The 115,343-nt window shown below is 44.4% G+C and carries 84 protein-coding genes, 3 tRNA genes, 2 pseudogenes and 2 riboswitches (1 of these 91 running past the window's edge); of the genes and pseudogenes, 16 read left to right on the top strand and 73 right to left on the bottom strand.

The features are described from left to right. Positions 1 to 195 carry the 5' portion of an SMU1112c/YaeR family gloxylase I-like metalloprotein gene (gloA2, locus tag AAEO50_RS01490; RefSeq protein ID WP_341979654.1) on the bottom strand. It extends 192 nt beyond the left edge of the window, so the window shows 195 of its 387 coding nt (coding positions 1-195); the start codon lies at positions 193 to 195; the stop codon falls past the left edge of the window. Between the two features lie 169 nt (positions 196 to 364). Then, the gene (locus AAEO50_RS01485) at positions 365 to 1,291 is read right to left on the bottom strand and encodes a manganese-dependent inorganic pyrophosphatase (RefSeq protein WP_341979652.1); all 927 of its coding nucleotides are present in this window, start codon (positions 1,289 to 1,291) and stop codon (positions 365 to 367) included. Between the two features lie 256 nt (positions 1,292 to 1,547). Here AAEO50_RS01485 and AAEO50_RS01480 point away from each other — a divergent pair, with 256 nt between their 5' ends. Continuing rightward, positions 1,548 to 1,811 carry a hypothetical protein gene (locus AAEO50_RS01480; protein WP_341979650.1) on the top strand — a complete coding sequence of 88 codons (264 nt, stop codon included), beginning with the start codon at positions 1,548 to 1,550 and terminating at the stop codon, positions 1,809 to 1,811. A gap of 106 nt (positions 1,812 to 1,917) precedes the next feature. Here the strand turns inward: AAEO50_RS01480 and AAEO50_RS01475 are convergent, their stop codons facing one another. The 3 genes from AAEO50_RS01475 to AAEO50_RS01465 form a co-directional block, all read right to left on the bottom strand. Continuing rightward, the gene (locus tag AAEO50_RS01475) at positions 1,918 to 4,236 is read right to left on the bottom strand and encodes a TOTE conflict system archaeo-eukaryotic primase domain-containing protein (RefSeq protein ID WP_341979648.1); all 2,319 of its coding nucleotides are present in this window, start codon (positions 4,234 to 4,236) and stop codon (positions 1,918 to 1,920) included. A 166-nt stretch (positions 4,237 to 4,402) separates the two neighbouring features. Continuing rightward, on the bottom strand, positions 4,403 to 5,467 hold the full coding sequence (locus tag AAEO50_RS01470) for an SDR family oxidoreductase (protein ID WP_425383133.1): 1,065 nt from the start codon (positions 5,465 to 5,467) through the stop codon (positions 4,403 to 4,405). Positions 5,468 to 5,906: 439 nt separating this feature from the next. Further along, positions 5,907 to 7,907 carry a penicillin-binding transpeptidase domain-containing protein gene (locus AAEO50_RS01465; RefSeq protein ID WP_341979646.1) on the bottom strand — a complete coding sequence of 667 codons (2,001 nt, stop codon included), beginning with the start codon at positions 7,905 to 7,907 and terminating at the stop codon, positions 5,907 to 5,909. Positions 7,908 to 8,207: 300 nt separating this feature from the next. On the opposite strand from AAEO50_RS01465, the gene AAEO50_RS01460 reads away from it, so the two are divergent. Further along, complete coding sequence (locus tag AAEO50_RS01460; protein ID WP_341979644.1) at positions 8,208 to 9,173, top strand: rhodanese-related sulfurtransferase; 966 nt, start codon at positions 8,208 to 8,210, stop codon at positions 9,171 to 9,173. A 93-nt stretch (positions 9,174 to 9,266) separates the two neighbouring features. Here AAEO50_RS01460 and AAEO50_RS01455 read toward each other — a convergent pair whose 3' ends face one another. After that, a complete protein-coding gene (locus tag AAEO50_RS01455; protein ID WP_341979865.1) occupies positions 9,267 to 13,211 on the bottom strand; it encodes a 5'-nucleotidase C-terminal domain-containing protein in 3,945 nt (1,314 codons plus the stop codon). Between the two features lie 425 nt (positions 13,212 to 13,636). Then, positions 13,637 to 16,069, bottom strand: a complete 2,433-nt coding sequence (locus AAEO50_RS01450; RefSeq protein ID WP_341979642.1) for a S8 family serine peptidase — start codon at positions 16,067 to 16,069, stop codon at positions 13,637 to 13,639. A 449-nt stretch (positions 16,070 to 16,518) separates the two neighbouring features. Here AAEO50_RS01450 and AAEO50_RS01445 point away from each other — a divergent pair, with 449 nt between their 5' ends. Further along, complete coding sequence (locus AAEO50_RS01445) at positions 16,519 to 16,809, top strand: hypothetical protein (protein ID WP_341979640.1); 291 nt, start codon at positions 16,519 to 16,521, stop codon at positions 16,807 to 16,809. Here AAEO50_RS01445 and AAEO50_RS01440 read toward each other — a convergent pair. From AAEO50_RS01440 to AAEO50_RS01400, 9 genes are all read right to left on the bottom strand, one after another. After that, the gene (locus tag AAEO50_RS01440) at positions 16,806 to 17,945 is read right to left on the bottom strand and encodes a S1C family serine protease (RefSeq protein ID WP_341979638.1); all 1,140 of its coding nucleotides are present in this window, start codon (positions 17,943 to 17,945) and stop codon (positions 16,806 to 16,808) included. The genes AAEO50_RS01445 and AAEO50_RS01440 overlap by 4 nt on opposite strands. A 15-nt stretch (positions 17,946 to 17,960) precedes the next feature. Then, the gene (locus tag AAEO50_RS01435; RefSeq protein ID WP_341979636.1) at positions 17,961 to 19,115 is read right to left on the bottom strand and encodes an FxLYD domain-containing protein; all 1,155 of its coding nucleotides are present in this window, start codon (positions 19,113 to 19,115) and stop codon (positions 17,961 to 17,963) included. Between the two features lie 207 nt (positions 19,116 to 19,322). Continuing rightward, positions 19,323 to 20,675 carry an ABC transporter substrate-binding protein gene (locus tag AAEO50_RS01430; protein ID WP_341979634.1) on the bottom strand — a complete coding sequence of 451 codons (1,353 nt, stop codon included), beginning with the start codon at positions 20,673 to 20,675 and terminating at the stop codon, positions 19,323 to 19,325. A 76-nt stretch (positions 20,676 to 20,751) separates the two neighbouring features. Further along, a complete protein-coding gene (locus tag AAEO50_RS01425) occupies positions 20,752 to 21,564 on the bottom strand; it encodes a carbohydrate ABC transporter permease (protein ID WP_341979631.1) in 813 nt (270 codons plus the stop codon). Continuing rightward, on the bottom strand, positions 21,561 to 22,472 hold the full coding sequence (locus AAEO50_RS01420) for a sugar ABC transporter permease (protein ID WP_341979629.1): 912 nt from the start codon (positions 22,470 to 22,472) through the stop codon (positions 21,561 to 21,563). Before AAEO50_RS01420 ends, AAEO50_RS01425 begins: the two co-directional genes overlap by 4 nt. Then, complete coding sequence (locus AAEO50_RS01415; RefSeq protein ID WP_341979627.1) at positions 22,469 to 23,602, bottom strand: sn-glycerol-3-phosphate ABC transporter ATP-binding protein UgpC; 1,134 nt, start codon at positions 23,600 to 23,602, stop codon at positions 22,469 to 22,471. Before AAEO50_RS01415 ends, AAEO50_RS01420 begins: the two co-directional genes overlap by 4 nt. Positions 23,603 to 24,196: 594 nt before the next feature. Continuing rightward, positions 24,197 to 25,012: a MetQ/NlpA family ABC transporter substrate-binding protein gene (locus AAEO50_RS01410; RefSeq protein WP_341979624.1), complete on the bottom strand. Its 816-nt coding sequence runs from the start codon at positions 25,010 to 25,012 to the stop codon at positions 24,197 to 24,199. A 21-nt stretch (positions 25,013 to 25,033) separates the two neighbouring features. Then, positions 25,034 to 25,699, bottom strand: a complete 666-nt coding sequence (locus AAEO50_RS01405) for a methionine ABC transporter permease (protein WP_341979621.1) — start codon at positions 25,697 to 25,699, stop codon at positions 25,034 to 25,036. Next, positions 25,689 to 26,702 carry a methionine ABC transporter ATP-binding protein gene (locus AAEO50_RS01400; RefSeq protein ID WP_341979619.1) on the bottom strand — a complete coding sequence of 338 codons (1,014 nt, stop codon included), beginning with the start codon at positions 26,700 to 26,702 and terminating at the stop codon, positions 25,689 to 25,691. The genes AAEO50_RS01405 and AAEO50_RS01400 overlap by 11 nt, the downstream gene beginning before the upstream one ends. 114 nt (positions 26,703 to 26,816) lie before the next feature. After that, positions 26,817 to 26,922: riboswitch (SAM riboswitch) on the bottom strand. Positions 26,923 to 27,753: 831 nt separating this feature from the next. Here AAEO50_RS01400 and AAEO50_RS01395 point away from each other — a divergent pair. After that, a complete protein-coding gene (locus tag AAEO50_RS01395) occupies positions 27,754 to 30,291 on the top strand; it encodes a ThiF family adenylyltransferase (RefSeq protein WP_341979617.1) in 2,538 nt (845 codons plus the stop codon). Positions 30,292 to 30,333: 42 nt separating this feature from the next. Here the strand turns inward: AAEO50_RS01395 and AAEO50_RS01390 are convergent, their stop codons facing one another. The 20 genes and pseudogenes from AAEO50_RS01390 to AAEO50_RS01295 form a co-directional block, all read right to left on the bottom strand. Further along, the gene (locus AAEO50_RS01390) at positions 30,334 to 31,590 is read right to left on the bottom strand and encodes an MFS transporter (RefSeq protein WP_341979615.1); all 1,257 of its coding nucleotides are present in this window, start codon (positions 31,588 to 31,590) and stop codon (positions 30,334 to 30,336) included. Positions 31,591 to 31,888: 298 nt separating this feature from the next. Continuing rightward, entirely contained in the window at positions 31,889 to 32,221 is a 333-nt protein-coding gene (locus AAEO50_RS01385; protein WP_341979613.1) for a group II intron maturase-specific domain-containing protein, read from the bottom strand. Positions 32,222 to 32,312: 91 nt separating this feature from the next. Further along, positions 32,313 to 32,993, bottom strand: a complete 681-nt coding sequence (locus tag AAEO50_RS01380) for a reverse transcriptase domain-containing protein (RefSeq protein ID WP_341979611.1) — start codon at positions 32,991 to 32,993, stop codon at positions 32,313 to 32,315. A 423-nt stretch (positions 32,994 to 33,416) separates the two neighbouring features. Further along, entirely contained in the window at positions 33,417 to 33,635 is a 219-nt protein-coding gene (locus AAEO50_RS01375) for a DUF2922 domain-containing protein (RefSeq protein WP_341979609.1), read from the bottom strand. Between the two features lie 38 nt (positions 33,636 to 33,673). Continuing rightward, positions 33,674 to 33,892, bottom strand: coding sequence for a DUF1659 domain-containing protein (locus tag AAEO50_RS01370; RefSeq protein ID WP_341979608.1), 219 nt, complete (start codon positions 33,890 to 33,892; stop codon positions 33,674 to 33,676). Between the two features lie 296 nt (positions 33,893 to 34,188). Next, on the bottom strand, positions 34,189 to 35,208 hold the full coding sequence (locus AAEO50_RS01365; RefSeq protein ID WP_341979605.1) for a LacI family DNA-binding transcriptional regulator: 1,020 nt from the start codon (positions 35,206 to 35,208) through the stop codon (positions 34,189 to 34,191). A 351-nt stretch (positions 35,209 to 35,559) separates the two neighbouring features. Then, a complete protein-coding gene (locus AAEO50_RS01360; RefSeq protein WP_341979603.1) occupies positions 35,560 to 37,806 on the bottom strand; it encodes an alpha-galactosidase in 2,247 nt (748 codons plus the stop codon). Positions 37,807 to 37,822: 16 nt separating this feature from the next. Next, positions 37,823 to 38,647: a carbohydrate ABC transporter permease gene (locus tag AAEO50_RS01355; RefSeq protein ID WP_341979601.1), complete on the bottom strand. Its 825-nt coding sequence runs from the start codon at positions 38,645 to 38,647 to the stop codon at positions 37,823 to 37,825. Next, positions 38,644 to 39,498, bottom strand: a complete 855-nt coding sequence (locus tag AAEO50_RS01350; RefSeq protein WP_175990203.1) for a carbohydrate ABC transporter permease — start codon at positions 39,496 to 39,498, stop codon at positions 38,644 to 38,646. Before AAEO50_RS01350 ends, AAEO50_RS01355 begins: the two co-directional genes overlap by 4 nt. 236 nt (positions 39,499 to 39,734) lie before the next feature. Beyond that, positions 39,735 to 41,015: a sugar ABC transporter substrate-binding protein gene (locus AAEO50_RS01345; RefSeq protein ID WP_341979597.1), complete on the bottom strand. Its 1,281-nt coding sequence runs from the start codon at positions 41,013 to 41,015 to the stop codon at positions 39,735 to 39,737. A 436-nt stretch (positions 41,016 to 41,451) separates the two neighbouring features. After that, positions 41,452 to 41,607: a YfhE family protein gene (locus AAEO50_RS01340; RefSeq protein ID WP_341979595.1), complete on the bottom strand. Its 156-nt coding sequence runs from the start codon at positions 41,605 to 41,607 to the stop codon at positions 41,452 to 41,454. Between the two features lie 126 nt (positions 41,608 to 41,733). Next, on the bottom strand, positions 41,734 to 43,113 hold the full coding sequence (locus AAEO50_RS01335) for a Glu/Leu/Phe/Val dehydrogenase (protein WP_341979593.1): 1,380 nt from the start codon (positions 43,111 to 43,113) through the stop codon (positions 41,734 to 41,736). Positions 43,114 to 43,169: 56 nt separating this feature from the next. Further along, positions 43,170 to 43,351: pseudogene (locus tag AAEO50_RS01330) on the bottom strand (hypothetical protein). Positions 43,352 to 43,525: 174 nt separating this feature from the next. Continuing rightward, complete coding sequence (locus AAEO50_RS01325; RefSeq protein WP_341979591.1) at positions 43,526 to 44,560, bottom strand: aldose epimerase family protein; 1,035 nt, start codon at positions 44,558 to 44,560, stop codon at positions 43,526 to 43,528. A gap of 4 nt (positions 44,561 to 44,564) precedes the next feature. Further along, positions 44,565 to 46,508: a beta-galactosidase gene (locus tag AAEO50_RS01320; RefSeq protein WP_341979589.1), complete on the bottom strand. Its 1,944-nt coding sequence runs from the start codon at positions 46,506 to 46,508 to the stop codon at positions 44,565 to 44,567. A gap of 316 nt (positions 46,509 to 46,824) precedes the next feature. Beyond that, positions 46,825 to 48,321, bottom strand: a complete 1,497-nt coding sequence (gene galT / locus AAEO50_RS01315; RefSeq protein WP_341979587.1) for a UDP-glucose--hexose-1-phosphate uridylyltransferase — start codon at positions 48,319 to 48,321, stop codon at positions 46,825 to 46,827. A gap of 5 nt (positions 48,322 to 48,326) precedes the next feature. Further along, positions 48,327 to 49,328, bottom strand: coding sequence for a UDP-glucose 4-epimerase GalE (galE, locus tag AAEO50_RS01310; protein WP_341979586.1), 1,002 nt, complete (start codon positions 49,326 to 49,328; stop codon positions 48,327 to 48,329). After that, positions 49,325 to 50,506 carry a galactokinase gene (locus AAEO50_RS01305; protein ID WP_341979584.1) on the bottom strand — a complete coding sequence of 394 codons (1,182 nt, stop codon included), beginning with the start codon at positions 50,504 to 50,506 and terminating at the stop codon, positions 49,325 to 49,327. Before AAEO50_RS01305 ends, galE begins: the two co-directional genes overlap by 4 nt. A 276-nt stretch (positions 50,507 to 50,782) precedes the next feature. Next, positions 50,783 to 52,369 (bottom strand): solute:sodium symporter family transporter, encoded by a 1,587-nt coding sequence (locus tag AAEO50_RS01300; protein WP_341979582.1) that lies wholly within the window; start codon positions 52,367 to 52,369, stop codon positions 50,783 to 50,785. Between the two features lie 302 nt (positions 52,370 to 52,671). Then, positions 52,672 to 53,925 carry a hypothetical protein gene (locus AAEO50_RS01295; RefSeq protein WP_341979580.1) on the bottom strand — a complete coding sequence of 418 codons (1,254 nt, stop codon included), beginning with the start codon at positions 53,923 to 53,925 and terminating at the stop codon, positions 52,672 to 52,674. Between the two features lie 216 nt (positions 53,926 to 54,141). Here AAEO50_RS01295 and AAEO50_RS01290 point away from each other — a divergent pair, with 216 nt between their 5' ends. The 4 genes from AAEO50_RS01290 to AAEO50_RS01275 all read left to right on the top strand — a co-directional run bounded on the left by AAEO50_RS01290 (position 54,142) and on the right by AAEO50_RS01275 (position 57,624). Next, positions 54,142 to 54,930: an ABC transporter ATP-binding protein gene (locus AAEO50_RS01290; protein ID WP_341979578.1), complete on the top strand. Its 789-nt coding sequence runs from the start codon at positions 54,142 to 54,144 to the stop codon at positions 54,928 to 54,930. Then, entirely contained in the window at positions 54,914 to 55,669 is a 756-nt protein-coding gene (locus AAEO50_RS01285; RefSeq protein ID WP_341979575.1) for an ABC transporter permease, read from the top strand. The genes AAEO50_RS01290 and AAEO50_RS01285 overlap by 17 nt, the downstream gene beginning before the upstream one ends. 290 nt (positions 55,670 to 55,959) lie before the next feature. Continuing rightward, on the top strand, positions 55,960 to 56,961 hold the full coding sequence (locus tag AAEO50_RS01280) for an aliphatic sulfonate ABC transporter substrate-binding protein (protein WP_341979573.1): 1,002 nt from the start codon (positions 55,960 to 55,962) through the stop codon (positions 56,959 to 56,961). Between the two features lie 72 nt (positions 56,962 to 57,033). Further along, positions 57,034 to 57,624 (top strand): SCO family protein, encoded by a 591-nt coding sequence (locus tag AAEO50_RS01275; RefSeq protein WP_341979571.1) that lies wholly within the window; start codon positions 57,034 to 57,036, stop codon positions 57,622 to 57,624. A gap of 52 nt (positions 57,625 to 57,676) precedes the next feature. On the opposite strand, the gene AAEO50_RS01270 is transcribed toward AAEO50_RS01275, so the two are convergent. The 4 genes from AAEO50_RS01270 to AAEO50_RS01255 form a co-directional block, all read right to left on the bottom strand. Beyond that, positions 57,677 to 58,084, bottom strand: a complete 408-nt coding sequence (locus tag AAEO50_RS01270; RefSeq protein ID WP_341979569.1) for a hypothetical protein — start codon at positions 58,082 to 58,084, stop codon at positions 57,677 to 57,679. Positions 58,085 to 58,275: 191 nt separating this feature from the next. Beyond that, positions 58,276 to 59,364 (bottom strand): polymer-forming cytoskeletal protein, encoded by a 1,089-nt coding sequence (locus tag AAEO50_RS01265; RefSeq protein ID WP_341979566.1) that lies wholly within the window; start codon positions 59,362 to 59,364, stop codon positions 58,276 to 58,278. Beyond that, the gene (locus AAEO50_RS01260; RefSeq protein ID WP_341979564.1) at positions 59,354 to 59,791 is read right to left on the bottom strand and encodes a type II secretion system protein; all 438 of its coding nucleotides are present in this window, start codon (positions 59,789 to 59,791) and stop codon (positions 59,354 to 59,356) included. Before AAEO50_RS01260 ends, AAEO50_RS01265 begins: the two co-directional genes overlap by 11 nt. Further along, positions 59,788 to 60,225: a type IV pilus modification PilV family protein gene (locus AAEO50_RS01255; RefSeq protein ID WP_341979561.1), complete on the bottom strand. Its 438-nt coding sequence runs from the start codon at positions 60,223 to 60,225 to the stop codon at positions 59,788 to 59,790. Before AAEO50_RS01255 ends, AAEO50_RS01260 begins: the two co-directional genes overlap by 4 nt. 275 nt (positions 60,226 to 60,500) lie before the next feature. Between AAEO50_RS01255 and AAEO50_RS01250 the strand changes: the two genes are divergently transcribed. After that, entirely contained in the window at positions 60,501 to 61,826 is a 1,326-nt protein-coding gene (locus AAEO50_RS01250) for a UDP-glucose/GDP-mannose dehydrogenase family protein (RefSeq protein ID WP_341979559.1), read from the top strand. A gap of 74 nt (positions 61,827 to 61,900) precedes the next feature. Here the strand turns inward: AAEO50_RS01250 and AAEO50_RS01245 are convergent, their stop codons facing one another. Beyond that, positions 61,901 to 63,022 (bottom strand): histidine kinase N-terminal domain-containing protein, encoded by a 1,122-nt coding sequence (locus AAEO50_RS01245; RefSeq protein ID WP_341979557.1) that lies wholly within the window; start codon positions 63,020 to 63,022, stop codon positions 61,901 to 61,903. Between the two features lie 415 nt (positions 63,023 to 63,437). On the opposite strand from AAEO50_RS01245, the gene AAEO50_RS01240 reads away from it, so the two are divergent. Continuing rightward, positions 63,438 to 65,105 carry a M4 family metallopeptidase gene (locus AAEO50_RS01240; RefSeq protein ID WP_341979556.1) on the top strand — a complete coding sequence of 556 codons (1,668 nt, stop codon included), beginning with the start codon at positions 63,438 to 63,440 and terminating at the stop codon, positions 65,103 to 65,105. Positions 65,106 to 65,520: 415 nt separating this feature from the next. Here AAEO50_RS01240 and AAEO50_RS01235 read toward each other — a convergent pair whose 3' ends face one another. After that, positions 65,521 to 66,096, bottom strand: coding sequence for a competence protein ComK (locus AAEO50_RS01235; RefSeq protein ID WP_341979554.1), 576 nt, complete (start codon positions 66,094 to 66,096; stop codon positions 65,521 to 65,523). Positions 66,097 to 66,383: 287 nt separating this feature from the next. Continuing rightward, positions 66,384 to 66,469, bottom strand: a riboswitch (cyclic di-GMP riboswitch). 370 nt (positions 66,470 to 66,839) lie between these two features. After that, on the bottom strand, positions 66,840 to 69,200 hold the full coding sequence (locus AAEO50_RS01230; RefSeq protein ID WP_341979863.1) for an immune inhibitor A domain-containing protein: 2,361 nt from the start codon (positions 69,198 to 69,200) through the stop codon (positions 66,840 to 66,842). Positions 69,201 to 69,604: 404 nt separating this feature from the next. Here AAEO50_RS01230 and AAEO50_RS01225 point away from each other — a divergent pair, with 404 nt between their 5' ends. Further along, the gene (locus AAEO50_RS01225; protein ID WP_341979552.1) at positions 69,605 to 70,084 is read left to right on the top strand and encodes a sigma-70 family RNA polymerase sigma factor; all 480 of its coding nucleotides are present in this window, start codon (positions 69,605 to 69,607) and stop codon (positions 70,082 to 70,084) included. Between the two features lie 203 nt (positions 70,085 to 70,287). Here AAEO50_RS01225 and AAEO50_RS01220 read toward each other — a convergent pair whose 3' ends face one another. The 3 genes from AAEO50_RS01220 to AAEO50_RS01210 all read right to left on the bottom strand — a co-directional run bounded on the left by AAEO50_RS01220 (position 70,288) and on the right by AAEO50_RS01210 (position 74,238). After that, positions 70,288 to 72,687, bottom strand: a complete 2,400-nt coding sequence (locus AAEO50_RS01220; protein WP_341979550.1) for an EAL domain-containing protein — start codon at positions 72,685 to 72,687, stop codon at positions 70,288 to 70,290. Between the two features lie 52 nt (positions 72,688 to 72,739). Further along, complete coding sequence (locus AAEO50_RS01215) at positions 72,740 to 73,915, bottom strand: beta-ketoacyl synthase N-terminal-like domain-containing protein (RefSeq protein ID WP_341979548.1); 1,176 nt, start codon at positions 73,913 to 73,915, stop codon at positions 72,740 to 72,742. A gap of 164 nt (positions 73,916 to 74,079) precedes the next feature. After that, positions 74,080 to 74,238: a hypothetical protein gene (locus tag AAEO50_RS01210; RefSeq protein ID WP_341979546.1), complete on the bottom strand. Its 159-nt coding sequence runs from the start codon at positions 74,236 to 74,238 to the stop codon at positions 74,080 to 74,082. Between the two features lie 730 nt (positions 74,239 to 74,968). On the opposite strand from AAEO50_RS01210, the gene AAEO50_RS01205 reads away from it, so the two are divergent. Then, complete coding sequence (locus AAEO50_RS01205) at positions 74,969 to 76,069, top strand: acyltransferase (protein ID WP_341979544.1); 1,101 nt, start codon at positions 74,969 to 74,971, stop codon at positions 76,067 to 76,069. A gap of 67 nt (positions 76,070 to 76,136) precedes the next feature. On the opposite strand, the gene AAEO50_RS01200 is transcribed toward AAEO50_RS01205, so the two are convergent. The 13 genes from AAEO50_RS01200 to AAEO50_RS01140 form a co-directional block, all read right to left on the bottom strand. After that, on the bottom strand, positions 76,137 to 81,770 hold the full coding sequence (locus tag AAEO50_RS01200) for a pullulanase (RefSeq protein WP_341979542.1): 5,634 nt from the start codon (positions 81,768 to 81,770) through the stop codon (positions 76,137 to 76,139). Between the two features lie 297 nt (positions 81,771 to 82,067). Then, complete coding sequence (locus AAEO50_RS01195) at positions 82,068 to 85,133, bottom strand: FIMAH domain-containing protein (RefSeq protein WP_341979540.1); 3,066 nt, start codon at positions 85,131 to 85,133, stop codon at positions 82,068 to 82,070. Positions 85,134 to 85,335: 202 nt separating this feature from the next. Then, the gene (gene nagA, locus AAEO50_RS01190; protein WP_341979538.1) at positions 85,336 to 86,472 is read right to left on the bottom strand and encodes an N-acetylglucosamine-6-phosphate deacetylase; all 1,137 of its coding nucleotides are present in this window, start codon (positions 86,470 to 86,472) and stop codon (positions 85,336 to 85,338) included. Between the two features lie 59 nt (positions 86,473 to 86,531). Next, complete coding sequence (locus AAEO50_RS01185) at positions 86,532 to 87,506, bottom strand: Gfo/Idh/MocA family oxidoreductase (RefSeq protein WP_341979536.1); 975 nt, start codon at positions 87,504 to 87,506, stop codon at positions 86,532 to 86,534. Next, complete coding sequence (locus AAEO50_RS01180; RefSeq protein ID WP_341979534.1) at positions 87,503 to 88,174, bottom strand: hypothetical protein; 672 nt, start codon at positions 88,172 to 88,174, stop codon at positions 87,503 to 87,505. Before AAEO50_RS01180 ends, AAEO50_RS01185 begins: the two co-directional genes overlap by 4 nt. Before the next feature lie 10 nt (positions 88,175 to 88,184). Further along, positions 88,185 to 89,024 carry a sugar phosphate isomerase/epimerase family protein gene (locus AAEO50_RS01175; RefSeq protein WP_341979532.1) on the bottom strand — a complete coding sequence of 280 codons (840 nt, stop codon included), beginning with the start codon at positions 89,022 to 89,024 and terminating at the stop codon, positions 88,185 to 88,187. 12 nt (positions 89,025 to 89,036) lie between these two features. Next, positions 89,037 to 90,011: an acetylxylan esterase gene (locus tag AAEO50_RS01170; protein WP_341979530.1), complete on the bottom strand. Its 975-nt coding sequence runs from the start codon at positions 90,009 to 90,011 to the stop codon at positions 89,037 to 89,039. Positions 90,012 to 90,028: 17 nt separating this feature from the next. Beyond that, positions 90,029 to 91,585, bottom strand: coding sequence for an FAD-dependent oxidoreductase (locus AAEO50_RS01165; protein WP_341979528.1), 1,557 nt, complete (start codon positions 91,583 to 91,585; stop codon positions 90,029 to 90,031). After that, positions 91,582 to 92,634: a Gfo/Idh/MocA family oxidoreductase gene (locus AAEO50_RS01160; protein WP_341979525.1), complete on the bottom strand. Its 1,053-nt coding sequence runs from the start codon at positions 92,632 to 92,634 to the stop codon at positions 91,582 to 91,584. The genes AAEO50_RS01165 and AAEO50_RS01160 overlap by 4 nt, the downstream gene beginning before the upstream one ends. A gap of 21 nt (positions 92,635 to 92,655) precedes the next feature. Beyond that, on the bottom strand, positions 92,656 to 93,714 hold the full coding sequence (locus AAEO50_RS01155) for a Gfo/Idh/MocA family oxidoreductase (protein ID WP_341979523.1): 1,059 nt from the start codon (positions 93,712 to 93,714) through the stop codon (positions 92,656 to 92,658). Between the two features lie 12 nt (positions 93,715 to 93,726). Further along, complete coding sequence (locus tag AAEO50_RS01150; RefSeq protein ID WP_341979521.1) at positions 93,727 to 94,731, bottom strand: zinc-binding alcohol dehydrogenase; 1,005 nt, start codon at positions 94,729 to 94,731, stop codon at positions 93,727 to 93,729. 32 nt (positions 94,732 to 94,763) lie between these two features. After that, positions 94,764 to 95,819: a dihydrodipicolinate synthase family protein gene (locus tag AAEO50_RS01145; RefSeq protein ID WP_341979518.1), complete on the bottom strand. Its 1,056-nt coding sequence runs from the start codon at positions 95,817 to 95,819 to the stop codon at positions 94,764 to 94,766. Further along, the gene (locus AAEO50_RS01140) at positions 95,820 to 96,836 is read right to left on the bottom strand and encodes an NAD-dependent epimerase/dehydratase family protein (protein WP_341979516.1); all 1,017 of its coding nucleotides are present in this window, start codon (positions 96,834 to 96,836) and stop codon (positions 95,820 to 95,822) included. A gap of 208 nt (positions 96,837 to 97,044) precedes the next feature. On the opposite strand from AAEO50_RS01140, the gene AAEO50_RS01135 reads away from it, so the two are divergent. After that, positions 97,045 to 98,406, top strand: coding sequence for a hypothetical protein (locus tag AAEO50_RS01135; protein ID WP_425383131.1), 1,362 nt, complete (start codon positions 97,045 to 97,047; stop codon positions 98,404 to 98,406). 166 nt (positions 98,407 to 98,572) lie between these two features. Here the strand turns inward: AAEO50_RS01135 and AAEO50_RS01130 are convergent, their stop codons facing one another. The 4 genes from AAEO50_RS01130 to AAEO50_RS01115 form a co-directional block, all read right to left on the bottom strand. Then, complete coding sequence (locus AAEO50_RS01130) at positions 98,573 to 99,493, bottom strand: gfo/Idh/MocA family oxidoreductase (RefSeq protein WP_341979512.1); 921 nt, start codon at positions 99,491 to 99,493, stop codon at positions 98,573 to 98,575. Positions 99,494 to 99,526: 33 nt separating this feature from the next. Then, positions 99,527 to 100,330, bottom strand: a complete 804-nt coding sequence (locus tag AAEO50_RS01125; protein WP_341979510.1) for a carbohydrate ABC transporter permease — start codon at positions 100,328 to 100,330, stop codon at positions 99,527 to 99,529. Positions 100,331 to 100,353: 23 nt separating this feature from the next. After that, complete coding sequence (locus AAEO50_RS01120) at positions 100,354 to 101,304, bottom strand: carbohydrate ABC transporter permease (protein WP_425383135.1); 951 nt, start codon at positions 101,302 to 101,304, stop codon at positions 100,354 to 100,356. A gap of 74 nt (positions 101,305 to 101,378) precedes the next feature. Beyond that, positions 101,379 to 102,635, bottom strand: a complete 1,257-nt coding sequence (locus tag AAEO50_RS01115; protein WP_341979508.1) for a sugar ABC transporter substrate-binding protein — start codon at positions 102,633 to 102,635, stop codon at positions 101,379 to 101,381. A gap of 383 nt (positions 102,636 to 103,018) precedes the next feature. On the opposite strand from AAEO50_RS01115, the gene AAEO50_RS01110 reads away from it, so the two are divergent. Beyond that, positions 103,019 to 103,663: a YesL family protein gene (locus tag AAEO50_RS01110; protein ID WP_341979506.1), complete on the top strand. Its 645-nt coding sequence runs from the start codon at positions 103,019 to 103,021 to the stop codon at positions 103,661 to 103,663. Positions 103,664 to 103,990: 327 nt separating this feature from the next. After that, on the top strand, positions 103,991 to 106,216 hold the full coding sequence (locus AAEO50_RS01105) for an FIMAH domain-containing protein (protein WP_341979505.1): 2,226 nt from the start codon (positions 103,991 to 103,993) through the stop codon (positions 106,214 to 106,216). A gap of 204 nt (positions 106,217 to 106,420) precedes the next feature. Here the strand turns inward: AAEO50_RS01105 and AAEO50_RS01100 are convergent, their stop codons facing one another. From AAEO50_RS01100 to AAEO50_RS21365, 5 genes and pseudogenes are all read right to left on the bottom strand, one after another. After that, positions 106,421 to 108,022 carry an FAD-dependent oxidoreductase gene (locus tag AAEO50_RS01100; protein WP_341979503.1) on the bottom strand — a complete coding sequence of 534 codons (1,602 nt, stop codon included), beginning with the start codon at positions 108,020 to 108,022 and terminating at the stop codon, positions 106,421 to 106,423. Next, entirely contained in the window at positions 108,009 to 109,643 is a 1,635-nt protein-coding gene (locus AAEO50_RS01095; RefSeq protein WP_341979501.1) for an alpha-glucuronidase family glycosyl hydrolase, read from the bottom strand. The genes AAEO50_RS01100 and AAEO50_RS01095 overlap by 14 nt, the downstream gene beginning before the upstream one ends. Positions 109,644 to 109,677: 34 nt before the next feature. After that, positions 109,678 to 110,550 carry an ROK family protein gene (locus AAEO50_RS01090; protein ID WP_341979498.1) on the bottom strand — a complete coding sequence of 291 codons (873 nt, stop codon included), beginning with the start codon at positions 110,548 to 110,550 and terminating at the stop codon, positions 109,678 to 109,680. 274 nt (positions 110,551 to 110,824) lie between these two features. Then, positions 110,825 to 110,998: pseudogene (locus AAEO50_RS21370) on the bottom strand (Ig-like domain-containing protein); the annotation flags it as partial. Then, on the bottom strand, positions 110,976 to 111,305 hold the full coding sequence (locus tag AAEO50_RS21365) for an Ig-like domain-containing protein (protein ID WP_425383130.1): 330 nt from the start codon (positions 111,303 to 111,305) through the stop codon (positions 110,976 to 110,978). The gene AAEO50_RS21365 and the pseudogene AAEO50_RS21370, both read right to left, overlap by 23 nt. Positions 111,306 to 111,313: 8 nt before the next feature. On the opposite strand from AAEO50_RS21365, the gene AAEO50_RS01080 reads away from it, so the two are divergent. Further along, entirely contained in the window at positions 111,314 to 111,841 is a 528-nt protein-coding gene (locus tag AAEO50_RS01080) for a LysM peptidoglycan-binding domain-containing protein (protein ID WP_341979494.1), read from the top strand. Here AAEO50_RS01080 and AAEO50_RS01075 read toward each other — a convergent pair. From AAEO50_RS01075 to AAEO50_RS01055, 5 genes are all read right to left on the bottom strand, one after another. Further along, the gene (locus tag AAEO50_RS01075; RefSeq protein WP_341979492.1) at positions 111,760 to 113,184 is read right to left on the bottom strand and encodes a PQQ-binding-like beta-propeller repeat protein; all 1,425 of its coding nucleotides are present in this window, start codon (positions 113,182 to 113,184) and stop codon (positions 111,760 to 111,762) included. The genes AAEO50_RS01080 and AAEO50_RS01075 overlap by 82 nt on opposite strands. A 164-nt stretch (positions 113,185 to 113,348) precedes the next feature. Then, positions 113,349 to 114,545 carry a HAMP domain-containing sensor histidine kinase gene (locus tag AAEO50_RS01070; protein ID WP_341979490.1) on the bottom strand — a complete coding sequence of 399 codons (1,197 nt, stop codon included), beginning with the start codon at positions 114,543 to 114,545 and terminating at the stop codon, positions 113,349 to 113,351. Positions 114,546 to 114,859: 314 nt separating this feature from the next. Further along, a tRNA-Gly gene (locus tag AAEO50_RS01065) sits at positions 114,860 to 114,933 on the bottom strand. 22 nt (positions 114,934 to 114,955) lie between these two features. Further along, a tRNA-Trp gene (locus tag AAEO50_RS01060) sits at positions 114,956 to 115,029 on the bottom strand. Positions 115,030 to 115,152: 123 nt separating this feature from the next. Further along, positions 115,153 to 115,233, bottom strand: a tRNA-Tyr gene (locus tag AAEO50_RS01055). Positions 115,234 to 115,343: the final 110 nt, after the last annotated feature.

Genomic DNA, 115,343 nt, shown 5'->3' with positions numbered 1-115,343 from the left:
AGCAGGCGCATCCGGGAATGAAAAAAGTTCGATGATATACTCGCCATTTAAAGCCAAATCCAATTTGTATGAGTGTCTTCCTTCTCTGTAGACTTCTTTTATGGGGAGGAGCCCCAGCTTGTTTACATAGAAATCTTTTGATTTTTCATAGTCTGAGCAGATGATGGCAATGTGATGAATTCGTTTTAGGTTCATGTTGAGCCCTCTTTCTTATGTTTTTTACTTAAGGTTGTGCCTGGCACAATCATGCGTTTTTGTTCCTGGCACATTTTGAGTGATTTGTGCCAGGAACAAAAAGGCCTTTTTGTGCCAGGCACCAGAAAAACAAAAAAGAAGCAGCCCTAAGACCGCTTCCTTAATACCATTACTTAATCGCATCCGTCAATACAGGCACGATTTGTTTCTTACGGGAAACAACACCTTTCAATACAGCTGTGTTGTTCTCAAGCTTCACGTTGAATGCCTTCTCAACTTCAGCAGTTTTGCTTCCAAGTGCAAGGGCAGTCGAATCGTTTTCAAGAATGTCTGTGACTACTAATAGGAACAAGTCCAACCCTTTTTCCTTGATCAACGTTTCCATTGCAGCTTCGATTTCCGCCTGGCGTCCAAGCACGTCGTTTGTGTCTACCACGTTCACTTGTGCCACTTCCACTTTCGCCGTACCCATTGAGAATTCTTTCGCATCAAGGGTCACAAGCTCAGCGATTGATTTCGAGCTCATGTCCGCTCCTGCTTTCAGCATTTCAAGACCGTATTCCTGAGCGTCGACGCCAGCGATTTCAGCCAGTTCATTAGCAGCTGCCACGTCTTCGTCCGTGCAGGTTGGTGATTTGAATAACAGGGAGTCTGAAATAATCGCTGAAAGCATCAAACCAGCCATTTCCTTCGTTACTTCTACACCTTTTTCTTTGTAAATTTTATTTAAAATTGTTGCCGTACATCCAACCGGTTCTGCGCGGTAATATAAAGGATCCGCTGTTTCGAAGTTTGCGATACGGTGGTGATCGATGACTTCAAGAACGCGAACTTCTTCAATGTCGTCTGCACTTTGCTGGCGCTCGTTGTGGTCAACAAGGATGACTGTGTCTGTTTCGTTTGCTACAGTTTCCACCAAACGAGGCGCCTCTACCTTGAAGTAGTCCAGCGCGTATTGTGTTTCACCGTTCACATCGCCTAAACGGACAGGTTCAACATCCATACCGATTTTTGTTTTTAAATCCGCATACACAAGTGCTGACGCAACTGTATCTGTATCAGGATTTTTGTGACCGAAAATAAGTGTTTTACTCATGATTAAAATCTCCTTACTCTATGTATTTTAATGATCGAAATATCTCTCTTTACATTTTCTTATAGTACCATATTTCATTGCTGTTTTCGCTAGTTTGTTGATTTTTTACAGGTAAGAAAATTGAGGTAATGGTTCATGATTTATCTTATTGGAAGTCGTTGAAAAACACAAATAAAAGGAAGAAATTTACCATTACGGGAGACGGTTTTAATCTATATTGTGTGCTATACTTTTAAGATAAGGAGGTGAAAGAATCATGGATCAGGTTTTACAGGCAATTAGAGAATTAAAAGAACAAGTTGAGAAAGTTCAAGACCAAATGACACGATTCGAAACAAATGTGAATGAACGTTTTGAAAGATTGGAAAGTCGTATGGACAAGCTTGAAACTAAAATGGATATCATCGATGAAAACCAGCGGGATACCCAGGACAACATTATGACCCTCGTGCAAGAAAATTGGGATCATAAGAAAGAACTTCAAAAGGTGAAGAGGCGAGTGGGGATGGATTTGATATAGCTTTTTCTCTCACTTTTTCTTCTACCTAAACCTCATATTTTCTCCATCATTTATATCTCATAGTAAATCCCGCCTTAACTCGTTGACATTAATGGCGGGATTTCAATTAAAATAACTGCATTTGTTCACTATCTACCTTCTCATGTTGAACATTATATCCTAAAGAATTGTATCCTTTTAACCTCTTCTCGTACATCTTTTTCAACACCGGTACTTTTCGGTCCACATAGTCGTACACTTTAACATCTTGTTTTAAATGATGGGTGCGGTGAAGTCTGCCTACATATTGTTGAAGAGTCCCCTTCCAGGATACTGGCATGGTTAGAAATAATGTATCCAGTCTTGAATCGTCAAAGCCTTCGCCGATATATTTGCCTGTTGCAATGATGATTCGTTCCTCAGTTTCGGGTATTTCTTTTAGACGCCGCAGTCTTTTTTGTTCCTCTTTTTTACTCAAACCACCTTTTAATACGATGATGTTTTTTGCAGATCCTTCTAATCGCTCTGTAAGTAAATCGATATGCCTTTGTCTTTCTGTTAATATGATGGGACTGCGCCCTTCGTCAAGCGACTTCAAAATATCATTAAAGATCATCTCATTTCGCTTTTCATCCTCTTGGAGTTGACTAAACAGCTCTTGGATCGTCTCCTTTTTGGAATGAAAAACAGTATGTTTCGGGATTAGAATATGGTCGAAATGATGGACTTTCGCCTGTGATTTCGCTTTTACTTTATAACGAATCGGCCCGCACTGCATGTTCATGATGGGATGCAATCCATCCTTTCGGGTTGGAGTTGCAGTCAATCCCAAAACGTATTGGGCTTGGGCTTCTTTCATCACACGTTCAAATGTAAAAGCCGAGATGTGATGACACTCGTCAACGATGATATGACCGTACTCTTTGATTTTCATGAGATTCTCTGTCTTGGATGTTAATGTCTGAATGGTGGCAACATCAATTTTCCCGCTTGGTTTGTGCTTACCTCCGCCTATGATGCCAATGTCCTTTTTCTCGCAATCCAGGAAAGCAGCCAGGCTCTCCTTCCATTGTTCCAGGAGTTGTTTTCTGTGCACGATAATCAACGTATTGGTTTGCCGCCTCTGAATCATTGCAGATCCTACGACTGTTTTCCCGAAACCCGTAGTTGCAGATAATACTCCGCAGGAATGAGAAGACAATTGTTCAACTGCTTCTTGCTGCTGAGGATAAAGACTTCCCTTGAACTCTTTATTAAGTACCTGCTCCTTAAATGTTTCATCCTGGATGATTGGTTTTATTTTATGTTCTTTACATAGCTTCAGTACGTCCTCAAGGCATCCCCTGGGCAATATGAGTTCCATGTCGGTTTGGTCCGAACAATTAATCAGCCGTGGGATTGGGTTTGTAGAGAGCCTATTGGCTTGAGCTTTGTAAAAAGCCGGATTGTTGAATGCAGTCAGTTCTATCAGCTTTTGAGAAAGGTAAGATGGAATATGTTCTTTACTGATGACGATTCCGTTTTTCAGCTTAATGATGAGTTCTTCCGGTAAGGTTGTAGAATGCTTTTCAGGTGTTTTTACTTCCCCGGCACTATTAATGAAATGATTGATTTCCTGTCTGCCCATTTTAGGAATGGAAGAAAGATATCCCCATTGATCATCAATCGGTTCTAAATCATGATCAAGGAAGACGCTGTTGCCTTGTTTTCTTGATTTCCCCTGGAGCGGCAATGCAATGAGATTCCCGAATCCCCCTTTAGGCAGCTTATCCTGATTGGGAAACAAACGGTCATAGGAGTCGATTCCCAATGCATAGTGCTTTTCAAGCGTTTTGGATAAGAGGAGCGCTCCCATTTTCCTTGCCATTGAAGCTGGAATTGCTTCGTTAAAAAACACCCATATATGACAGCCGTTTCCGGACCGCGACCGCTCTGCCGCGAAAGGAATCCGATGCTTCCCGCACGTTTCGATGAACGCTTGGACGTCCTGTTTCCAGCTCCCTTTATCAAAATCAACCGCAAGAAAGTAACAAGTATCATCATCAAGTATTGGATAAATACCAACCGTTTTGCGTCCGCTTAGGTGATCGAATAAGACTTGGTCCGTCAGAGGCAGATACCTTCGGTGGGGACATGCACTGCATTTTATATCAGGTTTCTTACATATGGTGGGATGCCATTCATGTTCACATGCTGGTGAATATCCAGAATGGTCTCTTTTAGACTCCCACCTGAGGGCATACACATCACTTCTTCCCCTGAAGAAATTTTTGAAAATCTTTATGCGTTCTTTTATAATTTCTTGCTTTGACTGATGAGGAATGTCTACTTGCTGCTCATACTGAATATGATGTTTTCTTAAAAGCTGCTTTAACCGGTAGTTTTCTTGTCTTAATTGCTCACATTCTTTGAGAACCTTCTGATACTGAGCCTGAGAATCAGGCATATTAAAACCTCAACTTTTTAAGAGTTTTAAGTATCGCTAGTTTAAAGAATACTAGATTATTCTGAGTAGTCAAAGGATGGTATTAGAAAGTATCCTCAATAACCATGAAACATATACGCTTAAAGGCAAAAGAAAAAGCAGATGGGCCCCCTGCTTTTTCTAATCTCTATAAAACTGCTTTTCTTGTATCGCTATACCCAGCCCGAATAATCATCTCGATCATTTCCTCAGTCATAGCCAAATGAGAAACACCCGTCCCCCTGATCAGTTCCAGCGTATTCCGGTCATCGAATGACAGGTTCCCGGCCAGATAGACTTTGAATACGTCAACCAGACCATTCAAACGGACCTCTTCTGCGTCTAGCTGCTCATCCGCACTTTCCACAACAGACAAGCTTTGAAAATCCAGCGCTTCTTTTAGCATTTGCAGCAGTTCAATATTGGTCGGCGGCTTGGGGTTTGTAATATGATAGATTTTATCCGCTTCCGCTTTCTGCGGTGCCAGGCTTAAGATATCAGCGACATAATCGACGGGAACCAGATTGGAGGTTCCGTTCTTCGCAGCCACCAGCCGGTAGGTACGATCTCTTTCACTTCTCCGTGCCGTCTTTCTTTTAAAAACAGCAAGAGCCCGCATGAATCCATAAAGCGTAAACTGAGAATCCGCTTCACCCGTTTTCGAATCACCGACTATGATCGCCGGCCTGAAAATGGACACCTCCATTTGATCACGGTAATAGAAAACGAGATGCTCGGATTTCACTTTGCTTTCTTCATAAGGGTTGTTGAACTTCCCGTCTTCGGGGTACAGCTCTTCTACACCATGAGTCAGCGTCCCGACTGTGTAGGCAGTACTCACATAGTAAAACTTTTTGGCTTGTAAGCGGGATGCCAGGTCTAGAATGTGTTTCGTCCCCTCGTAGTTGGCTGAAAACAATTCATCTCGCAGATCAAGGTCGAATTTTACCAGTGCTGCCAAATGGTAGACGGCATCTATTTTATTCGTGAGCCACTCGATGTCTTCAGACGATAGTCCGGCATTTGCAGAGGTGATGTCCCCTTGGAAAATATGGATTCTCCGCTGGTCCGAGGATGGGAATGAGTCTCGGAGTTTCTCCGCTTTTTCTACATTCCGCACTAAAATAAAGACTTCGTTCTGTTTAACTTTCAAAAGGTTCTTGATGAGTCTCCCTCCAAGAAAACCTGTAGCACCAGTCAAGAATAGGTTCAAAATAATCACTCCTGTTGTGATATCGACACAATGATTTCCCTTATCATAGCATAATTCGACAGGTGTCATGTCGTTCGGAACGTTATTTAAGAATTTTCCAATTGATGGGGTAGGTTTTTATTGGTTGAGAGGGCGAAATTTGTGGAATCTTTGACCGTGGAGCAGGTCTGCGGGTAAAGTAACGTATTTTATTGGGTGAGAAGATGAATAAATGTCTAAAATCCATTCGTTTATATGGTGGATGAAGAAAATCTTTTAGTTTCCACTAAAAATCGTCGAGTTTTCACCAAAAATCTTCGAGTTTTAGCCGGAAATCGTCGAGTTTCCACCAATAATCTTCGAGTTTCACATAAAAATCATTCATACAAACTCTCATGATCAAGTATCCACACATTTAAAAAACCTGCCGAGCACCACCCGGCAGGCCAAACTTATAAAATCAGTAACTTTTATAAAATTTCTGCGCCACTTGAACCGTATGCGTGCTGCCGCCGCGTTCTTCGACTCCTTCTAACAGCATCGCCAGGACAAACTCTGGATTTTTCTGATCATAGGAAACGAATAATCCATTTTCTTTCCCTTTCGTTCCTTGCTCAGATTTTATCTCTGCCGTTCCCGTTTTACCAGCAATCTCTTTTCCAGCCACCTGAGCCTTACCTGCAATCCCCTCCGAAACGACTTTGCGGAGATTTGTTCTCATCACCTTAGACTGTTCAGGACTCAGCAGACCCTCTTTCCAAGTTCCTTGTTCTTCATCCTTTAAAAGAACCGGCTTCATCATTGTGCCGTCATTGATAATGCCTCCATAGGCACTGGCCAGATGCACAATGCTCATTAGCACTTCACCTTGCCCGAAGGCTGAATCGGCGAGCAGGATTTCTTTAGAAATACTTCCATCATTTGAAATCTGTGATTTTCGAACGGGATAAGACATCGGAATCTCTTCCCCGAATCCGAAATCCTTCAGACCCTGGATAAAGGTTTCCGCACCCATTTCCAGACCGACGCGCGCGAAATAGATATTATCAGAGTATTTCATGGCGCTTTCCAGATCAACGACACTGTCGTTATCAAATACACGGACAACCTCATAGCCGCCCCAGGACTCGTCCTTTTGCCATCTCTTCCCCTTTATTTCGAAGGTTTTATTTGGATCCAGCTTGCCGGAATTCAACCCGACCGCAGCCGTGATCCCCTTCATTGCCGAACCAGGTGAATACGTTTGGTAGAAACGATTGCGCAGCGGCTTGTCAGGATTGTTATAGATTTTATCGTATTTATCGGGAGCAATTCCCAGTGCAAACTCATTCGGGTCATAAGACGGTACGCTTACAAGCGCTAATGCCTCTCCCGTTTCAGGATTTACAGCCGCCGCCGTGCCTGTTTCATCCTTCATTTGGTCATAAAGCTTTTTCTGCATTTCTGCGTCCAAGGTTAAAGTGACCGTATCACCGTTTTTCACTTCTTGTTCGACAATCGACACTTCTTCCTCTGACTCTTTAGTGAGGTAAATCCGCTGCCCATTTTGTCCTCGGAGTTTTTCTTCATATGCTTCCTCTGCTCCGCTGATACCCAGTAATGATTGGGCCGTGTACCCTTTTTCTTTTAACTTCTCCAATTTTTCTGCATTGATTTTTCCGATATACCCGGTTATATGAGCGGCTGCTTCTCCATATGGATATTGGCGCGCCTCCACTCGTTTGGAATAAAGTCCAGGAAGCTCGATGATTTCAAGTGCAAGCGGACGTTCAGAGATAGGAAGCTTTTTGATTGGTACAAAATATTCGGGCTGAACCCAGCTTTGGTTCAATTCTTTCTGAATCGCTTCAGGAGAAATCTCTAAAAGTGAAGATAGTTTTTCTAAATCACTTTCGTTAAATTCCTTGGGAACGATTCCAATATCAAACGCCTCTCCATTGATGGCCAGAGGATTCTCATTGCGGTCATAGATTTCACCGCGCTTGGCCGGGATACTTTCAACGCCGACTTTATCGCTCTTTTCCATCTCTGGCAGTATAAAAGAAGGTTTCCAGTCAACATACCAATTCTCTTTATCCTCTTTTTCTTCTTTTTTGAGAGTGATGGTTTCCTCATACGAAACCTCTCCGGCTAAGGTATTCATGGTGATTGTTACGGGAAATTCGGCTTTCTCTTCTTTATCCCATTCCTTTTCTTCTTTAGGTTGTTTGAATTCCACCTTAAGATCTTTTACGGCTAAATCTTTGTAGATGTCATTTGGTCTTTTTACAACGTCTTCTTTTTTGTAGGTTTTTTTTGCAGAAGACGTTAGATACGTTTCATACATCTTTTCAAACTTCTTGTCATTCCATAAATCAACATATTCATTTAACCGATCATCAGGCTGTGCTTTTTCCTGGCAGCCTGCTGCAAAAGCGCCCGTGACAACTAATAAGATCAACAGGATGAATTTTTTCAACATATGTATGGTCAGCCCCCTCACTCAAAACTATTCCTTCTTCTCATTCTGTCAAAAATATCTATTTTTTTCAATTTCAATGTATTAATATTCCAAAACAACTTCATTATGTCACAAGAGGAAGATGAGTCATAGGTTGGAACCTTCCAGATTCCCCCTTCACTGCCTCGGAATCCCGAACATTTTTCCGTAAAACCTGGTACATACCATATAAAATTTGTTATAATATGATGTCGTAAGAGTAATAAGGAAAAGATCCTAAGATTATATCTTGCAAATATAAATCGATAGGTGGAATTTAATATGAGTCAAAAACCTTACAGAGTCCTTCTGTACTACAACTATGTATCAATCGAAAATCCTGAGGAAGTGACTGCGAAGCATAAGGAATTATGCCAGGAACTCGGCCTTATGGGACGTATCCTGATTTCTTCTGAAGGAATTAACGGAACGTGCTCAGGTACGATTGAGCAGACAGATGCTTACATGGAAGCGATGAGAAATGACCCTCATTTTCACGATACTGTCTTCAAAATCGATGAATCAGACGAGCATGCTTTCAAAAAATTAAAAGTGAAACACCGTCCAGAGCTTGTGACACTTCGTCTAGAAGATGACGTGAATCCACATGAGATCACTGGTCAGTATTTAGAACCAAAAGATTTCTTCGAGCAAATTCAGCAAGAAGATACAATCCTGCTTGATGCGCGTAATGACTATGAATATGATTTAGGTCATTTCCGCGGAGCAATCAGACCTGATATCCGCAATTTCCGCGACCTGCCGGAATGGGTCCGTGAAAATAAAGAATTATTAGCCGATAAAAAAATCATCACTTATTGTACTGGCGGTATCCGATGTGAGAAATTCTCAGGCTGGTTATTGAAAGAAGGCTTCGAGGATGTTGCTCAATTACACGGTGGAATCGTTACTTATGGTCAAGATCCTGAAGTGCAAGGTGATCTATGGGACGGCCAGCTTTACGTATTTGATGAGCGTATCGCGGTACCTGTTAACCGTAAAGAGCACGTTGTTGTCGGTAAAGACTACTTTGACGGCGAGCCATGTGAGCGCTACGTGAACTGTGCCCACCCGCCATGTAACAAGAAAATTCTCTGCTCTGAAGAAAACGAGCATAAATATATGAGAAGCTGCTCTGATGAGTGCCGCAGCAGCGAGGAAAACCGTTATATCGTCGAACACGGTTTGACTGAGAAAGAAGTGGCAGAGCGTTTGGCAGTGATTGAGGCTGAGAAGCAAACTGTATAAACAAATTAAAACTCGAATCGGTCTATGGGCCGATTCATTTTTATTGTCCTTTAAAAAATCCAGATCCCTTTAAAAAGGGATCTGGATTTTTTATTAGTTACCTTTCTTTTTCCCTTTCCCTGAATTACCAGGTACTTCAGGACCTTCTGCACTCATGAAGAACCATTTCCCATTGGATTTGGTCCAACCGTTTTTGTCTTCTTCATTAGGTCGCAGCCATTTCGCATTTGAATTGGCCCCTCCGAATTTAAGGGTTCCATCTTCATTCAAGTGATACTTTTTACCGTTCCACTCGATTTTTCCTGTTTGCATTTCACCGTCTTCGTTGTAGAAGTACCAGTTACCGTCACTGTATACCCATCCAGTTAAGACTGGCTCTTCATCAGGCTCAACCTCTTGGACGATTCTCCCTTCCACTTCAGGTGAAACAGGGCTGTTTTTAGCCAGATAATCCGTAAACACTTCAAAATCCACTAGGAATAGATCTGTTTGACGGCCTTCATCTTTCGCTTGTTTAAACATATCATATCCGTCTCCGCCATTCGCAGTGAATGCGTTGGTCGCTACACGGTATGTCTGTTCCGGGTCGATTTCCTGGAATCCGTCAGCCGTATTCACTTCGACAGACCATACTCTTTCGCCAGCCGGTTTGTTTACATCATACTTGAAGTTGATTCCTGATACCTGCAGGAATTCACCCGGTGCATCTTCGCCTTCCACGCGTGATACACTGTGCTCAAGGGCATCAAGGATTTCTTGGCCAGTAAGGTCAAGGGTTACTAGCTGGTTACCGAATGGCATTGTAGTGAGTACTTCACCAAGAGTGATTTCCCCAGCGTCAATGGAAGCACGGATTCCTCCTCCATTTTGCAGCCCGATATATGTCTCAACAAATTCGTTCGCTTTGGCAACCATACCATCAGCAATCAGGTTACCAAGATTCGTTTCTTGTCTTCGAACGTCATTACGCTCACCATTAAGTACAACATCAGTAGAACCTACTACTTCACTTTTCAATTCTTCAAGCGGAGCTTTGTACTCTTGTACTTTGGCAAGAGCTTCGGCATCCTCTTCGTAATTTTCAAGATCAAGCACTTCACCAGCGTGGCTTGTCAAAACACCTTCAGCATTGAACGTTACATCCAATAAGCCGAGAAGATTCAGGTATTCACCAGCCTGTACGATGACAGTAGGCTCTTCTTTTTCAATCACAACAGGCTCTTCAAGAACGGTGTGAGAGTGTCCGCCGACGATGATATCAAGACCATCCACTGCTTCGGCAAGCTCTAAATCATGAGAATAGCCTAAGTGAGAAAGAGCGATGATTTTGTTTACGCCTTCTTCTTTAAGCATATTGATTGTGGCATTTGAACTTTCAACTGCATCTTCAAAGACAACATTTTCTCCTGGGTTTGAGATGAAAGCTGTGTCTGGAGTGGTCAATCCGAAGATTCCCACTTTTTCCCCATCCACTTCTTTGATCATCGCCGGATAGATGTTTCCGCCTTCTCCTGGCTGTCCGATTTCATTTTTCACCAATGGTTCCAGGTCAGCGTCGCCAGTCACGGTAACGTTCGATGACACCATCGGGAAGTTCATTTCTTTAATAAAATTGGCAAGTGTTTCTGAATCTTTGTCGAACTCATGGTTACCCAATGTCATCGCATCGTACCCAAGCTCGTTCATGAACCAAAGATCAGCAAGACCTTCATATTGACGGAAGTAAAGTGTGCCTGAGAATACGTCACCAGCATCTAACAGAAGGGCATTCTCTTTTTCTGCACGAACTTCGTTTACTGCTGTGAATAAACGAGGGTATCCTTCAACATGGGCATGCGTATCGTTTGTGTGCATGATGGAAAGATCGAATTCATCATTTGTTTCTTCCGTAAAATCAAGCTGTGCAACCAACGCATCATGATCGCTTGCGCGGCCGTGCTCTTCCATATAAGGAGAGTTGAAGTTGACGATATCAAATTCTGCACCGGCAGCTAAATGATTGGATACAAGCAAGTGATCAAGTACTTGCGCGTTCCCTTGGTATGTGTAAGTGTATCGTTCATTTTCAGGAAGTGTTTCAACAAGGTTTGTTAAAACATCACCTTTAAGGGTTTGTAATGGAGCAGAGAATTCAAAGTCATTCAAATCTCCCATTACCACTACATTTGCATCTGCATTCTTTTCATGAATATCTGTTACAAAAGAGTTAACAATTTGAGCAATTTCCAGGCGCTGTGCTTCGCTGCCCAGTACAGGCGGTTGATTTTTACCGAATAATGGCTGGTCTCCGCCTTTAGAATTGAAGTGGTTATTGATGACAATCACTTCTTCACCGTTAAAATCGAATTCAGCAGCCAATGGCTTACGGCTGTCATCGAAAGCAGGGTTAGTCGGATCGATTCTGCCCGGGTTGACCGTCAGAGATCCATTTTCATATGCAACAGCTGTTGTTGCATCGCCTTTTTGAGCTTCTTCAAGCGTTACGCGTTCAGGATTGTAAAGATAGCCGACACGGATATTCCCTCCTGGAACTCCACCGTCCTCTTTATCTTGAGGGGCAACTTCAGTCCATGCATATGTTGGACCGCCGAAGCTCGCAACCGCATCGCTGAGTGCTTTGTAGTTTGCATCTGCTTTTACAGTTCCATCGTCAGTCCTTCCACTTTCGTCAAGGACTTCCACAAGACCGATGATGTCCGGAGAATCCAAGTTCTCCACCATTGATTTTGCAAGCTTGTCACGCTTTTCAGTGTCAGAAGCCACGAAGTTTTCGATGTTGTATGCAGCAATGGATAGTTCCTCGTTATCTTTTTCGATTGTTGTCACTTCTGGAGTGAATTCGCGTTCATTCAACTCAGGAAGTTCTGCTTCATTCACTAGGATCTTGAAGTTACTGTAGCCATAGCTGACTACACCATTTACTGTTCCGTTAAATTGATCACCAGTTTTTGCGACATAGTCACGGTTATCCAGTAATAGGAACATTCTTTCAGGGTTTTGATTTTCTTTTGTCAGTAGAGGAGCTCCCTCTTTTGTATATGCTTTACCTTCGACTTGCTCAGTAATGACCGGAAGTTCACCGTATTTTTGAGGGCCAGTGATAGTAGGGCTCTCAATGGCGACGCGCATTCCTTCCAGGCTTTCGTAGAAATCGATTCCGTCTTGTTCCGGATCGAATTCAGCGAATTGATCATTGTCGATCACTGCAGACGGTGGTGTTACGTCTTCCCCGATTACAAGTGCTTCAGGAAGAGTGTTGCCGCTGGAAACGACAACAACGTTTCCATATTGAGCGTTTAGCTCTGTCATCGCTAAGTCTGTCTGTAATTTTTCATCGTACCCATCGAGTACCCATTCTTTCACCTGACCATCAACTTTTACATGGTCACCGACTTGGACACCGTGAGCTGGCTTGTACACAAGCAGCGCTTCGGAAGTATCCGGATTCTCATCTGGATTAGGGTCTTGCATGTAGAAGTTACTTGCATCGTCAACATGTGTGACGATCCCTTCTACTTCTTTTACTTTTTCAGAGACATAAGGAGATGTGTGGCTTTCTCCCTGGATGTCATGGATGCTTAAGCCTTCGATGCCTTCGTAAGGGGTTGGTTCTTCTGGCTGCTCACCTTCGAAGGACATGGCAGAGGCATTTTTTAGTGCAGGGACATTAAAGTATGCTGTTAAGTCTCCAGTAACAACTACTTTTTTACCGATAATATCAGGGTTTGTTTGAAGGCCAAAAGCCGGACGGAAAACAGACGGAACTTGTACCGGCAGTATTTTGGCAGGGTCCGTTTCATCCAGGCTATCAGCAATAGCGAAGTTGTAGTCATTGCTGAAAGGTGCTTCAAAATTATAACTATTGGTTGCAAGGGTGTGACCAACAATATACCCCGTAACAGTTCCGGTCCCCTCATTATTCTCAATCGCTTCCTGAACCGTCATATAGTCGGCAGCAGAAGCAGTCGAACCGATTGGAACAATATATCCAACCAGCATGGCAAAGATCGTTGTCAAAATAAACAACTGTTTTTTCATGATTTTCAAACTGGTTCCTCCTCTTTCTCTTTTTAACAGTAAATTTGGTCCAACCTTATAATGCAAACGCTTACATAAGATGTCATTTCTCTCCGCGAAAACCCGTCCTTTTCCCCAGAAGATTTTCAGGCGGATATTTATTTATCCTATGAAAACACCTCCATGATTTTTTTCCAATAACCGCTTAGTATGTAGAAATTTGACTAAGCTTCCTTTTTAATATAGCATCTTTTCGTCGAATTTTAAGATATTTTCAATTATTTTACAAAATCAGAACTTTAGACTTACAAATGTTACATAGGATATGAAATTAGACCCATTTTTAGTTTACTTATATATTAAAGTCTGCATTCATCCTTTGTAAAAAACAAAAAGAGACAGGCATTTTTTTACAAAGCCCGTCTCTTAACGCTTTAATTGAACATTTACTCTACAGTAATAACATCACTATTAGTGTAGTCCAACTGTCCATTTTTCACTGCATAAACAAAGAAATAATAGTTGCCAGGCGCCAGGTTTTCACCGTTTATTTTTCCATCCCAGCTTAACGTGTTATAGTATTTTGGCAAGTCTGTATAAACAGGACCGTCCCCAACATGAGTCATATCCGTTTTATATACCCAAATACCTGCTTCTTCTGCTCCGCCCGGCAGATATACTTCAAGGTCATATCCGTTCTCTGTCTCGGTAACCGTTACACCCCCATCGATACGCGGATAATCCGGCTCTTTAACAAAGAGAATGGTCGGCACTTCTAATTCACTTTCACCATCACTGACTACTATGGTTCCTTCATGATACCCCGGTTCCAATTTACTTGCGTCTACTTGTACTTTAAAATTCACTTTTTGTGATTTGTTTGCTTTGATTTTCAGGTTCTTGCTGGTCTTCACTTTGATTGCTTCCGGGTTTCCTTCAAACTCTACATCAAAATTGTACTTCTTATGTTTGTCCGAGAGATTTTTAATCGTGAAATGCTGCTTTTCTACCTGCTTTCCATTTTCTTTGGAGAAGACACCAAACGAATGGCTACCAGGTGTCACAAGTGTTTCTGCATTGATGGCATCCACCGGACGGATACTCCCTGCACCTTGTGTATTATGAGGGTATGATTCACCCGATTTATCATAAAGATTAACTGCAGTATTCATCAGGGCGGCCTTTACATCATCCACACCCCAATCACTGTGGGCATCCAGCAGTAATGCAGCAGCACCGGCAACATGCGGGGATGCCATGCTTGTTCCTTGTTTAGAAGCATATCCATGAGGATTCTCTTCATTATGTGTCGGAACTGTACTTACAATATTTACTCCAGGAGCGGAAACGTCCGGTTTGATCATCCAGGTATCCAATACCGGTCCGCGTGAAGAGAAGTCAGCGATCGTTTCCCCTATTTCACGGTCGAACTCCAAATCAAACGCTACTGTGTTGTTTCCTTTTTCTAACTCATCAAGCATTTTCTGACCGTCAGTCCCTGACATCTTAAAAGTCGGAACTGCCATTCCTGGAATCTCATATTCAAATTCATCTGGTGCACTATTGAAGATGATTGCCCCTGTAGCACCAGCAGCCTTGGCATTTGATGCTTTATCAACAAAAGGAATGGCACCGCGTTTGATGAGCGCGATTTTCCCTTCTACATCTTTGCCTTCAAAATCTTCCACTGTCCCTAAACCTGCATACACATACTCATATTCGTTTCCATCAAGGGCAAGCAATTCTTCATCGCTCGTGAAGCCCATCACTTTATCCGTTTCATACGCAACTCCGCCTGTGGTCGTGATCTCGGAAGTGTATACATTATAAGGAAGCTGAGTGGCTCCTACAGAAATGGCATCGCGTGAAGTTCCCGGTGAACCGACCGTCCAATTATCAGGGCCCGCGTTACCGTTGGATGTAACCGCAACGACCCCTTCTGCCATTGCCCAATCCAATGCAATACTCGTCGCCCAGTCAGGGTTATTTAAACTATTACCCAAGGAAAGGTTCATCACATCAGCACCGTCTTGAACCGCTCTTTCAATTCCAGCCACAACGTCTTCAGTGGTACCGCTGCCGCCAGGACCCAGCACACGATAAGCCAGCAAAGTCGCTTCAGGTGCAACCCCTTTTATCTGTCCATTTGCTGCAACTGTACCAGATACGTGCGTTCCATGAGTCGTTTCTTCTCCGCGTGGATCTCCCTTTGGCGTTTCCTGCGGATCATTATCATCGTCGACGAAATCATATCCTTTGTAATCGCCAAACGCATGAGCTAAATCAGGGTGTGTGTAATCTGCACCAGTATCAATGACAGCGACTGTGATTCCTTCACCGGTATAACCGGATTCCCATGCCTCATTCGCTCCGATGAAAGGAGCACTGTCCAGCATCTCAGGATGATAAGCATCCTCTTCGATGGTTACACCATCAGAACCTGTCACGGTGTATGTAACATTCGGGTATACTGCTTTCACCCCAGGCACAGCCAGTAAACTCGGAATTTCATTTGACTTAAGCTCCATGGAGAAGCCGGAGAACACATGATCATATTCACGTTTCACCTTACTTGATTTTGCTGCATCCTTAACATCTTTTTTTACCTTATCGCGTGTTTTTGCCAAGTTGGCTTTCGACTGCTTCTTTCCTTTATGTTTTGCTTCTACAACTGATTCTTCCTCCAGCTCTACAATGACGCTGGTGACTTTCGAAGACGTGGTATCCAGATTACCGAAGATTTCTGCTAGTTCAGGAGGTGTCTGGGCTTGAGGTGTACTTACTTTATTAGCCTGAGGGGCAGCACCAACACTAATTGTCGATAGAATAAATACTAGAATGATAGATAAAATTGAAGCATGAAATAGACGTTTTTTCATTTAAGGGTTTCATCTCCTTTTATTTTTTGTTGCTTGTAATCTAAACCCTCACCTTCCTTAATTACACATTTTTTCATAACATTACTAGGAATTCATTTAAAGAGGCTTATTTTCCTTGAGCAAAAAGCACTATTATTCTACTTATTTATGTAAAAAAAGAGGTTATTCGACTTTATTAACGGCTTTTTAATTAAAGTTCAAGAGATTAATAGAGGAATTCAAGAAGGCTAGATGTTAAAAAGGTTTCTAGAAGTTTTATGGTCATTTGACTGCCATACTCTTATTTAAGGGTGGAGAAATGCCGAAAGAGTCTTACACAAATGGGTAGTTTGTTCAACATTTCTTCCTTTAAACAGCATATTAAAATATTGTAATATTTTCACATTTTACTGGTATTTATTGGATATACACCAAGAAAGGAAAAATGGAGAATTTCTTATGGGAGCAAAATGAAAGGTATGATTTTCAACAAACAATCCTTCTACATCAAAGAAGAAAACGGAAAATATACGGCCAGCATCAATGTAGAAGAACGCTATGCCAGCAGCTGGAATGACCCATTCAATCCCGACGCGACCATCATCATTCCTAAAACCTACTATTATACTTACTACTGCGAATATGATGAATCGGCTGGGCAATGGTTTGTGTATGGTTCGAAGGAACATTCGAGGTTGATGATTAAGGAAGACGATGTAAGGAGCTTAAAGAAACTAATGCCCCTTACATCTACCTTCTAATCTATTTTCTTCGCATCACCCGAAAGGATTTTCAATTGATCATTTTCGTACCCGAGTTTATATGTGACTCTATATTTACTGTATCGAAAAGTTCCTTCGATGTTTTCTTCTGCACTGATTATGGCAACGACGGTATAGGAGTCACCATTATCTGTACTGGTAATTTCATCAATGGCGACCGATTCCGTCTGAAGATATCCGTTGCGTAAATCTTTATAAGCTGTTTCTTGCTGCCACTCACTCCCCAGAAGAGAATAGGCTGTAACATAATCTTGATAATTTACACTTTCATAGAAATAATGAACTACATACTCAGCAACTTCTGTATTAAGAGGTTCTTTATAGTTGTATTCTTCATTCTCGGTCTCAGTCGCAGCTACTGTCTCTGGCAAAATGGTCATTGGAGACTTTGACCACCCTTCAATCATGGAGAGCACATTTGAGAGAGGGATACTGAAGCCAATAGCCCCCTGGTTGGTCCCTGCTGAATTGATTCCGAGCACTTCCCCTGTTTTCACATCGACTAATGGGCCACCACTGTTCCCTGGAGCAATCGGCGCGGATATTTGATAGACGTCTTCATAATGATAGGGCTCCAAATCAAAATCCCGGTCCACTCCGCTGATGATCCCGGTGGTCACTGTATTTTGTAGTCCGAGGGGGCTCCCAAGTGCCAATACTTCTTCTCCAATGTCTGCCTTATTTTGACTTACTTTCAGAAAGTCTGACTGCGCAAGTCCCGGTACACGAACTACCGCCACATCGGTATCAGAGCTTATTCCGATAACAGTGCCGTCAAACTCTCTTGAGTCGGCTGCAATAATCCTTACATCTTTCACATTTGAAACCACATGAGCATTGGTGATGACGTCCCCCTTATCATTATATAGGAAGCCCGACCCCATTCCTCCTGGCACCTCGATCTTCACCACGACCTTTTGAACGTCCCTGATGATTTCTTTTAATTCTTTTGTCATTTCAGGTTTTTCATCAGCCTTTTCCTCTGTTACCACTGCAATAGCTGATTCCGCTTTTAATTGGTTTGGAACTTCCTTGTTTATAAGGTAAACAGACACCATCCCTGCCCCAACAATAATGAAGGAAACGACAATACTTGTTATCCATCCTGCTTTCATGTAACTCACCTTTCCCTATTCCACATACCATGTGATATTGTCAATTTCCACTGAGGTTGTTTCATCATAAACATAATAAACGGAATCACTGAATGAAGCTGTATCTCCTGCATTTAAATAGTAAGGAAACACGGACGTGTAGCCTGTTGTCAATAAACTTCCGTCTGATCCGTAAACGGAATAAGAGATATCAACCGAATATATAGAAACAGTGGCTGTATTTTTCACTTCCCCGTAGATATGTAAATCTCCGTATTCATCGACTTGGGTTTCTAATGAAATCAGTTCTACAGCTTCTGTGCGATTTTTTAAGTCTTCTTGTGCAGCCATCTCCATCGCTTGCTGTATTCGTTCTTCTTCTGCTTTTTCAAATGACGCTTTCTTTTGTTGGATCGTTTGTTTTAAAGCGGTCAGTTTCTCATGATCACCTGAATGCGACATTGCTTTCTCTACGATAGCAAAAGCATCCGAAAAATTATTTTCCATAAGAGCATTTTCCGCTTGATCACTTGTGATCTGTACCATTCTATTAATGATTTGGTCTTTGACTTTAGGCGCTTCCCCAGATGATAATGACTTAATTACACTTAATTTATTAGCCAGTTCGTCAATTGTAGTAAGCTTATCTACTTCCTCTTTGATTTTCCCGACCGTTATGGTGATTTCAGCTTCTTCTATTTTTGCAGAAAACTGATTCAATAAAGGAGCTTCTTCTTTCTTTTTAAGCTCTTTCAGCTCTTCCACTTGTTTTGTGGCATTTTCATAGTCTCGTTTTTTAATCAATTGAGCGATTTGATCCATAGAGTTTTTATAGCTTAGGGCTTTCTCGAGAACACTGATTTCTTCTTTTAAAATTGCATATTTCGGTCGGAGTGACCTTGCTTTTTTCAAATATTTAATCGCTTCATCGTACTTCCCTTCTAAGGCGAGCTCCTCCGCTTGCTCTTTCCAATTAGCGACTTTATGATTATTGCTCTCCTCAAATGAATAGTAGCCATAAACTCCGCCGCCTGTCAGTAATAGTGTAAGAAACGGCACTAGGAGCATAGCAGTCACTTTCCCGGTGGAAGGGGGTACTGATGATTCCTTTTTTTCTACCCTTGAAGAGTTATCATGGTCTTTTCCCTTATTGAGTTCAGTTCCACAACCGCCGCAAAACTTTGCACTCATACTTTGTTTTTCTCCACATTTATGGCAAAACATGTGTTTCTCTCCTTTATCTTCTTTCTTTGTTATGTATATCGGCATTTTTCACAGAAAACTACACTAAATAAAGTTAAAAAGAAGTTTTAATAGAGAAAGTTTAAATCATTCATAATTTCCTCTAAACATAATGAGAGACAGACCTTAAACTGAAGGTCTGCCCCATTTTACATATTACTGCTTCGTCTTATTAGCTATCTCAATCGCCCGATTCGTGCCTTTCACCGCTTGATCCAATGCTTCCTGCGGATCTGTTCCCTGATACAGATTCTCCAGTGCCGTCACGACTTGCTGACGGGATTCAGGGAATACAGAGATCAGTGCACCTTGGGTAGCAACTGACGGGGTCGTCTGCTGAAGCTGATCAACAGTAACCTTGAATTGCGGGTACTTCTCCCACTCCTGCTTCACGATGTCTTCATCATAAGCAGACGGGTTGATTGCGAAGTAGCCTGTTCCGATATGCCATTTCGCCTGGCTTTCAGGTGTTTGGAGGTATTTCATGAATTCCCATGCGGCTTCCTGCTTCTCCTCTGAGATTCCTTTTGACATCCAGAGGGACGCTCCGCCGATGGCCACTCCCTGGCGCTCCACTTCTTCAGGATATGGAATGAATGCGACGCCCACTTCAAACGGTGAGCTGTTGATCGCATTGGCTACACCTGCTGATGAATCCAGGTACATGGCGACTTTTCCGGTTTGGAAAGCGGCACGGATGTCATCCCAGTTTGTTCCGTAGTTGCCGAATGTTCCGGCTTTGTTCATGTCATCGAGGAACTTGAAGACGCGGAGACCTTCTTCCCCATTAAAGACTGCTTCTGTTGCATCGCCTGCACGCCCGTTTTCTTCGTTCACATATACCCCGCCTTGGGTGGCGACCAACTGTTCAAAGAACCAGCCATATGTGAGCATGGAGAAGCCGAAACGCTCATCTTTTTTCGTTAATTTTTCAGCAGCGGCTTTTACTTCTTCAAAGGTTTGAGGCGGACTTTCCGGATCAAGCCCGGCTTCTTTGAATGCGTCTTTGTTGTAGATCATAACCGGTGTAGAGGAGTTAAATGGCATGGAATAAAGTTTTCCGTCCACTGTGTAGTAGTTCAGGATATTCTTTTCAAGCTGAGACACGTCATACTTATCCTTGTCGATGAACGTCTGCATCGGTTCGATAAATCCGCTTTCGATCATGTATTTCGTGCCGACTTCGAATACCTGTGTGATCGCCGGGGCATTCTCTGTTCCACCGACACTGCGCAGTTTCGTCAGCGACTCTTCATAGGTTCCCTGGAACTCCGCGTTCACTTTGTACTTATCCTGAGAGTTGTTGAAGTCGGCGACGATTCCATCAAGCACTTCCTGTCCTGCTCCTGACATCGCATGCCAGAATTTAATCTCCACCGGCCCGGAACTCTTTCCATCATCTGAACCGCCGTCTTTCGGCTTTTGACTCTCACTGTTCGAACAGGCCGTCGTGAACAGCATGGCCGCCAGCACACTAAAAATGAACAACATCCTTAGCTTTCTTTTCATTGCGGTAACACCCCTTTTTGTTATTTATGCTAAAACATGCCAGAGCTTCGTAGAGCAGCAGGCATGTGAAACACCGCTATTTCAATGCTCCCTGCGTCAGTCCTTTTTGCAGCTGTTTCTGACCGAGGAAAAGAAGCAGCAGGGTCGGGATGATCACAATGATGACGCCTGCCATGACGACTCCCCATTCGGTCGCCATCTCCTGTGTCTGCAGCTGCTTCAAACCGATTTGAACCGTTCGGACCGAGTCATTGGTCGTCACAAGGAGCGGCCATAGATACATATTCCAAGTCGTCAGGAAGCCATATGCTCCGAGTGTTACCAGACTTGTTTTTGACACGGGCAGAATCACTCTCCAGAAAAAAGCGAATCTGCTCAAGCCGGCCACCTGTGCCGCTTCATGCAGTTCCTTGGGAATCGTTTTAAAATGCTGTCGCAAAAGAAACGTCCCGAAAGCCAGGGCGAAAAACGGAAGTGACAGCCCCTGATACGTATTGATCCAGTCCAGCTTCTGGATGGTAAAGAAGTTCGGGATCATCGTTGCTTCCCATGGAATCATCATAGTTGAAATGAATAAGAAGAAAATAAAATCTCTTCCTTTGAACGGGATGAAGACAAATGCATAGGCCGCCATGCTGCAGACCACCAGCTGGCCGAGCATCACACTGAAGGAGACAACGAAACTACTGATCAGGTAATTCAACAGCGGCAGCCGGTCAAACACCCTCAGGTAGTTTTCAAGCGTAAAAGACTGAGGAAGGAATTTTCCCTGCAGGATTTCCGAGCCGGTCATAAAACTGATCATGAACGCATAAAGCACGGGAAAACAGACGATGAATGCCGATACACTAAGGAGAACATAGAACAGTATTTTCCTAGAGATACTCATTGATAATGCACCTTCTTTTCCCCCAGCTTGAATTGCAGGATCGTCACGATCAGAATGCAGATAAACAGGAACACTGCCTGCGCACTCGCCGTTCCAAATTGATAATTGATGAAGGCCTCCCGGTAAATCGAATAGACGATGAGATTGGTAGACTGCGAAGGGCCTCCTTTGGTCAGGATGTCGATCTGGCCGAATGTCTGAAATGCGTTAATCAGCGAAATCGTGATAATGAAGAACAGTGTAGGCGACAGCATCGGGATCGTGATCCTTCTGAGCTGATACCAGTACCCCGCTCCGTCAATGCGGGCACTTTCATAGAGGTACTCATCGATGTTCTGAAGGCCTCCGAGCAGGATTAAAAAAGAGAATCCGGTGTTAAGCCAGATGGTCGAAATGGACACGGAAATCAGTGCCCACTCAGGATCAAGCAGCCATTGGACCTGCGGCAGATGCAGGAGGCTCAGTAGCCGGTTGAACATTCCGACGCTCGGATGGAAAAGGAATAACCATACCACCGAGGAAGCCGCGACCGATATCCCCATGGACGAGGAATACATCGTCCTGAAAAAGCCGACTCCCTTCAATTTTTCATTGGCGATGAGTGCAAGGAAAAGTGCTAATATAATTCCGATTGGGACGGTATATAAAACAAAAAGGATGGTCGCTTTGATGCTGTTCCTGAACTCGGGCGACTCTAGTAAATAAGCGTAATTTTCAAGACCGACAAACAAGGCGGCATTCCCCTGCTGATCGGTTAGGAAAAAGCTGAGATACAGTGTCCGGAACATCGGGTAAAAGATAAATACAGCAAACAATAATATAGAAGGAAAAAGATAGAGCATGGCGGTTCTGACGTTCAGTGACTTCTTCCACAGACTTGGTGAAGCAGTACTTCCGCGGGCTTTCATTTGAGCACCTCTTGGTCGAACATGTAATTTTCGATATCCGTCGGGGTTTTTACGATTTGATTCGTTTCGCTGTCAAAAAAGCAAAGAGATTCGTAGTTTATGACAATCGGGATCACGTCCCCCACATTGATCCGCCACTGGCCGGTCCACTTCGCCATCCATTCTTTTTGACCAAGTTTGAAGGCGAAGATTGTTTCGTTCCCGAGCACCTCAACATTGATGACTTCGACATGGATTTTATCTTCCGGGTTTGTATCTTTTGTGGCAGCTTTCAGATGCTCAGGACGGACACCGACGAGGATGCTTCCTGACTTTAGAAGTTCTTCGTCTTCTTGCGGAATGGTGATGCGTCCCTCGTCTCCCAGATGAAGTTGAGAGGTTGCTGCATCGTAACTCGCTTCACCGATATTCATAGGAGGAGAACCAATGAAAGTCGCCACAAATGGATTTGCCGGGTTATTATAAATATCTATCGGCTTCCCGATCTGCTGAATCTTCCCGTCATGAAGAATCATGATCCGGTCCCCCATCGTCATCGCTTCGACTTGATCATGAGTGACGTAAATCATGGTGATCCCCAGCTTTCGTTGTATCTGCCTGATCTCAGACCGCATATGTGCCCTTAATTTGGCATCAAGATTGGACAGCGGTTCATCCATCAGGCAGATCGGGGCCTGATTGACGATGGCGCGGGCAAGTGCGACACGCTGCCGCTGCCCTCCGGAAAGCTCGCGCGGTTTCCTTTTCAGATAGTCAGAGAGACCAAGCATCTTTGCCGTCTCTTCACATCTCGCCTTCCTCTCTGCCTTGGGGATTTTCTTTACGTGCAAACCGAAAACGATATTCTCTTCAACTGACAAATGTGGATAGAGGGCATAGTTCTGGAAAACCATCGAAATATTCCGCTTGCTCGGCGGGAGATTGTTTACCTCCTCATCCCCTATCTTCAGTACACCGGCGGTAATATCCTCAAGTCCCGCTATCATCCTCAGCATCGTACTTTTCCCGCAGCCGGACGGACCGACAAGCACAAAGAATTCACCTGGCTCGATGGTGACATTGATATTTGTAATGACTTCGGTCTTCTTGTCGTAAGACTTTGATACATCAATGAGCTCAACCTTTTTCACATCGTCTTCCCCTTTCCTCAAGGAACTGCATCGTTTTGAAGCGTTTTCAAATTTATGGGGTGCTTTTTAGTTGTGTACCTGGTACATAGAGAGGCTGCTGTACCTGGTACACAGAGTCGCGGTTGTACCAGGTACAATTCTACGATTCTGTACCAGGTACAAAGTGGGGCTTCTGTGCCTGGCACAATTCTTCGGTTTTGTGCCAGGTACAAAATGCGACTTCTGTGCCTGGTACAATTCTACGATTCTGTACCAGGTACAAAATGCGACCGATGTACCTGGTACAAATCCAATCGGTTTTCCACATAAAAAAAGAATCACAAACATAACCTAGGTGCGCCTAAGCTCATGATGTGAATCTCCGGGTCTCTACACAAAGTTATTAACTTGTAAGGTCTTTCCTCAACTCCCAAAATTGGAAATCAATAACCAATGTGAGTAAAGTATATGAAGGGATAAGAGGTTGTATGAACAAAACTTCCACCATTTTAACGCATTAGCGTAACGAGGGACGGGCTTTTAGCGGGGTAACCCAACGAGGGACGGGCCTTTAGCTAGCTAAAGGCCCGTCCCTCACTACATTAAAGTATGAAATTATTTCATCCACTCCGGCTTTCCAAAGCCTTTGAATTCTTCATCGATGACTTTTTCGAATTCTTCTGCTTCCACGACTGCTTTGATGTCTTTTGCCAGCTGTGAGTCAACGTCTTTTGTGTTCATGACGACACGGTTTCGGTATTGATCTGGCATGTTTTCAAGCTGGAGTGCGTCAAGCAGATCCATTTTTGCAGCCAGTGCATAGTTTCCTGGAACTGCTGACAAGTCAACGCTCTCCACCGCTCTTGGAAGCTGTGCCGCTTCGATTGGCTTGAATTGAAGATTCTTCACGTTTTTGTCGATGTCTTTTTCAGAAACGGTCAGCGGGTCGGTTCCTTCTTTCAAAGTAATCAATTCCGCATCCACTAAGATTTGGAACGCGCGTGCTGCGTTTGTCGGGTCGTTCGGGATGGCGATGGCACTGCCTTCTTTGATGTTTTCCAGTGAATCAAACTTGTTTGAATAGATTCCCATTGGTGCAGTCGGCACGACGATGACTTCCGAAAGCTCCATGCCGTGCTGCTTCGCGAATGTTTCCATATAGATTTTATGCTGGAATAGGTTTGCGTCGAGGTCCCCCTGCGCGAGTGCGTTGTTCGGCTGGATGTAGTCGCTGAATTCTTTCACTTCAACGGTGTATCCTTTTTCCTCAAGCCCCGGTTTGATTGCTTTTGTGACCATGTCACTGTAAGGACCGGATGTCGCCCCGATCGTGATTTCTTTCTTATCCTCCGAGCTTGCTTCTTCTCCGCCGCATGCTGCAAGAAGGCTTACTGTAAACAATGCTGCTAAAAGTAAAATCCATTTTTTCATGAAATCTTCCCCCTAAAGTATTTATCTTTTATCTACTACTCTTGCAAAAATATCGCCCGTATACTGGATGAGCTGAACCAGGCAGATCAGAACAACGACCGTGGTGATCATCACGGTATTGTCGTAACGGTAATAGCCGAAACGGATAGCGAGGTCACCGACACCGCCCCCCCCTACGATTCCTGCCATCGCGGAATAGGCGACCAGACTGATCGTTGTAATGGTGATTGCCTGTATGACAGCAGGCTTTGCTTCCGGCAGAAGTACATCTTTGATGATCATCCAAGGACTCGCACCCACCGAAACCGAAGCTTCAATGACACCCTTATCAATCTCACGGAGCGCCGTCTCCACCATCCTTGCAAAAAATGGGATCCCAGCCACAGATAACGAAACGGAAGCGGCTGTAGGTCCGATGGTCGTCCCCGTCAAAAATTTAGTAAGAGGTAAAAGTGCAACTAATAAAATAATGAACGGAACCGAGCGGACCATATTGACTACAAATCCGACGATCTTCTTAATGAACCCGTTTTGCAGGAACAATCCCTTGTCTGTTACAAAAAGGAGAACGCCTAGCGGCAAGCCGAGTAAGATCGCGATGGCCAAAGAAATGCCGACCATATATACGGTTTCGAGAAATGCTTTATTTAACTCTGGTAAAATTGCAATCAATGAATCAGGCAGCACGGTCAAGCACCTCCAAGCTTTGCGTTTTAGCGGTTATGTAGCGGATTGCCGCCTGTATTTCAGCTTCCTCGCCGATCAGTTCCATGATGAAGATCCCGAGCGGCGTTTCCTGGATATACTCTATCTTGCCATGAAGGATATTCCCGCGAACCTTGTATTTTTGGAACACCTCTGACACGACGCTCTCTTCTGCAATCGAACCCTTGAATTGGATCTTGATCAACCTTCCTGTCCGGCTGTTCAGCAGGTGAGGCGGCAATTCAAATTGCAGGATGTTTTCGATAAACTGCTTCGTCAGCGGCTGCCTCGGGTTGGCAAAGAGGTCGTATACCGCTCCTTCTTCGACGATTCTTCCGTCCTGCATGACGGCCATTCTATCGCAGATTTCTTTCACCACTTCCATTTCGTGAGTGATGAGGACAATCGTCAATCCAAGCTGTTTGTTGATATCTTTTAACAGTTTCAAGATGGATTTCGTTGTGCTCGGATCCAGCGCGGAAGTCGCCTCATCGCAAAGTAAAACTGATGGGTTGTTCGCAAGCGCCCGTGCGATTCCGACCCTCTGTTTTTGTCCGCCGCTCAGCTGGGCGGGATAAGCCTGGGCCTTATCGCTTAATCCGACCATTTCCAGGAGTTCGTTCACCCTTGGTTCGATTTTCGCTTTTGGGACCTTGGCTGCTTTTAAGGCAAAAGCAAGATTCTCATACACTGTTTTCGCTTTGATGAGATGGAAGTGTTGAAAAATCATGGAGATCTTCTGACGTGCGAGGCGAAGGTCTCTAGAAGAAAGCTTCGTCAAGTCCTGGCCGTCGATGATGATTTCTCCCGATGTAGGCTTTTCCAGCAGGTTCAGACAGCGGATGAGTGAGCTTTTTCCAGCGCCGCTGTAGCCGACGATTCCGAAGACTTCCCCTTTTTGAATGGTGACAGAAACATTATCCACACCGAGTACCGTCTGTTTTTTTGTCTTGTATTCTTTCACAAGGTTTTTGATTTCAATCACATTGGCCACCCCTTTTATTTCTAAAAAACTCCCTTGCCGGTTGGTATCCACGGTACTTTTTTAAATAAAAAATGCTCCTTTCAATTACTGAAAGAAGCATCGCGTATGTATATCGACTTATCTTTCAGAATGAGATTCATTCTGCAGGAATTAGCACCGTTCCATAATGGAGGTTGCCGGACGTCATAGGGCCTGATCCCTCGGTCACTCTTGATAATTGAAAGTATTTAATTTTCGAAGTTTTTAATCTTATAGGAGATGTTATATGGTTTGTATTGGAAAGTCAATAAGGGATTTTTTTGCGATTTTTACTGTAAGCGATTTCTTTGTTGGAGTGGCGGGGAGAAATTTATTGAAAAATTCCTTGAACACCGCTTTTGATTTCCGTGGAAGACTTCGCTTTCCGCGGGTAGCCCGTGAGCCTCCTCGGCTTTACGCTCCCCTAATATTTGGTTTGATCACTCATTCTATTTTTAAACAAACGTTTGATTAGTCCCGGTAATCCTATTAGTTAAAAGGATTTGAGGGTTTAAACAAACGTTTGATTAAATTCAGGGATAAACCCGCCCTCGGATATAAAGACTTTTGAACCCAAGGTGAAAGATTAATTAATTTCAATTTTATGCCCTTTTGGAATATAACAGGTTTCAATCTGGACCTTAGTCTTTCAGACACTTTGATTCCATCTAATACTTGAATCTTCATTTCCCTATGCTTCAAATAAAGATTATTCCTAAAAGAATATTTTTCAATAAATTCCATTGAATAGGAAAGAATACATAGTCTATATTACTCAAAAAGCAAAATATTGCAATATTTTACAATTTAATTTTTTTTTACAATTTATGTATGATAAAACAGAATCATCAATCTATTCAGAAGGGAGTGAATAAAATGAAGATTAAAGTGAAAATCAAACGCGCAGTTCAAAACGAAGTTCTTTGCATGTGCTATAACAGATGCTAAAACCTACATTTTTAAGGAAGGTGAAAAAGGAAAACCTTTTCACCTTCCTTTTATTATTATATAAAAAATAAAAGGATGAAGTCGCATGATCAAATTGAAATCCAGCCTTAACTTTAGAGGCTTCCCAGAAAAAAATGAAATTAGGTATTTTGATGGCGAAGAAAAATCACTCGAGATTGAAGACTTCGAAGCTATTTGGTCTTTACTTAATATTTATAGACTAGAGGATTCAAAAGAATTAACATTTGAATTAGAACAATGGAAGGCTCGATATGAGATTAATCAAACAGACTTTGATGAACTAAATGACTTCCTTCTTGTTAATGGATTCCTTGTCAAGGAATCCATTTATTCGGATGATCCTGAGAATATAAGGAATTTTAACTATTTTTCTGTTTATGATCACTCCTCTGAAGCAAATACATTGATGAAAAAAATTGAAAATTTGCATATCGTCGTAATCGGGACAGGAACAGTAGGATCATCTCTTATACTCACATTGTCAAAGCTTGGAGTAAAGAAATTCAGCATCATCGACCACGATATCGTTGAAAAGAAGAATATAAAGGCACAGTTCCTATTTGAACTCAGTGACGTGGATAAATATAAAGTGGATGTTATCAAAGAGAAGCTGAAAACTATCGACCCTTTTTGCAAAGTAAACGCATACAATAAAAGAATTGAAAACATCACTGAATTTTCCGACTTGGAACTTGGGTCCTTTGATTATATCTTTGGATGCTTTGATAATTCCACTGAGGTTCTTCATAAAGGTTTAGCAAAAGAAGCACAGCTATCAAAAGCTAAATATATTCTGCTTGGGTATTTTAATGATTCAACCATTGCTAATGATATTACAAGTGATCAAGGCATGGATATATTAACAACAAGTTATTCTAACTATTCTCATTATTTCATCAGTGATAACAGGGGAACGATTATTCAAAGTATGGCCGGCTGTATGTTAGTCGCTAAAATTTTGATGGATGACTTGTTGGGTAAGAAATCGTCTTCACATATCAGTTTAAGATTATCCGAAATGGGAAATACAAAATTATTTGAGGAAGTGTCATCTAATAGTAACGATTTGTTTATGGGGAACCTTTCACATATCATGCCTTTGAAGGAAGAGGAAATACGGAGAAAACTTACCTATATTCAAAATTGCTTAAGCGTATCTGTCGACATTCCAAATCACCTTGAACTGGAAGTATTGGCAATGTACCAGGTATTTGACCTATTGATTTCGACAGGATCTATAGAAGATTACGGCCTTGGGGGTGTATATGATGATTTCCTTCAACTGGTTGAATTTTTAGATCAAAGTGAAGAGGATTCAACAGTTTATATCTCCGAACAGCTACAAGAACAATACTTAGACCTTGTCCGAAATATTCAGGTTCCAGGCCATGCTTTCACGAATATTTTTGAAGCGCTTAATAGCATAAATTCAATCGAATCATATGAAGATAGGATGAAACTCCAAAAAGATTGCCATTTTTCTATAATTGAAGAGGGTGAACGACTTATTAGTTTCTTCAAACAAGTAAAGAATAAATTCGCAACAATCCCTTTGGAACATTATTACCAAGAGACGTTGGGAATCGGGGAAGAAAAGGTTAACGCTGTCGATAAAGTGTTACATCATCATCTAGAAGAGCTGGTGCCACTTATAGGCCGCACACTATTTCCTTCAGAAGACGATGACTTGGTAAACATTGATTACTTATATAAAAGTCTTGAATATAAAGAAGTATTTGGCGAAATCGAAAAAGCTGGGGCCATGCTAATAGGAAGTTTGAACAGAAAGTATAAAAACCCCTTCATCACGGAGCATATTAAAATGATGTTTTCCGGGAACCATATTAAAATCGTGGATGCCTCTAAAAATCATGGAATAAACCGTAACTATTATTTTCCACATCTCAAGTTAAACAAGATGATTCTCTCTTATGCAGGCAGTTTGGAATCTTTCTTTATTTTGTGCCATGAATTAGGTCATTCTTATTACAATAAGATGTACAATTCCTCTTTCTATAATGATAGCCGGACATTGTTGAACGAAACCTTGGCTTATTTATTTGAATTGTTCTGTGTAACTTCTATTATGGAAGACACCAGCTTGGATGAACCTACAAAAGAAAAAATTCATCACCAGTATCTTTTCCGATTAAATAAAATAGTATTAAGCCAGTATTCCATATATCAACTAGAATCTGAACTTGTGAGTTATTTATCTGAACATGGCGATTTAACCTTAAAGGATTATCTTGCCATTCAAAAGGATTTGGATACCACCTCAACACCAGATAGTGTCCAATTCACCAACCAAGAATACACTCATATGAATGCTTTATTAAACACTCCTTTCATTTTTGGTTTCAAAGATCATATAACAAGCCCATTGGCTTACTTACTTGCTTTCTCTCTTCTGACAAAATACAAAGGTAAGGAAAATATGCTGGACTTATCAATAAAATCTGCATTAGAAGAGAATGAAATCAGCGTTGAACAATTTATCACAAAAGTATTAGAACACGAAGAAAATTTCGAAGAAGTAATATCTCACGGTATCGACGCATTAAAAAATTTCATCAACCAACCTCAATATGTGTGCAATTAATAGAAAAAGGAACCTTTCTTCCAAGGTTCCTTTTTGTCCATTTTATAAGACTTCATGTCGTAAATGATCCTCTGAATTGATATTCAGATAGGACGGCAACTTTCTCAGGTTGCGATTCAATGTCCAATAGACCACAATAATTAAATTGACCAGACTTCCCCCAGCGTACACCCATTCGCTGCCTATTTTGGTGGCAAAATATCCCCCCAACAGAGATCCAAGAGGCAGCAATATGGTTGCTGCACTCGAAATGACTGAAAACACCCTCCCCATCATCCGCTCCGGTATCAGCGCCTGAATGAGAGAAAAGACCAATACGTTTGCAACTCCTATCCCTATGGAAGATATTCCAAACAAAAATATAGATATCCATGTGTTGTCCATCAGAAAGGATCCACCCCACGCTGTACCTGAAAGTAAGAAAGAAGTAACGATGACCAATCCCAAAGGAATGTTCTTAAAGTACATAGCAATGAAAGAGCCAATCAACATCCCAATAGACAATGAAGCGAGGTAATAACCATAGTATTGTTCCCCTCCCCTAAAGTCCGCATAAGCTGGCAGAATGGCGTTGATCATGCCGAAAACAAAATTCCCAATGACTAAAGGAAGAACAAGTTGAGGGATAGTTGAATTTTTCACAAAGCTGAATCCCTCCATAAGATCTCTTCTGTATGTGGAAAAACCGGGGGCAAGTCTTTTTGTTTCTCTTTTTCCTACAACTTCACTTTCAATTAACTTAATATTCTTAAATAACATGATGGCTAAGATGAAGGTGACTGAATTAATTAGATAAATATTTATTGCTCCAATTTTAACAATAAGAATTCCAGCCACGGCTGTGAGGATGAAATTCGCTCCCTTGTATGCAATGTTCATTAGTGAGTTTGCTTCCGGCAATGCTTCCTTCTTAATCACACGGGGAATCATTGCAGATTGTGCTGGATAAACAAATTGCTCGATGGCCACTACTGCAAACATGATAAACATGATGAGCCACACACTGCTGAAGCCAAGATAGTAGCTAACAGGTATGCTGAGGACAAGAATCCCTTGCAAAATTTGGGTTACAACTAATATAGTACGAAGCTTCCACCTGTCTACCATTGGACCCACTAAAAATTCAAAGACTTGCGGAATCATGATTAAAGCCCCTGCTAATCCTGTATAAAGAGTACTGCCGGTAAGTTCATAAACTAGCCACATGGCTGCCACATTATATAAACTATCCCCCATATTGGTGACAATTCTGCCCCAAAATAGATATGAAAAATTCGTGTTCTTTAGTACACTAAACATAAAATCACCTTTTCCCTTATTATTCCATATAATTGTACCTTAAATGGAACAACTAAAAATATTCTTTTAGGAATATTGTCCTAAATGAGTGGAATATCTTTTGGGTTGTTTTGATATGTTTCCTGCAGGACGAGTACCAATATACTAGACCCATCTAAAGGAAGGCTTTGATTTACTGAGGATATTTTCAGTTTCTCAAAGTCTATATTAAACAAACTTTTAATTAAATTGAGTAGGAGGGAGTAGATTACTCCCGACCTCTCACACCACCATACTTACGGGTCTCGTATACGGCGGTTCAATCTATTAAGTATCTACGTTCATAGAGTGAGGACATGTCTTTCAGTCCCCATTCTGTGAGCTTTTTGTTTGATAATGCTCGGTGGATAATCTCATTCTTAGAGACTCTCCAGTATCCCTTGCGGGAATTGGCTAGTTTCATCGCATTGTCTTGGTCGATGCCATATTTACGAAGTTTACGATATCTCGTGCCGACCTTCTTCCATCTCTTCCAAATCAACTGCCTCAGTCGATGGTTTAACCATTGTTGCGTATCTTGAATAAAATTCTTCATTCTTGACTTTCCATAATAGTTAATCCACCCGGTTGTCACTTGATTAATCTTTGTCACAATCTCCTCAAATGTACCGGGTCTTTCCGACTCGTCAGAATCTTTAGCTTTTGCTTCAGACGTAGTTGGGCAGATTTGGAAGGTCGGCAACCTACTTTCCCATCAGATTCTGGATGTGAAAGCCTAATATGGTACAGGTAGTTGCCCCTCCGACCTTGCTCTTCTTGCGATTTATGGTCAGGCCGAGCTTACCTTCAACGAATTTAGTGGTGGATTCAAACACCCTTTGACCAGCACGTATACTTTTAACGAAGATGACGAAGTCATCCGCATACCGGATGAAACGATACCCTCTTTGTTCAAGTTCACTGTCCAGTTTATTGAGATATACATTTGCGAGAAGAGGTGAGAGTGGTCCTCCTTGCGGAGCACCTTCCATTGTCTCGATGTAGGTATCTTTATCCAGGATTCCAAAGCGGAGGAATTTCCAGATTAATTTTAATACAGCTTGGTCCGGGATGAATTCCTCGAGAAACGCTTGTAGCCTTTGATGATAGATAGTGTCGAAATAACTTTTCAAGTCACACTCGACTGCTACTTTATAACCTTCTTCGTAATATCGCTGAGCTTGCTCGATGGCTTGGTGAGCATTTCTGCCTTTCCTGTAACCGTAACTATGATTCGAGAAGTACGGGTCTATGATCGGCTCGATGATTTGAAGGATTGCCTGTTGGATTGTACGGTCTAAGACCGTCGGTATTCCAAGGTTCCTTTGAGCGATCCTGTTTGGGAATCGCGACGCGTTTAACGGGTTGTGGCAGATAGGTGCCATCTACAATTGATTCTCTAATTGATGGCATATTTTCATCTACATGCTTATGAAGTTCATACACTGTCATACCATCAATTCCAGGGACTCCTTTGTTCTTACGAACTTTCTCATAGGCTGACCATATATTGTGTTCTGCGATGATTCTACAATGATTCTCATACCATCTTGTTCTCTCATATCCATGTCGACATCTTGAGCGCTTCTATATATCTTTCGGTTTCCAACCTATCCTTCTATAGACAGCCATCTTTCGGTCTATACCACGATGTTTTCTGCTCTCTCGCGGAGGACAGCCTTGTCATTCGCTAACAGTTCCTACTGCCAAGCCTGTAGTGGACTTTCACCACCGAGTTATCGCCCATGCCGGGCACACATTAAAAGGCCCCTCTCAATTTAGATTTCGAGAAGGGCTGCGATCATTTATTATAAAACTTCATAATCCGTCACATTACGTTCAACTACACGTGCACCTTCGACGCCTGTGAGTACACCGCCTGAGCTGCCGAATACGCCGGTTGCGATCAGGTTGTCCATTGCCGCTTTCACCTGGATTGTATCGATCGGGTCGATCGGATCATTGACGCTGATTTTCGCCGACTTCCCGGTTTCCGTTTTAAATTGAAGTTCGAGTACCTTTGCCATTTTGAAATCTCCTCCTTTCCATCAAATTTCAACGTTCATTACGCGTTGATATCAAAGTTTTGAATCTTTTCTACGTTGAATAAGTTTTTCTCGGAAAGACCTGCCAATGATTGAGCTGCGCTGTGCATCTCATCCGGAGTAGCCGAGCCTTTAATGTAGCTGTACGACTTGTACTTATACTTCGCATTGCCTTTCTCATCCAGCCCGTCGTTAAACGCAAATCTCAGCTTTGTTCCTTTCAAATCCGCTGTTGCCATTGTGCCTCACCTCCTTTCACCTTTTATATAGGGATGGAGGAAGGAAAAGGACACCGTTGGATGAAAAAAGTTTTAGTGAGTGGAGTTTTTTGTGGTGCCAGGCACAATGTTGGTGTTCTGTGCCTGGCACAAAAATACTGAATTGTGCCTGGCACCGGGCTCCCGTCTCGGTGCCAGGCTCAAAATCGTGTATTTGAGCCTGGCTCGATTCCACCTATTTGAGCCAGGCTCAGATTCTCCGGAAAAACCAAACAAAAAAGCCCTTCCTGGATCCAGCATCCAAAAAGAGCATTTCTTTATCTGACTTTCATTTCACTGCAGCTTTCCCGTTTCACCAAATGAACGGGTACCACTACTTTCTTCGCTAATTCGCGCTTTGATTGAATCTGGTCGAGGAGCAGTTCTACCGCTGATTCTCCCATGAATTCGGTGTAGACCTTCACCGTCGTCAGGGATGGCTGCAGGAATTTGGACGTGGCAATGTCATTGAAGCCGACGATTGACACTTCGTCCGGGATGGCGATCCCTTCTTCATGGAGGGCACGAATCGCTCCGATTGCCATCGAATCCGATGCGACGAAGAAAGCTGTCGGGACATCTTCCTTTTTCAACGCTTCCTTCATTAGGCTGTAGCCGCTCTCTGAAGTGAAGTTTCCGTCCGTCCAGATGAAGGCTGGATTATGAAGTCCATTCAAAGAGAGGTATTCGCGGAAGGTGGTTTCCCGTTCGTCCCTTATCGGTTCTTCTTCCAGGACGTACTCCTTCCCGCCGATGTAGCCGATTCGTTCATGGCCGAGGCTCATGAGATAATTAAGCACTTCGGTCATCGCTTTCCTGAAATCGACGACCACGGAGTCATAATCATCTGATGGTGAGTAATCGACGAGTACCAGCTGGCGGGCCGCTTTCTCGAAAGAATCGATCTCGGATTGGCTGTACTTACCGACCGCTATGATGCCGTCCAGCTCTGAAAGCCTGGTAGGGTCGATTGTATTGCCGTTTTTGAATAGCTTGACCAGGTCGATGTTTCTGTCCTGGCACTCCCGCTCCACCCCGTTGCGGACGGCCATGTAGTATGGGTCGGCCATTTCCTGCTGGTCGGAGTACCAGTATACTAGGCCGAATTGGAGGCGGTCGCTGATTTGCTGAGGATCTTTGCGGTTCCTCAAGGTTTTGTAATTCATATCTTGGGCGATTTGGAAAATCTTCTTCTTTGTTTCGTCCGTTACGGACAGTGAAGCATCATAGTTCAGAACTCTTGAAACGGTCGCCAGTGAGACTCCCGCTTTTTGTGCTATGTCTTTTAAAGTGGCCATCCCACTTCCCCCTTTAATGCTTTTTTCCTGGGAGAGAAGCGGGCCGCTCGACTTACTTCTCTCTTGCATTTTGATTGTTATTTTGAATGCTCTTCTAAAGCCGCTGTTGATTTCCGTGCAAGACTTCGCTTTCCGCGGGTGACCCGTGAGCCTCCTCGGCAAGCCTGCGGGGTCTCACATTGGCCACTTCTCCCGCAGGAGTCTTCGTCTTGCACTCCAATCAACAGCTGGAGCCAGTTTATTATTCAAAACATTTTCATTTTAAAAAAGTTGGTCAACCCTGTTCTTAAATTCATACCACTCTTTACTTTAAAACAAATCAGCCTGGATTTCCATCAATATGGGGATTTCTTATCGGACTTCCTTTAACTTCCAGGCTAATGATTGATAATCGCCTTTTATCATCGTGTTTTCAGTGATGACGGTCCCGCTGAACATAGGGGGAATCAGCAGCCCGATGTTCATGAGTTCATCGCCGTATGCCCGATGCACTGATTGGCCGGTCCCTTCGATTTCGTACAATGCATCCGGGTTCAACCCCTGCAGCCTGATCCGTTTTAGGGATGGGTTCGGAACGGCCAATGTCCGGTAGAAAGCCGCGATGGCCTCACCTCTCTGCACATCGACGACCATCCAGGCAGTGTCGTCGTTCTCGAAGGGACTTATTAATCGATAAAATGAGCCGAATTGGAGAAGTTTGCGGTTTTCTTTTACAAAACGAACCTGCTTTTTCACTTCCTGTTTTTCTTCCTCTGTAAATTGAGTGGCATCTAGTTCGTAACCGAACGCCCCGAACATAGAGACGTTGAACCGGGTATCAAGCGGAGTCGACCTGCCTGTCTGGTGATTCGGGCAGCTCGATACGTGCGCCCCCATCGATGACAGCGGGTAAACGAGCGAGGTTCCCCACTGGATTTTCAAACGTTCAATCGCATCGGTGTTGTCACTGGTCCATGTTTGCGGCATGTAATAAAGCATGCCCGGGTCGAAACGGTTCCCTCCGCTTGCACAGGATTCGAACAAGATGTGCGGGAACTTGGTGATCAGCCTTTCAAGAAGCTGATAGAGACCCAGCACGTACCGGTGGCCGACTTCTCCCTGGCGGTCGCCGCCAACAGAGTCAGATCCCACTTCCGTCATATTCCGGTTCATATCCCACTTTACATAAGAAATTTGGGACGAAGAAAGAATCGCTGAAAGTGTATTTTCTAAATAATCGACCACTTCCTGCTTTGACAGATCAAGGATGAATTGATTCCGTCCGTGTGAAAGAGGGCGGTCCTTCACGCCGAGCACCCAGTCTGGATGGACTTTGTACAGTTCACTCTTTTCGGAAATCATTTCAGGCTCCACCCAAAGGCCGAAGCTCATTCCCGTTTCCTCCAGGACTTTTCCACTCAACCCTTCGATTCCACCCGGCAGCTTCTTGCGGTCAACTTTCCAATCACCCAGGGAAGTTGTATCGTCATTACGTCCAAGGAACCAGCCGTCATCAAGAGCAAACAGCTCGATCCCCAGTACGGAGGCGGCACTGCAGATCTCAAGGATTTTTTCCTCATTAAAATCAAAATACGTGGCTTCCCAGTTATTGATGAGGATTGGTCTTTCCCTCTCGCGCCATTCTCCTCTCACAAGCCGTGATTCATAGAGACGGTGGAAGCATTGGCTCATTCCGTTCAGACCTTGATCGGAATATACCATGACCGCTTCAGGCGTCTGAAAAACCTCTCCACTTTCAAGTTTCCACTCAAAACCGAATGGGTTCACCCCGATCAGCGCCCTGGATGTATCATAATGATCGACTTCGACACCACCGAAGAAATTCCCACTGTAAACAAGATTGAACCCGTATACTTCCCCTTGCGATTCGGTCGTGTTCGGAGATTTAAGCGCGAAGAATGGATTATGAATCGAGCTGGATACACCTTTTTTACTGTCGATCGACTGCAGCCCTTTGCGGAGCGGACTCGCTGCCACATGGCGTTCGCGTATCCACGAACCATGAAGATGGATGAATTCAAATTCTGAATGCGGGAGGTCCACCGAGGCGCTGAGTAAGCGCTCGATCACCACATGTTCATCCCCCACATTCCGGAGCTTCACGCTGCGAATGATTGCATCCCGCTCATGATATACCGTATAGAACACCTCCATCTCGAGTCCTGCCGTCATATCCTGTAATGTAAGTACCAGCGTCTGTGCTTCATCTTTACTCTCTGCATAGGTCGCGGGCAGACCTTCTAGCCCCGGTTTCCCATTAAGGATTTCATATTTTTTAAAAGTAAATTGAGACGTCCTGCTTCCATTCTCGTGCTTCAGGACAAAAGCAGGTTCCCTGTAATCACTTGTCCCAATGCCGGGGTACTCCTGCTTCAAGAATTCAAGAGAAAAAAACTGATTTCCCTCATAAGGAAATGAAGCGTTCCCTAACGGCTCTGACGGAAGCTGACGCAAATGGGAAAAATCGTCGCGGTGTTTCACTTTTTTTCCAAAATAAAGCTGTCCGAGCTGTTCATTTTCCATTACTGAGAAGATATAGCTGACGTTTTTTCCCTGCAGATGAAATTGTCTATTTTTTTCCGTCACATAGATTGGCATATTGAAGCATCCTTTCTTATTTCACAGCACTTCCAAGCATTCCCGAAATGAACTGACGCTGCAGTGCCAGGAAGAAGATAATGATTGGAATGGTTGCAATCGTCACCCCTGCCATGACCTGGCCGTAATCGATCCGGGAAAGCCCAAATAGACTGGACAGAGCGACCGGGAATGTATACATATCATTGGACGATAGAGCGATCAGCGGCCAAAGGAAACTGTTCCATTGATAAAGGAACAAGAAGATCGCCGTTGCTGCCAGCGCCGGTTTCATGGATGGGAGTACAATTTTAAAGAAAATCTTCCACTCACCCGAGCCGTCGATTCTCGCCGCTTCGATCAACGAGGTCGGAAACGCAAGCATATTCTGCCTCATCAGGAAAATGGCAAAAGGATATGCCAGGTTTGGAAGGATCACGGCCTGATACGTATTCAGCCAGCCGAATCCCGCCATCATTTTAAATAAAGGAATAATGGTAGCATGGTAAGGCACCATCATCGAAAGCAGGAAGATACCAAAGATGATGTTTCTGCCTTTAAAACGAAACTTGGCAAACGCATAGGCTGCCATCGAACAGATCAATAAACTTAATACCGTGTAAACGATCGCGATGAATAGGGAGTTGAACATCACTTTTCCAATATCGATCGATGCATTCAGATTTTGGACATTTTCTGCAAGCTTCTCACCCGGCGTGAGGACCGGAGGCTTGGAAAACATCTTACCGCTCTCATTCGTCGCTCCGATCGCCGCCCAGTAAAACGGGAAAAGAGAAACAAGAGCACCCAGGGCCAGAACACTATATAAACCGATTTTCTTTCCTATTTTAGACTGTCTCATTCTTGATCCCCCGTTATCTTAAATTGTATAAACGTCATGATCGCAATAAGGACGACAATCACATACGCAATCGTTGAAGCATAACCAAAATCAAAGAAGCGGAATCCCGTTTGATACAGATACATCCCGATCGTCAGCGTCGCATCACTCGGCCCGCCTTTCGTCAATACGAATGGCTCATCGAATAGCTGCAGTGTTCCGATCGTCGATAAAACGACTGTAAACAAGATGACCGGCTTCAGCTGAGGGATCGTGATGGCAAAGAATTGACGGACCCTGGATGCCCCGTCCATGCTTGCCGCTTCGTAAAGCTCCTCGGGAATATTTTGAAGGCCGGCCAGGTAAATGACCATGTTATACCCGACCCATCTCCATGTCATCGCGATGATTAATGAAGCTTTTGCCCAGAAAGGGTCGTTCAGCCAGGGGATTGCCTTGAATCCAAGGGACGTCAGCAGCTGGTTGACCACCCCGTCGTTCATCAACATGATGGAGAAAATGATGGAGTAGGCGACCAATGAAGTGACGGCCGGCAGGAAGAATGTCACCCGGAAAAACCCTTTCATGCGAAGCAGTGCCGAGTTTAATAATGAAGCCAGCACAAGTGCCAGCAGGACCATGATAGGTACTTGAATGATTAATAGAATAAAAGTATTTTTAAGTGCGGTGTGGAAAATTTCATCCGATAACAACCGTTTGTAATTGTCCAGCCCGACAAAAGTCAGGTTGGCTCCTTGTCCGGTCTGAAAGCTGAGGATCAGCGATGAAATGATCGGATAGAGCATAAAGATGCTGAACAATATGACGGCTGGTGCGATAAATAAATATGGGATATATGTCTTTGACTTCATACATCATCCTTCTCTCTTGCAGAATTTTAAAGCGGAGGCGGCTCGTTCAGAGGCGACAAGCATAAGGCGAGCATACTGGAAAGGCGGTTTTTGCCTTTTTGGTATGCTTGACTTATCTCGAGCCTCTAGCTGCCGCAGCTGGATACAATAATTGTTATAAAAAAAGAGAGACCTAGATCACCAGAAGAACCTCTTGGCTCTAAATCTCTCTCTCTTTTCATCTCGTAAACGAGTTTCTAGTTTGCTTTACGTTCAGTACGGTCTTCTAGTCGTTTCGCTGCTGCTTTTAGTGCTTTTTCAGGATCTGTGCCGTTGAATGTATCTGCCTGTGCCTTGATGGCTTCATCAAGTGCCACAGAATAGTCTTTTGTGTAATATGCAGTAGGTACATCCTTCATTTCTTCTGCAAACAGTTCCCAGATCTTCTGACCACCGAAGAATTCGTCTTCACTTTTAAATACTTCAGAATCATAAACAGTGTTTAGGGATGGGAATAAACCGTAGTCTTCCATCGCCATAATCTGGGTATCTTTGTCCGTTGCAAAATACTCCATGAAATCATAAGCAGCATCTGCGTTTTCAGAAGCGGCAGGAATCATCCAGCTGGATCCTCCAAGGTTGGACGCACGGTTTCCGCCTTCCTCAAAGGCAGGCAGCTTGAATACTCCCCAGTCCCCGCTTGTGTCTTTCGCTTGATCGATGATCGTTCCGTAATACCAGGCTCCGAATGGAATCGTCGCCACGGATCCGTCGACCGTTGAAGAAACGACACCGTTCCACCCGTCTACATTCTTAATGAGATCGGCATCAGCAAATTTCTTCTGCATTTCCATTGCCTTTACGGCTTCAGGACTGGTCAAATCGATGTTCCCATCCTTGTCATAATAGAAGACACCTTGCTGGTTCAGCATCATCCGGAACGTTGGATCATCTTTGAACATATCCAGCGGCATTGCATAGGAACCGGTCTTTTCCTTAATTTTCTTACCGGCTTCGAGGAAGTCATCCCATGTCTCGATGTCTTCTGCCTTCACTCCCGCTTCTTCAAACAGGCTTCTGCGGTAGAACATTCCCCCCGGACCCGCATCGAACGGCATGGCGAAGTACTTGCCATCCACCTGTGCGAGGTCGTTTTTAAAAGAAGGGAATTTGTCTTTATGATCTCCAAATCCTTTTTCTGAAAGATCCAGGAACCCTTGAGGGAATGCCTGCACATACCCCTGGATGCGGTCATCTTCCACCAGGACGATGTCAGGAAGCCCGACGCCTCCTGCTGCAAGTCCGGTTGAAAGCTTGTCATACACATCTAAACGCCCGATGTCTTCCACTTTCAGTTTCACATTCGGATGTTCCTTTTGATATTCCTTCACTGCGTCGTTCAAGGCTCCCACGTTTACATTCCAAGCCCACGCCGTCAATGTCACTTCCCCATCCTTGCCGCCACCGGAACTGCTGGAACTGCAGCCTGCAATGATCAATGTGGCAATAATGCTCATCATCATGAATAATTTCTTCATACCCTTTGTCCCCCTTGGTTTCTTAGATTAAAAGAGTTGTAATCGTTTTCTTTTACCAGAAAAAACAAAACACTCATTAGAAAGCGTTTACATCTTACTTAAGATTTTAGTAAATTATCAGAAAATAGTCAATCATATTTTTACTAAAATTTTTATTATTTTAGTAAAGTGCTGGAGAGGTGAAGGTAAAGGGATTTGTGGGTAATTGATTTTCACTATTTGGGGATATTTTAAGAAGTTCATTTTGAGGTCATAATGAAAGGATTTTACTAACTTGGAAAATGAAAAAGATTCCATTTATTCGAGAGTGAGATTTAGCTCAATGGAGATGATGATAAAGCTAAACTGCTTTTGTACCTAGTATCCAAACAAAAAAACCCCATAAACCGTACCTTACCAGCACGATCCACAGGGTCGCAATCCAAAAACAAAAATCCTATCCGCGTTCACTCTTCACTTCGTCGGGATATCCAGCCTTCGTCGCGCGTTTAAATTCCTTCGCCCATAAAACTTCCTGTGTATCTGTCAATCCATTGTTCTTCTCCGTGTTGATCCCTTTATACGGAAGCTTCTTTGCATTGCGTTCTGCCATGCTGAAATCTCTCCTTTCAAAGTAATGAATGTCTTTCTATAAATCCTTTTCCCGATAGACATTCAATTAAACATAGTGAGGGACGGGCCTTTAGCTTGCTAAAGGCCCGTCCCTCGATGCGTTAATTCAATAAAGTTTTCCTTGTCTGTAAAGGATGGTCGATAGTTTGGTCACGGAATGGATGTAGCAGTTCTGGCGGAGCGGGAATGGGTCCCCGAAGAATTGCGGAAGGACCGTATCCAGCGTCGCCTGCATTTTCTCATATAGGAGCCGGAACACTTCGTCTTCTGAGTAGAATTGGGTTTCCCGCCCCTGCAGCCATTCGAAATAAGAGACGATGACACCGCCGGCATTGGCGAGGATATCAGGTACGATGATGACTCCCTTGTCACTCAAGAATTTGTCGGCTTCCGTCGTGACAGGGGCGTTCGCTCCTTCGACGAGGATTCCCGCCTTCACTTTTTCCATATTGTCTTTATGGATCTGATCTTCGAGGGCGGCGAGGATGAGGACGTCCACATCCAAATACAGAACATCTTCGCGACCTGATATTTCGGCTTTCGCATCGATTTCCCTCAATTGTTCAGGGGTTGTCGGCAGGTCTCCTTTATTTCTCATCGTAAATTCGATCAATGCGGGAATATCCAGACCGTCACTGTTGTAAAGCGTCACGTTCCTGTCGCTGACAGCGACGACCTTGTTCTGCAGATGAGTGGACTGGTAGGCTTCAAGCGCTGCGACAGATCCGACATTTCCGAATCCCTGCACGGAAATGGTAAGCGGCTTTCCTTCATATTGCAAGGCAGTCTTGGCAAACACATTATCCGTCTTCGTCAGCAGATTCTTTTGGTTTTTTATAAAATCGTGAATCATATAACGGAACGTAAAAAATACACCTTTGCCGGTCGCTTCCCTGCGTCCCAGTGAACCTCCATTTATGACGCTTTTACCCGTGAAGCTTCCCCTGTAAGGATAGCCCGGATGGATGCTTTTATACTCGGACATCATCCAGTCCATCTCGCGTTCCCCGGATCCCATGTCGGGCGCGGGGATATCCTTATCGGGGCCGATGACATCACTGAAGTACTGGACATACTTCTTGGCAATCAGGTTCAGCTCTTTGTCCGTATAATCCCGTGGATTGATGATGATGCCGCCTTTCCCTCCCCCGAACGGCACGTCATGAAGGGAGTTCTTAAGGGTCATGAGCGACGCAAGGTTCACCACTTCGTCTTCATTGACTGATTCGTGAAACCGGATCCCGCCTTTATAAGGACCAAGTGCATTGTTATGCTGCACCCGGAAAGCTGGAATGCGGTCGACCCGCCCGTTTTCCAGCGGCACCCTCAGGAAAGATTTATGTACATGATTCGGGGTGGACAGAATGGCTGTCAGCGAGGTGAAAGCCTGTTCCCTCGCTTCCCCTTGCAGTTCCGGTAAAAAGTGTTCATCTTCCAGTAAAGCGTCCAGAGATTTCTGGACAATGTCACGTGTTTGGCTGATCATCGTTTCCCTCCTGCTCAGTATAAGTGGTTATTGGTATTTATTATAAAGTTACCCAATTAATTCTGAATAAAACGATTAGCAGAAAACCTTTTCATTTTCTTTTTTAATGCCGCTGTTGATTTCCGTGGAAGACTTCGCTTTCCGCGGGTGACCCGTGAGCCTCCTCGTCGCTGCGCTCCTGTGGGGTCTCACATTGGCCACTTCTCCCGCAGGAGTCTTCTTCTTCCGCTCCAATCAACAGCTGGAACCGGTTAGATACAAAATAACTTTTTACAGAAATTCTTGTTATGGCACAGCATCGATTGAAATTACAGTTATCCCCTGTAATTCCAGAGAAGAAACTATTATTCCATTAAGGTAATGATCATAGAAAAATCCGCAGCCTGACTCTGGCTGCGGATTCCTTCTCTTTTTATTCTTTTACACCGAAAGTATACACGGTGGAAGCCCTGTCCACCTCCCCCGCTTTGACCATCACTGATGGGAAATGCGGGTGGTTGACGGCATCGGGGTAGCCTTGGGTTTCGAGGCAGAGTCCCTTATGCCTGCCTGCCGTGCCGCCACCGCTGAGTCGCTCACCTGTTAGAAAGTTTCCGGTGTAGAGGACGACGGATTTCTGGTCGGTTTCGACTGTCATCGTCCTGCCGCTCCCTGCGTGTGAAAGCACGACACTTCCATCCTTTTTTAAAACAAAGGGGTGGTCATATCCATCTTTCGTTTCTTCCGACTCTCCCATCCCTTCTAGAATGGTGCGCGGCTGCCGGAAGTCAAACGGCGTCCCTTCTACATGTCGAATCTCTCCCGTCGGCAGGTTTTCTTCTGTCAGCGGAAGGTATGCGTCCGCTTCCATCTGCAAAGTGTGATCCAATATAGGGTACTTTGCATCACCGCTAAGGTTGAAATAACTGTGATTGGTGAGGTTGACCGGTGTATCACTGTCGGTTTCAGCTTGATATTCAATAAGGAAGCTGCCCTTATCCGTCAGGGTATAGGAGGCATCCACCTTCAAGTTGCCTGGATAGCCTTCTTCTCCATTCCGGCTGTAATAGGAAATGGTCACGCTGACCCTGTCGGCTGCTACACTTACTTTTTCTTCATTCCATATCACATGGTTAAAACCAATACTCCCGCCGTGCAGGTGATTGCGCCCTTCGTTCGGAGTCAGTTCCACTGTTTTCCCGTTCCAGGAATACCGGGCGTTACCGATCCGGCCGGCGACCCTTCCGGCAATGGCACCGAAATAATGGGTGTGTTTGATATATTCGTCCAGTGTGTCGAATCCAAGGACGACATTTTCAAGACACCCATTCCGGTCAGGTGCAAGGATCTTGGTCACAGTTCCTCCATACGTAATGAAGGAAACTTCCATTCCGTGATCATTTTTTAACGAATAGGAGTCGACCTGCTTTCCTTCGATTTCTCCGAATATTTCTTTTCTGATATCCAACCCGTTACACCTCTATGATGCGGCATTCATACGGCGCAAGCTCGAGGTCATTGAATGTCTCTTCGCAGCCGTTATGGTTCACGATCACCTGATAGTCTTTTCCTTCAGCCGTTCTTGTGATGATCTCCACACCAGGGTTGGACTCGACTGTTTGAAGACCGGAGGATGATGCGATCGTTTTTGCCAGAGAATGCATGATTTCCTGTTGAACACCTGCCCCGATGTAATAGGCTTTACCTTTGCCAAAATCATTTTCGGTCACACAGGAATATTCATTGTAGAAACGGTCATCATAGCGATGCAGCGTGCGTGCCGTCAGCGGCTTCACGAGATCGCGCCAGTAGACCGCCTCTGTTGCCTCCCCGCCATCGACAGGGACTACAGGGGCTGACTCACCCGCCTGCAGGGACTCGGATTCTTCGACTTCGATGCCCAGAAATCCGGAAAGCTCTCCAGGAACCATTTTTCCAAATACAAGATTATTGTCGCGGTCCTTTACACCTGCACGGTAGGACATGACGACAGTTCCCCCGTTCTTTGTGAATTCCTCGAGACGACCGGCCAATTCAGGGTCCATCACTTTCGCCACCGGAAGAAGAAGCACTTTATAATCGGAGAAGTCCTGATCGTATTTGATTACATCGATGGACGTATTTTGCTTATGGAACGGTTCGTATAAACGAAGGATCTCTTCCGTGTAATCGATGCTTCCGTTTTGCTGCTGATTCCTCCATGACCAGATCGTATCAAAATCGTATACAAGCGCTACATCCGCTTTCACTGGTGCATCAAACAGCGCCTTATGCTCTTTCACTTCACTGAAAAATTGCTGTACTTCCTTGTACTTGCGTGTCGTCCGGTTGTTGGCATCAAGGATCCCGAGACAGTATTGCTCAGCGCCTTTATTCATCCCGCGCCAGCGGAAGAACAGCATATTGGAACAGCCGTGGGCGAACGCATGCCATGCCCATGCCTTTGCCTGATTCGGACGAGGCAGGTAGCCGATGATGTCATGACCCTGTGCCCCCATCAATTCCTCGACGATCCAGAAATTCTCCTTCTTCAAGCCCCGGACATAATCGAGCGTCATCGAAAGGTGGGCAGGAGAGATCGGCTCCTTCAAGCCGCCCCACACCGGATAATTATCATAGGACACGAAATCAAGCTCCCTTGAGAATTCGTTGTGGTCGAACCACTTATCGAAAAATCCGCCCGGCAGGTTCGTCGTGACGGTCTGGTGCTTTCCTTTCAGTCTGTTGACGAGCTCGATGTGTTTATGAGCGAATCCCGAAAGTGACGCCGAGCGGAAACGTGCCCAATCAAGCATCATCGCCGGATTATGGACGGTGACCGTCACTTTCGGTACAGGGATTTCAGAGAAGTCATTATACGTCTGTCCCCAAAAAATCGTCCCCCAGCGCTCATTGAGTTCATCGATTGAACCGTATTTCTTTTCAAGGAAACGCTGGAACGCATCCCGGCATTTGCCGCAGTAGCACATGTCGCTGCCTTCATGTCCAAATTCGTTATCGATTTGCCATGACACAATCGCTTCTTCGTCCTTGTAGTGATTCACGAGTTTTTCGACGATGCGCAGGGAGTATGCTTCATAGGTTTCTGAGTTGAAGCAGTATTGACGGCGGCCGCCGAATGCCTTTTTGTTTCCGTTGATATCTTCGATCAGGATATCAGGATGGTTTTTCGCAAGCCATGCCGGGAATGTGGCAGTCGGGGTTCCGAACATGACGCTAATTCCTTGGTTTTTTGCCTTTGCGATGACGTGATCAAAGAATGAAAAGTCGAAGGTATTTTCTTGTTTTTCCATGAGGTGCCAGGCGAATTCGCCGATGCGTATCATGTTGACGCCCATTTCTTTCATGCGGGTAAGGTCTTCGTCGATGAGTGATTTGTCCCAATGCTCGGGGTAGTAATCCACACCTAGGTACATGTTTATCACCTTTCTCCTCTGTAGGCTTTCTTTAATATAAATTAATAAAGTAATCTTTAGAATCGCTGCTAATTACCGCTTTTGATTTCCGTGGAAGACTTCGCTTTCCGCGGGTGACCCGTGAGCCTCCTCGGCTTCGCTTTTCCCGCAGGAGTCTTCGTCTTCCACTCCAATCAAAAGCTGGAACGGGCTAGAATAGTAGTTTTAACAGGACACTTAACCATTTAAATTCCATATTTTCCGAGATCTCGCGCGATCTGGGACAACTGTCTTATTGGCTAAAACAAACGCTGCAATCCGCCATTAAAAATGATGTCTATTTCCCATTCAACCCATCCACGAACTTCTTGAATGCGTTCATTCCCTGGTCGTCTCGTTTGAAGACTCCGGCGTCTTCTAGGACGCGGGAGAATTTGTGGCCGAGTTCTTTGCGGACGATGCTTCTGACGTTTTCTTTGTTCACTTCGCTGCCGTGGCGGTCTTTCATTTGCTGCACCCATGGCATGTGGATGTCTTCTGCGTTGTGGTCCGTTCCCAATAGGGCTTTTTCCACTTCTTGGAGTTCACCCTTCAGGCGTGCCGGCAGGACGGCGAGGCCCATGACTTCGATGAGGCCGATGTTTTCTTTTTTGATGTGATGAACATCTGCGTGCGGGTGGAAGATGCCCATCGGATGCTCGTCGTTTGTGCGGTTGTTCCGGAGCACGAGATCCAGTTCGTATTTGCCGTCACGCATGCGTGCGATCGGTGTGATCGTGTTATGTCGGGTGTTGCCTGAATAAGCGATGATGTCGACTTCAGGGTCACTGTATTCCCTCCATTGCGACAGGATATCGCCAGCCGCATCCGCAAGCGGCGCCATTTCAGCTGAACTGAGGCGGATGACCGACATCGGCCACTTGACGATGGCCGCTTCGACTCCGGCAAACCCATCCAGTGAAAACCTGTACTCGCTTTCCGCCTTCGCCATCGAAAAGTCATAGCGTCCTCCCTGATAATGGTCGTGCGACAAAATCGAACCTCCGACGATCGGCAGGTCTGCATTCGACCCGCCAAAATAATGCGGGAACTGATGGACGAAATGAAGCAGTCGTTCGAATCCGCTCTTATTGATCTCCATCGGACGGTGCTCCTTCGACAGGACGATACAGTGTTCGTTGTAATACACATACGGCGAATACTGAAGCATCCAGTTTTCATCACTGAGATTCAGTCTGATCATCCGGTGGTTTGCCCGTGCAGGGTGTCCGATCCGCCCGGCATATCCCTCGTTCTCGACGCACAGGAGACACTGCGGGTATTTGTTATCCTTCTTCGGCATCGCGCGTTCCATCGCAATCTGTTTCGGGTCCTTTTCCGGCTTTGACAGATTGATGGTGATATCGAGCTCCCCGTATTCAGTCGGAGCCTTGTAGCTGATATTCTGCTGAATCCGCTTCGTCTGGATATAGTTGCTGTCCTGGCTCAGTTTATAAAAATAATCCGTTGCTTCCCCCGGATCGCGTTCATATCGGTGGAAGAACTCTGAATTGATGACGGATGGCCTCGCGATCAAACAGTCCATCACTTCTGCAGAGAAGATTTCCTTCTTATCGAACAGGTCGTCGATGATGCCTTTTTCCACTGCATATTCAGTCAGTCCTTGGAGCAAGTCCGGAATGTCCCCGGAGACAGCTGCATGCTCTGGCTGATAGTCTTCAAGGTTCAGTAAGGCCAACACCCGGTTGCGGGCATACACTTCATCTTCTTTTGTCATCAGTTCAGCTTCAAGCGCTTTTCTGATCAGTGCGTCAACCTTTTGGAAAATGGTCATTTCCATCACTCTCCCTTTCCGTCTCTGTAGCCGTACGGGTGATTCTCATGCCAATTCCAGGCGTCCCCGATGATCTGTTCAATCGAAGTTCTTGAAGGGTTCCAGCTAAGCACGTTCTTCGCCTTGTCAGAAGAAGCAATCAGCTTGCTCGGGTCACCTGCTCTTCTCTCCCCGACCTTTGCCGGGATCGGGTGCCCGGTCACCTTGCGCGCCGCATCGATTATTTCTTTTACTGAAAAACCCTGGCTGCTGCCGAGGTTGAAGATATTGCTTTCTCCGGTTTCCTTTAAATAATTCAAGGCCAAAAGATGGGCTTCAATCAGATCGTCGACATGAATATAATCACGGATACATGTACCGTCCGGTGTATCATAGTCTTCGCCGAAGATCGTGATGTGCTCGCGCTGCTCCAAGGCCACCTGGAGGATGATCGGGATCAGGTGGGTCTCAGGGTCATGATCCTCCCCAATTTCCCCGCTCGTCCTCGCACCGGCGACATTGAAATAGCGGAGCGAAACGAATTTGATCCCGTATGCCTCGTCGCACCATCTCATCATCTTCTCCATCGCAAGCTTCGTTTCTCCGTATGCGTTGGCCGGGTTCGTCACCATGTCCTCCGTGATCGGCACCTGCTCCGGTTCGCCGTATGTGGCGGCAGTCGATGAAAAGACGATATGCTTCACGCCGAATTCCTTCATGGTTTCAAGCGTCACCTGTGTACCGTACACGTTGTTATCAAAGTATTTCAGCGGATTTTCCATCGATTCGCCGACCAAAGAGTTGGCAGCAAAGTGGATGACACTGTCAATGCTTTCTTTTTCAAAAACGGAGCGGAGGAACTCCTTATCACGGATGTCCCCTTTATAGAAAACCGCATCCTGATGGATGGCTCCTTCATGACCCGTCTGCAGATTGTCCACCACAATCGTACGGTATCCTTTTTCCACCATCTGATAGACTGCATGAGACCCGATATACCCTGCACCGCCAAGCACTAGCACGTTCATACGATCACCTCTTTGTCTAATTCTTTTGCACCGTCACCGATGTCTGCTGTATAAAATGCCGCTTCATAGCCGATTTCTTCCTTATATTCTTTCCCTACTTCTGCGATGAAACGCTCCACGTATTCATTTTCCACAATCGCAATCGCACAGCCGCCAAATCCGGCACCCGTCATCCTGGCCCCGACGACGCCCGGCTGATTCCAGGCTGCTTCCACGAGGGCATCAAGCTCTTTTCCCGTCACCTCGTAATCATCACGCAGCGATACGTGGGAATCATTCATCAGCTTCCCGAATTCTGCGAGCTGCCCGTTCTTCAAGCAAGCCAGCGCCTTCAAGGTCCGGCGGTTTTCGTACACAGCATGCTTTGCCCGCTTCTGTTCCGTTTCACTCGCGATCACCTGTTTATGCTGTTCGAATTCTTCCTCGGTCAAATCGCCGAGAGAACTGATATCGACAACCCCCTGCAGACTTTTCAGCGCGGATTCACATTCCTTCCTGCGTTCATTGTATTTCGAGCCTGCCAGTTCGCGGCGTTTATTTGTATTCATAATGATGATTTTATGGTGTTCGAGATCTAGCGGGGCATATTGATAGTGAAGGGTATGGGTATCAAGCAGGATGCCCGTTCCCTTTTTCCCCATTCCGATGGCGAACTGATCCATGATCCCGCTGTTGACCCCGATGAACTCGTTCTCCACCTTTTTACCGGTTTCCACAAGCTCTAGGCGTTCCGTATCGAGGTTGAACAGTCCTTGAAGCAGTACCCCGGTCGCAAGTTCGATGGAAGCCGATGATGACAGACCAGCCCCGTTCGGGATATTGCCGAAGTAAAGGACATCCATCCCGATATCGATGTTGTGGCCAGCTTCTTTTAAAAACCGGATCATTCCTTTCGGATAGTTTGCCCAATCATGGTTCTTGTCAAAATCGAGACCGTCGATGTCAAACCCGATGATGCCTCTCTCTTCAAAATTCAGTGAATACATCCTGACAAGTTTGTCCTTCCTTTTACGCGCAAATGCGTATGTGCCGAATGTAATCGCACCTGGAAAAACATGCCCCCCATTATAATCAGTGTGTTCACCGATCAAGTTGATGCGGCCGGGTGCAAAGAATGCCCTTTCCGCTGCCTGCCCGAATATCTTCTGAAAGCTCTCTGAAAGCTTCTGAAACTCCATCGTGATTCCTCCTATAAATCCAAATCTTTCAATCTATCATTCGTCCATCCTGCGGCCGTTTTAGTTAAGTAAACCGTAACCGTTTCCAATTTCATGTTAATTCAAAGCACCTTTGTCCGTCAATAAACTTTTAGTAAAAGTTTTACTAAGGTTTTATTTCCCTTAAAATCACCGTTTGAACGGAGGGGATTTGAAAACCAAATCAGCCTGCTGCAGTGCCATTTTTTTAAAAAGAACAGCCAGGCAAAGTCACCTGACTGTTCGATTGTAAGCGTCCTATGCACCGATACCTGCCGGAGAGAAGATCATATAAATGATGATCATCGCAATGGTCACTGCAATCCCGATCGGGTACACAAGCTTCCACGGTTTCATATCGACTTTATGTGATTCTACAAGTACATAATCGGTATCCCTTGGCTTGAGCTTCCCGATGATCAGCATCAACCCTGAACATAGAACGAACAGGATCCCTAAAATGTGCAGGAAGTGCAGGCCTGTATCCCAGAACAGCTGCGTCACTGCGTAAATCGAAATGAATACAAAGAGGGAAACTTTAGCCGCAATCGCCGGCACTCTTTTCGTCAGATAACCGATGATGATGATCGTAAAGATCGGAACATTATAGAAACCGTTTACAATCTGGAGGTATTGGAAGAACCCTTGAGGCGCTTTTTCGATAAGCGGCGCCAATACCATCGCAAATACCGCTAAGAGCGTCCCGAAATACTTTCCTGTCTTGACAAGCTGTTTATCGGATGCCCCCGGTTTCATGTAAGGCTTGTAAATATTCAAGATAAATAGAGTCACAGAAGAGTTCAATGCCGAGTTGAACGATGACAGGATTGCCCCGAACAATACCGCTGCAAAGAATCCGACAAGCGGAGTCGGCAGGATCTCATTCACGAGTCTCGGATACGCATCCGTCGGCTCCAGGTTTTCACCGAACATATTGAATGCGATGATCCCAGGCAAAATCAAGAAGAACGGGCCAAGCAGCTTGAACGCCGCCGCAATCAGGACCCCTTTCTGTCCTTCCTTCAGGTTCTTCGCTGCAATCGCACGCTGCATGATATGCTGCGCCGTACCCCAATAAAACAGGTTTACCAGGAGCATCCCCGTGAACATCGTACTGAACGGAACCGGGTCCTCCGGTTTACCGATCGCATTCAGCTTCTCAGGCGTGTTCTCCATGATGATATCCACGCCGCTGAACAGCGAGCCGTTACCAAGAACGAATAATCCAATGACCGGAATCATCAATCCTCCGATCAGAAGCCCGATCCCATTGATGGTATCGGAGACCGCAACCGCTTTCAATCCACCGAAAATGGCATACAGCGAACCGATGACCCCGATCGTCCAAACCGTGATCCAAAGTGCTGTCGTACGATCCACCCCGAGCATTTCAGGGACATTGAAAATCCCGCTCAACGCTACCGCACCTGAATAAAGGATCGGCGGAAGCAGGTTGAATACATAACCGAACAAGAAAAGAATCGTGACGATCTGCTTCGTACCGAAATCAAAGCGCTCTTCCAGAAAGTCCGGTATCGTCGTGATGCCGCCTTTTAAATAGCGGGGCAGCAGGTAAAACGCCACAATGACCAGCGCAATCGCAGACCCGACTTCCCAGCCCATCACCGACATATTATCGGAATACCCTTGAGCATTCAGCCCGATCAGCTGCTCCGTCGATAAATTGGTGAGCATCAATGAGCCCCCGATGACCCAGCCCGTCAAGCTGCGGCCGGCAAGAAAATAACCATCCTTCGTGGTCAAATCCTCATCTTTCGTCTTCCAATACGAGATAAATGCTACAAGCAATGTAAATAATAAGAAGGATACAACTGTAAATATCATGATGAAACTCCTCTCTCTTCGAAACTCACATTTAGTGACCTAATAGAATGTTTTCTCAATTCATTTAGCAAACTTTAAAGCTAGTATAAATGAAAGCGCTGTTATAGTAAACATTTTAGTAAAATTTTTTTGATATTTTTACTGGAGGTTTTTACTAAAAGCAAAGAGGGAGCCGGCTGGCTCCCTCTTGTATGGGGTTATTAAAATTTGATGACAAGAATTTATTAAGGAATGAAAGCTTCACCTAATCATTACTTTCAAAGTAACACACAAGAACGTTTCTTTCTCCTCCGTTCGCTTTCTTACCACAAATCATAATGCAACTCTCCAGACTCCGTCCAAAGCCTGGAACCACCTTCATTAACGTTACCCTCACCTGTTTCAATAGGTTCTCCTGTATCAATAACCTTTCCTACAAGTGCAGCAGCATCGTCTCTGGAAGTGCCAGTATAATACGCATACAGATCTATGAACAATTCTTTGTATTCTACACTCGTTGAGAATCCATAGTTCAATCCCGCAAGAGCCTTCCTATTCTCATCAAAAATAGCAGCCACGTCAGATTCAGGAACGTAATAGTATCTTCCTCCATGCCTTCTGGCGATTTCATCAATATCATCATAACGCTCACCATAAGGCTCGCGGCTAAAAATCGTTTCAAAACCGCTTGAGGATGTCATGGTAAACGTCATTGGGAAGATTTCGTCAGTTTCTTCTTCAGCCTTATCTTCTACTTTTTTCTTTTCTTCTGCAAGACGTTTTTCCTCAGCACGTTTCTTTTCTTCCTGTGCTATTCTATTTGTTTCATATTCCTTTGAGGCCTTTTTGATTTCTTCTTGAAGCCCAGCATTCGTATTACTGTACGGTAAGTGAGCAACTTCCTCGGACAACTTTGAAACCTTTTGATCAAATTCTCCTTTAGGCAGAGACAGCTTTTCAGCAATAGACTTGAGTTCCGCGATTTTGTTTGAAGCATTTTGATATGATGTAACCTGATCTTCTAAACGAGTGATTTGCGGCTTATATCTACTTTGGAAAAACTCCTTGATGGAAGGGTCATCTATCTTGGCTGCAAGCTCTGTAAATTCTGCAAGTTCTTCTTTTAATGATGTAAACTTTTTTGACAAACCCGGATCGAGCGGATTATCTTTCACTTTTTTACCAGTATCATGAATCCTGCTTTGCAGCTGATTGGCGATTGGAACGATAACGTTGTACTCTTCAATTCCCTTCATTTTAGGAAGTAATTCTTGTTTCACGTTTTCTTTATGTGCTCCGTTCAAGTTTGAGAGTCGTTTCTCTGTATCATTCAATGATAACTGGGCTGACGCTACGGCCTTTTCATCTATAAGTGTCAGCAATCCGTCTTTCTTTGCATCCTTCATTTGAATTTCAATCGTTTCATATAAGGAAGACAAACTCCCCTGTGCTGACTCAAAGACTTCTTCCGCTTTTCCTTTCTCTGCTTGAGTTAGGACGTACATCGTCAGTAATGAAAAAAGAACCAAACCGACGAAGCCCAAAGCTATACCAATAAATTTACCTTTATTGAACATCCAGTTACCCCACTTTTTACCTTTTTTTATATTAGACGATTCCCGGCATGCTTTTATTTCATTTTTTTAAAATTTATTTCCTTTTTTTGCAATGACTCACTCTTTAGAAAAGAAGAAATTAAATGATCTGCAACCTTGACAATCCCTACCAATATACTATAATTAAATTCATTAATTCCGATTAAGTTAATATGATTAATAAGAAAAGGTGGTTATTTGTTCATACAAATCGAACATCTTAACAAACAATATAACGATAAAACCGGTACACCTGTGGATGTGCTGAAAGACATCAACCTTGAGATCGATAAAGGCGAGTTCGTTTCAATCCTCGGTCCATCAGGGTGCGGGAAGTCCACACTGCTTTCAATCGTTGCAGGCCTGACGAAATCAACTAGCGGCGTGATCACAGTAGGTGGAAATCCGATCAAGAAGCCCGGAAAAGACCGCGGCATGGTGTTCCAGCAGGCTGCCCTTTTTCCGTGGTTGAACGTCCGCGATAACGTGACTTTTCCTCTGAAAAGAGAAATGTCGAAGAACGAAGCGAGACAGCAGGCTGCAAAGTATCTGCATATGGTGCAGCTGGGAAACTATCAGGATCATTATCCCCATGAGCTTTCAGGAGGGATGCAGCAAAGGGTAGCGATTGCACGTGCACTGGCGATGGATCCTGAAGTCCTTCTGATGGATGAACCATTCGGTGCACTCGATGAGCAGACCCGTTCCCGCCTTCACGGTCAGCTCGAAACGATCTGGATGGAAACTAAGAAGACAGTTCTTTTTGTCACCCACAGCATCTCTGAATCCATTAAACTATCAGACCGGATCATCGTGATGGGCACACGCCCAGGGACGATTCTTACCGATATCAAAGTGGATATCCCCCGTCCTCGGGAGGCTCATAAGGAAGAAATGGTAAAGATCGAGGAGCACATCATGAGCTACCTGAAGATAGAAATCGACAAAGTCATAAGTGAGGAATTGGCCTATGAACACAGCTCTTAAACGCATCATCTTCTTTGCACTCATCATCGGATTCTGGGAAGCAGGTTCCCGGTTCGGACTGTGGACAGAGGTCGTGCTCCCTTCTCCCACTTCCGTCTTTCAGGCACTGGCATCCGGTATTTCCGACCAGACACTCATCATCGATTTGGTCGCAAGCTTCAAACGCCTGCTGATCGGATTGGGCATGGCATTACTCATCGGAACGAGCATCGGTGTCCTTTTGGCAAAATCTAAAACGGCTGATGACACGCTTGGATCGGTATTACTAGCCTTGCAAAGTGTACCAAGTATCGTGTGGCTGCCGCTCGCAATCATGTGGTTCGGCTTAAATGAAAAATCCGTTATCTTTGTTGTCATCCTTGGCGGAACGTTTGTCATGGCATTGAATATCCGGATGGGGATCAAGAACGTATCCCCGTTGTTTATAAAAGCAGCACAGACAATGGGATCAAGGGGATTGGATCTGTTTATCAGGGTCATCTTCCCGGCATCGATTCCTTATGTGGTGACAGGGTCCCGCCTCGCATGGGCATTCGCGTGGAGAGCACTGATGGCCGGGGAACTGCTGAGTACCGGTCCGGGACTCGGCTACACGCTCCGCTACGCATCGGACTTCGGTGACATGAGTCTCGTGATCGCAGTGATGATCATCATCGGTGTCGTCGGTGCGATCGTGGATCAGCTGATCTTCCAGCGTGTTGAGAAGTCGGTTATGAAGCGTTGGGGATTGGAGTCATAGATAGTGGATAAAACCTGGTCGTTTGGAAAATTGATGCTTTGACAAGGTTTTGATAAGGCTATGTTAAAGCTTAATGTTGTTATTAACGGTTCTAGCTGTTGATTGGAGTGCAAAACGTAGACTCCTGCGGGAAAAGCGAGACAGGTGAGACCCCGCAGGAGCGTAGCGACGAGGAGGCTCACCGGCCGCCCGCGGAAAGCGAAGTCTTGCACGGAAATCAACAGCGGTGTTTAACAGAGCATTTGATAAGAAATCTATTCACCCCCAAAAACCAATTAGGAGGCCACAAAATGAAAAAAACCTTTCTTTTCACAGCGTTCTTCTTCCTATTCACCGGTATTCTAGCCGGTTGCGGAACATCCGGCAAAACGTCCGGTTCATCTTCGGACAAAGAAAAAATCGTCATCGGCTACTTCCCGAACATCAACCACGTTCCTGCGATGGTCGCAAAAGAAAAAGGCTACTATGAAGAGCAGCTTGGAGATGGTACGAAGATCGAATACAAAACATTCCCGGACGGTTCATCCTTCATGACCGCCCTTAAAACAGGCGATATTGACGCCGGACTTGTTGGACCGGGACCTGCCATGAACAACTACATGACAGGTGCAGATGTGAAAATCATCGCAGGCGGTTCCACTGGCGGTACGGTTGTACTCGCAAGTGAACAAAGCGGCGTAAAATCCGTTAAGGACTTTGCAGGCAAGTCATTCATCACCCCTGCAGTCGGCTGTACGCATGACGTTCAAGTCGAGACATTTTTGCAAGAACACGGCATCGAATCATCACGAATCGGTGGAACAATGAAGCACGTAACAGGGAATCCTGCTCAATATGCGGCGATGCTGAAGTCTGGGAAAGTCGATATCGCAGTCGCCCCTGAACCTTGGGCAGCGGTCATCCAGCAGGAAACCGGCGCGAAGGTCATCATTGACCACGATGAAATCGCATTCGGTGAAACACTTCCGGCATCTGTCCTTGTCGCATCTGGAAAATCAGTAAAAGAAAACCCTGAGCGGATCCAAAGTATCGTTGACGCGCACAAGCAGGCAACAGAATTCATCGCTGAAAATCCTGAAGAAGCAAAAGAAATCACCATCAAGGATATCAAGGAAGTAACAAAACAGGAACTAAGCAAAGAAGTCGTCGACCAGGCTTGGGAACGCATCGGATTCACATACAAAGTTGACTCTGACGCAGTGCAGGCATTCGCCGACTCCTCCTACGAACTTAAATTCCTAAAAGAAAAACCAGAATTCACTGACCTGATCGACAAACAATTCATCGACTAATTCGAAGGCCCGTCCCTCGCTGCTTTAACGCAGCGAAGGACGGACCTTTGTTGTAAAAAGGGGAAGATTATTATGAGAGTGATGTATTGGCTGGTTATGGTGATGGCATTTTTCACTGTGTTGGCTGGATGCGGAAAGGAGAATGTGGAGGAGTCGTTTCCGATGAGTGTTGAAATTGGTGATCTCGAGGCTGTTGATCAAAATGGCGAGAGGATCATGTTATCCTCCTTGAATAAAGATAAAATCATGCTTGCGGATTTTATTTTCACAAATTGTGAAACGGTCTGTCTCCCGATGACGGCCAATATGGCGGAGCTTCAAAGAGAAATTGAGAAAGCAGGCTTGCAGGATGACGTCCAGCTGATATCGATCTCAATTGACCCTGAGCACGACACCCCTCAGACAATGACCGAATACAGCAAGCGGCACAGTGCAGATTACAGCAATTGGACCTTCCTCACCGGCTATACCCGTGAAGAAATCGAAACTTTTGCGAATGTCTCGTTCAAAACCCCTGCCGCTATAGTGGAAGGCTCAAATCAGTTTGTCCATGCCACTTCATTTTTCCTGGTGAGTGAATCGGGGACCCTCCTTAATAAATACGAAGGCGTGTCGGATCCGCCCTTTAAAGAAATCATCGAAGACATCGAAAGACTCCAATAAAAAATAAAGCTTGATTTCCGCCCCAATCGTGTGACGGAAATCAAGCTTTTTATTAATACGCTACCCACTCATGAAACCCGGCTTCACTCAACACCTTGTCTGCCCTGTTTCCGGCTCGGTTAAATGAAACCCGCAGCCCCTCATGCTTCAGGACATAAACCAAATCAATCAGTGCAGCTACACCATATTGATTGATGAATTCCAGCTGACTGATGTCGAATGAGATGTTTTCGTAATGTTTAAAGCGGGATCTATATTTAAGTAGGAAATCATCTAACTTTCCAATCGTTGTAGAACCAAGATGTCCGGCTAAAGCCACCTGCAGCGTTCCAGAATGCGAAGCTGCATTTATCTTCAAGCTATTTGTATAAAGATGAGTGTGACCCATATTGATAAGAGCATCTTTCCCGAACGACGGCTGATAGAAGAAACACATTTCATGTTTGACTGAAAGATTCATAGGAAGCACCTCAATCTTTTTAGTAGTTAAAATGAACCATATAGTATTATTTACCCAATCCAAATCCCACCTAAACATCAAATTCGGGATTTTTTTCCTAAAATCGTTGTAAGTATCATCTATCTAACAATCAAAATCTAATGGTTACACTATTTCCTAAGCAAAATCCCTTCAAAACTCAACCAAGAGCTTTATTTCTTTGAACCATATTGATACTCGAAATTATCCTTAAAGTCATCCCAATAAATAAAGGCCTTCTCTTGGACGGGCAGTCCTTCTGCACAATTTTCATAAAATGCTTCCTGATCCTCACCTTTTATAAACACTTTTCCAGAAATCGTTTTATGTCCTGACACTTCAAGTTCACCAGCGACACATACTTTAGATCCTTCACTAACCGTTAAGTGCTTCCCCACTTTTAAATTGCCGCCAACATAGACGGCAGAGGACCCTTCTATATCTAAATGCCCTTTAAAATCTGCGGTTCCGCCAACTTCTAATGTAAGATTCTTAACGTTGTTCATATTTTTCCCCAAGGTGAAATGACCATCCACATGAATTTCTGAATCTTCAAGGTTATTACCATTTCCAGTCAACGTCAGATCACTTAAAGAATAGATTTTATCTTTTTGGATTCTCTTATTATTGCCTGAGTACGTTTTAGTGGTTGTTAACAATACTTCATTACAGCTATTATACAAGTTCTCTGGGTTTTTACATCTGTCCTCTACCGAAGGCTGAGTGATCTTTTTTAAAAAATCGCCGTTTGAAGGGTCACTCCCCTCTCCTTCAGCCGTGATTCGAAGGGGAATGGTCGTTTCTGCACTCAGCATAAAATCCTCTTCAGCGCCCTCTTTCTCTTTTATTCCTCTACTTGTAAAGTTAATGACTATTTCCGGGTAGGCAGACCTTGTGATATCCGGCTTTATTTCAAAAGATGCATCAGTATCAACCGGGACGATTTCTCCTTTCAAAAATTCAGGCAGTTTATTGACCATCATCTTAAAAATATCTTTTTCGTCGTAATCGGTGGTTTCATCCTTCTCAATTTCAGACAGCACCCATTCCCTGCTTTTTTCAAGGGCATGGTTAATGGAGGTTTTATAATAAGGGACCCCCATTTCCGCCAAGGCAACTGCCTGATAATTTTTTTCCACTATACCATTCTGCTTTGCGCTATTATAGGAAGCACCGAGCAGACTTAAAGCAACTACCATGAATACAACAAGTATTAATAAAGACAGTACGAGTGCGTAACCTTTTTCTTCGTTAATTTTCATTGTTTGAGCTGCCTTTCAATTTATATAAAGTAGTGGTTAATTCGAACTTATTTTCAGGGTGTTCTTTATCATGGAGGGTAAGCACTAGATCACGGGAATTAGAAGAATCGATTTCTTCTGTTATACCGGAAATGCATAATTCGGAATGAGAAAACGTATCAAACGGCTGTGGTGAGCTTTCTGAATCATAAATTTCTATTGAACAGTCTGTATTTACTAGTCTATATGTAGAATGGGACTGGTGGATCCGGGTAAGTTCCATTGAAATCATATTCGCTTCTTGCTGCATGGCCGTTTGTGATACTGCCTTTTTCGAATAGCTTAAGCCTTGAAAGAAAACATTCCACAACACCAAACCAATCACGGATAGTAAGGCTAAACTTGCAAGGACTTCTATTAAAGTGAGGCCATTTTGATTCTTTATCACTCAATCGCCCCCTCAGCAGTAACGTACCCATACGTCTCTGTTATTGCCTTTCCGCTCTTCCTCATTTTTATTGAAACCTGACGAAGTTCATTCGCTTTAGCATTTTTGGCCAGTTCAACTTTAACCTCAAAACCCTCTACTTCTTTTTCAAAAAAATAATACGAAGCATCTTCCTGGTTATATCTTTCATATCCATAAGGGGCATCTGCAGCATTGGGTTCTTGTAAAAAAGCCGCGATTTCATCTTTTTCATCAATCGTCCATTGAGCAAGTATTTTCTTTGCTACATTTATTCCTTTCGTTTTAACGTCATTCTGTTGATTCATCATTCCTACCTGCGGAAATAAAGAGAGAAATGAGACGACAATTATAGATAAAATTGAAATGGCCGCAAGTACTTCTACCAACGTCAATCCTTTTTCGTTTTTATGCATTGCAATTCCCCTTGTAGGATAATCTTCCTGTTTCTTACATCCTATTATAGCACTTAGGGACCGGATTTTTCCTTTATTTAAGGTGATTCTTTTCTTTCGGTGCGTGCAGCCAGTGTTGTTGGGTTTACCTCAAAGATTTTTCTTTAAAAGTGTAAATTCTGCGTTAAACCTTATATACCCAGAGATATTCCTTATCCTTGTCTGATAAAATATAAATAGCTAATTATGATACATGTAAATATCAAACTTACGCAGAGTTAAAGGAGTGATGCTGCTTGAACATCACGATAATAGGAGCAGGATATGTCGGTCTCGTAACCGGAGTCTGCCTGGCAAGCGTGAATCATGATGTGATCGTATTAGACATTCACGAAAAGAAAGTAGACTTATTAAAACAAGGGATCTCCCCCATTTACGAACCTGGATTGGAACCGCTGCTAAAACAGCAGCTTCAAGATCATAAAATGACCTTTACAACCGATTATCACGAAGCATGCAACCAAGCGGAAATCATTATCCTGGCAGTCGGTACGCCTTCTAAACAGGATGGTTCCTCAGACCTCTCTTTTATAAAAAGCGCCGCTGAGGAAATCGGTGCCCAGCTGATGAAAAACGGTACGATTATCGTGACCAAGAGTACCGTTCCAGTAGGCACAAATAAAAAAATTAAAGGATGGATACAAAACAGACTGTCCGGTCCCTACCATTTCAGTCTGGCCTCCAATCCGGAATTTCTAAGGGAAGGTTCTGCTATCCACGACACGTTTGACGGAGACCGTATTGTCATTGGAGCCGACAGCCAAGCAGCGGCCGCCAAGCTGGAAGAAATGCATAGACCTTTCAACGTACCTGTCCTGCATACTTCCATTGAAAGTGCCGAAATGATTAAATATGCTTCAAACGCATTCCTGGCAACGAAGATCAGCTTCATCAACGAGATTGCGAATATCTGTGAAAAATTAGGAGGGAATATTGAAGATGTGGCGCACGGAATGGGCATGGATAGTAGAATAGGACCGCATTTTCTCCAGGCAGGCATAGGGTATGGCGGCTCTTGTTTTCCTAAAGATACGAATGCACTTGTCCAGCTGGCTGGAGACATAGATCATAAATTTGAATTATTGGAATCTGTGATTAAAGTAAATGCCAAACAGCAGGTAAGCCTTGTGAATAAAGCAAGGGAACACTTTGGCTCTTTATCCGGCAAGAAAGCCGGCGTCCTCGGCCTTTCTTTCAAACCGAATACAGATGACATCCGGGAAGCCGCTTCAATTGAAATCGTCAAGCAGTTGTTGGCAGAAGGAGTAGCTGTCACGGTTTATGATCCCGTGGCCATAGATAATGCCCGATCGGTATTAGGAGAGTCCGTAAGCTACGGAGAACACCTTTTTGACTCTATAGAGGACCAAGACATGTTGTTCATTGCAACAGAGTGGGAAGAATTTAAAGTCTTGAGACTTAAAACAATCGCTAAGCTGATGAAGAATCCCGCTGTCTTTGACGGAAGAAATTGTTTTTCTTTGGAAGAAGCAAAGGAAACGACAGTTGATTATTATTCCGTTGGCAGGCCGGCTGTTATAAAATCCTCCTCCTTGATTTAAGGCTACTTTAAAAAAGAGTCTGAACAGTGAATCGTTCAGATTCTTTTTTATGGAATGCTTTACGTTCAGATACTTCAGGGAGTAACTGCAGCGTTTATTGGAATTTGAATCGAAAATGTAGTCCTGTCCATGTTGGATTGACACATAATTTTCCCATCATGCTTCTCAATCAGCTTTTTACAGATAAATAGACCGATGCCAGTCCCAAGTTCTTTAGTCGTGTAAAAAGGTTCAAAGATGGCATTGATGGTTTCCTGTTGTATTTGAGGGCCATTGTTACATATGCTTATGGACATTTCCCCATCAATGATTGAAGAAGAGATCTCAATTTTCCGTTCTCCTTCCACCTGTTGAAGGGCATCGATGGAATTCATGACGAGATTCAAGAAAACCTGCCTCAGTTCATCCTGATTCCCGGTTATCTTAATTTCTTCATCTATATTGACTTCGGTGTTTACTTCCCCAGCAAGCAGGCTTGGGTATAGGAATTCGATTAACTCGCCAAAAAGTTTGGAAACCGGCACTTCTTCCCTCTTACTTGCAATGATTTCTTTTCTGGATACATGAAGAAATTGGGAGATTCGATAATTCAGCTGATCCAGTTCATGCTGCATGATATCCAGGTATGGAAGGTGCGGGTGGTCATGCTGAAGCAACTTCGTGAATCCGATAATGGAGGTTAATGGATTTCTGAACTCGTGAACAAAGCTTGAGCTCATTTGCCCGAGGATGGTCAGTCTCTCTTTATGGGTCTGATCGATATAGAGCTCTTTTTCGTGTAGCTGTTCTTCCCTGATATCGGTGTATTGCTTTACCGCCAAATAAGAGAAGCGGTCAAATAACGAGTTGATTTCCTCGAGGTACGGCTGCAGGGCATCCCACTCGATCCCTGATCTGCTCACCCATTTGATCACTTCGCTTTTCCCGATATTTACGTTATACACAAAGTCGCTGATATTGACTTTGGCTTCCACCCGCTCCTGGGCCGTCTTAAATGCAAGCGCCCTGATTTCCTCTTCACTCAACGGGTTTTCAATGGCGCGCTTCACCAATCGAAACATACGAAGTCCATTTTGCAGAATCTCTTCTTTGTATAAATCATCCTCAGAAATAACAATCTTCGCTCTCCAATTATGTAAAAACTCAGTTGAATGTTCCTCTAAAAACGCAATGAGTCTATCAGAAGTACTAGTCATTTGCCGGCAATCCCTTCATCCCAATTTTCAGGCGTTCTCGCTTTTCTATTATCATAACAGAAAAATCAGGAGCTGAGGCATTTTCTATAATTTTCAAGGCCCTTCCCAGACTCTGTTAAAGCTCCAATGGTTTCTTTACTCAGCTAAAGGCCCGTCCCTCGCTCTACTAAAGTACTAAAGTAATAGTAATCCCATAGTTTGGCAGGAATTCGACAAAGGATGGTTCGTTGGATTTATTTCGTGTAGCGAAATATATCGAATGGTGATTTTCGATGCCCTAAATTCCCTACTGATCCTTCTTGTAACAGTCTATTATCTCTAGTTATTTCCCTATCATAAGTTCGTTCCATATGTTCATGTATTTTACTAGATTGCTCCCTATACTTAATATCAAATGGTAAAGGGAGGAAAAAAATTGAAGAAAAGATTAATTGCACCAATCGCACTTTCTACCGCTCTTATGGCGGCTGCTGCCCTTCCCCAGGGTCAAGCACTCGCTGTCCAGCCTCAGGATCTCGCCGCCTCACAATCACAATCGGTCAAACAATGGAATGCTGAAGCGAATGTTCCTCTGTTCGTAAAAGAAAAGCATGCTCAAAAACGCCTTGTCGCCAACTCCAATGATGCACTCAATTATCTTCATGAAAACAAATCCAAGCTGAATATTAATAATCCGAAAGCAAGCTTAAAGGCCAATAAAATCGAAAAAGATGAGCTCGGCATGACACATGTCCGCTTTAACCAAACAAAAAATGGCATCCCGGTAGAGGGATCGGAAATTATCGTTCACTACAATAAAAACAATGAAATTACTACGGTAAATGGATCCTACATTCCAACGGTTGAAGAGGCAATTATCGACGCAGCCCCTGAACTATCAAGCAGTAAAGCAGTCGACAAAGCCAAATCAGCTGTAAAAGCACCTTCAGCATTAACTTATGAGCCAACCTCGGAGCTTGTAGTCTATCCTTTTGAAGGAGAAAATCATCTCACTTATAAAGTGAATGTCAATTTCCTTGGGGACGCACCCGGCAACTGGTTTGTATTCATAGACGCGAAAACAGGTGAAGTAGTTGACCAATACAACGCCATCATGCATGCAGATGAAATCAAAACCCAGACAGGCACCGGAACCGGGGTTTTAGGGGAGCACCGTCTTCTACATATCTCTCAAACAAAAGAGGAGAATGAAGGCACGATGTTCCAGATGGCCGACTACAGTCATGAAGGCCTGGACGGCATCATCACGTACGACTATTCGAATAACCGTTTAGAAATCTTCAAAGACAAGGACGCTGCCTTCCATTCTGAATTTGACCGTCCTGCGGTAGACGCACATTATAACTCAGAAAAGGTATACGAGTACTACCTTAACGAGCATGACCGAAACTCTCTCGATGATGAAGGCATGCCGATCCAATCGGTCGTCCATTACGGAAACAACTATAATAACGCATTCTGGAATGGCACCTACATGGTCTATGGTGACGGAGACGGTGAATTCATGGTCCCTCTTTCAGCCGGTCTTGATGTAGCCGCCCATGAAATGGCTCACGGGGTGACGTCAAACTCTGCCAACCTCCTTTACCGCTTCCAATCCGGGGCACTGAACGAAGCGTTCTCCGATATTTTCGGAGCACTGATCGATGATGAAAACTGGGAGCTTGGTGAGGATATCATGGCCCCTGCAGCAAAGGAAAGTGGAAGGGAATCCTTAAGAAGTTTGAGTGATCCAAGTAAATACCCTGTAAATGCTGCTTACGTCCCTTATGGAAACGGAGACGGGATGTACCCATCTCACATGGACGAGTTTTATGACCTCCCACGCGAATTGGATAACGGCGGCGTTCATATCAACTCTTCCATCATCAACCATGCCGCATACTTGACGGCTCAGGATATCGGCCGTGAGAAGCTGGGTAAAATCTATTACCGTGCGCTGACGACTTATCTTACCAGCCTGTCTGATTTCAGTGATGCTCGTCAGGCGATCATTCAATCGGCTGTTGATCTTTATGGTGAAGGAAGTGCAGAAGTTTCTGCGGCTGCAGGTGGATTTGATGCGGTCGGTATTTATGAATAATGGCCATAGCGTGAGTCTACTTATAAAATAGGAACTCCAAATGTATATAGAGAGGCCGGGACAAAAGTGTTTTAGCCTAAGTAAAACCCGAACTAATTTGCATCTTAGAATGCAAATTAGTTCGGTTTTTTTAGTTTCAGATGTACGTTTAGATTCTAGCTTGTTCCAGCGGTTGATTGGAGTGCAAGACGCAGACTCCTGCGGGAAAAGCGAGACAGGTGAGACCCCGCAGGAGCAGAGCGACGAGGAGGCTCACCGGCCGCCCGCGGAAAGCGAAGTCTTGCAAGGAAATCATTAGCGGTATAAAGAGGCTATATTTATATTATTCATATTTATATGGTGGTTTTTATTTTTTGCCCAGGTTTTTTTGCATTAAAAAAGAAGCCTTATCAATAAGCCTTCTTCCCTCCATCTATTAAACTTGTAAAAAGCTTTGATCTTGATTGGTTAGTTCAATCCCAGTATAAACTTTAAACTCAAAGATTTCGTCTTCTTCCCCATATTCAGCTTCAGCAGGCGATGAAACATGCAACTTCTTATTTTTAAAAGCAAAATGATTCATCGTGACAGCCGCTCTCTCCCGCTGCCTATTCAGAACCTTAACCGAACAGTTCACTTCTAATTTATAGCCATTTATAAATGTAATATAGGTTTTATTTTGTGTCTGAGAAATTTCAAGGATATGCAGGTGGAATAGCCAGATGCAATCATATTTGTCAGGGGACATGGTGGGAAAAGCATAGATATGTTGATCCTTATTAATGATCAGAGGTGTCTTTCTATGATAGGGCAATGCATGCCGAACAGCTTTAATCTTTCCTTCATATGATGCCCCGTCATCCAGGCAGGCCTCATTGATAATTTCTTTCGCCGGTTTCTTACTCCAAACCTTCTTACCCGATAGATCCACTATAATCGTTTGGTACGCATGATGGTAAGAAGGAAACAATGCCACCGTAGTCGATGTAATCAATCCTTTTTCTTTCCTCACTATAACACCTTCCTTTTCTAAAAATAGAGTAAGTTAAAGATTTCTGAAAACTAAGAAATTTGTAACTTTATACCCATTATAAACCAACATGAAAAATTTACCAGTATTATTTGTTGGAAAATCATAATTTTATGTCTATTTATTTCATTCTTCCACTACTTTTGTCGATGATTTTTTCCCCACTTACTTTACCCATTTAAAGCATCGAGGGACGGGCCTTTAAATTGGGCAAATAAAAAAACCTTCTTAATTAAGGTTTGTGTGTAGGTACCATAAAAAATGGCGTATTCGGCAACTGGCGAGCATTGTCTCAAAGACAGAAGCCCCTATAGTTTTGCGTCCCCATTTTTCAATGAGTTTGCCCTTTCGTACGATATGTTATTTTCCAGTTATACTAATAATCTATCCGAAAATACGTTTCCTCGGCCGTTGAAGAACCTTTATATAGAAATTATTTCTTTCACATTTGTAGAATTTGATCCCCAAGACTTTCAACGGGGTCCACACTTCTTTCATGTAGTAGATCGGCACTGCTCCATCCCCCTTCATTTATATCTCACTACCTATATTTTACATTTAATTATCAGAATTATCTATCATTTAAAGGACAAAAATATCGACAATAAAACCAATAATCTCTCTTTTTTTTCATCTAAAAAAATTAATAGTAAAGTTTTCAATTCAGAGGGATATTCAATTCAAAAAAAGACCAGCTCAAGTGAGCCAGCCTCCAATAAAATACTTTACTTATAGATTAATACTTTACCTACAGTACCGTCTGCACTTTCACCAGTCACACGGAATTTCAACCCGTAGTTTGGTACGTTACGTCCTGCGTCTTTAAGACCCGGGTTACTGTAGTCAGCGCTGTCGTCGAATAGCGGGTTTCGGGCAGTGTGATTGTCTATCAACGTAATACCTAATAAATCAGTGTAATCAAGGAACATTTTTTCTGATTTATTTAGGCTGAACGCTGCATCGTGGACTTGGTATCTGGAAGAAGCCACTGATTCATCACTCCAGTAGTTGGCATGTTGATCAGCATCCACCACCCCAAGGAAACCATCGCCAGGATGCAGACCTGTCCAGTTTTCGCTGTATTTATTATCTACATACCATACAACCAGACCTTCATCGAATTCCATCAGACTTGCTCCACGGCGGATGTTGGCCAACCCTTCATCGACGCCATTGTGGCTTCGCCATTCAAGTAGGTAGTAATGTTCAGAACGCTTGATTCCATCGTTCTTGGTAAAACCATCTAACTCAAATTTCGATTCTCCTTCTTCAACATCATCAAACAGAACTTCCTCACCGTTTACTACAATTTGAAGATCATCGGCATATAAGCCTGGATTTGAAACAGCAGCATCCGTTACATATTCAATTGCCACTTCTACTTCTTGACCAGCATAAGCTGACAGGTCGAAGGAAGCATCAATCCATCCATTAGATGAACCGGTGATACCATTTCCTAGGTTTGCGTCATACGGATCAGTGTCTGTCGTAATATCACTTGCTACCGGTTCCCCATTAACTGTTACATACGCGTAATCCCAATCTGTTTCAATGTCATACCATGTTTTGAAATTGAATTGAGCAGACTCAGCATTTGTTAAATCGACATTGGTGGTTAAATAGGTGTGTAAATCATCAGCACTTCCTGAGAAGTATTCACTCTCACCGCTTGCTGGTCTATTGATTACTGTCTCTTTTTGCGGAAGATTTACTTTTACCACATCATTGTTAATGCCTTTTGTGCTTGCTTCGTCAATTAGAAACTCTAAATTACCACCCTCTAAATCTATTAAATCTTCCTCATCTTCTAAACTAATCTCGGCGCCACTCAGCCAATTCCCTTGGGTACCTTTATTATCTACTACAGCAGAAGCCTGAAGCATTTCCTTTGCATAAGGGCTGAAACCTGTAGGCTGTGTACCAGGGATACTCCCTGCCCAACTACCGCTAGACATGATAGACCAATAGCTTACCGCTTCCCCTGCACCTGTGTATTGAGTGTCATATTCATCAGGCAGGCCTAAGTCATGACCGAATTCGTGAGCCATAACACCAACTGCCCCATCTTCCGGTTCAATCGTGTAATCGTATGCTGCCATCGGACCACCCCAATAACCGACAGTAGCTTCTGTCCCCGCAACAGGATAAACTCCACCCAAGTTCCAGCGGTGAGACCAAATGGCATCTGAACCTAAGGATCCACCGCCTGCTTCTTCGCCGACACCGGAGTGGATAATCATTAAGTGATCCACCAAACCGTCTGCTTCTAAGTAATTGCCGTCACCATCAAGGTCATAACGATCCCACTGGTCATAGTCTGCAAGATTTACACTAGGGTCTTCCGCTGCTGCCTCTAATGCTTCTTTAACTAATCCTCGGGCGTTTACATCATTACCATCCGGATCAGGGTAATTCCCACCATATGCTGCAGCAGGTTGACTAGCTGTATACCATCCGGCTACTTCCCCTTCAACAGAGTAACTTCCACCTGATTGCTGTTCATAATACTGCTTCATGGATACATAATTTTCACCATCCGGTCCAGTCCATCCGCCAGTACCAAATAACATATCCTGGTAATGCTCACGCGAATAAGCATCATTGCCTTCATAATACATGTCAGTTTCTTCAGGTGTCATTTTATTATGAAGCCTATCCGGATAATCGACTAGAAGAACAAGGACTTTATCCGTTCTCATTTCTCCGTCATAAGCTTCTTTTTTAACTGAATCAGGCGAATTCTTCTTCGCTTGTCCCAGCTTATTTCCTTTTCCTGATTTCAAACCGTTGTTTTGCATTTCCCCTTGAAGCTTGGCCTTATTAGCAGCTGCTTCATCTTCGAGTTCCCCTGCCTCTTTTTTAGCACCTTCAGCTTTCTTATTCAAAAACTTTGCCAGTGCTTTTTCTGCCTCTGCAGGACTTGCATTCTTAGCAATCTTCCCTTCCTTCTTCAGCATCTCAATCAGACGCTCATCATTAGCAATCCCCAAGTCAAATGGAGATCCCTGGTGACTGTGACCGGCATGACCCTTACCTGTCACCTCACTAAGTACATTCTTCACATCAACCGTTTGTGCAGTTGACATAGCCGGACCCACTGCTAATGTACTAAGTCCCAGCAGCGTTGCTAGTGCTGCCGATGCAGCTCTCTTCTTTTTCCCCAAACTAAATACCCCCTATTGATCATTCAGAACATAGATATAAGTTCCTATTATTCAGAATTCTCTGATTAATAGAATTACTCCTCTTCTCGGAAAGTTTTGTAAACTAAATGTAATATTTAAATAGATTAGTAATATTTAAAATACTTTTATTTTATCCTGAGCTGTCTTTTCCCCCTCTAGAAACTCTCAGTTTCCCATAGAGAAACAAGTACAATCCTCTAAACAAAACAGATATTTACTCTTTTGCGTGTTGTCCATTTCCCATCTAAGGTTGAACCTACCTAGGAATTCATAGAGAGGCGCGCCGATCAGAAGGAAAACTGGTAGTGGATTCATTTGATATGGTTCATAAGCAATATGACGCCATGATTCACAAAATTATACATTCCCTAAATATTTATAAAGACAAAGATGCATTCTATCAAACTGGGTTAATTGCTTTATGGGAAGCATATGATAAATTCAATCCTGAAATAGGTGCCTTCCCTGCTTACGCATACTCTTACATTAAAGGTAGAATCATGACCGAATTAACCCGTAATCATCTTACTGAAGATCGAAATGTATATCAAAAAGAAGAATTCTGGGAACTGATCAAGGATGAACAGCCCGTTGAAACTCTGCCTAGAGAACGCATTCTTTCATACTGTTCAGAACTCACCGTCAATCAAACAAAATGGGTACTATATACTTGTTTAGATGTGCTGAGCGTAAGAGAAATTGCAAAAGTAGAAAAGGTATCGATTTCAGCTGTTAAAAAGTGGAGGAAAGGCGCAATTGAAAAGTTAAAGTTACTGGAACTTTGAAGGTTGTTGTTAATTGAACGGAACGCATGGACAGGTTCATCATCCCATATCTGTATGTTTATAAAAGAACATGAAAATTATGGAGTCTTCCTTCTATTGAACCTTCTAGAAAAAAAGAAAAATAACCTTCTACATCATCTTAAAAGCTTCCTAAAAAGGGAATAAGCATGAAGAAACGTGTCTTCATGCTTACTTTTTTATTTCTATTCAGCTCTTTCCATAAGGAATTTTCGCTCAAACTCCTTACCGCATAACGGTCTGCTAATTGCATACCCCTGTATGGTGTCACATTGGCTTTGTTCCAGAAAACGAATTTCCTCTTCGTCCTCCACACCTTCTGCTGTCACATGTATGCCAAGGTGCTTTGCCATAGAAATGATACTGTTCACAATAGCTTTATTATCCTCATGAAAAGTAATGCCGCTGACAAAGCTTCGATCAATTTTCAACGTATCAAGCGGGTATTTCTTGAGATAACTTAAAGAGGAGTAGCCAGTCCCAAAATCATCCATTGAAACGCTGACTCCGATTGCCTTTATTTCCTTCAATTTATCGATCATCAAAGTCGGATCATACATGGCAATACTTTCTGTTATTTCTAGATCAATATAAGCTGGGGAAAGTCCAGAATCTTTAATGATGGCAGCTGCTTTACGGACGAAATTTTTATCGAGGAGCTGCCTGATTGAAATATTGATCCCGACTTTCAGAGGAGGATACTTCGTTTTCTGCCAGCGTATATTCTGCTCGCAGGCTGTCCTGAGGACCCATTCCCCTATTCTGATAATCATACCTGTTTCTTCTGCAATTGGAATAAACTCAGTAGGTGAAACAGGACCCAGGTTCTTATTGTTCCAGCGGATAAGCGCTTCCATTCCGCATATCTTCTTTGTATGTATATCCATTAATGGCTGGTAATGAAGTTCGAATTCACCAAGTTCCAAAGCCGTACGCAGTTCTTTTTCAATCATCATTTTCCGATAGATATCACGGTTCATTTCTTTCGTAAATAGTTGAAACCCATTTTTTTCTCTTTCCTTTACATAGTACATGGCTGTGTCAGCATTTTTCATTAATGTCTTTGCGTCACACCCATCTTCAGGATAAGTACTGATGCCTATGCTTGGCGAAATGAAAAATTCCTGCTCTCCGAGAATGAATTCTCTATCAAATTGTTCAAGTAGACTCTTCGCAATATCAGTTACTTCTTTAGGATAACGATAGGGAAACAGCAAGGTGAACTCATCCCCTCCAAGTCTGTATACATTAGCGTTTTCAAGTTTCATTTCATCAATGAACTGTTTAAGACGTTTAGACACTTCAATTAATAATAAATCTCCGACATCATGCCCGAGGGTGTCATTGATATATTTGAACCGGTCTAAATCAATAAGCATCAAAGCGGCTTTTGTGTCAGCCGGCTTTAAGATGTTCGTTAAGTTTTCGTTTAACAACCTCCTGTTGGGAAGCCCGGTCAGGACGTCGTGATTCGCTTGATGGTTAAGCTCTTTTTCATGCTGTTTATGCTCAGTGATATCGGTTGAGACACCCAGGAGAATAGTGGAATCTTTCGTTTTAATGGGAATCTTTGTACTTTGCAGCCATTTCTCTTTTCCAAAACGATTAATAAAGATTTCTTCAGGTACAGTAATCTCTTTCTGTTCAGCAAGTACCGATTGATCAACCTGATAAATCTCAAAGGCTCTTTCCTTATTCACATGAACATCGAAATCAGTTTTTCCTATTATTTCTTTCTTGTCCATCCCATATAGTGTGGCGAAGGATTCGTTCACCAGAGAATAACGGCCATGTTGATCTTTTGCATAAATATAATTGGGGTTAAGGTCGATCACCTTACTTAAAAAATCCCTGTTCTGGTCAAGTTGATTGTTGACATCGTTGACCCTCTGCAGATGCATCTTATTTGATAGAATCAGAATGGAAATGGCGAATAACAGAACTGACACAGCACTTGGAAGCAGCATGGCATCAGGAAGCATGTTCAGTATCCCGATGGCATACCCTACGGCGGTCGAGATGATAAAATAGAATAAAAATGATCGCAAAGCGGAATGACTGATCCGGGTACAGATCCTTATACATACGACAATACTGATGATAAATAATAGCACATTCGCTTGAAACACCCAGGAAAGACTCCCGTAAACAGGAAAATGAAAAGCAGGGGCATTGGCCGGTTCTATCAATCTATAAGAATGAATCCCTTTATGGCTCCAGCCTATTAAATACACGGCAAAACTACAGATATAATAGAATATGACCACCTTTTTATTCATCAGATAATTCCATTTACTGTTTCGGAAGTTCGCATGCTCTTCCTGGTAAATGATAAAAGCCACAAAGAATAGAGTAGGAGATACCATAATGGAACCTATCCTGAATAACCTAAACAGAAAATCGATGGCTTCCCGGGATAAATTATGATGAGCAAACAACACTGATACATCCACTTGCCATAACGATGCCAATAATAAAAACAAAAATAATATTTTTGATAACTTATTTCCCTTGAACATTTTAACAATTGAAATGCCGATAACCAGAGGGATAAGAGCAACTAATAGTAAAAACAGAAAAAACATAAGATGATCCCCCCCTAATTCGTATAAATCTAACGTTCCATTTTTATCGGTTTCAGGGCTTCCCTATAACAATACAAGCATTATTCCCGCTGTTACCATGAGTGGTGATGCTCACGGATTCAATTGGCTGATACCGGGTTTTATAAACAATGGGTAAATCCTCGTATCCGTTCCCTGAGGTTTTGATGGTCGGAGGTATGAATCCATATTCAATCGAAATGAGTGCTGAGATGATTTGCACCGCCCCCATGGCTGCAAACGAGTGGCCGGTCATTCCTTTAATTGAAGTAATAGGCACACTATTCGTGAAGAGTTCTCTATGAATATACCCTTCAATCCGGTCATTTGTCTGCAGGCCTAAAGACTGACTGTTCACATAAGAAGGGACTTTGTCCCTAATAACCTCCTTGTATAAAGAAAGCATCTCCTGTCCTGATTCATCCGTTTTCAAGATAGGGGTTCCTTCATTTCTTGATAACACGCTGTCTACGCTTCCATAGATTTTCTTACCCTGCTTTAAAGCATCCTTTTCACGTTCGAGAATAAGGACCCCTGCCCCTTCCGAAAGAACGAATCCTTGGTGATCGGTAGAAAAAGGAACCCCTGTCTGTTCGATTGAGACATTTGAAGTTATGGCCCTTGTTTTGATGAATCCGTTTATACTCCACTGTCCAAGGGGTGCGTCTGTCCCGCCTATGATGCAGGCATTCACCTGGCCGGACTCCAATAATAATTTTGCCAATACAACTGCATCCAGACTGGCTGTACACCCGGTGGTAAGGGTGAAAGCAGGTCCTCTAAGTCCTATATGTGCCGACACTGCGGATGAAAGGGTATGGGTATCGACAATGGATACGCCGTGAATCGGATATTTCTTCAAGTCGAGAGCCACAGATGCATACTGCTCGATTTCAAGAATCGCTCCCGCCGAAGTCCCCATGATGACTGCCACCTTATAAGGGTCACATGATAGTTGAGCCATTGATACTGCGTCATCGGCTGCAGCCAGTGCCAGCCTGGTCGAACGGGGATAACGTTTATAATTTTTTTCATTAATAATCGTAAACTCGTCTTCTATAATTCCTGCAATCACACTCGAATGCGTATCATTGTTACTTTTGAGTACAGATTGGGTACAGATCCCATTCTTCAGTACACTGTGAAAATCATGCTTAGTTAATGCGCCTGGAGCTTTTATCCCATAGCCGGTAATGACAATTCTGTCCAATAGAATCCATCCTTAAGATAGTAGGTTATACCGATTATTTCTTCCGTTACCATTTATTATAGGGAAATCATTAGACATAATCTATGATATTTCGACAAAAAAACACGACCATAAACATCTGTACATTAGAAAATAAAAAAAGGCCCGTAATGAGCCTTTCCATACTAATAGTTATTCAGTTTCATTTCATGATACATGATTTTTTGTTGAATTTTCTTTTTGAGCCGGCAGTCCAGACAACTATCCAATAATGCCTGATGGTAGTGCATTCTTATAGAGTGCCACCAAAATTCACATTGCGATATTAATATTTTCAGCTTCATAATGATCCTCCTCAAATTTCAAAAATCACAGGAGTCCGTTATCGGAAACTTTTAATCATAGTCACCTAACGTTAGCTCCTAAAGTTTTCCGTCATCATTTTTATCATCACTCCACTATCCTGGGATATGGTAATTTATTCAATTTACCCCATCCCTTCTCACTATTACCTGCTTAGTAGCCTTGGATCTTGAATCCTTTCTATAAAACTCCCTTAACAATCTTTACCCAGCCAAAAAAAGAAAGCCACAACGGAATACTAATAAGAGTGCCCCAATATAAACCGGAACTGAAATCGTTTTCATTTCTCACAATTCTAGCACCCCAATCACATCAAATTGCTTCTGAAGTTATTTTTTCAATTATAAACTTTTAATAGTTAGAAAATTGTCAGATTCATGGTGGAATTTATAAGAACATTTAGCTTAATTCGTCGAAATGTATATGTTTCTTTTCCCTTTTATAATTATCTAAAACCTTTTATAAACGAGGAAAATAAAAATCCTTCACGAAGGTCGTACTTCCCAAAATAACCTAATTTAGGATTGATAGCACTTTGAGTAGGGTAATTATAGAAGTAATATCAAAAAACTCCATTACTATCATATTATGGTTCTTATATTAGCTCCATTCAACTATTTCATTAAAATAAGATTACAAATAAGAATCCTCTATGGTTTTCATATAATATGTAGGGGTAATTCAGTTTTCTACACCAAGGATGTGACAAAAATGGCTAAAAAACGTAATCATATAACTGAAATTCATATATTAAGAGCGATTGCTTGTCTATTGGTGGTCTTTGTCCATGTCTCTGCTACTTACTATTATCAACAGGGGCAGCAGTTTAATGATTTCACATATTTCATTAATCAGATAAGCCGCTTTGGTACCCCTATATTTGCACTCATCAGCGGGTTTCTATTATTTTATCAAGTTCGCTTTAGAGGTTTTGACATGAAGAAGTTTACCACTAGCAGATTTACTAAAATCGGATTCCCTTTTTTATTTTGGAGTATTTTTTATTTAGGATTTATGTATGCAGTTGAAGGTGTAAATCCCTTTGACGTCGGTGAAAAACGCTTTCTAGTAAACTTTTTGTCAGGTAATTCTTTTTATCATTTATACTTTATGTCGATTGTCTTCCAATTTTACCTGCTATTCCCGCTCTTACAATTAATCCGATCTAAAAAGAGCTGGCTTATTTTGCTAGCGGGTTCGACCCTTGTTAACTTGTATTTTTTAAAACTTTTCACCCCAGGGCAATTTGAAGGACTCATCGGAGAAATCCTTGGTCAGCGTGCTTTTCTGCCGCATTGGATATTCTTCTTTATTTTCGGAGGTTTTCTTGCATATTATTGGGAACCACTTGCAGCGTTCTCAAGAAAATATAAAGGCATATTAGGAATTGCTGTTATTTTGATCACGTTGGCAGCTGTTTGGGAATACAAGACAGTTGGGGCCATAGCATCCAATAGAGCAACCAATATGATCAACATTCCGATCATCACCTTATTTATCATCGGAATTGGAGAAACGGTCACAAAAATCAATTGGCTGAATAAGCCCCTGACTAAAATAGGTACCTTATCAATGGCCATCTATTTAGCTCACCCATTCGTGATTTATTGCTTCCAGGAGATAGCCCCTGCATCCATTTGGAAAACAGCACTTTTTCCAATTGTGTATGCAGTTATTCTCCTAGCAACAATCGGAGTGGTCAAAATCATCCAGCTATTCCCTTTAAATCAATATATTCTTACCGTTCCTAACATAAAAACAGCCGAAAAGAACGAAACTTTAAGCCGTTCAAAGTATAGTATGGGGCAATAATAATACAAGGCCCGTCCCTCGTCGCTTTAAAGCAACGAGGGACGGGCCTTTAGCTTAGTAAAGAAATTTAATCCCTTTGATCTTTTCTCTTTCCAGGTTTATCTTTTGATTTACCTTTTGCTTTACCCTTCTGATGAACCTTGATCACTACCGTGGTTAACGGTTCAATCGTTAAGGTGTCTTTCTTCAGTTTGAATCCTGATTTTTCCTCAACTGGTTTCACGCCAGCTTCGTCGTTGTCGACTAACACCTTCGCGCCTCTGAAGTCATAGTCGCTGATGGACAGCGAACGCTTTTTGTCGTCTGCATTGACGAATACATAGTACGTGCCGGTGTCATCTGTGGATACGTTTTTGTAAGCAAGCATCAAGTCTGTATCCTTGATTTCAGGAATATCAAGCAGGGATACGTTTTGATCGACGAGCTCTTTTTCACCCAACCGGAACGCATTGGTCGATTTTCTTAACTTAATCAAGCCTTCCGTGAACTCTCTTGTTGTTGCATTTACTGCAAACTTTTCAGTATTCGTCGCTTTTTCCCAATCGAATTTATTGATTGCGTCTGAAGAGTCATACGAATCATGGATGAAATAACCGAATGGGCTACCTGTTTCATCCTTTAACTCATGATATTTCTGTTCAGGCACTCCTTCACCGAACCACTGTTTCGTGCGGCCGTATTCCTGACCGGCATGCAGGAATGCAGTACCTTGGGAAGTAAGGATCATCGAATTACCAAGTCTGACACGTTTGTGAATCTCCAGATTGTTCTCAGGAATTGCTGGGTCTTTTTTAATTGATTGTGCGATTACATCATACAACGGCAGGTTGTCATGCGCTGCGATGTATTGGACCATGTCACCCGGATCATCATCGGCCGTGTTGCCCGGCTGACCTTTGATGTTGTTAAAAATGGTGTTGATATCTCTGGCGCCGCCTGTGATGAAACGCGGCTCACCTTCAGAACCGAAGCCGGATTTTAATTCATTTCGAATTTCATCGGAGAATACGCCGACATCATCGGTTTTATCCATCCAGTCCTGGTCTGCGCCCATCCCTTTAAGTTCTGGGTCTGCGAGATGACCGGCGAACGTTCTCCAACCTTCCCCGATGAATAGAGCGTCAGGGTTTACTGAGGCTGCTGCGTCATATGCGTTCTGCACCGCCGGATATGTAGCGTCACCCATCATGTCGAAACGCATACCATCAATCTTGTATTCTTCAAACCAATATTTCACTGAATCCACCATCAGCTTCTCAGCCATCTTGTGGTTCGTTGCCAGGTTATTTCCGAAGCCTCCGAGGAAGTTTCCTTTATCATCCTGGAACGCGTAGTAATTTGGAACAATATCGTTCAGCGTGCTTGTTTGTGCCATATGCGTGTAGACAACATCCAGCACTACACCCATTCCGGCATCATGGATCGCATCGATTAACTGTTTCAATTCTTTTACACGCAGTTCAGGGTCCGTCGCATCTTCCGAGTATGCCCCGTCCGGCGAGAAATAACTGTGCGGGTCATAACCCCAGTTATATTCGTTTCCGCCTGCTGAATATTCAAGCTCACGTTCTCCCATATTGGTTTCGTCACCATAGTACCAAGCCATGACCGGCAATAATTGAACGTGAGTGACACCAAGGGATTTGATGTAATCAAGCTTGTCGATGAAGGCTTTATATGAACCCCATCTTGCGTTCAGATCACCTTCTATGGAAGGATCAGATGTGAAGTCGCGGATGTGAGTTTCATAGATGACGGCATCTTCACGTTTTTCGTAGCCATCAATGTCTGCATGAGTGAAGCCTTCCGGATTTGTTCCGCTTAAATCAACGATTGCCGCTTTCCCGACCGTATCACCATCCGGACCAGCATCACCTTCCGTATTAACAGTGAAAGCTGCCATGGATTTTGCATAAGGATCCAGAACTTTCTTCGTCACGCCATCGTTAGTAACTTCGTATTGGTAGTAGTAGCCTTTCAGGTCTGAAACACCCACGTCGCTTGCTTTAACGTTCGCTGACCAGACTCCTTTTTCGCCAGACTCCAATTCCACGCTGCCGATTTCTGTTGCAGCATCTTCTTTATCGTAAAACTTCGCCACTACCTTGCTTGCTTTTGGAGCCCATAATTTTAACGTCGCATTGCCGTCTTTGTATGTTGCTCCAAGATCGTTCCCATCGTACCCATACATTTCATCGAGCATTCTCCAGCCTGTTGAGGCTGATACGGTTCTGCCTGAATATGTGATGGATAGAGGGAGTTTATCCAAGCTGAATGAAGCTTTTACTTCAACCGTTGTATCTCCAGTGATTTCAACACTTTCTACCGATACATTTGCTCCATCACTATCTTTTATAACCAAGCCTTGTTTTACAGATTCCGGTGTTAAGCCTTCCGTCATCGTGAAACCAAGACGGATCTTGTCTTCCGAAATGATTTCTGCGGACGTGATGCCTGAAGCCACTTCCCAATGAGGGGAAACATAGACTGTATCGTCACCCTGCTTGACCCATAAGCGATTGTATTTATCCAAAAGGTTGAACGTTTTGTCCCCGCCGTCTTTGCCGGCATCGCCTTTCGATTCATCCATGACGATGAATCCGATTTGCTTCGCATCTTCTTTTAACGGAATGTCTACATAAGCACCATATTGGTCCGTGCCCGCTAAATCAGCTGCACCCGCCGGCCAGTCTGTAGAAGGAGCCGCAACATCTCCCCAGTTCCACACACCGAAGTTTTCGTAGTTTGCGTCATCACGAACATAATGGATACGCACCGTATTTTCAGGTAAATCCACTGGTTCATATGTGTAGACTTTATCCGAACCCTGTTTGATCCAGATTTCATTCATATCTTCTGAAGTAATGGTGAATCCTTTGTCCCCGCCGTCTTTACCAGCGTCACCCTTGGTCACGTCCATGACCAGGAAGCCGATATTCTTTGCACCTTCTGCGAGCGGTACGTCAATATATGCACCGTAGCTGTCGCTCTTTTCAAACATGGTCGCACCTGTCGGCCAGTTGGCAGAAGGATCTTTTACATCATTCCACAGCCAGGCACCATAGTTTTCATAGTTTCCATCTTCACGTTTGTAGTGGATGCGGATATTGTTTTCTGGCACCGGTTCCACTTCAGGCTCACCGCCGTCACCGGAACCAGCTTCGGCACCAGTGATTGAACCACCAGCAACTGTAAGTAATACGGTTCCTCCGTCTGCTATTTCCGGAATAGTTAATGTAACTTCTTCAGCTCCTGAAGCAGAATACTCCTTCCCTGAATAATGATCAGTAATGACCGTATCAGGAGAATCAACAGAAACCGTCACCTCTTTAGCTTTTTCCCCAACGTTCAAGCCGACGTATGCCGAATCTCCGTCATACGTACGCGAGAACATCAAGAACTTATCGCTATTCGTCCCGCCTACAATACTTCTATCACCTTTAGCAAAAACCTTCGAATGGTCTCCTCTAAAGTTAAGGATCTTCTTGTAATGTTTTAAAATATCGTTATTTTCCACTTGATTCCAGGCAAGATCATAACGGTTGTCATACTGCGGATAATTGTTCGCTCCGCTTTGACCGAGCTCTTCCCCATAATAAATGACCGGCTGTCCTTTAGCAGTCGCTTGAAGCGAAGCAGCCACTTTCAGCTTGCCTTCATCGCCGCCCAGCGAATGCAGGAACCCTTCTTCATCATGGCTTCCTAAAAATTGACCAAGTGTTGCTGTGTTATCGATTTTTTCGTTTCGTGAAGTCAATTTGTCATTTGCCGCTTTCAAGCTGCCGCTAACAAATTCATGAGCAATTCCCTTGAATCCAAAGTCAAGCAGGGAATCCATCATACCTGATTCGAGGTAACCGTAATCAGTATCGGCATTTGCTCCCCATGCTTCCCCGATCATCTTGTGCTCTGGCATTTTTTCCGTGATAGCATTTTTAAAAGCCATCCATGTCGGCTTATCGACGTGTTTCACTGTATCTACACGGAAGTAATCAATCGTGTTTCCTTTAGCCGTTGTCGCTTTTTCAATCCAGTCTGTCTGCCAATCGATGATCTGCTGGCGGATTTCAGGATCTTCGGTGATGATGTCAGGCAGGCCTGCAAGTTCACCAACCACTTCATCCGACCCTACATCTTTACCCTGGCGGACGATATCACTGTATGTTTCACGCTCAGCATCTGTAGGGTATCCGGCAGGACGATTTGCTTCAGCAAGCTCCCCGTCAACCTCTTTCAAACCATAACCCGTGTGATTGACTACCACATCGACCATGATTTTGATGCCGCGCTCATGAGCTTCATCAATCAGCGCGTGGAATTCGTCCATTGAACCAAAGTGCGGGTTCAATTCACCGAAGTTACTCGCCCAATAACCATGGTAGCCAAAGTAAGGCTCGTCCGATTCTCCGTTTGTTTCAACAGAACGGACATCATACTTGATGTTTTCCACAACCGGGCTGAGCCAGATCGTATTCACACCAAGCTCATCCAGGTAATTCAGTTTTTCGGTAATCCCCTCAAAGTCTCCGCCTTGATAAGTACCGCGCTTCGCCTTATCATAGTTCAAACCATAAGGGTCATCATTCGACGAATCCCCATTAAAGAATCTGTCTGTCAGCATAAAGTAAATGATCGATTCGTCCCAATCAAAATCATTTTCGCCGACAGCCTGTCTCGTTTTCACTTCTACTCCAGCCGTTCCTTCATAAGGGTTTCCGTAGTTGTCCACCACTGTTAAAGGAATCGTTTTCGTGCCTGCTGTTACGTTGTCATCGACTGCTACTGTCACTTCTTTCAGCGAAGGGTCGATTGTGAACTTTTCTGATCCTCCTAAAGAAGTAAGGTCTGCAGTGATTTTAGAGACTTTAAGGTCATCGGTCAGACCCTCAACATTCACGGATAAAACAGCGTTTTCGTTATAGTCAATCGCTTTTGGTTCTACAGATCCTGTTACAGTCAGGTCCGCTTTTTGAAAGTCAATGTACGACTTTCCATCAACTGTATTGTAAGGATCACTTACCTCAGTTGTTTCACCATCTTTTGTCACTAAAAAGGAATATGGCGTCTTCCCATTCGGGATGCTCTCATACGAAACCACAAATCTCTCATTCTCAGGCTCATACGTCATTTCCTTTGTTTCCCCATTAAACTTCAATTCTACTTTTTCAATCGTGTCCATTGCATCGTTAGCAAAGAGCTCTTTGTCACGATAGTAAAAAGTAGCATTCCCCTGATCGATGACCGGAGCCGATCCATCAGGAACTATCCGGATTTCTTCGACACCGCTTGTTATGTAGGCTTTTGTGAGTGTGTCGTTTTTGTTCACCTTAATAAAACGGTCACCGAATTCTTTTTCAGCAGTACCCCAATCCTCTGTACTCCGAAGTACAAATCCGAATTGCTCCGTCTCGGGAGCCACCGCAATATTTGCAGTTGCCACCCCATTTTCGTACGAATCAAAATTGAGTTGATCATCCTGCACACCTGTATTCCAGGCCCAGATATTCCAGCCGTCATACTGCTGATCTTCACGGATGTAAGTGAACCGCACAGTGCGGTCTGTAGACTGAGTTGTTTCCAGCTCTTCTCCACCAGAAGTGGCTGCTGTCACGGTCTGAGCAGGCACATAAGGTAACCAAAGGCTCAAGACCATCAGCAGTGTCATAAATACTGAGAATCGCCGCTTTGTTTTTCTCCCCATCGTTCATTTTCCTCCCCTTTTTTTAAAATATCATGTTGTGAAATCGTTTGCACATATATGCATAAAAAGAAGGTATCCACTCTTACATAGCTGAATCCTAAGCCAGCCTTCCTTTTATCCTCAATAAATGCAAACGCTTGCAATTGTCTGTATTTTTAAATTTTACATGATATTTACAGGGGTGACAATATGACTAAAGACTCAAGGTAGGACAGAGTCCTTTCCTTTTCCATCCACATCAAAAAGCCTGGAGAAAGTAATATCTCCTCCAGGCTTTTTACTATCGGACTAAGCATCTTATTGGGACAACGTACCTGTCCCCGTGCCCCACCCATCTCTGATTGATTGGACATTTTGTTCGAGCAAGGCTTTTATATTTCCTTCGGCACTGCTTCTTTCAAGGTGCTTGGAGAAGTCACCCAAGTGCTTGAATGCCTGCTCTGTTCTTCCTTTATCAAAATGGTGCTGTGCCTGTTTCAACCTGTTAACAAGCTGTTCAGCAGTATCATCGTCCAGATCGCCGTTTTCATTCATGGCTTTAATTTGTTCAGCGAGTGTAGTGGTGGATACTTCCACTGTGATGATAAGGGCATCGGTTGTTACCGTTTGGCCATTATACGTAACCGTCGCTTTTATTTCGGCTGTACCTGCATTCAACGCTCTTACTTCTCCCACATTGAGCTCGACTACTCCAGGGTCGCTGTTCTCCCACTCAACCTCTGCACCGGCAAGGTCCACTTCATGACCGTTTGTCAATGTGACCTTCAAATCAAGTTTCGCCGTCTCACCCTGAAGCAAGCTGCTGTCCTCCGCGGTCAGGTCGGCACCTTGCAAAGAGACAGGCAGTTTCATCAAGTCTGCACCCTTGGCATAATAGATATTCCCTTCATCATCGATATCCATCAGGTTGACCGTATCTCCGATCAACTGTTTGCTCATCATGGTTTCAGGGTCGATGACCGTCAATTTCCTTCCTATGGTTGTATAAAGCATGCCCTCTTCATCCCATCTCACGAAGAATGGACGCCATTGACTGCCGCGGTGAACACCTGTATAGAATTCTTTTTGCTTGATGATTTCTTTCGAATCCGGATCCATCGCGAAGATGACGCTGTTTGCTTTTCCATCAGCATTCAGCCCATAGGCTGCTCCCCACAGATACCCATCGGGACCGAATGAAAGCTCACCTATCATTTCAGGTGTCTTGATCCCTTCCAGTTCCAGGTCAAATAACTCATATTCACCTGATGCTGCATCATATTCAAACATCCTTGCCTTCTCTTCGGTTGGATCTATGCCTAGTCCGCCTGCGGTGGTGGCCCCCCCGTATAGTGTTCCATCCTTATACGCAAGACCGATGATGCTTTGATTTTCGATGATGTTCCTGATTGTATTCCATTCACCTGTCTTTTCATCAAAAATGGTCAGTGCCCCGCCTAGTTTTCCATAGTCAGCGATCGTTCCGGTGAATAACTTATCATCCCCTGATGTAAAGGTGAACGGTCTGCTTTGACCATCGCCGATATCATGGACCATTTTAGGGTTATCGCCGCTGCCTCCATCTTCATAATTAAAAGGAAGCTCCGGGTTATATTTGTAGATCAATGCCCCGCCGTAGATTCCCATATAGACGTTTCCGTTCATAAATCCGATGCCCTCGATCTGATGAGGGTTCCGTTCACGCAGCAGATACGATTCAGTGGATGTATCGAATACTCCAAACGAACCTTGATATCCACCCATATACACGTTTTGATCCGGGCCGATTTCAAGACTCTGAATGGAGAGTCCCTGAAGTTCGACATCTGGATAAATGACCTTCAAGTCATTCGTCTCCGGATCATAGGTGGAGTACTCAATCTGATGGTGAAGGACCGACAGAACCTGTTTTCCATCCTCATTCGTTGTCCATTCATACGCCTTTACCGGGGAAGCCGGCAACGTGACCCTTGGTTCCACCGGTTGTGTTTCATCCGTATCCATATCATAGGTCCAAAGCTCGCTTGTCCGCTTGTCCTTAAAATAGATCAAACTTTCATCATAAGGCGAAGGGGGTGAAATCAATCCGTCATAGGCAGCCTCATCTTGCCAGCTCATTTCATGGACCACTTCTCCTGTATCCACATCCAGCACCAGCATACTCGTACCATAAGCGACAAATAATCGATCTCCGTACTCCCACACATTTGAAACGGAAGTGCCCGTACCTGTGATCGGCAGGTCGATTTCCTCCCTTTCCCCTGTTTCACGGTTCATCTTCATCAAGTATGCGGTCGTGCCGATCCCTACATAGAGGTTCTCATCAGTGACACCCAATCCGCGTGCATAGTTCTGTTCTTCATGGAACCGCCCCAGATCCGTTAAAGTGTCTGCCTCGATATCATATTCGAATACTTTTGCATTCGGATAGGTTGCTCCATAGATTTTCCCGTCTTCCGTAGCATCCAGCTGCCAGATCCAGTTATCTGAAGGACTCTTACCGACTTCCTCCAGTTTCTTTTCGTCCACCAGGTATCTGTACAGAATGCCGTTGTATGTACCGGCAAAATACACATTCCCGTCGGATCCGATGGTCATTCCCCATACGACATCACTGCCCGGCAGTTCGTGAGAGAAAATCTTTTCCCCCGTTTCTGCATCATTGGCGTAAAAAGTCGCAGGGGACCCATTTGTTGCATAGTAGACTTCCCCGTCGCCAACGGCCGCTCCCTGGGTTTTTGCCGCCAGAGCCGATGGACCGAGATTGATGGGGTCGACGTATTCAAATGGAAGCTCCAGCTGTTCATTCGATTTTTCAAAGAGTTGAATGTTATCATAGTACCCCTTTGTCACAGTACTTGTGGTTTGGTAGAGGAAGACCTTGACCCCTGCGGCACCTGCAGGAGCATCCGCTTCAATGGCAACTTCCTGCCATTCTCCCTCTTTCAGACCCTCGAAATATTTTGGCGTATTGCCGAAGTTCTTGCCTTCAGCATCATACCAGCGCAGCCAGATCCCGGGATTCCCTGCCACAAGTTCATCTACATATAGTTGAGCCGTCATCTTATAGGAATTCCCTTCAGTCACATCAATCAATTGACTGAAAAGACCGAAAGAACCTGAGTTATCAACCCTGAGGCTCCTCTCCCCTTCAAAAGCATTGTCATCCGACACTTTCATACCCGTCTTATTTCCTCCGCTCCAGGTCACCCAGGATGGAATATCATTATCTGACCCCGGAACCGCTTCAAAGCCTCCGTTTACTACCTGAAGCTCTTCCCAACCAGCGTCTGCCGACACCTCCGCCTGGAGTGCCGGGACCAATGAAATGAACAAAATGAAAGAAAGCATGACTGAAACCGTACGCAGTACTTTTTTACTCATTCTTTTTCTCCCCTCTATTTTTCGTATTGATTTGACAGAATCGGCCCTCCTTTCTCGAAAAATATTTACATTTATTGACTTCTTTCAACTTCTTCCATAATCCTTTGAACGGCCATTTCTACTCTCTTAAAAGACACGAAAGGGGTCGTAGTACCTATAAGGGGACAGGTTCATAAAAAAAGAGCAAGCATATTCTGCTCACTCATTTTTTATAAACGATTTCCCCGTTGACGACCGTCATTTCTACCTTCAATTCTTCATCCAATACAACAAGGTCGGCATCGAATCCTTCCTTTATACTTCCTTTCACCGCGTCTTTTCCAATTGCTTTAAGCGGCCCCTTTCCCGCCATGTAGACAGCGTCTTCCAACGGAATCTTGCACTGGTCAACGGCATATTTTACCCCTTGGTCCAGTGTGATGGCGCTGCCGGCGAGAGGACCGTCCTTCAGCCTCAATTGATTCCCTTTCTTGATCAAATGTTTTCCCCGAAGGAAATACTCTCCGTCATCAAGGCTGTTATATCCCGTACAATCTGATATAAGCATCAACTTTTCCCTGCCTTTCACCTTATACAGGAACCCGATCATGTCAGGATGAACATGAAGGCCATCAGGAATGATCTCGCACGTCAATTCTTCGCATATAAGCGCAGCGGCTGCCGTCCCTGGGATCCGGTGATGGACAGGACTCATCGCATTGAAGGTATGGGTGATCTGCCTGAGTCCATGGCTGATGGCAAGCTTCACATCCTCAAGTGAAGCATTTGTGTGGCCTGCCGAAAGCCGGATGCCCTTTGAATACAATTGTTCAAAAACGGAGCGGTCCTCCACTTCTTCTGGTGCAAGCGTGATGATAGAGACTATGTCGGAATGTGGAAGGATGATAAACTGTGCGTCCCCTGCTGTGAGACGCCGGATCAAAGAACCCTTCTGTGCCCCGGGGTAGACAGGGCTGATCCAGGGGCCTTCGATATGGACACCAAGAAGTTGAGAATAAGATGGCTTTCGTTCAAAGCTTGTTGCGCGAATAAGGAAGGCTTCAAGGTCAGAAATGGCTGCTGTCCTTGAAGTTGCCAGGAAGGAAGTCACACCATAACGGGGCAGACGTTCAGCAATCTTGTCAAAGGCTTCAGCAGAATCCATGAAATCATCCCCGCTGACGCCATGCAGATGTATGTCCACAAAACCTGGGCAGATAACTCCTTTTGTGATGTATAGATTACTGACGTTTATAGGCTCATCCTCTCCGACATAAAAAATCTTTCCTTTGGAAATACCGATCGTTTTATTCTGGAAACGCTGCCCGTCAGTGATGATATCGCCTTTAAGATAGTACAAGTACAATCCTCCTCTTAATACCCGGGACGGGGGGACAGGTTCCTCGTCCCCCCTCCTGCCTATAAATATACTGTCGATTTCGTCTCACTTGATTTGTATGCGGCTAGTGCAGCTTCCAGTGCTTTCAGGCCGTCGTATCCCGAAATGGAAGGCTCCCTTTTCTTTTCAATACAGTCAACAAAGTCTTTTATAAGTCCGGAATCCATGTCGTTGCCGTAAAAGACATGTTCCAGAGATTTGCTGCCGCTCTTAAAAATCCGGATGTGTTCTTTGAAGGCATCGGCCCTGACAGTACGTTTCGTCCCGATTACCTCGATTGTCGCATCACCCCACACAGGGTATTCAGCAAACCTGGACCAGCTTGCGTCATGGGAGGCAATGACCCCGCTCTCAAACTCAAGGGTCAGAATCCCGGCATCGTCGATTTCAATGTCATGGAAGAAGGAATCAACGATCGCATGGACAGAGGAAATTTCCCTTCCTGAGTACCAGCGCATGATGTCCACCATATGAACGGTGTGATCCAGTACCGCCCCTCCCCCTGATTGCTCCGGGTCGATGAACCACCCGCCGGGATTCTGTCCCCGGTTGGTCGTCCTGAACGCCATAATTTCACCTAGCTCGCCCTCATCGATCATTTTCTTCAAGCGCATAATCGGGTCGCTGAATCTGACCGGGAAGGCAGTCTGCAGGATCACTCCATATTCTTCACAGACGGCAATCATTTCTTTGGCATCTTCCACAGTCGTGGCAATCGGTTTTTCACAAAGGATGTGCTTTTTTGCTTTAGCCGCGTTCACGACCATTTCTTTATGCCGGCTGTTTTCACTGCAGATGATGACGGCGTCCATGTCCGCAGCTAAAAAGTCCGCCTGATCCCGATAGTACTCCGTATGATAGGATTCGGCTGCTTCTTTCCCCCGCTTCTCATCGCCATCATAAATCCCAGCGATCTCAACATTATAAAGTTTCATCAGACTGTCCGCATAGCTGTAAGCATGCATGTGGGCAAAGCTCATCATTCCGATTTTCATAAATCGCCGCCCCCTCTCAAAAGACTCTTGTATGTGTCCAACTGCTCATAGAATGCCTCATCGGCACTGCGCGACTTTTCAAGGATATCTCCTACACCATAAACGAGGGGCAGAAGGCTATGGCCGCCCGGTTTGATCGGGGTCATTTCCTCACTGTCGAACTCGGCTATGGTTTTGATCCCGCTCCATTCAATTTCAATCCGCTCTTCCCCTGCCCCGAGTGTGTACTCGGCATGAGCCATCTTCCCCCCGCTGAATCGGATCGTCACAATGATATGATAAGGAAAGATCTCACGATTCGTCGACCTAACATGGATGTCTTCCGGTTCCCCGGCAATGGCTGACAATACAAAGAGGTCCCCATATAGAGCGGACTCACTGCCGTTTTTCGGGACAGTCCTCCTCAGCCTGAGGACCCCCTTGGAATCCATGTCAGCTAAAATGACTTCTTTTATCCTCTGAAAAAATGGATAAAGCTCCAAATCAAAATAGACATTCACGTTCCCTTTTCCGATGTAATCCCCGGCTGACTCCAGCGGTATAAACAGGTTATCCGGTTTTACCTCAGCCGACTTCACTCTCCATTCTTCAGGGGAAAGCAGCACCGTACCATCAGATACGGAGCTGCGGTCTATTTTATTCAATCTGGCAATCACCGCATTCCTCATATGAACCCTCCTATCCCAGTAGTTTCTTCAGACGTCTGACAGCCTCTTCATTCGATTCTTTCGCATCATCATGCCCCTCATATTCAATCGAGAGCCAGCCTTGATAATCTACATCCTTGAGTCCATCCACAATAGAGGCCAAGTCGACCTGCCCATCTCCAGGGACGGTGCCGATCAACTCGACTCCTTCTGTCGATTTGAACCCTTTCAACTCTTCAGCTGCTCCTTTTACCCTGAAATCCTTAAAGTGAACATGGACGATGTCACTCTTCAACCTGTCGAATGCCTGCTGTGGTTCTTCGTGTACCAATAAAAAGTTCCCTGTATCAAAGGTGGACCTGACGAAAGGACTGTTTACCTTTTCCATGATTTCTTTAACCTGCTCACTCTTTCCCGCGAGCAGCCCGTGATTCTCAATTGCCAAATAGACTTGTTCTTCTTCGGCTTTTTTTGCACATTGTTTCAACCCCTCCACGATCCAGCTTTGACCATCTTCATAGGTCAACTCACCGTGAAGGTCTCCGCAGAATACACGGACGATGTTCGTCCCGAGCTTCTTTGCGGTTTTGATTCCTTCCAAGACCTTCCCAGCTTCTTTAGCGCGTTCCTCCCTGGATTCTTTCACAAAATTGTTTGATACATCATAAGCGGATACGACAAGGTCGTTTTCCTTCAATGCCTGTTTTACACGTTCTATTTCCCTTTGCCTGTCATCTTCTTTCCAGTAAAAATCAAGCAGCTCGACACCGTCCAGGGAAATTCGTTTGGCATAATCGACGAAATCAAATATGGACCAATTTTCTTTCCTGATCGTCGATGCGAGACTGTACATGCTTACGCTGACCCGCAAGTGAATCCCTCCTTATTTCATTAGCTGCCCTCCTACAAAGGCGAGCTTTTTTTCTTCATGAAACCCATTCATCTCATGAGTGAAATGGGGATATACTTCGATCTCTTTATCGGTTGATTGCAGGTGATTAAAGGCCGCAAAAACGGTTGAAGGCGGTGTTGAGCTGTCTTCCAGCCCGACAGCCATCAAAGCCGGACAGGTGATTGAGTCACAGAAATGGAGACTATCAATATAGCTCAATGTCTTCTTTACTGGGTCCCAGTTCTTGCCCTGGGGATCATTCAATTTAAAATACTTGATGATTTCCATATACGGTCCTTGAAGTGCAATATCAAGCGCCCGGTCGAAGTGGGTCATAAACGGCCAATCAGAAACGACATAGTCTACATCCTCTCCAAGGGCTGCAGCAGCAAGCGCCAGACCGCCACCCTGTGAAGAACCCATCACCCCTAATGATGATGGGTTTACAAGCGCTTCTTCTGACCGTATCCATTGAAGCTGTAAAATAAGATCCCTGTACATATTGGTATAATAATAGTTTTCATGATTAAGGATGCCGCTCAGCATCCATCCAGGAACCCTGCTACCGTTCCCGTACCTTGCATAGTCGGGGGAAGATCCCTGTCCACGTACATCAAGTGAATAGACAGCCACACCAAGCGCTGGCCATTTCAAGTAGTCTATCGCCAGACCGCAGCTTCCCGTGTAGCCGTGAAAACTAACGATGACCGGACATTCCTCTACCCCTGCCGGTTTAATGAAGATCCCTTTTAAAGGTGTCCCGTCCCAGCTTTCGAATGTAAGATCCATTACTTCTACTGCCGGGACCGGGTACGGACGCCGTGAAACTGTTATATTTGGTTTAATTGCTTTCATCTTTTCTTTCTGACTTGACCAGAATTCATTAAAATCATCCGGCCTGCCGATCATTTCAGGTTTATATTCCCTCAATTGTTCAAGTGGAAAATCACCTATGTTCCTTCCCATATGAGATCACCTCGTTTTCATGATTCAAACGGCCATTCAAGTTCAAAGCCGTCTTCCTTCAACTCTTGTTGAAACATTTCTACTAACGCCTGATCTTTCCTGACTTCTTTCGGTTTGACATCACGTTCTATACAAAAGGCTGCAAGAGTCCCGCATGCCTCACCGATATTCCATTCGACCGGGTGCAGCCTGAAGCAGCCGTTTGTAATGTGGGTGGTGCCGATATTTTTGCATCCTGCGAGCAGATTATCAGCATCTTTCGGGATGAGCGCGCCCATCGGGATATAAAACGGCAGTGCCTTGATGTCAAGATAATTCCTCCCTGCCATGCTCGGGTGAAGATCGATGCTGTACGACCCGATCCCGACCCGGTCAGCGAACTTCCGGCCGGCCGGTCCTCCATTGAAGTCAGGGGATACATCCTGCTCGACTACTGTATACTCCGCTTTGATGCGCCGGGATTCCCTGATATAAGGGGCTTTTGCCAGCCCGTCTTCCGTTTCGAATAAGTCTTTCCGCAATTTCAGACCCGGGTAACCTTTTCCACCGTCAGGTCTCGGGGCTTCCGTCTGCAGCCAATACAGCAGGGAGAGGCTGAGCTGTTTTCCTTGATACAGATTCCTTCCTTTCTCCTCCTCAGGAACGTCGTATACATTCCCGAGAAAGTAATCATTTTGCGGCCAATTCATCAATGTTACTTCTCCGCTCCCGGAATCCAAATCAAATTGACTGCCATCAAAAATTCTTCGGTATTCCCAGAGCGGGAATCCCTCTTCTTCCCGGATCAGTGTATATTTCCTTTTTTCTTTTGTGATCGGGTGCGGGGCGAAGAAGCTGAGCAGTTTATCCGGCCAGATTTCTGGATGGAAATCCCTCCAGAACGAATACATATTGGGTTCGGGGATGGTATGGTCCTCACCTTCCCGGTATTCCATACCGAGGACGTATGTGAAAGCCTGTATGTCAGAGGGATCTGCCTTTTCCACAGCATGCGGTTCGCCGGTCTCTTCTTTTGATTCCGCACCGGTAACATAGTTCATCCCTGCAAGTGGCAGGATGTCACCCGCTTCCGTCGCATCAATATAATACCTTGCATCCACATCTTTTTTGGTCCCCGCCGCTACATTCAACAGTGTCATCGTCTGCAGCTTGTTCCCCTCCTTCTTTACCGATACCACCCTGGTACTGCGAAGGATCTGAAGCCGGCCTGTCAACAGATGGGGCAGGAGCATTTCATTCAATACATGCAGGGTGACGCGCGGGTCGTGGCAAATATTGCTCACCAGGCCGTTGCCTGGGTTCAGTTGTTCTTTCTGTTCCCTGGGATTCAGGTTATTACGGTACGTCTCCCTCACTTTGTCCCGGTAATCGCGGTATCTTCTTGTACAGCCGAATTCCTCGATCCAGCGATGTTCATCCGGGGGAACCCCCTGCGAGGTCACCTGGCCTCCGATCCAATCCGTCTCTTCGGTCATGATCACCTTCAAACCCCTAGAGCAGGCTGCCATCGCTGCTGCACATCCCCCGAGTCCTCCTCCGGCGATGAGCAAATCAACCTTTTCATCCGTTCTCATAGATACACTTCCTTACCGGTCCGGGCCGATTCGTAGACGGCATTGAGCATTTTCATTACCTGCACGCCATCCGAAACAGGGGCGATTGTTTCTTTTCCTTCAAGAGAGCACGATACAAAATGATTGATTTCGTTATAAAACGCTTTTTCGAAATCAAATTTCAGATTATCCACCTGCGGGGTCATGTTCAGGATCGTGTTGTGCTTCTCCGTGACGATCGCCAGCTCCGGCTCGATTTCTGCGCCTCCCTTTTCACCGAACAGCTTAACGTACAATTCATCTTTTTTCGCCTGCAAGGTGAAGCTTACATCCACCAGCAAGGACGCTCCGTTTTCAAATCGGATGAGCGCGTTCGTCAAGTCTTCCACGTCGTTATGAGCCGGGTCGTAATCAGCAGCCTGATAGAATGACAGATTCTCGATATGACTCCTGTTTCCCAATTTATTGTAGGCATTCCCGCTTACAGAAACAGGCTTCGGCTTGCCCATGAAGTACCAGCAAATATCAATCATATGGACCCCTAAATCGATCAGCGGCCCGCCCCCTGATTTTGTCCGGTCGCTGAACCATCCTCCAGGATTCCCGAGTCTCCTTAGGCAGGACGTTTTTGCATAATAAATTTCACCGAGTTCGCCGTTGTCGATGAATTTCTTCAATAACATCGCATTGTCACCATGACGGCGGACAAAGCCGACCTGCAAGACGTTACCGGACTCCTCTACAGCTGCTTCAACCTCCAGCGCTTCCTCCACTGTCATGCATAAAGGTTTCTCGACAAGCACATGTTTATCCGCTTTTAAAGCGGATATGGCAATCTCTGCATGAGAGTTATTCCATGTACAGATGCTGACGGCATCGATTTCGTCATTCTCCATTAATTCTTTATAATCGGTATACAAATGACTGATTCCATATAATTGCCCTTTTTCAGCAAGACGCTCTTCATTTATGTCGCAAAGTGCGATTAATTCCACGTCTTTATTGGCCAGGTAGGGCTTGATATGGAATTCAGAAATGGACCCTGCTCCGATCACACCAACTTTCAACATCTCCTTCTCCCCCTTCGAATACTAATTGAAGCAAATTTCTTTTCCCAGATTCGATGATTCATAGATTCCCATCAATAGTTTCAGCACTTCATAACCATCCTCCCCGTCAATCAACGGAGAAGAACCTGTTCGAATACAATGGATAAAGTGGCCGATTTCATCCTTGAAAGGTTCATTTTTTTCAAAAACAGGGTGATGCTTACTGAGAAGACCTTCCTCCTCTGAAAAAATGGAAAGCGGCGATAATACGGCACCACCTTTGTCTCCAAAGATTTCAATTTCGATCCCTTCATCCTGCTCCCCGTTCACCGCCCATGCGGTTTCTAAAGAAAGGACAACCCCGTTCCGGAATCGGATCCAGGCCGCGCCAAAATCATCCACATCGAAAACCCGGGCGCTGTTCAATTGCTTGTTGCTGGATTCCCAGCTTGATACATAGTTTGTTTCATAGTTTCCGAGGCCCGTAACCGTTTTTCCCGTGATGCTCCTGGCTTCGGGTTTGCCGATCAGCCACCATGCCAGGTCCAGTACATGTACACCGATATCCATCAGTGCCCCTCCGCCTGCAAGTGCCTTATTCGTGAACCAGCCCTTAGGTGTCCCCCTGCGTCTGAAAAGCTTGGCTTTCACATAGTAGACATTTCCAAAGGTCCCTTTCGATGCATACGCTTTCAAAATTTGGGCATCACGACGAAAACGATGGGGCATTCCGACCATCGTCAACACATTCTTATCTTTTGCGAACCGTAAATACTTTTCCACTTCTTTTAAGTCCGTCCCGATCGGCTTTTCCATGAAAACGTGGATTCTTTTATCCGCAGCCTTCATGGCAATCGGGATATGGGTCCCATTCGGGGTACAGATCATCACGGCGTCGAGCTGCGACTTCTCGAACATCTCTTCTGCCGTGGTGAAAAATTGTGGAACCTCATATTTTTGTGAAATCTCCCTCGCCCGGTCCAGGTCCACATCGGCGACTGCAGCGAGTCTCACCCCGACTGCAGCCTTCAAATTTGGGATATGGCTGGTTTCCGCAATCGAGCCGATGCCGATCACCCCTATGTTCACATCGTTTTTCATCCTCATCCCTCCTTAGCTGGAGAAGTTGATTATTTTCGTCAATGCCGCAGAAGGCTTATTCCTGAGTTCTTCATAGGCAGCCTCCGCTTCACTTACATCCACTACATCCTGGATGAACGGGCTCACATCGATCCGCCCTTCGCTCACAAGCCTGATGTACTCCCCCAGATTTCGTCCCTCCGTCCAGCGGACAAAACCGTAGGGGTAGTCGATTGCTTCAGCCTCATAGACCTTGTCGTAACGGCCAGGACCGCCGGCACGGGAGATCAGCAGCTGGGCTTCTTTACTGAACATCAGATTCCTCGGGAAGTCCGGCTCGATATCGCCGACGATGACCACTTTCCCTTTGTTCCTGATCCATTCGAGACTCTGGCCGGTAAGCGGCGACTTCTTCCCGCCCGCACATAATAAAACCGCGTCCGCCCCTTCTCCATTCGTACTGCGTTTCAATTCGGCTTTCATTTCTTCCGCCGTCGTGAATGCTTTGATACCCTCGTCCTTTCTGATCATCTTCACACGCTCTTCATGAAGATCATATGTAATCACATGGTACGAAGCAGCATTGGCAATCTTCGCAATCATCTGGCCGAGCAGCCCCATCCCGACGATCACGACCGTCTCCCCGAATTGAAGCCCCGCTGTCCTGAGCGCGTGGATGGCAATCGCCCCGATCCCTCCGAGCGCCGCTACTTTCGGCTCTACATTCTGCGGGACTTTTGAATAAAGAGTCTTTGGTACAAGAAGAGCATCAGCATGCTGGACGTAAGGTGCACCGTATACCGCCACCAGATCCCCTTTTTTCACATCCGTTATTCCGTTTCCCGCCTCTTCCACAACCCCCATCGCACTGTAGCCAAGTGTAATCGGAGTATCCTTACTATTTTGAAGAATCGTCAACTCTGTACCGGGGGAGATCGCAGAATAGAGGGTTTTGACCAAGATATAGGAAGGTTTCACACCCGGCCTTTCCTCCTGTACAATCTCCACCCGTTTATTCCGAACTGTAATTTTCCTCATCATCACTTTCCTCCAATTTTCTGTGAAGACCTTTAGCTGCCAAGCCATCTTTCCAGGTTCTTTTCAACAAAAGAATCATCATGTAAATGAGGGTATGCTGCACGGACACGGTCGATTTCTTCCAATTGACCCGGGCTCAGCACTTCCTTATCGGCCAGACACCATCGTCCTTTCATCAATCCCTGGGCAGCAAGGACCTGATTTATCCCCGCTATGCTTCCCTGAAACTGATTCTTCGCATCAAAGAATGCGCCGTTTGCATCGGTGATTTCCTGTGCCAGGGTCAGCATTGAATCGGGTACACAGTCGTGCGGCTGCAGCTGTTTGATATCGTGGAACAATTCGACCGCTCGCTTCGTCCAGACCGACCAGTGACCGAGGAGCCCTCCGACAATCCTTTTTACCTTCACTTCCCCATCTACATTGAATTTATAGGTCGTCAATAAATCATTGACGATGTTATCATCGTTCCCCGTATAGAGGGCAATCTCATCGCCCCGCCTGGAGTGGCAGACCGCCCTGACGACCTCGGTGGTCAAATACCGGTCAAAGGGGGCAAGCTTGATGGCATGCACATTCGGTATATTCGCGAATGCTTCCCAGAATTCATACGATAAAACCCTGCCGCCGACTGCAGGCTGCAAATAGAACCCGAACACCGGGATTATTTCAGCCACTTTTTTCGTGCGCTCCAGCAGCTGTTCCTCCGAATGATGCTGTAAGCTGCCCATACTCAGGAGCCCCAGATCATAACCGGCGTCCTTGCTGAATTCAGCTTCTTTAACTGCCTGATCAACAGGTCCGCAAATCCCGGCCACTTTAATGAATGACTCGGGGACATCGGCCCTTTTCATTTCTTCGACAGCAAGCTTCAATACCCTTTGATAAAGGTTGAACTCGGGGTCACGAATCTCAAACTGCGTGGTATGGACCCCGACGGCAAGGCCGCCGACACCCGACTCGATATAATACCTGGTCAGTGCACGCTGGCTTTTTTCATCCAGTTCCTTGCCTTCTGTTATCGCAAGGGGATGCGCCGGAATGAAGACTCCTTGATGTAATGACTTCTTAACCGCTGGATTCAACATTTAAAACGCTCCTTGCCTTTCCTGGAAATGGGTGGGTTTATTATACGTATAGCCGTCCTGCTCAACCCAATCTGCCGTCATGTCGATCATCTGCTGCATGGTGAATTTCGGATAGCCGAATAATTTATGTGCCTGTGAAGCATCGTTCAACAAGGCTGTCGGCTGTTCCTCATTGACGAACACGGCCTTTTTGTTGAATCGTTTGGCAAAGGTTTCAGCCAGCCAGCGGACGGAAATCGTCTCCGGACCGGTTACATTAAGGACCTTTGGAGGTGAATCCGTGTGCAGCAGGGACCTGATGGCAAATTCATTCGCATCCCCCTGCCAGATGACGTTGACATTCCCCATCGTCAGGTCAATCGGCTGACCGTTGTATACCTGTCTTGCAACCTCAAGCAGGACGCCATAACGTAGATCAATCGCGTAGTTCAGCCTGAACATCAGCATAGGGGTGTTATTTTTATGGGAGAAGTAAGTAAGTACGCGTTCACGTCCCAGACAAGACTGGGCATATTCCCCGATTGGATTGACGGGCTGGTCCTCTCCACAATGGCTGCTGATCACATCCGTCAGAGGATAAACATTTCCCGTTGAAAATGCAACGATACGGGAGTCCGGAAATTTCTCAGCGAATCTTCCCGGCAGATAAGCGTTCATGGCCCATGTAAAGTGCTCATTGCCGACGGTTCCAAACTTGTTCCCCGCCATATAAATGATGTTTTTCACATTGGGCAGTGCCTGCAGCTCTTCCTCCTTCAATAAGTCCGCAGAAATCGTGTGGATGCCTAACGCATTCAATTCATTTCTCAAGTCAGGCGTTGAAAATCTTGATACACCATATACCTTTTTATTCACCCCTGCCTTGTCAATCGCCCTTTTCGTCATCTTGGCCAATGTAGGACCCATCTTACCCCCTACGCCAAGGATCATGATATCTCCGTCGATCTTCCTTACATCTTCAATCAGCGCCTGTGAAGGCTCTGTCATAAAAATCTCTAATTCTTCGATTGTTTTCATCAAACCACTCTCCTAAACTGCAAGATTGAACTTTCAGATAATTTCTTATTAACATCTTATGAATCCCCTTATTAAAAGACAAGTCTTTAAATGGTCTTTAAAGTGGGTGGGCAAAAATATTTTACTCATCTGAATTTTGACAATTCAGAAAATTATTATTATCATTAGATAAAAAGACATGTCTATAAAAGCATGTAGTGGGGGGAGCATGTTGAGAAGCAAAAAATCCATTCATGATAACTCTGAAATCAATATTGGAATCATCGGACCGGAAGAACTGGTAGCCCAAACGAAAGAGACATTGAAATCATTTCCAAATTTCAAACCGCATTTCTCCGTCATTAAACCCGGGAGCATTATTGCGGAAGCCGCTAAAGATTTAATGTATGACGTTGACGTCCTCATGTTCACCGAGTATCATCTGTACAATCTCGCGAAGCAATTCCTGGATTTCCCGATCCCTGTTCACCATGTCCCGTTAATGGGGACCGGATTGTACCGATCCCTCTTTTTAATCAAAAACAGACATGGTCTGAAGAACCTTTCGATTGATACAATCGAAAAGAAATATGTTGAGAAAATACTGGTCGAGCTTGGAGAAGAAAACAGCGAACTGACCGTCTTCCAGAAGCAATCCAACCCTCCGCTGATCAGTGACATCGTGGGATTCCACGTCGAAAATCATGAACAGCACGGTGCCATCGCCCTGACCGGTATCCAGGAAGTATCCAAACGGCTTGCTGAAATGAACATCCCCTACGAATGGGTGACCCCGACCCAGCAGGACATGATCGTCTCCCTTGAAAGGGCCCTCCTCGCAACAGAAACACGGAGGAACAAGGAGTCACAAATTGTATTCGGGTTAATCAACGTCGATGATTTTAAAAAAATCACAGAGAAATACCATTCGGAGCACGATGTTCAGCTGTTGAAATTAAACATCCAGCAGATGCTGCTTGATTACATAAAACAACTGGACGGGCATCTCATCAATCTCGGCGGTGAGGAATATTCCTTCATCACGACCCGCGGCATTTTTGAACGGGAAACGCGCGGTTACAAATTCATCCCGCTGCTCCAGGAAACCAACCATGCGATGGGAATCACTTTGAGCATCGGGGTCGGCTTCGGGTCGACAGCAGCCGAAGCCGGCAGCCATGCTCGCCTTGCACTCAGGCAGGCTAAGGATTCAGGCGGGGATGTGTGCTACATCGTTCGCGAGAACAGGAGTGTCCTTGGTCCCGTGGATATCACGACAAACACCCAGTATGAGCGCTACGATCTTGCCATAACGGATGCCGAGCTCCTCGACAGGGCCGAAAAAGCGGGGATGTCCGCCTCCTACATGACCAAACTGATGGCAAGGGTCGAACGTTACGGAATTGTCGACTACACCGCACAGGAACTTGCTTCCACGCTCAACATCACCGTCAGGAGCGCCCACCGGATCCTGCTGAAATGGATGGATGCGGAACTTGTGGACATCGTAGGTGAAGAGAAACTGACCCACAAAGGAAGGCCGCGCCGCATCTACCGGCTGACTTTTACGATGGATGAGAAGGTGCAATAAAACAAGAAAAGCGGAGGCGGCTCTTTCAGCCCCGACAAGCACAAGATGAATGGGTCGGGAAGGCTCTTTTTGCCTCCTTGGACCATTTAGCTTATGACCTCCAGGAGCTAGTCCTTGGAGCTGGAGCTAGACAAATAAAAATAGAATTCGGGCAGCAACCTGAATTCTATTTTATTTTTTCCAACATGTTGTTCATATCCACCCGTCCCCCGGAACCACGACTTTCGTTGGCCGCTTCAAGGAAACGAATGATCTCAAGAGTTTCCTCAAGCTTGACTCCCGGCGTTCCGCCATGGAAAAAAGCGATGACCGCTTCCAGCAGGCTGGCGTAGAACGGCTTGGAATCAGCAGCCACATTTACATACTCCGTTCCTTTTTCAAAGTGGACAAGTGCTCCGAACTGCTGGCTGCCTGAACGGGTCCCCCTGACTGTCCCAATTCTTCCGTCCTTCCACCATCCGACGATGCAGTCATGGTCATCATTTGAGTGAGTGGTGACGGTTTCGGCACCTCCACCCAAGATTGTGAAAAGCATTTCAACTGCATGGATCCCATACCAGAAATATCCTTGACCTTCCTGAAGTTCCATGGGGCCGAAACAATCAGCGCCGATGATTTCACCTTTATCAGACCGGGATAACACGTTGCTTAATCCCTCTGAAAAACGCAGCGCAGAGGCACTCATGATCGGTGTATCGTATGTTCCCGTTAATGCAGCCATTTCTTCAGCTTCCGCAGATGACAAACTGAAAGGTTTATCGATAAAAATAGGCTTCTTATACACGATCAATCTCTGTAATTGCTCCAAATGGGTGCCGCCATCGACGGACTCCAGTAAGATAGCGTCCGTCCCCTCTGCTGCTTTTTCAATAGTCTCCACTATTTCAACCCCATATCGGCGGACCTCTTCTGTAAACCGATCAATCCTTTTAAAGCTTAATTCAAAGTCAGGCGAGCCTCCCGGAAAGGCCTGTGTGACTCTCCCCCCCTGAACATGATGGTCCCCGCCTGAATCGTTCAGTAATCTAGTAAATACTGAAGCATGTGATGTATCTAAACCCACCATGCCGATTTTAAGGTTTTTCATTTTTATAGCCGCCTTCTCACTAAATATCTGAATCTACTTAAGTCCGGACATCTGGATTCCTTCAGTGAAATAACGCTGGAAGAACAAGAATATCAAGAAGGTGGGAATGAATGAGAGGGTCGATCCGGCCATCTCAATTCCGAAGTTCCCTTCTTTCCCGAGGATCGATGCCAACCCCACTGTCACCGGGAACATCTCTTCTCTCGTCATATAAATCAGCGGCTGGAAGAGATCATTCCAGTTGGAGATGAATGAAAACGTACCGACCGTCGCTACCACAGGGATCGATAACGGCAGAATTACCTTAAAGAACACTTTGATATCATTCGCCCCATCGATGCGGGCAGCTTCTTCCAAGTCATTCGGGATACTCTGCAAGAACTGGCGGACGAGGAAAACACCCATGATTCCCCAAAGCTCAGGGATGATCAATGCCCAGTACGTATTGATCCATCCGAAGTCTGCAAACATGATGTACTTTGGAATGATCAGCAGTTGCTGCGGAATCATGATAACAGCCATGAATACCCAGAAGATGACTTCTCGTCCTGGAAATTGTTTTTTTGCAAAAATGTATCCGAGGATCGCACAAAAGATCATTTGGCTGAAGACAGGTATAATCGTAATGACAACAGAGTTGAAGATCCATCTGACGAATAGTCCATTTCCAATCAAGTACGTATAATTACTCAAGGTTGGATCCTCAGGTATCCAGAATAACGGATCCAATAACGCATACTGCATTTCTTTAAATGAACCTAAAGCCATGATGATAAACGGCAAAAGGAAACTTAAAGCTAAAATCGCTAAAGCGAAATATTTAATGATTTTACCCATTGCTCAACCTCCTCTACCTTAGATTAATAATACTTCGTTTCTTGCCCCATATACTTTCTCTGAATGAGGGAGATGACCAATATGATAAAGAACAACACGTAGGAAAGAACAGCTGCGTAGCTTAAATTCAGCCCGCCGAAACCTTGCTGGTACAAATAAAACACAATCGTCGTTGTCGCATAGTTCGGACCTCCGCCCGTTAAAAGGAAAGTGGAATCGAAGATCTGGAACGAACCGATTGTCGTAACAATGGCCACATAGAAATGAATCGGCTTTAACAGCGGGAACGTAATCGACCAAAAAATACGAAAAGGCGTCGCGCCGTCGATTCTAGCTGATTCATACAGTTGCTTATCGATTGACTGCAGGCCGGCAAAATAATAGATCATCGTGCTTCCAGCCACTTTGAATATACTGAGTCCTGCCAGAACGATCAGGGCCTGGCTTGAATCGGATAAAAACAGTTGCGTATCAAAACCGAACAGGCTCAGAAGATAGTTCACCATTCCCGATTCAGTACCTCTGAATAACCATCCCCAAATCCCTGCGATGATGACAAAGGATGTGACGACCGGCAGAAAGAAAATCCCTTTAAAAAATCCTTTCAACCACACACCCGAATTGATGATCAATGCAAGAATCAATCCCAGTGCCATTGTAGGAACAATATAGTAGATGGAGAATAGAACCGTATTCCAGATTGCTTTCCATGCCAGTTTATCTTCCAGGAATCTCATCCAATGCTTCACCCCCACAAATTCAGGGTCACCGATAACCTTCCAATCTAAAAATGTAAGTACAAAACTGAACGCAAACGGGAATATTTGAAAAATCAAGAAATGAATTAACGTTGGGATCAGAAAAATGTACACAATGGCATTGCGGTCCCATTCACGCTTGATTCGTGTTTTTAAAGGTAATTTTTTATTTTTCACTTTCAGTTCACGCTTAACCGTTTCTGTACTAATCAGTATAATCACCTTCTTTATGTAAGTTAGGAAACAGAGAGTACCAATCTCATAGAGACCAGTACTCTCTGTCTAAAACTCTATTGTTTGGCAAGTTCCGCCTTGATTGCTTCCGCTGCTGCATCCGCTGCTTCCTTCGGTGTTTTCTCCCCTGCCATCATCGTCTGTACCTCAGCCTGAATACCAGGCATGATGGAACGGCCGATCGGGTGGATGACTCCTGGCTGCGCATACTCCGTATACTCTGCAAGCTGACTTAAATATTTCTGATCATCGAAGATATCTTTTGCTGACTCACGAGATGGTATATATTGTGTAACCGTATTAAATTTACGTTGGTTTTCAGCATTTGTTACCACTTTGATAAACTCTGCTGCTGCATCCGGGTTGTCACTATTTGATGGAACCACGAACATTCCCGTAGTACCATACGTTGCCTGTTCTTTATGCTTAAGCGGCGGAGCGATGACGAAATCCAATCCACTCTTTTGAAGGTTTGTCAAAGAGATACCTGATCCATTTACTGCCAGTATTTTGCCGGCATTCCACAACGCATCGTGTTCCATAGCCGTAACTGAATCTTCTGGAACCCATCCCTTCTCATACATCTTATTAATGAATTCAAAAGCTTCTACTCCTGCTTCATTGTTGATCTTCACTTCATCATCCTGTGTAATGACCTCTCCTCCTGCTTGCCATAAGAATGGATACAATGTTCCGTTCATAGAACCTCCACCCTGATAGCTGAATGCGTAAAAGCCTTTATCTTTAGCTTTTTTAGCCCATTCAGAGAACTCTTCCCATGTTGCCGGCAGCTTTTCGGGGTCTTCTCCGATTGCTGCAATAACTTCCTTATTGTAGAAAAGCGATTCTGCTGTTTGGAGAATAGGAAGACCGTATGTCTTATCCTTCCATTTTGTCGAAAGCACTGCAGTATCAACAAAATCATCCATATCGTTATCCTTCAAGTATGAATCCAGTTCAAGAAGCATCCCTGCATTTGCATATTGAGGCATTTGGTCAGGGATGGCATAAAATACATCCGGACCGTTATTGGCAGCCAGGGCTGTTAATACTTTTTGATCCCGGTTTGCCCAAGGAATCGTCTCAATCTTTACGTCCACATCAAATTTTTCCTTATATGAAGCAACAATTTCATTCCACATCTTTTTCTCAGCATCTGCATCACTCGTATAAGGATGGACCCAAACGGTGATCTCGCCGGAAACTTCCCCGTCTCCTGCTTTCCCGCCTGTCTTTTCATCTTTTGAGCTGCATGCGGCCATCAGGATGAGCCCCATGACCAACACTAAGAGAAACGTCAATTTCTTTTTCATGAATGAACCCCTCTTCATTTTTATTTTTTTTATGGTTCTTTCTTGTCAACTACCGATGTTGATTTTCGTACAAAACTTCGCTTTCCGCAGGCGAAGCCTGCCGTGATCCCCATCCACCCCCTAGGAATTCTGCCAGTCTGGTAAAGCGCTGTCATTTCCGAATAGCTTTTGCAGAATAAAAAAAGTCCACCCAACACGATTCAGAATTGTAAAAATATTCATAAGCTTTCTTCAAGTCTAATTCGTTTTTTTAAAAGAGACAAGTCTCTTAAATGTCTTTAATAAAATCAAGACGTTATTTTTGAAAGGATTTTGAATGTTGAGAAAATGATTGCAATCTTTTCCACGACTGACGTATAGTAGTTCACAAAAGGGGTGAAAAAATGGGAGGATGGGATCGATTTAATACAATCGTTTTCGGAATGCTGAAGCTGGCATATCTTAACCTGCTGTGGATGTTATTTACTTTCATCGGCCTGTTGATCTTTGGGTTTTTCCCTGCCACGACAGCGATGTTTACCATTGTGAGGAAATGGCTGCTCCGGGAAGAAAACCTTTCTGTATTCCCTGAGTTTTGGCGTACATATAAGAAAGAATTTTTAAGGTCGAACGGATACGGACTCATTTTTATGGTCATCGGGTATATCCTATATTATGATTTCACTTTCATTGGCCTCAATAGTGGAAAACTGACCTTTTTGGTGCCGGTACTCTTGCTGATCTTGATCTGGTACATCATTACCCTGTTATTTTTCTTTCCGGTCTATGTCCATTTTGACTTACCGTTTTTCAAGACATTGAAACAAACTTTGCTGCTCGCTTTGACTTCACCGCTTGAACTGATTCAAATCGCTGCGGCATGTGGAATTCTATATGGCGTTGCCTCTCTTCTGCCCGGTACAATCCCCCTGTTTACAGGTAGTGTCCTTGCCGTCGCCGTGATGTGGATCGGCCTGAGGGCTTTTGAAAAAGTGGGGAGAAAGAAACTGAACAGTGTGAACACTGAGCAGCGTAATAGTGAATGTTAACCGTTACCGATTGGTGGCGGTTTTTTTTCTATTCTGTTATTTAAGAAAAAACGGTTACTAAGAACCCTTCCTCACTATTCCACCACAGGTCATATTACCCATCTAACATTACGACTATTTAAAGACTTGTTTCCCAGGTTCTAAATCTATAAAAATAGGAATAACAGCATGCGGAACTTTCACAACGGACAGGCATTAACCATCTAAGGAATCTCTTATACACAGGAGGATAGGTACTTTCATTTAGTTAGAAAGGCGGTGTAAGGCACAGAGATCATTTTTACTAAAAAGGAAAAGATGAATTGAATTTACAGAGGAGATGGAAGAATGAAAAAGAAAGTGAAAGTGTTTTGTTTTATCTCATTGGCTTTCGTCATGATGGTCGGTTCGATCTTCACCCCTGCCGGGACGGCCGATGCAGAAACGGGAAGCAACTTCGGAGATCCAGTCAATCTCGGTCATCAAATGGAAAGTGTGGCCGTTTATGATTCTGCCTATGGAAAGGAAAATGGCCACGATGTCATGTATACGACCGCTTCCGGAAGTCCCGCCATTTTTCAGGTAGTGGATCTCGAAACTCAGGAAGTGCTGAGAACGTATCCTCTTGAAGGGACCGGTGCCGTATGGACACATATCACGGTTCCGAATGGGAACGTATATATCGGAGGAAACGGAACTTTATACGAGTACTCCCCCGAGACACAGGAGGTTAAAAATCTCGGCGGAATAGGGGAAAGCGTTGTCTATGGTTTATCCTACGATGAAGAAGGCCGTGTCTACTTCGGGTCCTTCCCGAACGCCAAAGCAGGTATGTATGACCCAAGCACAGGCGAAATGAGGGATTACGGAACGGTTGCCCCCGGCCAAAGCTATACCCGATCAACTGCTTATCACGATGGGTATCTTTACCTTGGGGTCGGAGTTGACAACCGTCTCGTGAAGCTTGATGTGGAAACAGGCGATTACGAAACGATCCCAGTTCCTGATCACGTCACCCAGGGGTCGAGTGTATGGCAGATGGATGCGTTCGGTGACTATATCGTGGCCGGTGTAGGCGGCGGTGATAACTCGCTTCTGTTCTACAATACCAATACGGATCAATGGGAAGATACTTACTATGAAAATAACAAAGGCCTCCGTCTCATCCAGGGACTCCCAGGCAGTAATAAGGCTTATTTCCAGCAGAGCGGTCGTATCATGGAAATTGATTATGAAACCCTGGAAACTCGTGATACCGGAGTTAGGTTTGGCACTTTCATCCGCAATACCACCTGGGTGGAACTTGAAGGGGATCCCGATTTTCCGGGCTACTCATTAGTTACCGTTCAATTCGGCGGACAAGTGACATTCATGAACCTTGAAACCAAGAAAGTAAAAACGATTCAATATCCAATAGCAGGAAATCCGATTCCGATCCAGACCCTTGAAAAAGGACCCGACGGCAATATGTATATGAGCGGGTATCCGGGCGGAAAAGGTGCTGTCTACCGTACGGATGACGGCACTTCAGAGATGTTCACACTCGGGCAGGCGGAAGGAATGGCAGCCATTGGGGATAACATGTATTTCGGCGTGTATCCAGGGGCGGTCATCTACGAACTTGATACCACCCAGGAGGAACTTGAAAGGCATGAAATCTTTGATATCCCCCATCAGGACAGACCGTTCGAGATGGAGCCTGTGAATGATAAGCTCTATATCGGCACCATCCCTGATTACGGAAAACTCGGCGGATCACTGACGATCCTTGACCCGGCTGCTCCTGAAAACGCTCAGGTATTTGAAAACGTCATCCACAATCAGGCCATTGTCGCTCTAGCTGAAAAAGGGGACAAGCTGTACGGCTCCACCACGATAGCAGGCGGCCTTGGAATCGATCCAACGGAAGAAGCAGCAAAAGTCTTCGTCTGGGATTTGGAGAACAATGAGAAGGTCACTGAATTCGCACCTGACATCCCTGGACTGGACTACAGTCCACGCATGATCAGCGGCATGAGTGAAGGTCCCGACGGCCTGCTGTGGTCGGCTGCGGACGGCACGATCTTCGCCATGGACCCCGAGACGTTGGAAGTGGTGAAAAGCAAAACCATTTATGAAGATGTGAAACATTACGGCAGATGGCGCCCGATCCACATCCGCTGGGATGACAACGGCATCATGTATACCACTTTGGCGGGTAATTTGACGGCAATTGATCCCGTTTCCCTTGATTTTGAAACCCTGGGTACAACAGAGCTCGCTACAGTCGGCAACGACGGAAATATCTATTATGCGGACGGAACTGACTTAATGAAGATCGAGGTGCTGGAATTCACACTGGAATCCGCGAAGGCACTCATCATCGAGGAAGGGCAAAACGGTGACTTGAAGAAATCTGTTGAGAAACAGCTGGTCAACTCATTGAAGCAGGCGATCCACTACCGCGATAAAGGCGAAATGAATGAAGCCAGGAACTATCTGCAAAAGGCGCTGGATCATTTCAACGCGGCCAAGGAAGAAGATGTTGTAAACGATTTAAACATCAAACTCGCTCTTAAAACAATCGAGTTATAATTAACGTGAAGAAAACCCGGGCGGTGCTGAGGCACTGAGCCGGGTTATTTTTTATTGTATGAGGGGCTACTACAATTTGTTTACCGACGAAAAATCGTGTTTGGGGACATTTATTTGGATTTACGGAGATTTTTTCAGGTTTGCGGACGAAAAGACGGGAATACGGACAATTTCTATGATTTACCGACAATTCGACAATATTCCTCAATTTCCGCCACCATGACCGAACGTCTTTTTCATACGTGTTACGGGATCATCCTCTATATCCTCGTCCCACGCCAGGACCTGGCCAGATTCCAGCAGGACTTCTTTCAACCGATTATAATGCACATCTTGAACAGCCGACCCCTGTAGAAAAGCCAGGCTCACCGCGGCCCCCGCAGACTGACCCATGATCATGAATACCGGTTCCATCCGGATGGAACCAAAGGCAATATGGGAGCTGGATAAGCAGACAGGGACCAGCAAGTTCGAACATTCTTCAGAATTCGGCCGGATCGAACGGAAAGAAACCGGATAAGGTGAAATCGGAATCTCCACGTCCCCCTCATTTACGCACGCCCCATCCTTGACGACCCTCCTGCAGTGATGGGAATCCATTTGATAGGAAGCCAGCCCGATTGAATCCTCAACAACGGTCTGACCCAGACAATTCCGGTCAGTCATTATATAGTCCGATATCATCCTCCTGCTTTCCCGGATATACAGCTGATGTGGCCAGTGTCCGGTCTTCGTAAATTCATCTTTCGAAAGACCCCATTCAGCGACCTCTTCCCGGATGGGCTCCGGAACTCTTTTGTCCTGACTCAAAAAGTAAAGCATGCCGAGATTATAGTTGAAATGCTCTTGAAAAATGGCTTCCCTCTTTTCATAACTCCCGTCTGGCCACTCATGATTCTTCCCGATGAAATCGGTCGATACCGCTCCATAATTATTCAAGTCGGATTTGCCAGTGGGGAGCATGATATGGAGATTCATTGCGTCCCACACGCCGGCCTGTATATACCGCAGCAGCAATGAAAAGCTGTCCGTGTCATATGACGGGGGTTTGGGAAATGGGATACGATTTTCAGGGTCCTTTGTTAGACAAATGCGGAAATTATACGCTTGAATCTTGTGATCGCCATGCCCTTCTTTTTCCGTACCCGGCTCAAGCTCTTCCACTCCCTGCAGCAGTCCGCTCTCTTTGTCGCCTTCTATCACATAAGGATCGACCGGAACTTCGAATTTATGATGAGGTTCGCCAAACCGTACCCCATTATAGGTCTCTCCGTAAGTCGAGTTCGATTCCCGGCCCACCATATAGGAAACACCCGCCTTTGCCATGATATCCCCTTCATAGCCTGCATCCACGAAGAAATCCCCTATAAAGACGCTTCCATTTTCCATGATGATTCTCTTAATCTTCATTTTCTCCATTTCCACTGTTTCAGGATGCTGATTATAGTAGACCGGGATTTCATACTCAGCCAGCCAATTTTTAAAAACCGAAGCTGCTGCTTTAGGCTCGAAGGTCCACTGTTCTTCTTTACTATAGTAGTTCCCAATTCTCTTATAGAACTCTCTCGAAAGACCGCCTATTGCTTCTTTTGCACCGAAATCCGTCGCCCCCAGCCCGCTGGCTGTGATCCCGCCGATGTGACGGCCGAATTCGGCGATCGCAACGGTAAGTCCCATCTTCTTTGCCTGGATAGCACATGTGATTCCTGCCGGGGTGGCACCGTATACGATCAAATCTTCTTTAACCATATATGGATGCTTCATTTTTTTGGAAGGTTCATAATATCGAAGATTACTGAAGTCCATCGGCGTCTCCCCCCATCCAGCCGCGCTTACACTTTAGAGCAGCTTTTTTTACGTAATCGAAGTAGATCAGGAGCATTTCTTCATTTGTGAATGAACAGTAATTATCTTTATTTTGAATGGCGAGCAAATCTTCGCTGCCAACAGGCGTATGCTTTTCAAGAAAATCGATCATTTCATCCAGGAAGCTGACGATTTCCTGACTGTGATGAATCTCCTTCACTTTTTCAGGATCCACTACACGTGCCGGGAACAATGGGACATTCCACGCAGTATGCTTAGCCATGATGATTTCTAATTCAAGTAAGATTGAGAAGTATTTTTCACCAAGTGAAGTACGGTAGGCATCAGCCAACACGCTGTATTCCTTCCCCCAGCTCAGTCCTGCAAATATGAAGTTATTCAGCTGATGAATCCATTTCCATGGGTAATCAGCGGTTCCTTCGGATGAATGCGGCTTTATGTGACAGGGAACGATCAGGTTCAGGATGCCATCGACCTTCAGTTTCTTGTAATCGGCTATATCTTCTTTCATCCTGCTCAGCAGCGGCGGGAATAGTTCGCTTAACATAAAGTGGTCGCTGTAATATTCTAGTACCGTAAAACTTCTTTCCGTTTTCGCCGTCTCGGTTCTCCAGTCTATTAAACTAGCTACTGCCCGCTTTTGTTCCGGTGTTGAATGATGAATCGACTGAGAATAATCCCTTCCCCAATAGGCATATAATACATCCGCTTCCCGTGAGGCCTCTGTTCCGGAGATGCGCTCGAGCATGTTCCATTCAAGCCCTGCATTATAAACAATATGTTCCACTTCTACATTCAAGCTTGTTAATGATGCCTTTAACTTTTCGCTAAAAGCAATGTAGGCCGGCATGAATTCTGCGTTCTCTTCTTTATCGATCCCAACGTCTTCCGGCCATAAGGACACCCTTGTTACGACCTCCGATTCACGGCAGATGTCCACAATCCGTCTGATTACCTGCTCCTGCAAACTGCTGTCTTTCAGTAAATGAAGTGCTTTGTTTCCTTTTTCTCTAATTAAAAACGCAAGACTGTGACCGCCGAGAGTGACATTCACACCGCGTTTCACCAGTTCTCCTTCTACATACTTATGTATCTTATCCCATAGAAAAAAAGTGAAAAAGAACTCATTCAGCCCGTTTTTGACTCCCCAGTCGATCAGGAGGTTTATGTAAATGGGGTCATCCACCGTTTCGATGATATTGCCGCGTCTTTTGAATAAAGGCTCCTCCAGACAAGCAGCACTTTGAGGGGAAGGGTTTTGCCGTTCTTCATTTAGTTGAATCCAGCTATAACCTAGCTTCTTCGCGCAAAAAACATACACGCCGTATAGTAATGAACGTTCTTCTTTTCCTATAATCCACACCTGTCCTTCTTCTTCGATGATCGCAAACCCGTCCTTCTTCAATGCGAACGGATCGGCACACCATTCCGAGGAGTTATACTCTTTTTCAAGCATCATGTAAATATTAGCCTGTTCGTAATTCGCAGCGCCGTCACTATGTATAACGGTCTCTATGCCTGCACTACGGAACAGTCTTCTGAGTTCCTCCACTGCAAAAAGGGTAGTGACATGATCATTAAAATAGAGAATAGTCTTCATATTAAAAACCTCCTGTCTTTCGGCAAAAAGCCCTCTAGTTTTTCTGCATAAAATGATAGACGGCCCCGATCATACCCGAATGGTTCTGGTGTTTCGCTAGTACAAGTTCCGTTCGATTATAGAAAGTTTCCTTTGTATATTTTTTCACCTCTTCTTTGATTTCTTCGAGAAACACTTCACCCCTCAAGGCAATTCCTCCTCCGATGATCACTTTTTCGGGATCGAATATATAGATGAGATTGGAAATCCCGACAGCTAAATGTCGATAAAACACAGCGACGGCTTTCATTATTTTGGGATCTCCCTGATCATATGCATCAAAAATTTCCTTGCCAGTCCATTTCAGTTGACTCTTGTATTCTTTAGCCATTTTGATCAGGGCCGGGAAGGATGCTACTTTCTCAAACTCCTCCCCTTCAATTCTCATATATCCCCACTCTCCTGCGCTGTAGGAGTGGCCGGAGTGAAGCTCGCCGTTGATGATGATTCCCCCTCCTATTCCCGTGCCGACAGTCAGCATGATGAAGTTGTCCGCTCCATGATTTCCGATCCAGTGTTCGCAAAGAGCTGCACAGTCAGCATCGTTCCGGACTTCCACAGGTAATTTTACCTTTTCGGAAATGAGTTTCTTAAGCTCAAGCCCTTTATAATTTGGAATGTTTTTACTCTCACCAAGAATAATACCTCTATCAACATCAACCCTGCCGGCCGTACTGACCGCGACACCTTTAACTTCGTACTCATCAAGCAGGCTGCGGCTCAGCAGAATCAGCTTCTGTACGAGGGCGGGACCGCCAAGGTGAGCCTCCGTATCAGTGAGAAAACACGCTGACACAATCCCATCCTCTCTCACAATCCCATACTTTATATGGGTTCCTCCAATATCAAATGCAATATATTGTTTCATGATATTCTCCTCCAAAGGCGGTTTAGGAGCACAGGTCCAGGTATTTAGTCATTAGCCTTTGCCTCATTTGGAAATCCTGCCCTGCTCAAACTTGAGTCCATGAATTCCCTTTTAATTCCTCCATCTTAACCATAGCTTCATTCCTCCGTCCTTAAAATGACTTTAAAGGAGAGAAAAAAGAGAACCTCCGTTATCTAAGTAAGGCAATCCACTATATAATATGAAGGAGGTATCCTCAAAGCTGCGCTTTATGGATCCCCCCCTTTCTTCCTTATTATTTTTTCTTCACCACTACACTACTTCCCTTACTTGTATTCTTCGAATAATCAGTTGCCGTTATCTTAAGTTTCGTTCCTTTTTTCTGTTTTTTGATTTTGACTGAGTAATTTCTGCTCTTACTGGCTTTTGCATAACCTAGCTTTTTCTCACCTGTATTTACTGTTACTGTTGCCTGAGGGCTCTGCTTTTCCGGTTACTTTTATATTGCAGTCATACACAGTTTTTACAGTAGGGGCGGCTGGTGCTGTTTTATCAATAACGGTGACAGTTTTTGTTTTGCTTGTATTTTTTGCTTTGTCTATTGCCGTTACCGATAGTTTTGTCTTGGCTTTTTGTTTACTGATTTCCACTGAAAATGTGCCTTTGCTTGTCGCCGTACCTGTTCCAAGGGTTTTATTACCTGCTTTTATCCTGACCTTAGAACCAGCTTCCGCCTTTCCTGTTACTTTAAAAGAATGCGAAAAGCTACAAAACAAAGCTCAGCGTGACATTCATCAAAGATATGTATTACTTCCTTGGGGAGAACCCGCCTGTCAAAACTGATCCTCCAAGCAAAATAAACACTTACAAAGTTAAGAGCGGAGATACCCTTCCCGCGATTGCAAAGAAATTCGGCACAACAGTAACCAGCCTGAAAAAGCTCAACAATTTAAAAAGCGACCGGAAATATGTCGGGCAAATGTTGAAGATTACTGGAACTGCTTCTAAGCCAGTCAACAACGACAGCAAGGTTCCTGCAAAAACGATTTCTTATAAAGTAAAGAAAGGGGCCACCCTTTCTGCCATCGCAAAGAAATATAACACAACTGTAAGCAAACTTAAGAAAGCAAACAAGCTCATCAGCGAACGCATTTATGTCGGAGAAACCTTAAAATTCAATAAAGAAAAAGGGGCGTATCCCCCTTCTGCACCAGGATACGCCCCCCTTCCTCATTTTTTCTTCCTAACTTTTAAGATAACCAAACCGGCAATGATGATGCACGCCAAAACGATACCAATCGGAATTCCGTAAACAAGTCCGTAATACTCAAAGGCTGAAGCTTCCGGACCGCTTGCATCCCCTTTTACATCATCAAACTTGTCCAATATCTTATCCGTTGGTTTAACGGTAACATTTCCGTCCTGACTACCCGCAATCAGGTGGTTATTTATAAGTACCGGCCCTGATGGTGCAAGCTTACCCCCAAACAAATTCTTGCCAAGCAGCTTGCCGGATGATGTATCAAATGCATAAACAAGCCCTTTTACATCCATAAAGTAGACAATATCCTTATCCGCTGCAGGAGGGGCCTTCGTGACATTACTGTGGTATCTCCAATTATTCTCACCAGTTTTGGCATCCAGCGAGTAAAATTTCTTCGTAATCGGGCTTCCTACATAAACGGAATCCTTGTATATAACTGGTGCACCCGATTTGTTGTTTGGAACCATCTCTCCAACACCCAGGCTTTTTTCCCAAACAATATTGCCATTCTTAGTATTCATTGCGTATATTTTATGATCGTAGAGCTGCTTGTCAGATTGGTCTCTTCCTGATGCCCTTTTTACTATTTCTTTATACGCTGCTGCCAAGCCATGATGATCATATACTTCTTTCAACCCAATCTTCTTTTCCGTTTCTTCTACGCCCGTCGTGATGACCAAATCTTTGTATATGGCAGGCGGCACATCATCCAGACCAGACATGACTTCCTCAAGTTCGGTCTTCCATAAGATTTCTGTCTTATTCAAATCGACCGCAAAGAAAGTATACGGCTGCGGCCTGCCACCGCCGACATACAGAACTCCGTCTTTTATATTAGGCGACGACATACTCACTACATTCCCAAGATTGAGTTTCCATTTTTCCTTCCCGGTTGCCGGATCAACACCATACAAGTGGCTGTCACCTGTCGTTATGTATACGGTTCCCTTATTATAGGCAGGTGTCGGCATTACTTCTCCCTTTGTCTCAAAATTCCAGAGTATCTCACCCGTCTCAGGGTCCAGGCTCAGCAACCCGCTTTCTTCCGTGCCCCTGGTCCCATCTTTTTGAAAAAAACGGTTCCCATACCCTACAAACAACTGATCATCCACGTAAATGATTTCCGAATGGATCCAGTTAGGGGCTTTGGACTGCCAGTTCAACTTGCCGCTGATTAGGTTGTATGAATATATATCTCCGCTGTTGTGATTTCCTATAAAGACATTGTCTCCAACCACTACAGGTGTTGATCGAATTTCATTTTCAGTTTTTAATTTGAGGTTCAAAGAATCCTCTATACCCTCTCCATCGTAAACAGCGTTGTTTTCTGTATTTAGCCGGTATTGTGTCCATTCATCAGGCCCAAATTCCGCATGAATAGGGAAAGCCAAGCTGAAAAATAATAAAAATGTTATACATAATCCCCTTAGAAAATTCCGTCTCATTTCGTAAGTCTCCCTCTTATACTATATTTTCTCATTATATCAAAAAAGGGACAGGTACAGAGTCACGCTCCATGAACGGGACTTGGTACCTGTCCCTGTTGCCCGCTCACTCATACGAGAAGGAAGCGGACGGTGACAGTGGTGCCTATTTCTTTTTCACTTTCAAATTCTATGGTGCCGCTGAATTTTTCAACAATATTATAACAGATCATCAACCCAAGGCCCGTCCCTTTGCTTTTCAGCGAATAGAACGGGGTTCCGAGGCTTTTGACTTCATTAATAGTCATCCCCTTTCCGTGGTCGGTCACGGTGATGATGACTTCACCTTTATACTTTTGCGCTTTTACAATAACTGCTTCACTATGAGGGGAAGCTTCAATGGCGTTCTTAATCAAATTAACGAACAGCTGCTTGAGTTCAATGGAATTTGCATTCACCGAACACCCCTCTTCCACCGACAGCACAATACAGTTATCGTTTGATAGTCCATACATTTTCAAAAGCTCCGTGACATCATTCAACACGACTTGAATATCCACACAATCCAGCGTTTTTTCTTGATCAGGCTTGGCAATGGACAAGAACTGCGAAATCACATGCTCGGCAGTATGGAGCTCATCGATCATTAGGGAAAGATTCCGTTTAAAGCTTTTATTAACCTCCGGGTCCTCCTCGTAATATTGTAAAAATCCCTTTACAACTGTAAGTGGATTCCTAATTTCATGCGCTACGGCTGCCGCCATCTGTCCCGTCGTCTTCAGCCGCTCAGCCTGCTGCACCTGCTCATAGTACATTCGCTGTTTTTGAATCCGTACATTCGATAAATAAAAAATAAAATAAAGGATGACCTGACTAGCAATAAAGTTCACGACGTTACCTGCTATATCTTTGTAAATGTATAAGTAAGCTTGTCCTTTATCAACTATGCCTATGTAAATGAATGCAGCCCCTATGAAGAGGGCGTTTAACACAAGTGAGAAATAGAAAAGCCACTTGTCAAAAAAGAGGATGGACAAAGCAGGAACAAAACATAATAATACAAATCCCGACCACGTTTCCGGGTAGAAATAGAACAAGCTGTAAAAATACCCGGTCGACGCAATGACCGTTGTGTATCTGATCCAAGGGGTTTCATACTGAGGGTATAGCAGCAGACAGGCAGATACAATGACCACTATCGCTCCGTGTATGATAAAACGTACATTAAATGGGTTATCAACCACCACTCCCATCACCATCAAGACGATAATGCCGGAAACAATTATGTAGTAATTCCTTTTCTGTATCTCATTCTGAAATTCCCTCATCGCCTTCACCCGCTAGTAAATTATTATTCTTCCGTTCGATGTTGAGTCATAGTAACTATCTTACAAAAATGGGGAATAGTCAACCAGAGTAAGGGGAAAGGCTCTGTCCCTTGAATATCAATTAAACATTTGTTCAGTTTGGCAACAGGCTCATATTCCATGGTAAGAGATGTTAACCAAACGTTTGTTTAAAATTAAGGTTCGAAACACCACCACGCCTTAACAGATGAGCCTACAAATAAAAAAAAGGTCCGTTCCTCTACTTCCTCTTAAATGATAAGGAAATACAGGAACAAACCCTTTGAGTTTGCTATTGGAGCGGGTGATGGGAATCGAACCCACGACATCAGCTTGGAAGGCTGAGGTTTTACCATTAAACTACACCCGCTTAGATTGAGTTTAAGGATTTATGGCAGGGGCAGTAGGAATCGAACCCACACCAAAGGTTTTGGAGACCTTCGTTCTACCGTTAAACTATGCCCCTACAAAATGAAATTTGTTAGTGAAAATTTATTACCATTCGCTCTGCGCGTAATGCTCCGCTTCGCTGCGCAAATGTTAAGGAAGCTTCTTTTCACTCCGCTGACGCTCTGTGAAAAAAGCTAAATGGAGGGGGGCAGATTCGAACTGCCGAACCCGAAGGAGCGGATTTACAGTCCGCCGCGTTTAGCCACTTCGCTACCCCTCCATGAGAGAAAAAATAAATATGGCGGAGGAAGAGGGATTCGAACCCCCGCGGGCTTTAACACCCCTGTCGGTTTTCAAGACCGATCCCTTCAGCCGGACTTGGGTATTCCT

The sequence above is a fragment of the Rossellomorea oryzaecorticis genome (genome assembly GCF_038405515.1).
Taxonomy (GTDB): Bacteria; Bacillota; Bacilli; order Bacillales; family Bacillaceae_B; genus Rossellomorea; species Rossellomorea oryzaecorticis_A.
This window is presented reverse-complemented; position numbering and strand designations above follow the sequence as displayed.

Bases quoted from the DNA above. Each gene is read 5' to 3' on its own strand.
- AAEO50_RS01485 (WP_341979652.1), bottom strand. From the start codon at position 1,291: ATGAGTAAAACACTTATTTTCGGTCACAAAAATCCTGATACAGATACA.
- AAEO50_RS01480 (WP_341979650.1), top strand. From the start codon at position 1,548: ATGGATCAGGTTTTACAGGCAATTAGAGAATTAAAAGAACAAGTTGAG.
- AAEO50_RS01475 (WP_341979648.1), bottom strand. From the start codon at position 4,236: ATGCCTGATTCTCAGGCTCAGTATCAGAAGGTTCTCAAAGAATGTGAG.
- AAEO50_RS01465 (WP_341979646.1), bottom strand. From the start codon at position 7,907: ATGTTGAAAAAATTCATCCTGTTGATCTTATTAGTTGTCACGGGCGCT.
- AAEO50_RS01460 (WP_341979644.1), top strand. From the start codon at position 8,208: ATGAGTCAAAAACCTTACAGAGTCCTTCTGTACTACAACTATGTATCA.
- AAEO50_RS01455 (WP_341979865.1), bottom strand. From the start codon at position 13,211: ATGAAAAAACAGTTGTTTATTTTGACAACGATCTTTGCCATGCTGGTT.
- AAEO50_RS01450 (WP_341979642.1), bottom strand. From the start codon at position 16,069: ATGAAAAAACGTCTATTTCATGCTTCAATTTTATCTATCATTCTAGTA.
- AAEO50_RS01445 (WP_341979640.1), top strand. From the start codon at position 16,519: ATGAAAGGTATGATTTTCAACAAACAATCCTTCTACATCAAAGAAGAA.
- AAEO50_RS01440 (WP_341979638.1), bottom strand. From the start codon at position 17,945: ATGAAAGCAGGATGGATAACAAGTATTGTCGTTTCCTTCATTATTGTT.
- AAEO50_RS01435 (WP_341979636.1), bottom strand. From the start codon at position 19,115: ATGAGTGCAAAGTTTTGCGGCGGTTGTGGAACTGAACTCAATAAGGGA.
- AAEO50_RS01430 (WP_341979634.1), bottom strand. From the start codon at position 20,675: ATGAAAAGAAAGCTAAGGATGTTGTTCATTTTTAGTGTGCTGGCGGCC.
- AAEO50_RS01425 (WP_341979631.1), bottom strand. From the start codon at position 21,564: ATGAGTATCTCTAGGAAAATACTGTTCTATGTTCTCCTTAGTGTATCG.
- AAEO50_RS01420 (WP_341979629.1), bottom strand. From the start codon at position 22,472: ATGAAAGCCCGCGGAAGTACTGCTTCACCAAGTCTGTGGAAGAAGTCA.
- AAEO50_RS01410 (WP_341979624.1), bottom strand. From the start codon at position 25,012: ATGAAAAAATGGATTTTACTTTTAGCAGCATTGTTTACAGTAAGCCTT.
- AAEO50_RS01395 (WP_341979617.1), top strand. From the start codon at position 27,754: ATGATCAAATTGAAATCCAGCCTTAACTTTAGAGGCTTCCCAGAAAAA.
- AAEO50_RS01390 (WP_341979615.1), bottom strand. From the start codon at position 31,590: ATGTTTAGTGTACTAAAGAACACGAATTTTTCATATCTATTTTGGGGC.
- AAEO50_RS01380 (WP_341979611.1), bottom strand. From the start codon at position 32,993: ATGGCACCTATCTGCCACAACCCGTTAAACGCGTCGCGATTCCCAAAC.
- AAEO50_RS01375 (WP_341979609.1), bottom strand. From the start codon at position 33,635: ATGGCAAAGGTACTCGAACTTCAATTTAAAACGGAAACCGGGAAGTCG.
- AAEO50_RS01370 (WP_341979608.1), bottom strand. From the start codon at position 33,892: ATGGCAACAGCGGATTTGAAAGGAACAAAGCTGAGATTTGCGTTTAAC.
- AAEO50_RS01365 (WP_341979605.1), bottom strand. From the start codon at position 35,208: ATGGCCACTTTAAAAGACATAGCACAAAAAGCGGGAGTCTCACTGGCG.
- AAEO50_RS01360 (WP_341979603.1), bottom strand. From the start codon at position 37,806: ATGCCAATCTATGTGACGGAAAAAAATAGACAATTTCATCTGCAGGGA.
- AAEO50_RS01355 (WP_341979601.1), bottom strand. From the start codon at position 38,647: ATGAGACAGTCTAAAATAGGAAAGAAAATCGGTTTATATAGTGTTCTG.
- AAEO50_RS01350 (WP_175990203.1), bottom strand. From the start codon at position 39,498: ATGAAGTCAAAGACATATATCCCATATTTATTTATCGCACCAGCCGTC.
- AAEO50_RS01345 (WP_341979597.1), bottom strand. From the start codon at position 41,015: ATGAAGAAATTATTCATGATGATGAGCATTATTGCCACATTGATCATT.
- AAEO50_RS01340 (WP_341979595.1), bottom strand. From the start codon at position 41,607: ATGGCAGAACGCAATGCAAAGAAGCTTCCGTATAAAGGGATCAACACG.
- AAEO50_RS01335 (WP_341979593.1), bottom strand. From the start codon at position 43,113: ATGATCAGCCAAACACGTGACATTGTCCAGAAATCTCTGGACGCTTTA.
- AAEO50_RS01320 (WP_341979589.1), bottom strand. From the start codon at position 46,508: ATGTACCTAGGTGTGGATTACTACCCCGAGCATTGGGACAAATCACTC.
- galT (WP_341979587.1), bottom strand. From the start codon at position 48,321: ATGACCATTTTCCAAAAGGTTGACGCACTGATCAGAAAAGCGCTTGAA.
- galE (WP_341979586.1), bottom strand. From the start codon at position 49,328: ATGAACGTGCTAGTGCTTGGCGGTGCAGGGTATATCGGGTCTCATGCA.
- AAEO50_RS01305 (WP_341979584.1), bottom strand. From the start codon at position 50,506: ATGGAGTTTCAGAAGCTTTCAGAGAGCTTTCAGAAGATATTCGGGCAG.
- AAEO50_RS01300 (WP_341979582.1), bottom strand. From the start codon at position 52,369: ATGATATTTACAGTTGTATCCTTCTTATTATTTACATTGCTTGTAGCA.
- AAEO50_RS01295 (WP_341979580.1), bottom strand. From the start codon at position 53,925: ATGTTCAATAAAGGTAAATTTATTGGTATAGCTTTGGGCTTCGTCGGT.
- AAEO50_RS01285 (WP_341979575.1), top strand. From the start codon at position 54,914: ATGAACACAGCTCTTAAACGCATCATCTTCTTTGCACTCATCATCGGA.
- AAEO50_RS01280 (WP_341979573.1), top strand. From the start codon at position 55,960: ATGAAAAAAACCTTTCTTTTCACAGCGTTCTTCTTCCTATTCACCGGT.
- AAEO50_RS01275 (WP_341979571.1), top strand. From the start codon at position 57,034: ATGAGAGTGATGTATTGGCTGGTTATGGTGATGGCATTTTTCACTGTG.
- AAEO50_RS01270 (WP_341979569.1), bottom strand. From the start codon at position 58,084: ATGAATCTTTCAGTCAAACATGAAATGTGTTTCTTCTATCAGCCGTCG.
- AAEO50_RS01265 (WP_341979566.1), bottom strand. From the start codon at position 59,364: ATGAAAATTAACGAAGAAAAAGGTTACGCACTCGTACTGTCTTTATTA.
- AAEO50_RS01255 (WP_341979561.1), bottom strand. From the start codon at position 60,225: ATGCATAAAAACGAAAAAGGATTGACGTTGGTAGAAGTACTTGCGGCC.
- AAEO50_RS01245 (WP_341979557.1), bottom strand. From the start codon at position 63,022: ATGACTAGTACTTCTGATAGACTCATTGCGTTTTTAGAGGAACATTCA.
- AAEO50_RS01230 (WP_341979863.1), bottom strand. From the start codon at position 69,200: ATGTCAACTGCACAAACGGTTGATGTGAAGAATGTACTTAGTGAGGTG.
- AAEO50_RS01220 (WP_341979550.1), bottom strand. From the start codon at position 72,687: ATGTTTTTTCTGTTTTTACTATTAGTTGCTCTTATCCCTCTGGTTATC.
- AAEO50_RS01210 (WP_341979546.1), bottom strand. From the start codon at position 74,238: ATGAAGCTGAAAATATTAATATCGCAATGTGAATTTTGGTGGCACTCT.
- AAEO50_RS01205 (WP_341979544.1), top strand. From the start codon at position 74,969: ATGGCTAAAAAACGTAATCATATAACTGAAATTCATATATTAAGAGCG.
- AAEO50_RS01200 (WP_341979542.1), bottom strand. From the start codon at position 81,770: ATGGGGAGAAAAACAAAGCGGCGATTCTCAGTATTTATGACACTGCTG.
- AAEO50_RS01195 (WP_341979540.1), bottom strand. From the start codon at position 85,133: ATGAGTAAAAAAGTACTGCGTACGGTTTCAGTCATGCTTTCTTTCATT.
- AAEO50_RS01185 (WP_341979536.1), bottom strand. From the start codon at position 87,506: ATGAAAATCGGAATGATGAGCTTTGCCCACATGCATGCTTACAGCTAT.
- AAEO50_RS01180 (WP_341979534.1), bottom strand. From the start codon at position 88,174: ATGAGGAATGCGGTGATTGCCAGATTGAATAAAATAGACCGCAGCTCC.
- AAEO50_RS01170 (WP_341979530.1), bottom strand. From the start codon at position 90,011: ATGGGAAGGAACATAGGTGATTTTCCACTTGAACAATTGAGGGAATAT.
- AAEO50_RS01165 (WP_341979528.1), bottom strand. From the start codon at position 91,585: ATGAGAACGGATGAAAAGGTTGATTTGCTCATCGCCGGAGGAGGACTC.
- AAEO50_RS01160 (WP_341979525.1), bottom strand. From the start codon at position 92,634: ATGTTGAAAGTTGGTGTGATCGGAGCAGGGTCCATTTCTGAATTCCAT.
- AAEO50_RS01155 (WP_341979523.1), bottom strand. From the start codon at position 93,714: ATGAAAAACGATGTGAACATAGGGGTGATCGGCATCGGCTCGATTGCG.
- AAEO50_RS01150 (WP_341979521.1), bottom strand. From the start codon at position 94,731: ATGAGGAAAATTACAGTTCGGAATAAACGGGTGGAGATTGTACAGGAG.
- AAEO50_RS01145 (WP_341979518.1), bottom strand. From the start codon at position 95,819: ATGTTGAATCCAGCGGTTAAGAAGTCATTACATCAAGGAGTCTTCATT.
- AAEO50_RS01140 (WP_341979516.1), bottom strand. From the start codon at position 96,836: ATGAAAACAATCGAAGAATTAGAGATTTTTATGACAGAGCCTTCACAG.
- AAEO50_RS01135 (WP_425383131.1), top strand. From the start codon at position 97,045: ATGTTGAGAAGCAAAAAATCCATTCATGATAACTCTGAAATCAATATT.
- AAEO50_RS01130 (WP_341979512.1), bottom strand. From the start codon at position 99,493: ATGAAAAACCTTAAAATCGGCATGGTGGGTTTAGATACATCACATGCT.
- AAEO50_RS01125 (WP_341979510.1), bottom strand. From the start codon at position 100,330: ATGGGTAAAATCATTAAATATTTCGCTTTAGCGATTTTAGCTTTAAGT.
- AAEO50_RS01115 (WP_341979508.1), bottom strand. From the start codon at position 102,635: ATGAAAAAGAAATTGACGTTTCTCTTAGTGTTGGTCATGGGGCTCATC.
- AAEO50_RS01110 (WP_341979506.1), top strand. From the start codon at position 103,019: ATGGGAGGATGGGATCGATTTAATACAATCGTTTTCGGAATGCTGAAG.
- AAEO50_RS01105 (WP_341979505.1), top strand. From the start codon at position 103,991: ATGAAAAAGAAAGTGAAAGTGTTTTGTTTTATCTCATTGGCTTTCGTC.
- AAEO50_RS01100 (WP_341979503.1), bottom strand. From the start codon at position 108,022: ATGGACTTCAGTAATCTTCGATATTATGAACCTTCCAAAAAAATGAAG.
- AAEO50_RS01095 (WP_341979501.1), bottom strand. From the start codon at position 109,643: ATGAAGACTATTCTCTATTTTAATGATCATGTCACTACCCTTTTTGCA.
- AAEO50_RS01090 (WP_341979498.1), bottom strand. From the start codon at position 110,550: ATGAAACAATATATTGCATTTGATATTGGAGGAACCCATATAAAGTAT.
- AAEO50_RS01070 (WP_341979490.1), bottom strand. From the start codon at position 114,545: ATGAGGGAATTTCAGAATGAGATACAGAAAAGGAATTACTACATAATT.